Below are 115343 nucleotides of genomic sequence, written 5' to 3' on the forward strand. Positions count from 1 at the left end.
GTTATCGATCCGTCAGGAGCTCCGGGAACTGAAAAGATTTTCTGCCAGATTCCCGAGTACTGTTTCTCAGATGCACCAACATCGAATTTCTCATCGTACTCTTGCGAACCTTCCGAGAAACCGTACGCGGGAGCGAATGAAGCAAAATCGGACAGTGTTATGTAGCCGTCTCCGTTATAATCGCCGATCAGTTCTGGATCCACGCTGTTCTGCTTCCAGTAAGAGTTGGAGATACGATTCAAAACGATTGTGTCACACTTCGAGATAGCCATGCCGGCCGCGTGTTCCGAAGAGATCAGAAGTACTGGCCTGGAGAAATCAACATTCCTGAAGCCGGAAATGGCTACGGTCAGATCCGAATGGTTGCTGCGTGTTATTATCAAGACTCCCTGAAGAGGAGATAGATCTTCAATTTTGAGACCTTCCCCAACCAGAGTTATCTCTATTGCATCTATTCCTTCTCTTACATAAAGCTCGGCTCCGTCTGGAAGTCTCTGGAGTATATACCGGCCGCTTTGATCGAACCTCGGAAAGTGTCCGACACATGAAGCCATAAGCATTGTGACAACAATAGATATAAACACGATGTATGTCATTCTTTTCATCTCAGACCCCCCTACTGGATTGTGATTATCCCGGTATCAGACAGATCGAGTCCACTGATCTCGGGAATCACACCGGTACTGAATTTAACATTTCCTTCGCTAACATATTCCGAGAAGAGTATCTCCGTATTGCCGGCTTTGTCGAGTACATTGACAAATACTCTCAGCAGCTCCGTATTCTGAACATCGAGATCTTTCAGTCCGGCCACGGCCACGTGAATAACACTTTCGGAAGGCTGCTTGATTATCATAAGTCCACCGACAAGGGACTGGACTATACCGGGACATGTAAGATACTCCGTATCGAACTCCAGTACAACTTCAAAGGCATTTATCTCACCGAGGTTATTGGCTTTCACAACAAAGCTTCCAAGACTGTTCCTGTTCAGAGTGGTATCGATTATTTCGAAGGAGGGCCCTGCAACAACTATGGTGGAAGCCGCGCTCTTCACAGGGTCGCCGGCCTTTCCCTTTATATCTACCGGTATAACTTCGAAATACATGAATTTACCGACATCTTGCGAAGTGAGCAAATACTCGTGTTTAGTGGCTGAGGGAATCGACTCAAGACCAGTGCCGTCGGCTTTGTCTGAACGATACCATTTGTACTCGGATGCTCCTTCAGGCTCCTGCTCGGGATCCAGAAAAGTGTATTCTCCCTTTACTTTCTGCCCTGTAACTGTATCTCCCGTGATCCTTACATCTGAAGCACTGGGCTTTTTGTTTATCGGTGGACAGGCCGTAAGTGCAATCAGCAAGATCAACATAACGGTGATATAGGCTAATTTTCTCAATCAGATCACCCCATTCAGTTTATGGTTATCGTGCCTGGAATCAGCGTAATATTCGGACTCCTTATTTCCTGAGGCGGCTGGCTGTCATCGGCTACCGCAGTTTCTACTGGAGAATCATTATATACATAGCTAGTAAAACCGATGGTTGTACTTCCAGATGAGATCTCGGATACTACAATCGTTGCTATCTTGGTTCTTCCCGCGAGGTTCACGGGTTGACCTCCTGCAATGAAATGGATTATTCCGTCGGTGTTTCTTATCATGTTCGCAAGCGGCCATCCAAGGCCGGCATCGTTAGACATGGCTAACACAGACAGCTTTGTTGTATCAAAGCTCAAAACGTATTCAATCGCTGTGACACCAAATTCGAAGTCTTCGGCGTATATGTCTATCTGCCCAAAACCATCCATCGTGGTGTTGTTTATCTGGATCGTTCCTTTACTTATAGTAGTGAAGTTCGCAACTAGCGTTCTGTTCTTTGTAGCCGTAAATGAATAACTGGCGTTAGTACTTACCTGTGCTCCATTCTCTGTCCAGTTGACGAACCTGTATCCCTCTTTGGGGGTGGCTGAAAGATTGACAGTATCTCCATGGGTGTAGACCCCTCCACCGGCAGCAGTTCCTCCGGCTGCAGGATTGGCCGAAACGGCTATTGTATAGGTCTTCTTTGTCAGGATAATATCTACCGTCTTGTCTCCATCGACATTGACGTTATCAGTCACGTTGTTGTATCCCGTCTTGCTTATCGTGTATGATCTTGTTCCTGACTGAACGTTTGTGAAGACGGCCTTTCCCTGCGCGTCGGTGCTCTTGTTCTCACCGTTGAAGGCGACGTTAGCGCCCTGAACTTTTCCCTGGTTATCGCTTACATTGAAAGTTACCGTATATACTCTGACGAAATCGGCAGTCACCGTTTTGTTTCCGTTCATAGTCAGATTGGCCGGGTTTGCAGAGCCGCTCAAATCTCCGCTCCAGGTGTCGAAAGCCCAGCCGGCAGAAGGATTGGCTGTGAGCTGAACGACTTCACCATGAGTATATGTTGCTTTGTCTGGATTCTTCGTGACAGTCCCCTGACCAATTACGTTTGTCGTTAGGCTATAGGTCTTGAGTTTGAATGTGACGGAGATAGTATGACTGGCAGTCACGTTGTTGAATGTGTAGCTGGATACGGCTCCAATGGAAACTCCGTCTACCTTCACATCTTCTATGTCATATCCGGTGTCCGGAGTTATCGTGAATGACTGATTAGAGCCGTGGGTAACGTTCACACTCCCCGCGGGATTTATGCTTCCTCCCGTGCCCGCCGTTGCGGTGATCGTGTAGGTCTTAAGTCTGAAGTTGGCCACGAGTGTCCTGTTCGCGGTCGCCGTGAACGAGTAAGCGGCGTTCGTGCTCACCTGCACCCCATTCTCTGTCCAGTTGACAAATTCATAGCCTTCGTTTGCAGCGGCCACAAGGTTTACAGTATCTCCGTGAGTGTAGTTTCCTCCGCCGCTTACACTTCCTCCGGCAGGAGGATTTGCCGAAACGACTATTGTATAACTCTTAAGTTGGAATGTAGCGTGAATGGTGTGGTTAGTCGTGACGTTTGTGAAGTTGTATGTGGAAACGGCCCCAATAGAGACTCCATCTACCTTTACGTCTTCTATCTCGTATCCGGTATTCGGGGTTATGTTGAACAATCTGTTCGATCCATGTTCTACCTGCACACTCCCCGCGGGATTTATATTGCCTCCCGCGCCCGCCGTCGCGGTGATCGTGTAGGTCTTCTTTGTGAGTATCACGTTTACTGTCTCATCGCCGTCGACATTGACGTTGCCAGTCGCGTTGTTGTATCCTGTCTTGCTCACTGTATATGCTCTGTTACCAGCCAGAACTCCTGTAAACACTGCCTTCCCCTGCACGTCTGTGGCCTTTGTCTCTCCGTAGAATGTAACACTCGCGCCCTGAACTGCTCCCTGATTATCGCTCACGTTGAAGGTCACTGTATATGTTGGAGGGGGCAGAAGTGAGAAGCTGGCGTGGATCGTGTGATCAGCAGCGACTCCGGTGAAAGTATACGATGTTCTCGGTCCAACAGACTCCCCATCGACCAGTACGTCTTCAACGTTGTAGCCCTCACCGGGAGTTATGGCAAACTCCTGATCATCTCCATGATTTACGGAGACATCGCCCGAAGGATTTATACTACCTCCAGCTCCCGCCGTCGCGGTAATTGTGTAGGTCTTAAGTCTGAAGTTGGCCACGAGCGTTCTGTTCGCAGTCGCCATGAACGAGTAAGCGGCGTTCGTGCTCACCTGCACCCCATTCTCTGTCCAGTTGACAAATTCATAGCCTTCGTTTGCAGCGGCCACAAGGTCCACAGTGTCTCCGTGGTCGTAGCTCCCGGCTCCAGTTATTGTTCCACCGGCCGGAGGATTAGCCGATGCGGCTATCGTGTACTTCTTTATTGTGAAGGTCGCTGTTACTGTCTTATTTGAATCCATTGCTATGTTTGCCGGATTTGCAGTACCACTAAGGTCTCCGCTCCAGCCAACGAAGCTCCAGCCCTCATCAGGGGTAGCGGTAAGCTCTACTTCCTCTCCATGATCATACGTAGGTTTGCTCGGGTTCTTCGTTACAGTTCCCTGGCCTACAGTGTTTGTCGTAAGTGTATAGGTCTTGAGCCTGAAAGCCGCGTGAATTGTATGATCCGATGTGACTTTGGTGTAAGTGTAATTGTCAACCGGTCCAATTGTGACTCCGTCAGAAATTACATCTTCTATAGTGTAACTATCGTCTGGAAGTATGCTGAAAGTGATACTGTCTCCATAACTGACTTCCACTTCTCCGGAAGGGCCTATGCTCCCACCCGCTCCGGCGGTAGCGGCGATGGTGTATGTCTTCTTCGTGAGGGTGATATCGACGTTCTCGTCACCATCGACGTTGATGTTTCCGCTGGCGTTGTTGTAACCCTCTTTGCTCACAGTATATGCTTTACTGCCCGCGAGAACCTCGGTGAAGACGGCCTTCCCCTGGGCGTCGGTGCTCTTGTTCTCTCCGTTGAAGGCGACGTTGGCTCCCTGTACGGCTCCCTGGTTATCGCTCACGCTGAAAGTTACCGTGTATGTCGATGGTGCGAGCACTGTGACGCTAACGGTTTTGGTGACAGTCTTGTATTTGTCTTTGGAAGCTTCTATCTCGATCTCCGTCTCACCGGCGGAGATTCCTGTAACCGTTCCGGAATCGGAGACGGTGGCAATCGATGTATTTTTCGACGTGAATTTCAACGTTGTATCGATGGGCTTCACGGTTAACTGGATCGTCTTGGACTCACCTATGGATAGGGAGATATTTTTCGTTACGATATCCAGCTTGATCACCCTAAAAAGGAAACAACCTTGCGTCGTTATGATGGCGAGAAAAACCAGGCTCAGTAGCAAAACAAATAAGATCTTCTTCACAGTAATCTACTCCTTGAAGAAAGAGATTGAGATTCGGATTATCTATTGTTCGTAATTTTACCATAAAGTAATCTTATACTATCCTACTACCCTACAAATTTACAATTGGCTACTGTCAGAAAGCAGTCGATTTTGTGATTTCAGCCGTGCTTATTGCGTCCTTAATCATTTCAACGTGAACTCCCCAACCAGCGTTCAGAAACTGGTTTTCCTCTACTTCTCTACCCTCTTTTCTTGCCTTCGGACTGAATCCTAGTGGCAGATGAACGGTACGACTCTGAACGGCCCAGACCCGACCTGTTACATCCAGTATAGGACCGCCACTTTGTCCAAGGAGTCCGGGAGATGAAGTCTCTATGAACTTGGCAATTTTATTTGCTCCTTTAAAGGCCAGCGCGGATACTGACCTCGTATATATACCCTCAATTGGATAGAGAGATGGAAGGCTCTTCGAGTCCATAAGAAAACGTGACTGCTTGTCGTCGAAAGTCGCTTTGATTCTGGAGAATGGATAGCCAACACGACAGAGACTGGTACCTACTCTCATATCTTCGACCTTGACGAATTCCGGATACTCCTTTACCTCTGAGGCTTCGAATGGCTCAAGTCTTCCGACAACAAGATCGTATTCCGGGAACGGTCTTATATCCTTGAGAGTTATCCCATCTTTCCCCCACCAGAATGAGTGGTTAGTTATTCTTTTAGCTTCGGGAGTTTCGTTTGGATTTGCCTGCTGTTTTTTGAAGAGAAAGTAGGACTGCCACAGATGGGCAACTGTAATCATCCAGCCTCTACTGTTCAAAATAACGAACGTTCCACAGGTTGCGCTGACTTTTCCATCGCCTCTTCGGTTCAGTACTACTACTGGACGTGTGAAGAAACTGGCTGTTTCGTATGCTCTTGCAAACATGTTTCACCTCCGGGTTTTATAGTAATCGGCAGTTATTAGACTACTCGCTGTTGAAGATACTCTGGAACTCCACAGTTGAATGGTAACATAATGCAGTTTCCTGAACTCGGTCAATGATGTAGAATTTACCTGAGTATGAATATCGGTTTAGAGGTGGTTTTTTGAAAGTAGCGTTCAGAACCTTCGGGTGTCAGATGAACATAAGCGATACGGAAGCGATGATGGGAATTCTCCGTCGTGCAGGACACGAGATTATCGAAAGTGAAGAAGTCGCCGATGCGGTGATAGTCAACACATGTGCGGTGCGGGAGAAATCGGAAGACAAATTGTACGGAAAACTCGGTCAGCTCAAAGCTCTCAAGAAGAGAAACGATAGACTCATTGTGGGTGTTTGTGGCTGTGTCGCCGAAAAGAATTCGACCGAGCTTCTGACGCACAGGGAGGTCGACTTCGTTTTCGGGACAAGGGCGATTTCGCGAATAGACAAGTTGCTGTCCAGGGCCGCCGGTGGAGAACGTCTCATAGAGATGGGCGATTATATTGACGAGCTAGATGCGAATTGCCCAAGAGTACGTACCAGCAAACACCACGCGTGGGTCACAATCATATATGGTTGCGACAAATTTTGCTCCTATTGTATAGTCCCTTATACCAGGGGGAGAGAAAAGAGCCGGAAGATGGCTGACATCCTGAACGAGGTCAAACAGCTGGCCGATAGTGGCTACAGGGAGATAACCTTCCTCGGTCAGAACGTTGACTCCTACGGGAAGGATCTCATGGATGGGTCTTCGCTCGCGGCTCTGTTGAGAGAGACTTTGAAGGTAGAAGTAATAGAGAGAATCTGGTTTCTCACATCTTATCCTAGAGATTTCAGCGACGAGTTGATAGATGTGATAGCCTCTTGTGAGAGAATTTCTCGCTCGATTCATCTGCCGGTTCAATCGGGGAGCAATAGGATACTGAAGGCGATGAACAGGGGCTATACAAGGGAGTATTTTCTGGATCTTATCAGACGCGTCAGGGATAGGGTTCCCGATTCATCTCTGAGCACGGATGTTATAGTTGGTTTCCCGGGCGAAACTGAGGCCGATTACGAGGATACGGTCTCGTTGATAAACGAGGTCAGGTTCGAGAGGGTAAACCTGGCCATGTACTCTCCAAGAGAGGGGACACTTTCAGCCAGAAAACTTCCTGACGATATTCCCCAGGAGGTAAAAATCAGAAGGCTTAACGATCTATTGGCGCTGCAGAAACGTATAAACAGGCAGGAAAATGAGAAGTACCTCAATATGGTGATAGATGTCATAGGTGAGGGAAAGATAAAGGGGAACGGGAAGATCTACGGCCGGACGATGAACAATAAGATAGTGATATACCATGCCGATGTTAGCATGATAGGAACTCCCGTGAAAATAAAGGTTGATAGCGTATCCGCCGGACCGTTGTACGGAGAGATAGTTGGAGTTTTATAAGAGGTATGAGAGAAGGGGTAAGAGGTAAGAAAAGCAAGACCTTTCTGCTCTTCCAACCTCTCACCTCTCACCTCTAGCCTCAGGTTCCCCAAGGACGGATTCACGCTCCCCAGGGACGTCTCTTAATGATCTTTCAACTGGAGGAAAATGAATGAAGGTTCTCGGTCTCGTGGTTGAGTACAATCCATTTCATAATGGCCATCTCTTTCACCTCCGGCAATCGAAGGAGCTGGTGAAACCGGATTATACCGTTGCGATCATGAGCGGTAACTTCGTTCAGCGCGGCGAACCGGCGGTTATCGAGAAGTTTTCCCGTGCAAGGGTGGCGTTAAAACTGGGAGTGGATCTAGTTCTGGAATTGCCAGTGGTTTACGCGCTTCAAGATGCCGGCGGTTTTGCGACCGGTTCGATTCGCTCTCTTGACCACGCCGGCGTGACCGATGTGGTATTTGGTAGCGAGACCGGAGATCTCTCTCTCATGAGCGAAGTCTCGAAAATCCTGATAGAAGAACCCGACGAGTACCGCAGAAGTTTGCGCTTTCATCTGAAGGAAGGCCACTCTTTTCCGAATGCCCGTAAATACGCAATCAGGGATTTTATTGGCAGAAGAGACAGCGACCTGTCTTTCAGGATAGAGGAGATAGGCTCTTCAAATAATATTCTTGGAGTCGAGTACATAAGAGCGATGAAGGAGATAGGGAGTAAGATAAGACCCCACGCGATAAAAAGGACGGGCGCCGCCTATACTGACGAGAACCACAAAGGCGAATTCTCTTCGGCGACGGCAATTAGAAGGCTTCTTTCAAAAGGCGACCTAGAATCGGTGAAGGAGGCAGTTCCACAGGAGTCGTTTGACGCGATACTTGGCGAGATAAGGACCGGTAAGGGTCCCGTCTTTCGTGAGGATACGGAGAGCTTCTTCATACCATACCTGCGGCTTTTATCGCGAAGCGATTATGGGCGATACTACGGTTTCGTGGAAGGTCTTGATGCCAGATTCAGAGAGTGTTCTATGAGTTCCGACATGACGGCCTTCACCAACTGTGTCAAGACTAAAAGGTTCACGCTTTCAAGGATCAGGAGGTTGATGTATTATCCGGCCTTCGGATTCACCGGAGATTTGATCGAAAAGAGCAACGATCTTGGACCGCAGTACCTACGTGTTCTTGCTTTCAACGAAAAGGGAAGAGAGTACCTGTCAAGCGTAAAAAAGATGGTGAGCATTCCCATTATCACGACGGCATCGCTGTGGAGAAAAGTGGTGGATCAGGCGCTCAAGAGGAAAATGGAAATAGATGTGAAGCTACTAGAAGAACAGCTGGAGAGAGATTTTAAGGCCAGTGATTTTTACTCCTCTCTGTACAGGTCTCCGGAATGGCGCTCGAGAGGTTCCGAGATGCTTTCGCAGGTTATATACGAGAAGGGTCACTTCTGATGTTAGTTCAAGTTGCGATATCCAATTCTCCCCTCTTCGAGACCTATACATACAACAGCGATTTACCCCTCTCGCCTGGGGAAAGGGTGGAGGTCAACTTCGCCGGCAGGAACACTATAGGTTACGTCGTTTCTCTTGAAGAGAAGAAAGGGCCTTATAAAATAAAGAACATCACGAAGAAGATAGATCTCGAACCATTTCTGGGTGTATCCGATCTGGAGCTTGCCATGTACACCTCGAAAGAGTTCGTTGCGCCACCGGGAAAGGTCTTCGACCTCTTCTTCCCGCCGGGAAAACTGCTTCAGGTAAGTGATTACGTGGTGGCCATATCCGGTGATGTCGGTCTCGAATTGCCGATGAGCAAAGACAGCTTCCTGAAAAAGTTTGGAAGCGAAAAACTCCGGGAGCTTCTGGGGTCAAGAGACGTGAAGATAATGCACAGTTTCGATCGAAAGGTCTCGGGCAAGCGGAGGATCAAAAAAGTCTCTTTGAACAGAAGGTTGATAGATCTGCGCGAAGAGCTCAATCCAGTCTGGCAGTCGATAGTCGATTATCTTCTTTCCGTCAGTTCTGAAGAGATCTCCGTTCTCGAGAAAAAACTCGGACTGAACAGTCGCAGCCCGATCGAGACGCTCGTCAGAAAGGGAGTTCTCTCGGTGGAGGAGGTAGAGGAAGACGACTCTCAATGGGTTATCCCATCGGTAATCGATCTCACTCAAGATCAGAAAAAGGTCTCCAGAGCACTGCTCAATAAGAAAAACGGGGTATCGCTTCTTTACGGCCTTACCGGTACGGGAAAGACCGAGGTGTACTTCAATATCATGGAATACTGGCTGAACAGGGGAAAGCAGGTTCTCTTAATGGTTCCGGAAGTCTCGCTGACCCCTCAGCTTCTGGCGCGTGTCAGGGGCGCTTTCCCAGGCAGAGTCATCAGGCAGTACCACAGTTACATGACTGCCGGACAGAGGCAGAGGATTTGGCTCGACGCCACCGAAGGAAATGTGGACATACTGGTCGGGACAAGGAGTTCGCTGTGGGTTCCCATGAAAAAAACCGGCCTGATAATAATCGACGAAGAACACGACGCCAGTTTTTATCAGCAGAGCGTGCCTTTTTACGATGGTGTAGAAGTGGCGATGAAGAAAGGGAAGTTACTCGATATCCCGGTTATTCTAGGTTCGGCGACGCCCAGAGTTACACACTTCTACGCTGCGAGCACTGGCAGAATGGATCTTTTGGAGCTCCGCAACAGACCGGTTGGAAGCTTCCCTGCGATCGAGATCATCGATATGAAAGAAGAGAAAAATCCTATCATAAGCGCAAGGGCGCTCAAAGAGATAGAATATACCCTTTCGCAGGGCAAACAGGTCTTCGTTTTCGTTCACAGAAAAGGATTCTCCAATTACGTGGTCTGCCATGCATGCGGTCAAACCGTCACCTGTCCTCATTGTTCCGTCTCTCTGACTTATCACAAGATAGACAATGCCCTGAAGTGTCACTACTGCGGATACAGACAACACGTGCCGAGATCCTGTCCGTCCTGTGGATCAATGACGCTTTCGGCGCGGGGGTTCGGCACGGAGAGGGTAGAAAACGATCTTCAAAAGTTCTTTCCGTCAGCCAGCATAATGCGCATGGATCGCGAAACCATCGATAATCCATTCGCCTACGAAAAGGCGCTGCAGGAGATCTCTAAAAAAAAGAGCCAGATAATAGTGGGAACTAAAATGATCACGAAAGGGCTCGATTTTCCCGACGTAGAGATGGTTCTGGTGATCGATGCCGACCGCCTTATGAGCTTTCCCAGCTACGACAGTCCTGAAACCGCCTTTCAGTACATAGCACAGGTCAGCGGTCGCTCCGGTAGGGCCGGTAAGGGAAGGGCCTTCATTCAGAGTTTCAATCCCGGCAACAGGGTTATAAGCAAAGCCTTCGAGAGGGATTACGACAGTTTCTTCCAACAGGAGCTGGATCTCAGGAAAGAACTTCGCTATCCGCCTTTCGTAAAGATCGTGGAGATCGTATGCATCGGAGATTCCGAAGAAGAAAGCCTTGATCTTGGTAAAAAAGTAGTGGCCGAGCTGGAAAAATCGAAAGACGCCTATCTTGAACTCTTCGGCCCCATAGTCCCGCTTCTCTCGAAGATCAAGAGTTCTTATAGGACGAAGATCGTCCTGAAACTGGAAAACGATAGTCCGCTAGATTTCCTTCAACCCGTGATAAAAAAGCATTCCACCGGACTCCAGACAATAGTGAATGGAATCGGCGGAATGCTTTGAAAGATCTATTCTATCGTACCGGTTTACTACCTTTTCAGCTGTCCAGGGAAGAAGCAAGAGACGAAATGCCCACCTCCAACATCCTGCAACTGGGGTTCCTCTCTGGAACAGACTTCTTTGGCTATTGGACAGCGTGGATGGAACCTGCAACCGGAAGGCGGATTGATCGGACTGGGAACGTCGCCCTGGAGTATGATCCTTTGCTTTTTCTTCTCCGGATTGGCCTCTGGAATGGCCGACATCAGCGAGACGGTATAAGGATGGAGAGGATCGTCAAAGAGTTTTTTCTTGTCGGAAAGTTCGGCGACCTTTCCCAGGTACATTACGGCCACCCTCTTGCTGATATGTTTCACAACGCCCAGATCGTGAGCGATGAAGAGATAGGTCAGGCCGAATTCTTTCTGAAGATCGTTCAGCAAATTGAGAATCTGGGCCTGAATAGAGACGTCAAGGGCCGAGACGGCCTCGTCGCAGACTATGAGTTTTGGATTGAGAATCAAAGCCCTGGCGACTCCTATACGCTGTCTCTGCCCTCCGCTGAATTCGTGTGGGAATCTGGACATATGATCCTTTGATAGACCGACTTTTGTCATAATATCGGCAACTTTATCTAGAACGTCGCTCCCGGTGGCCAACCCGTGGATCCTGGCTCCCTCTCCGATGATGTTCTTGATCCGCATTCTGGGATTAAGGGAAGAAAAAGGGTCCTGGAAGATGATCTGGGCGTTTCTTCTGAAAGCCTTTCTCTTCTCTTCACGGTTCGAAAGCATGCTTCTCATGAAGGCGTTCCGGTCTTCGTTGAACTCCTTGAAGTATCTTTCGGCTATCTTTCTATCGAAATCGTTTTGAAACGACTGAATTGCGGCTTCGGACGATCCGCCCTTGCCTTTCAACTCGACGAATCGGTCGATGTATGTGTCTCTTATATATTTTTTGGCCTTCAGCGTGGGCATGAAATAGTAGGTAGTGTCTTCCCCTTCCATGATTATTCTGCCTGAAGTCGGCTCATAAAGCCTCAAAACCGACATACCGGCCGTAGTCTTGCCGCAACCGGATTCTCCAACGAGTCCTAGAGTCTCTTTCTCGTACACGTCGAAACTGATATTGTCAACGGCTTTGACTTGGGCAACTACCCTTCTGAAAACGCCGGCCCTTACCGGGAAGTGTTTCACCAGCCGATCGGCCCTTAAAAGTAGTTTGCTATCGGGTATTTTGCTCATGCCCCCTCACCTGCCCTCGATACTTTGATCATTTCGACGAGTTTATCCACGTACCAGCAGGCCGATGTGTGATTCTCATCTACCTCTACCAGGGGTGGCTCTTCTTTTCTGCATTTGTCGGTCGCCAGTGGACATCTGGTGTTGAACCTGCATCCATCCGGGAAATCCAGAGGATCGGGGACGACACCGGGTATGTTGTAGAGAACCTCTCTATCCTCGTCGAGTTTGGGAATCGCGTTCATTAAACCCCAGGTGTAGGGATGCCTTGGTTTCTTGAAGAGCGTGTGGACTTCGGCGTATTCCACCACTTTTCCGGCGTACATCACTACAACTCTCTGGGCCATCTCCGCTATCACTCCAAGATCATGCGTGATCATCACCAAAGCCATGCCATACTGTTCTTGAAGCGACTTCATTAGTTCGAGGATCTGTGCCTGAATGGTCACATCCAGAGCTGTGGTGGGCTCATCCGCGAACAGGAGTTTCGGATTACAGGAAAGCGCCATGGCTATCATGGCTCTCTGTCTCATTCCTCCGGAAAGTTCGTGAGGGTATTCGTCAACCCTTTTCTCCGGTTCGGGAATACCGACTTTGCGTAGCATATCTATCGCCATTTTTCTGGCCTGTTCCTTGTTGACATCCTGGTGAAGGAGAATAGCCTCCATTATCTGAAAGCCAATCGTGAAGACCGGGTTGAGAGCAGTCATGGGTTCTTGGAAGATCATGGCCATGTCGTTCCCCCTTATCTTCATCATCTGCGACTCTGGAATGGCCATTACGTTTTTGCCTTCGAAAATGATCTCCCCACCGGCGATTTCGCCCTTTTCGTCAAGAAGCCTCATTACCGAAAGGGAAGTCACACTCTTTCCGCAACCGGATTCACCGACTATCCCGAGCGTCTCGCCTGCGTAAACATCGAAAGTCACACCGTCCACCGCTTTTACTATCCCGTCTTCTGTATGAAAATAGGTTCTTAGATCTTTCACCTGTAAAAGTGCGTTTTTGCTATCCACGTCAAAATCCTCCTCAGCTTCTCATTCTCGGGTCGAAGATGTCTCTGAGGGCATCACCCACGAGGTTCCAGGCGAGAACGAAAAGGACCATTGCTGTACCCGGGAAAACTATTGCGAACCAGGACTCGTTGAGCATGGTCATCCAGTTACGCGAGTAAGAGAGTATAGTTCCCCAATCGGCGTATCCCGGTTCGGCGCCAACTCCGAGGAAGCTCAATCCCGCCGCGGTTATTACATATGATCCTATTCTCATTGACATCTGTACTACAACCGGGAAGATAGTGTTCGGAAGAATATGCTTCATGATAATCTTCCAGTCCTTCTGTCCCAGTGCTTTTGCGGCCAGGACGTACTGCTCTTCCCTTGCCTGGAGTATGTTTCCTCTAATCAGCCTGGCGGTGCTCATCCAGCCGAATATGATTAGGGCTATTATCACTTTGTCCAGCCCTTTTCCGAGAATGGTGGTCATCACCATCGCCGCGACAAGGAAGGGGATCGAAAGGAAGATATCAACTATTCTCATCAGTATTTCATCGACCCACCCTCCGAAATACGCGGAGATAGATCCGATCGCAACACCGATCAATGCAGAGAAACCGGTTATGATTAAACCCAGCCTGAAGGCCGTTCTGGTTCCCCAGACCACGCCATAGAAGATGTCCCTTCCACCAATCACGCCGAACGGATGTTCAGAAGTTGGCGCTATGGGTTTTGAAGACCACGAAACTCTCGGGATCTGATAATTGTTTCCCATCTCGTTGACGCCGGCTATCTGAGGAGCAAAGACCGCGACGATTATGAAGAAGATCAAGAGACAGGTACCCAGGACTGCGGTACCGTTTTTCCAGTACTTCTTCATTATCTTCCGAAATTCGCTTTTTCTTTTGACTGCCATCTACTTTGCCTCCTCACTCAAGCCTTATTCGCGGGTCAACGAGAGCGTATGACACATCAACTACCAGATTGCCTACCACCATAATGAAGGAGAAGAAAAGCGCTCCGCCGATTATCGACCAGTAGTCCAGAAGGGTCGCTGCGTCGGCCAGAAACCTTCCCATGCCGACCCTGCTGAAGATAGTTTCAACAAAGACGGTTCCACCAAGCAATCCGATGACTGAGCCACCTGCAACGGTGAGAACGGGAATCATCGCGTTCTTTTTGGCATGTTTCTGGATTACAATATTCTCCGGCACACCCTTTGCCCTAGCGGTTCTTATGTAATCTTTCCTGAGAACTTCGAGCATGCTTGAACGCGTTATTCTGAGGAGGTAAGCCCACCAGAGGTAAGCCAGGGTCATAACCGGTAGAATCAGATGTCTCAGTGCATCCACAAAGATATCCAACCTTCCATTCAGCAAGGCATCTATCGTTGGCATGGAAGTTATTTTATTCCACTCAGCACTGCGCATTATAAGGTCGAACTGTGTATTGACCATTCCGGGTGGGAACCAGCCCAGCAACGAATAGAATACCAGGAGCAACAAAAGACCGAAGACGAAGTCTGGCAGCGACCACCCTACTAGAGCGAACACTCTTATAAATTGGTCTATGAATTTATTCTGATGAACCGCCGAAACAACCCCAAGCCATATCGCCACCAGAATAACTGGAATTATCGCGTATATGGTTAGTTCTAGAGTATAAGGAAAACGTTCTAGCATGGCCGGTAGTACCCCCTTCTTTCCCACCATCGAGTACCCGAAATCACCCTGGAGAATGTTTCCCAGCCATTTTAGGTACTGTACCGGCATAGGTTCATCCAATCCGTATTTTTTGATCAATCTTTCCGCTGCATCTGGGGTTTTGAGAGCTTCGGGGCTTTTTATATATGAAGCCAGAAGTCTGTCCGGTCCGAGGGCCCAGATCATCGAAAAAATAATTAAAGTAACGCCGATCAGTATGAGCGGCATCAAAAGAAGCCTTCTGATTATGTAAGCTGTCACCTGAGTATCACCCCTTTACACAAAATAAACAGATAATAAGACTATTATAGTGCATTTTTTTGATCAAAAAAAGAGCCGGGTTAGAAGAACACCCGGCTCTAGCTTATCAAGCCTTTCTATTCGCTCTTGGAAAGGTGGTAGTAGTAGTAACCGGATCTTGCGGTTTGCGGATACCAGCCATCTACCTTAGGAGATTCAACATGGAGTCCCACAGGCATGTATAGAGGAACACCGAGAGCATATTCTATGGCCTTCTCCTGAACGGATCTGTAAAGCTTCACTCTTTCTGCAGGATCGGTCGCCTTTATAGCGGCAATGATTTCATCGTCAACGTTCTCTTTTGCCCAATCTCTGAACAGCTTTCCCTGTCTTCCTGCATAGGTTCCAAAGCTAGCGTAGTAAGTGGATATGAAGTTGTGTGGGTCCGGATAGTCGGCTACCCAGCCTATTATGAACATCGGAAGGAATCCGTTGTTCTGTGCCGAGAGGTACGTCGGCCACTGAACACCGAGCGGCTCAACCTTGAATTTCGGGTTGATAGAACTCACGAAGTAGGAGAGCATTTCGGCGATAGTCTGTCTTGAATTGTTACCGGTGTTGTAAAGTATCTGGAGTTTGAAACCCTTGTTCCAGACTTCTCCACCCCAGGCCTGCTTGAATTCGGCAGCCGCCTTGGCCAGGTTGAATTCGGGCAGCGGCAGGGTTTCGTCGAAGCCGAGGTAACCTTCTGGAAGATCTGTCGGGACGAGCTTACCGAGACCATTTATAACTTCATCGATGAATGTGATGCCATCGTAGCAGTAAGCGAAAGCCTTTCTAACATGGATATCGGAGAAGAATTCTCTGGGGATGCCATTTCCATCGAGCTTTCCACTTCCAAGATATTCACTACCTTCTGCGATGAGCCAGTTGAAGTGGAGAGAGGTTATAGAGGAAACTGGATAACCGGTCGTAACTTCTGCCTTACCCTGTGCCTGCAGCGCAAGAGCCTGATCGAGATAGACCGGATCAAAGTAAGCGATATCGGCATCGCCTGCTTCGAATATGGACTTTCTAGTCGAAAATTCATCAACACCCCAAATTACGATGTTCTTTATGGCCGCTGGACCTGCCCAGTAATCGTCGAATCTCTCGAGAACGACCTTCTGCTGTGCCCTGTCCCACTCTACCAGCTTATATGGTCCGGAACCGCCATCGAAGTCGTGGAACGCGTATTCATCAGCTTCCAGGTCGTGCCACTTCCACCAACCGTCTGCCTTTCCATCCCAGTCACCGCGTTCCATGGCAAGCTTGGAATCGACTATCGCTCCCCAGGAACCGAAATGACACACTATGTTCAGGAAGGCACCGAAAGGCCCGTCGAGAGTGAAGACGACAGTGTTGTCAACCACTTCGATTCTCGGATCAATGACCTCTTCGTAGAAGGAGATAAGCTTGGCTTTAGCTTCCTCGGAGGTTGGGTTTCTGTCTGCGTTCACCGCATCGGAATATGCCATTCCCGCATAATCGGCAAACCAGTCTTCGACAGTGTAGAAGGCCGAGCTTGTCAGAGCTTCGATTATCCATCCCCAGTGTGCCTTGCCGGCGGGATCGCCAAGTATGTACCTCTCGAAGGAGTACTCTACATCTGCCGGGGTAAGTATGTTCCCACTGTGGAACTTGACGCCCTCTCTTATGGGGAATATGTACTTCAGAGCGCCATCTTCTTCAACCACAAGACCGTTATCGAAGCTCGGAACTTCCGTGGAAATCATGGGCAGGAATTCCGAAACTGACTGCCCTTTGTACTGAATCAGATTATCGTAGAGGTTTCTATGACCTCTCCACTGGCAGTATCGTAGGAGTGCATTCCATCGAGTGTCTCCGGCTCACCGATGGTCAAATTCACAAGCGTGTTTGGGTCACTTGCAAACGCAAAGAGCGATACTAACAGAGCAAGTGTTACCAGTAGAATTTTCTTCACTAGTGTTGCCCCCTTTCAAATAGAGATGAGTGTGTGCAGAACAATTATAATCTATCGAGCTTCGAAATTCAAAACTGCGTTAACCATTGTGTTGTATTTGGGGTTTTCAAGCCTCATATACGTATTGACAATTGTATGGTTACAATGGTAGAATCTCTCCTGTCCGGGTGCGTAGCTCAGTGGAAGAGCGCTTCCTTGACGAGGAAGAGGCCGTAGGTTCAATCCCTACCGCACCCACCAGCGGGGAGAGTTTTCTCCCCTATATTTTTTCCAGAGTCTTCAATATCAATTTACTCATGTCTCTTCCGGCCTTTTTTGCCATTTCAAGAACCTCTTCGGCCGTTATTGGCTTCAGATCGTCGGGTACGGCGCGATCGGATATTGCCGCAAAACCTATAACTTTTATACCGGCGTGGCGGGCCACGATGACCTCGGGAACCGTCGACATTCCGACGGAATCGGCGCCGAACCTCCTCATCATTCTCAGCTCGGCTGGAGTTTCGAAATTCGGTCCGGCTACACCGATATAAACTCCTTCGTAAACACCGATACCGAGCTCTTTAGAAGCGACTTTCGCCTTTTCGAGGAGTTCCAGATCGAAAGGTTCGCTCATATCAGGAAACCTCGGTCCCCATTCATCTACGTTTGGTCCTATGAGCGGATTGTCGCCCATGAAATTGATTATGTCGCGGACAAGCATCACCCTTCCCACTTCGAAGTCGGGATTTAATCCTCCTGAAGCGTTGGTGATAATGAGAACCTCCACACCGAGTTCCTGCATTACGCGGATGGGGAAAGTTATGGTTCTCATGGAGTATCCTTCATAGTAATGAAAACGCCCGTTCATAAGCATCACTTCGTGGTGAAGTACTCTTCCAAAGGTCAGTTCACCTTTATGACCGGGAGCCGTAGAAACCGGAAAACCCGGCAAATCCTCGTAGGGTATGGAGATGGAGTTTTCGAGACTTCTGGAGATGTCTCCAAGTCCGCTCCCCAGTATTATGGCGACCTTCGGCTTAGCGGGTACCTCTTTCTGAATGAAATGGGCAGCTTTTTTGACGTTTTCCACGTAAGTTTTAAGTTCTTCTTGGAGATCAGAAATACTCATGCCGGCCCTCCCTCTAAAATCGATATTCTATTATAGCAAAACGACGGACAGCGTGCTGGAACTGTGCTATAATCACACCGAATTAGTCCCATTTAGTTTTTCATTGAGAGGAGAGTTACGATGAGGTTCTCACAGCTTTACGCTCCGACCCTTAAGGAAGCTCCATCCGATGCAGATCTTGTTAGTATCAAATTATTGATAAGAGGCGGGTTCGTAAGAAAGGTTGCAGCGGGAGTCTATACATATCTACCGCTTGGCTTTAGGGTCTTGAAAAAGATTGAAGAGATTGTTCGCCAGGAAATGAACGCTATCGGTTCGCAGGAGATATTGATGCCCATCATACAGCCAGCGGAGCTCTGGCACGAGACGGGACGCTGGGACGACTACGGTCCGGAGATGATGAAGTTGCAGGACCGACACGAGAGGTTCTTCACGCTCGGTCCGACTCATGAAGAGATAATCACTCACATTCTCCGCAATGAGCTCAAATCATACAAGCAATTACCGGTTTCTCTCTACCAAATTGCCATGAAATACCGGGACGAGATAAGACCCAGATTCGGCCTAATGAGGTCGCGCGAGTTTCTCATGAAGGACGCCTACAGCTTTCACGACAGTTGGGAATCTCTCGATGAGGCCTACAAAAAATTCTACTCTGCATACAGCAAGATCCTCGAAAGGCTCGGACTGGACTATTTAGTGGTGGAAGCCGATTCTGGAGCTATCGGCGGCAACGAATCCCATGAATTCAACGTTCTGGCCAAGTACGGTGAATCCACGCTTCTGTACTGCGATTGCGGTTACGCCGCTTCGGACGAAAAGGCCGAATATCTTTTCAAACCGATCGTGCAGAATCGTTTGCCTGCGGAGCTGGAGCTGGTTTCTACGCCTCAATCTCGAACTGTTGAAGAAGTGACTGCCTTTCTCGGTGTAAGTTCCAGGGAAATTATAAAGTCTCTTATATACAGCGGAAGAAACGGGTACGTGATGGTTTTAATCAGAGGAGACGAAGAACTCAACGAATCGAAGTTGAAAGCATCGATGAACGACCAGACTCTCACGATGGCGACTCCCCAACAGGTTTTCGAGCTTCTTAAAGTTCCTGTCGGCTTTGTAGGACCGGTCGGTCTGCCCAACGGTATAGAAATCGTGGCCGATCTGTCGATAAAGGGTTTGAAAAACGCAGTGGGTGGAGCTTTGAAAGAAGGATTCCATTATCGTGGTATTTTGCCGGAACGCGATTTCAAGATCGGGAAATGGCTGGACCTCAAGATGGTGAAGACCGGCGATGCCTGCCCTAAATGCGGAAAATCTCTGAAATCGGCCAAGGGTATCGAAGTCGGTCACATATTCAAGCTGGGAACTAAGTATTCGGACAAGATGGAGGGATCGGTCACCGATGCTCAAGGGAATGCAATTTCATATGTGATGGGTTGTTACGGCTGGGGCGTGTCGAGAACCATAGGGGCGATCGTGGAGCAGTTGCACGATAAAGACGGGATGATCTGGCCTCTGGAGGCCGCGCCTTTCGATATCATCGTTACGGCGGTAAACACCAAAGACGAGGAGATAATGAAAAGATCGGTCGAAATATATGAGTTGCTTAAGAAATGGGGTTACGATGTGCTTCTCGACGATCGAGAAACCTCACCGGGAATGAAATTCAAAGATGCGGACCTCATAGGAATACCGGTACGTGTAACCCTGGGCAAAAAACTCGCCGAAGGTATAGTAGAAATCAAGTCCAGGACTGAAGAAAAACCGGTCATGGTGAGCGTTAATGATGGTTACGGTCCGATCGTTGAAGAGGTGGAAAGGCTTTTCGCGAGATACAACCCGAAGAGCGTATTGAAACCGGAGGATGAATGATGGGAATCTTTTCCAGAATAAAGGAAGGGCTGAAAAAGACCCGAGACGGTTTCTTCAAAAACGTCAAAAAACTTCTTTCCTTCGACAGGCTAGACGAGAATACGCTCGAAGAGATCGAGGAGTTGCTGATACTCTCCGATATGGGCTCTGAGACTTCTCAAGAGGTAATATCGGCCCTGAGAGAGAGAACGCATAAAGGCAGAAATCCGACGGAAGTCCTAAAAGACGTGCTTACGGAGATTCTCGATATCCCTTACGAGCAGAAAACCGGGAAGCCTTATGTCATATCGGTTGTGGGCGTGAACGGAACGGGAAAGACCACCACGATTGGAAAACTGTCGGGACTCTATTCTCAACAGGGAAAGAGAGTTGTGCTAGCGGCCTGCGATACTTTCAGAGCCGCGGCGGTTGAGCAACTTCGAGTATGGAGCGACAGATCGGGAGTAGATTTCATAAGCCAGGGTCAGGGCGCTGACTCCGCGGCAGTCGCTTTCGACGCTATAAACCACGCAGTAAGCAAAGGGAAAGACGTTGTTATAATTGATACGGCCGGGAGACTTCATACCAAAAGCAACCTGATGGAAGAGTTGAAGAAGGTCCACAGGGTTATCGGGAAAGCGGTTCAGGGAGCTCCACACGAAGTTCTACTTGTAATAGACGCTACGACGGGTCAAAACGGTCTTATTCAAGCAGCTAAGTTCAAGGAAGCGGTGAATGTCACGGGTATAGTACTCACGAAACTGGACGGAACGGCAAAGGGTGGCATAATATTTGCCATCGTGAAGGAACTGGGAATACCGGTTAAATATATAGGTGTTGGCGAGAAGATAGACGATCTCAAGCCCTTCAAGCCGTCAGAGTTCGTGGAAGCTCTCCTTTCAAACGATGAGGAGAGTTCTGAGGAGGTATAGAGTATGGGTTTCACTCTCAAAAGTAGTTATGCACTGAGAGCTCTTTACAAGATGGCCAGATCGGCACGTAACGGAAAAGATAAAATGTCTCTGGTTGAGATTGTGAGCGACAACGAGATTCCGAGAGACTTTCTCGAAAAGATTTTTGGAGAACTCAGGCAAGCGGAGATAATTAAAGCTGTCAGGGGCAGGTACGGTGGTTATTCCCTTGCGAAACCGGCGGACAAGATATTGATCAGGGATATAATCTTGAAACTAGATAGGCCCATGAACTCCTACGTATGCCTTCAGAAGGATGGAAAATGTGTCGAGGATCCGGACTGTACGGTTAAATACGTCTGGTTCAGGTTATATAACGCCATGATGCGTGAGATCGGTTCAATGACGCTTGAAGATCTCCTTAAATACGGAGACAGGATACTGAACAACCCGCCGGACAAGCTCGAGATCGAGGAACATATCTAGTGATTTTTTAAAAGGAGGATGACGCTTTGCCCTTGAAGAGAAGTGGGCGAAGCGCTGATTTTCATGAAGGCTGTATATCCTGGTTCTTTTGATCCAATAACTTATGGACACATCGATCTGATCGAGAGGTCGAGCAAGATCTTTGATGAAGTGATTGTGTTGGTGATGGAAAACTTCAACAAGAAACATTTTTTTGCACACGAGGAAAGAATGCGGATGGTCAGACTCGCGGTTTCTCACATACATAACGTGACCATTACCACTCACAGCGGTCTTCTAGTAGACTTTGCCAGAGATAACGATGTAAATGTTGTGATTCGAGGACTCAGAGCGGTCTCGGACTTCGAGATGGAACTTCAAATGGCCCATGCAAACAAGTCAATGTTGTCTGATCTCGAGACGTTGTTTCTGATGACGGAGACCTCAAACTCTTTCATCTCTTCGTCGATGGTCAGGGAGATCGCATCTTTCGGCGGTGACATCTCGAAATGGGTCCCACCTTGCGTAAAAGATGAGTTCAAAAGAAAACTGGGTAAATGACTTTACATCTTAGAAAATAAACCGCGTTCAACTGAGTTATAATCTTCGATGGAATTTTAATTAAGGAGGACACACAATAATGGCTGAAATTACCAGTGATATGGTAAAGCAACTCCGCGACGCGACCCAGGCCGGCATGATGGATTGTAAGAAGGCTCTTGTAGAAACCAATGGCGATTTCGAGCTCGCAAAGGATTACCTTCGTAAGAAGGGGATTCTGAAGGCCGACAAGGTCTCAGGCAGAGAAACCGGAGAGGGAATAATATACTCTTACATTCATCACAACAACAAGCTCGGCGTGCTTCTAGAACTGGACTGCGTCACAGATTTCGTCGCGAGAACCGACGAATTCAAAGAACTCGCTCACAAAATCTCGCTGCAGCTGGCAGCAATGGGAGCACGGTTTGTCTCCAGAGATCTAGTTCCTCAGGAAAAGATAGAGAAGGAAAAGGAGATCTACGCCGCACAGGCAAAAGAGAGTGGTAAACCGGCCCACATAATTGAGAAGATAGTAGAAAGCAAGCTCGAAAGCTTCTACAAGGAGAACTGCCTGCTAGAGCAGGAATACGTTTTCGAGAGCGGCAAAACTATAAATGATCTTATCGTCGAACTGATCTCTAAAACGGGCGAGAACATCAAAGTGAAGAAATTCGTTCGCTGGCAGGTAGGCGAATCCGAAAGTTGAGTTTTAAAGGTGAGCGGTGCTCACCTTTTTTATATCTCTGGAGGTGGATATGTATAAAAGAGTTCTTCTAAAACTCAGCGGGGAAGTTTTGAGTGGCGAAGGCGGAAGGGGATTCGATGAAGCGTCCGTAGATTATCTACTCGAAGAGATTCTTCCGGTAATTCGTACTGGTACACAGCTGGCGATAGTTATAGGTGCCGGAAACATTGTGAGAGGCAGGGAGCTGAGAAATTTGAGAAATTCGAGGGCCGACGAGCTCGGAATGCTCGGAACCGTTATGAACGCGGTTTACCTAAAAGAAGTTCTCAGCGGTGCAGGGGTAAAGGCCGTCGCCGTTTCATCGATCGTCAAGTTGCCTTCTTTAGACGATCACAAGTACGATCGCATCGAGAAATCGCTGGAAAGCGGAGAGGTCGTTGTATTCGGCGGAGGTACTTATCTCCCTTTTTTCACGACTGACACAGCGGCCGCCGTCAGAGCGATCGAAATAGGTTCGGACGTTATCATAAAAGGTACTAAAGTCGATGGCGTTTACGATAAAGATCCGAAGAAAAACGACGATGCTGCAAAGATAGACAGGATAACCTTCGCCAGCGCCATCGAGAATAATATCGAAGTTATGGACCGTGAAGCCTTTTCTATCTGTCAGAGATACGCTGTACCGGTAATAGTTATAGATTTCTTCAAGAAGGGAAATCTTTTGAATGCTATAATGGGCGAGAAGATAGGCACACTTGTAATTCCCGATTGATGGAGGTGATGAAATGTACGCACAGATAGTTGACTTGGTTGCTCGTGAGGTTCTTGATTCGAGGGGAACACCTACGGTTGAGGCCGAAGTCTGGCTGGACGATGGCGGTCATGGAAGGGCCATAGTACCTTCTGGGGCTTCTACGGGAAAGTTTGAAGCACTGGAACTTCGTGATGGAGATAAGAAGAGATTTCTTGGAAAAGGTACTCTAAAGGCTGTGGAGAATATAAATGAAGTGATCGCTCCCGAAATTGTCGGTCTGAACGCTTTCGATCAGACCGCGATCGACGATGCCCTGTTGAAGCTTGATGGTACCAAAAACAAAGACAAGCTCGGTGCGAACGCGATACTGGCAGTATCGATGGCGGTTGCAAGAGCCGCAGCCGACAGCATAGACACCCCACTCTACAAGTATCTTGGAGGAACCAACGCAAAGGTCCTCCCGGTTCCCTTCATGAACATAGTGAACGGCGGAAAACACGCTGACAACAACCTGGATATCCAGGAGTTCATGATAGTTCCGGCCGGATTCAAGCATTTCAGAGATGCTTTGAGGGCTGGAGTCGAAGTCTTCCATCACCTTAAAAAACTCCTGAAAGAAGGCGGACACGTTACCGCGGTCGGCGACGAGGGCGGTTTCGCTCCCAGTTTCGAGAGCAGCGAAGAAGCAATCAAGTATATAATCAACGCCATAGAGTCGGCCGGCTACAAGCCCGGTGAAGAGATCTTTATAGCCCTGGACTGTGCGGCCAATGAATTCCTCAACGAAGAGAAGGGTCTGTACACTATAGATGGCAAGGATCTCACTCCCGACCAGCTTATAGATTACTACATTGATCTGACCGAGAGATACCCGATAATCTCCATAGAGGATCCCTTCAACGAAGAGGATTGGGAAGCTTTCTCTAGGCTTTCGGAAAGGGTTGGAGGCAAAGTCCAGATCGTCGGCGACGACCTTTACGTGACTAACATCGAGAGGCTGAGAAAGGGAGTTGAAGAGAGGGCTTCTAACTCTATTCTAATAAAGCTGAACCAGATCGGTTCGGTCACTGAGACTCTCGATACCATAGAGTACGCCCAGAAGCGCGGTATGACCTGCGTGATCTCCCACAGATCCGGCGAAACCGAAGACACATTCATAGCCCATCTCGCCGTGGCTACTAACTCAGGGATGATCAAGACCGGTTCGGCATCAAGAACCGATAGGATCGCCAAGTACAACGAACTTCTGAGAATAGAAGAAGAACTTGGCGAACAGGCCGAGTTCAGAGGACTTGCTTCTTTCTACAATCTATGAGTTTTTTAGGATGCGGGAATCCTCCGATTCCCGCGCCTTTTGTACGGAGGCAAAAAAGAGATGTTGCTGGATATAATAGGACCGGTTATAGTAGGACCTTCAAGTTCCCATACGGCCGGCATGGCAAGGCTGGGAAGAGCCTTCAGGTCGCTTTTTAACGGAAAGCCCGATGAAGTAAAATTTCTTCTCAACTCCCCACTTTTTGCAACCCACAGGGGCCACGGAACGGACAGGGCACTGGTTGGAGGAGTGCTAGGCATGAAAGAATCCGATCCCTCTCTCAAACAGGCTCTGGAGATGGCCGTGCAGAGCGGGATGTCTTTCTGTTTCGAGGAGAGCGATATGCCTGAAGCTCACCCGAACACGGTCAAAATAACCGGACAGGACTCCGATAGATTTCTCAGTATCACGGGAGCTTCCGTTGGCGGTGGAGAAATAAGGATAACCTCGATAGACGATTTCGAAACCAGCGTGAGCGGCAAATATCCCTCGCTTATACTGTTGAATGCCGATGTTCCCGGTGCTCTAGCTCAGATAGTGCGACTGGTGTCGGCGAGCGACATCAATATAAGCAATCTGTTGCTGTCCAGAGTGGATCCATACAGACGCGAGGCGCTATGTGTAATTGAGCTAGACGACGAACCTGATCAAGATCTGATTGTGGAGATAAAAAAACTGAAGGTAGTGAGAAGAGTCTCTTACCTTGAGAAGCTGGATGTAGTATGATGACTTTCGAAGAGCTTGTAAATACATCCAAAGCCTCTAAAACCCCACTCCATGAAGTGATTTCCGAGTGGTACATGATGAACACCGGAGACGATCCAAAAAACGCTTTGAAGACATCGCTGAGACTGGTAGAGGAGATGTTCAACTCCTTCGAAACGAGAAAATCCAACCCTTCGAAATCTCTAACCGGGTGGGTCGGAGAGAACGACCAAAAGGTCAGGAACTCCAGACCTTTTTTACTGAGCCAGATCGTTCATTCGGGTATAGAAGTAGCCTTATCTATGGCCGAGCACAATGCGAGCATGGGAAAAATCGTGGCCTGCCCGACGGCCGGCGCATGTGGAGTCGTTCCGGGAGCGTTGATCTCCATGCACAAGAACCTCGGAAAGAGCATGGAAGAGCTATCTCATTCTTTGCTGGTGGCCGGTGCGGTTGGGGAAAGAATAAGGAGAAAAGCCTCGATTTCCGGCGCGGTGTCGGGTTGTCAGGCCGAAATTGGAACGGCGACCGCCATGGCTTCGGCCGCAATAGTGTACGCGGTGAACCCGGAAAATTACGACGCCCTGGTTTCGGCACCGGCTCTGGCATTGAAATCGTTGCTCGGACTGGTGTGTGATCCGGTTGGCGGCTTTGTCGAAATCCCCTGCGTCAAGAGAAACGCTTTCGGAGTATCTACGGCCTTCACGGCGGCCGAACTCGCTTTGGCCGGCGTAGAATCGGTCATACCGTTTGAAGAAGTGGCCGAATCTCTAGGCAGGGTGGGAAGGAGACTTCCCGAGGAGCTCAAAGAGACGGGCAAAGGCGGTATAGCGGTCACTAAAACGGCACGGGATATGCTTACAAAGTTCCTGGGTGTTGACAGAAGAAGATAATCGTTTTAGAATTGCCTTGCCCTATTCCCGGTTCGAGGCATAGCCCTTTCCTGGATAGAGGACTCATTAAGGAGGAGAGATATGGAAATCAACAAGCAGGAACTTGTCAAGGAGTTTCAAATCCACGACAAAGACTCCGGTTCCACAGAAGTTCAGATAGCTATTTTGACTGCCAGGATAAGACATCTCACCGAGCATCTCAGGAAACATCCCAAGGACTTCCATACTAGAAGAGGATTACTCAAACTCGTCGGAAGAAGAAGAAAGATGCTCAGATATATAAAGGCCAAGAAACCCGAAGTCTATCTAGAGCTGATAAATAAGCTTGGATTGAGGGGTTGATAACACAACTAACTCGACAGGGAGCGGGTGACCGCTCCTTTTTTGCGTGGATTTTATGCAACTGTTATAATTGAGTATTTGAGAATAGAAAAAGAGGTGTTGTTAGTGAGCTACAAACAATGGGAGAGAGAGTTTTTTGGTCAGAAGCTGGTAATCGAAAACGGCAAGATGGCTAAACAGGCCCACGGGGCCATTTTGCTCAGATACGCCGATTCGGTGCTGCTAACCACCGTTGACGGTAACGAAGAAACCATGCCCGGAACGGATTTTCTACCCCTTACTGTTGAGTATCAGGAGAAGTTTTACGCGGCTGGAAAGATTCCGGGAGGGTTTCTGAAAAGAGAGAACAGACCCAGCGACAACGCAGTTCTATCTGCGAGAATAATAGATAGACCTATCAGACCGCTGTTTCCAGAAGGTATGAGAAACGAGGTTCAGGTTATAGTCACAGTTCTTTCGGCAGACCCCGACAATCCACCTGACATCTGGGGAATAATGGGAGCATCCCTTGCGCTTAACCTTTCGGAGATACCATTTGAAGGAGTCGTGGCCGGAGTTCAGGTTGGGTATGTCGACGGGAGGTATGTAATATTCCCATCGGCCGAAGAATTGAAGCGATCGGAACTGGACATAGTTGTCGCAGGCACCAAACATGCCGTTACGATGGTCGAAGGTGAGGCGAAAGAAGTATCGGAAAAGACAATGATCGGCGCTCTGGAAGCCGCTCATGAGGCGATAAAATCTCTGGTAGCCTTCCAGGAGGAGATACTGGCTGAATTTGAAATCAAAAAATGGGAACTTGAAATCCCGACGGCTCCGGAAGGTTTCCTCGAAGCCTTCGGAGAATTAGTAGATAGAGATAAACTGGCCGGCCTGATGCTCACTCCCGGGAAACACGCCAAAGATGAAGCGTTGAAAGAATACAGGGACCAACTCATCGAGGACTTCATCCAAAAGGTCAACGATCGCTGGTCGGAAGAAGAGATAATGGAAAACGTCGGTTACCTGAAGGATTTCTATCACGACGTGGAGAAAGAAGTGATGAGAAGAAGGATCGTTCAGGACGATGTAAGAATGGACGGTAGAAAGCACGACGAGATCAGACCTATCACGATAGAGCTGGATCTCCTCCCCAGAGCCCACGGTTCGGCCCTTTTTACCAGAGGCGAGACACAGAGCCTCGGCATAGTAACCCTTGGGGCAACAATGGACGAGCAAATAGTGGATACAATGTTCGAAGAGGGCTCGAAATCCTTCATGTTGCACTACAACTTTCCTCCATTCAGCACCGGAGAAGTGAAAAAGTTGAGAGGTCCTGGGAGGAGAGAGATAGGTCACGGCCATCTTGCCGAAAGATCTCTGAAAAATATAGTTCCCAAGGACGAAGATTTTCCTTACACTATCAGAGTCGTTTCGGAAATCCTCGAATCCAACGGATCATCTTCGATGGCAACAGTCTGTTCGGGATCTCTGGCGCTCATGGCTGCAGGAGTGCCGATGAAGAAACACGTTGCAGGCGTCGCCATGGGCATGATTCAGGAACCAGATAAAACGGTGGTTTTGACCGACATACTTGGAAACGAAGATCATATGGGTGACATGGATTTCAAAGTCACAGGTACCCGGGACGGTATTACGGCCTTTCAAATGGATGTAAAAGTATCGGGTGTTTCCGGAGAAATAATGATGCGGGCCCTTGAACAGGCGAAAGTTGCAAGACTGAAAATCCTCGACCTGATGTACCAGGCGATAGATACCCCGAGAACAACGGTGTCCGATTATGCACCGATCATCAAAACGATTGCACTTCCTTATGAAAAAATAGGCGAGATAATCGGCCCCGGTGGAAAGGTTATCAAGAAGCTCTCGAGCGATTACGACTCGACGATTTTCATAGACGACGAGAAGTCGCTCGCGAAGATCGTGGGAAACGACCACGCTAAACTCGAGAGGCTTGAAAAAGTCATCGAGGCCATAATTTCCGAGGCGAAGCCCGGTCAGATCTTCGAAGGAAAAATCACGCGAGAAGAGGCTTACGGATTCTTTGTGGAACTTGCGCCGGGTAAGACGGGACTCCTGCACGTATCGAAGATGGGTGAAAATTCGAAAGAATTCCTTAAATCGCACAAATTAGGAGACATAATAAAGGTAGAAGTCTCGGGCATCGATCAAATGGGTAAGATAAGCCTTAAACTCGAGGGCGTCGAGGTAACTGAGGAACAGAGAAGAGAGAGAAAACCCTATCCAAGAAACGAAAGTAGAAACAGAAACGAGCGAAATAGAAAGTAGGTAAGCGACGTTGAGCATTCTTTATAATGAACTTTCAAATAATGCTACTCTTGTCGGCGAAAGAAAAGAGGAAACTAGGACGGTTTCTATGGCTTTCGCGGTAAAAGTAGGGTCCGCTGATGAGGATGATCCCATCAGCGGAGTTTCTCATTTCATAGAACACACTCTATTCAAGGGAACCAAAGACAGAAACGCGTTCGAGATAAAAGAACCGATCGAGAGAATAGGCGGAAGTCTCAACGCATATACCGGCAGGATATCCACGGTTTACTACGCGAAAGTTCCGGACACCTATTCGCACGAAGCGCTGGATATTCTTTTCGATCTGATATCTTCTCCACGTTTCGAAGAAAGTGCGATAGAGCTGGAACGCGGAGTCATACTCGAAGAGATAGCTTCGGCCGAAGACGATCCTTACGACAGAATTTACGACATGACAATCCAGAAAGTCTGGGACAGAGATTTCGGACGACCAATACTCGGATACGACAGTACCGTCAAGGTTCTCACCAGGGAGGATATTTCGAATTTCTACGAGAACAAATACATCGCCGACAGGGCGATCTTCGCAGTCACTGGCAATTACCGCGATTCTTTGATCGACAGCGCCCGGGAGAAGCTTCTTTCTTTGCAGAGAAAAAACAGTGAGACCCCTGCAACCAAGTCTCCGGTGATTTCGAAGGAACCTCTTTGGATAGTGGAGAAAAGAAAGGATCTGCAGCAGGTCCACCTTCTTTTAACCAAAGAGGCGCCAGGAAGAAGGAACAGGGATGATTTCGAGGCTTTCAAGGTGTTCAACATACTTTTCGGAAGCGGCATGAGCTCGATTTTGTTCCACAATATACGTGAGGAGCTGGGAATGGTTTACAACATTAATTCAGAGTTCGTCTCTTACACCGAATCCGGGGCCTTCATGATAAATGCCTCCACCAATCCCAAAAACCTCGATGATCTGATTGGATCGCTCGAAAACGAACTCCACAGGATAGTGGAGAAGGGGGTCAGTCGAGCTCAATTCAATTACGGAGCCGAGAGGCTCAGAGGAAAACTCCTGATGTCCACCGAAGGAACCCTCTCGACGCTGAGCCGTTTCCTTGACGACGTGGTTATATGCGGCCAGCCCGATTCGCTCGAAACTCTCATTGAAAAGATAGATAAACTTACAATCGAAGAGCTGAACGATGTCGCCAAAAAATACCTGAGCGGTAGCTGGAACGTCTCTCTTCTTTTGCCGAAAAACATGCCGGACTCCTCTTTTGTAGCCAGACACGGCTTCTCAATCTGAGAATGAATTCACTGACAGGGGTGCAATCAGGAAACCAATCTGTAACTTGACAGTGAAGGGAGGTACTGGTAGTATAGGAATTGCTGACGCGGAAAGGGAGCGAAGGCGAAGGTGGAAGGAAAGGGTCATTGAAAAATGGATAGCAATCCAGCGAGTTTCAAAGAATGAGTCATGGATGGAGGGTTTGATCCTGGCTCAGGGTGAACGCTGGCGGCGTGCTTGACACATGCAAGTCGAACGGTATGTGGCAACACATAGAGTGGCGAACGGGTGAGTAACACGTGGGAACGTATCTTTTGCAGGGGGATAACTGACCGAAAGGACAGCTAATACCGCATAAGTCCGGGAGGAGAAAGGTGCAACAGCATCGGCAGAAGAGCGGCCCGCGGTCCATCAGCTAGTTGGTGAGGTAAGGGCTTACCAAGGCGACGACGGATAGCCGGCGTGAGAGCGTGGCCGGCCACAAGGACACTGAGATACGGGTCCTACTCCTACGGGAGGCAGCAGTGCGGAATTTTAGATAATGGAGGGAACTCTGATCTAGCGACGCCGCGTGCAGGAAGAAGGTCTTCGGATTGTAAACTGCTGTGGTAAGGGAAAAATGCTATGTAGAGTGGAAAGCTACATAGAGGGATGGTACCTTACTAGAAAGCCCCGGCTAACTACGTGCCAGCAGCCGCGGTAATACGTAGGGGGCGAGCGTTACCCGGAATCACTGGGCGTAAAGGGAGCGTAGGTGGCCTAACATGTCAACTGTGAAAACCCGGAGCTCAACTCCGGACTTGCAGTTGAAACTGGTAGGCTTGAGGACGGTAGAGGAAGACGGAACTGCCAGTGTAGGGGTAAAATCCTTAGATATTGGCAGGAACGCCGGTGACGAAGGTGGTTTTCTGGGCCGGTTCTGACACTGATGCTCGAAAGCCAGGGGAGCGAACGGGATTAGATACCCCGGTAGTCCTGGCCCTAAACGATGTTCACTAGGTGTGGGGAGCGGAAAGCTCTCCGTGCTAAAGCTAACGCGATAAGTGAACCGCCTGGGGAGTACGCCCGCAAGGGTGAAACTCAAAGGAATTGACGGGGACCCGCACAAGCGGTGGAGCGTGTGGTTTAATTCGATGCTAAGCGAAGGACCTTACCAAGGTTTGACATGCTAATGGTAGTGAATTGAAAGAGGAACGACCACACTATGTGTGGAGTTAGCACAGGTGGTGCACGGCCGTCGTCAGCTCGTGTCGTGAGGTGTTGGGTTAAGTCCCGCAACGAGCGCAACCCCTGCTCTTAGTTACCAGCGGTAAGGCCGGGTACTCTAAGAGGACCGCCGCCGACGAGGCGGAGGAAGGGGGGGATGAAGTCAGGTATCGTGCCCCTTATATCTTGGGCGACACACGCGCTACAATGGGTTGGACAGAAGGGACCAAGACAGCGATGTGGAGGAAATCCTCAAACCAACCCCCAGTTCAGATTGCAGGCTGAAACCCGCCTGCATGAAGCCGGAATCGCTAGTAATCGCAGATCAGCCAAGCTGCGGTGAATACGTTCCCGGGTCTTGTACACACCGCCCGTCAAGCCACCCGAGTTGGTAACACCTGAAGATGAGTATCCTAACCGAAAGGAGGGAGCTTGTTTAGGGTGGGATTGGCAAGGGGGGCTAAGTCGTAACAAGGTAGCCCTACCGGAAGGTGGGGCTGGATCACCTCCTTTCTAAGGAGTTTATGGATTGCTATCCATCTTTGAGTGAGTCCTCAACTGGGCTCGTAGCTCAGTAGGTGAGAGCGCGCGCCTGATAAGCGCGAGGTCAGTGGTTCGACTCCACTCGAGCCCACCAGAACGGGGACATAGCTCAGCTGGGAGAGCGTCTGCTTTGCAAGCAGAAGGCCAGGGGTTCGAATCCCCTTGTCTCCACCAGTGGGTGAAGAGTTATCTGGTCATTGAAAAGTGCATAGGGAAGAAAGATAGGAGCGAGTTAAAGAAAGGTAAAGGTAGAAAGGGCTCACGGAGGATGCCTAGGTAGCGGGAGGCGAAGAAGGGCGTGGCCAGCTGCGAAAAGCCGCGTGTAGGTGCAAGCGACCGTAGAAGCGCGGATGCCCGAATGGGGAAACCCACCAGGTAGAGACACCTGGTATCCCGAAAGGGAAGCGAACCTTGCGAACTGAAACATCTTAGTAGCAAGAGGAAGAGAAATCGAAGAGATTCCCTGAGTAGCGGCGAGCGAAAGGGGAAGAGCCTAAACCGATGCAGTGTAAGCGTACGGGCGTTGCTGGATCGGGGTAGAGGGATATTGGCGGGCCTGACCGTACAGGGCCGGATGAAGCGAAGGGCTAGTCGAATTACCTTGGAAGGTAAACCGGAGAAGGTGAAAGTCCTGTAGGCGAAAGCTTGGAGCTAGTCTTGCTAATATCCCGAGTAACGCGGGGCACGAGGAATCCCGCGTGAATCTGGGGAGACCACTCTCTAAGGCTAAATACTACCTGCTGACCGATAGAGGAAAAGTACCGTGAGGGAAAGGTGAAAAGCACCCCGGGAGGGGAGTGAAAGAGTACCTGAAACCGTGAGTCTACAATAAGTGGGAGCACGAGAGTGCGACCGCGTGCCTTTTGATTAATGAGCCTGCGAGTTACCGTAACTGGCGAGGTTAATCCGAGAGAGGAGGAGCCGAAGGGAAACCGAGTCTTAACAGGGCGGGAGTCAGTTGCGATAGACCCGAAACCGGGTGAGCTATCCATGGGCAGGTTGAAGGTGGGGTAACACCCACTGGAGGACCGAACCAGTTAGCAGTAAAAAGCTATTGGATGACCTGTGGATAGGAGTGAAAAGCTAACCGAACTCGGTGATATCTGGTACTCCTCGAAACGTGTCTAAGCACGGCCTTGCATGGTTAGTGGAGGGGGTAGAGCACTGATTGGGCTAGGGGGGCGACCTCCGACCTCAGTCAAACTTCGAATACCTCTACTCAAAGTGCAGGAGACAGACTGCGAGCGATAAGGTCCGTAGTCGAGAGGGAAACAGCCCAGACCACCAGCTAAGGGCCCAGAGAGATAGCTAAGTGTTAAAGGAAGTGGAGAGTCAAAGACAGCTAGGATGTTGGCTTAGAAGCAGCCATCATTAAAAGAGTGCGTAACAGCTCACTAGTCGAGACTCACCGCGCCGAAGATGTAAGGGGGCTGAAGCTATCCTCCGAAGCTGTGGAACAGGAAACTGTTGGTAGAGGAGCATTGTGTAGTAGGGAGAAGGTAGACCCGTGAGGGCTGCTGGACGAGACACAAGAGAGAATGCAGGCATGAGTATACGAAAGGAGAGTGAGAATCTCTCCCCCCGAAAGCCTAAGGGTACCTGGGGAAGGTTCGTCCGCCCAGGGTTAGTCGATACCCTAAGGGGAACCCGAAAGGGGTAACCGATGGGAAACCGGTTAATATTCCGGTACTGGCGTAGCACGAGTTATGGGGTGTGACACAGGAGGATAGGCGTTGCGTACTAGTTGCATAGTGCGTCTAAGTTTCGAGTCCGATGATCGCGGCAGGGAAATCCACCGCGGGAGGGTGAGGGACGAATGGGAGTTTCTTCGGGAGCAACAACGTTGAGTTCATACTGTCGAGAAAAGCATCGCATAGCGTTGAGTGTTGAGCCAATCGTTCTGAAAACCGACACAGGTAGGCAAGCTGAGAAGGCTAAGGGGAGCGGGATAACTCCTGTTAAGGAACTAGGCAAATTAGCCCCGTAACTTAGGGAGAAGGGGTACTCTGGTTGGTTAATAGCTGACTGGAGTCGCAGTGACAAGGCAGCGGCGACTGTTTACCAAAAACACAGGGCTCTGCGAATTCGATAAGAAGACGTATAGGGTCTGACGCCTGCCCAGTGCTGGAAGGTTAAGGGGAAAGGTTAGCGCGAGCGAAGCTTTGAACCGAAGCCCCAGTAAACGGCGGCCGTAACTATAACGGTCCTAAGGTAGCGAAATTCCTTGTCGGGTAAGTTCCGACCTGCACGAATGGCGTAACGATCGCTGCACTGTCTCAACAGGAGACCCGGTGAAATTTCAGTCTGGGTGAAGATGCCCAGGACTCGCAACTAGACGGAAAGACCCCATGGAGCTTTACTGTAGCTTGGTATTGTGCTTTGTTGTATGGTGTACAGGATAGGTAGGAGGCGGAGAACCCGGTTCGCCAGGATCGGGGGAGCCAACGGTGGGATACTACCCTCTATACAACGGAGTACTAACTTGTGGATGTGGAAAGCATCGCAAGGACAGTGCTAAGTGGGCAGTTTGACTGGGGCGGTCGCCTCCCAAAGAGTAACGGAGGCGCGCTAAGGTTGGCTCAGGTTGGTTGGAAATCAACCATAGAGTGTAAGGGCAAAAGCCAGCTTGACTGTGAGACTGACAGGTCGAACAGGAGGGAAACCTGGCCCTAGTGACCCTGCGGCCCTGAGTGGAAAGGCCGTTGATCAGCGGATAAAAGCTACCCTGGGGATAACAGGCTTATACTGCCCGAGAGTTCACATCGACGGCAGTGTTTGGCACCTCGATGTCGGCTCATCGCATCCTGGGGCTGGAGCAGGTCCCAAGGGTTAGGCTGTTCGCCTATTAAAGCGGTACGTGAGCTGGGTTCAGAACGTCGTGAGACAGTTCGGTCCCTATCTGTTGCGAGCGTAGGAGACTTGAGAAGGGTAGCCCCTAGTACGAGAGGACCGGGGTTAGTGGACCTCTGGTGAATCAGTTGTCGTGCAAGCGGCAGTAGCTGAGTAGCTAAGTTCATGAGTGATAACCGCTGACAGCATCTAAGCGGGAAGCACGCTTCAAGACTAGGTCTCTCAGGATCGTTCGAGAAGAGGACGTAGATAGGCTGGAGATGTAAGCATCGTGAGGTGTTGAGTCGACCAGTACTAATCATCCGATTCCTTTACCTTTATTCCCTGTGCACTCTTGAGTGACTAGATATTCTGGGTGAAGATACCGGGGCGGGAAACACCCGGCTCCATACCGAACCCGGCAGTTAAGCCGCCTCGGGCCGATGGTAGTATGTGGGCAACTGCATGCGAGAGTAGGTATCGCCCAGATGTTTTCAAAAAGGAGAGTCTTTTGACTCTCCTTTTATTTTTGCTTTGCCTTTAGTAGCAGTTCTGCGATCTCTAGATCCTGAGGGCCGGTGATTTTTATATTTCTGGTGATGGAGTCCAGAGTGATGATTTTGCCTGCGTAGTTCAACAGCAGACTTGCATCGTCGGTGAAAGAGGTCAGGTTTTCACCTATTGCCTTACGGTGAGCTGCAAAGATATCTTGGTATCTGAAGACCTGCGGCGTTTCTGCAGCCCTGAGTTTTGTACGATCGGGGATCTCCACCACCGAGCCACTGTCGGTGATGTATACCGTATCGCTCAACGGCTCTACCACTACCACGCCAAGTCTATTTTCGACCATTTTGAGCAGATCCGGGATCTGGAAGGCCGAGAAAAGCGGCCTTGCTGCATCGTGAATCAAAACGGTTTCGAACCCCTCGTTTTCGATTGAACAAAGACCCCTGTAAACGGATTCCTGCCTTGTCTCTCCCCCCGGGATAATGTTCACCGAATCTATACCGTATTTGTTCAGAATTCTCCCGGCAACCTCCATCCAGTCTGGATGCATGACGAGAACGACTTTATCAATTAAATCGGATCCGTGAAATATCTCCACGGATCTGACGAATATCTCTCTTTGTTGAAGCAACATGAACTGCTTGGGGATGGATGCCTTCATCCTGTCTCCCCGGCCACCTGCAACGACAATCGCCGCGGTTTTCATTTTAAAAGATGCACAACCAGTCCGCTTCGCAGTTTCGGTTCGAACCAGGTGGATTTCGGAGGCATTATCTTTCCGCTGTCGGCGACAGCCAGCAACTCCTCCATAGAAGTCGGGAACATCGAAAAGGCGACGGCCCAGCCGTTGGTTATTCTGTTTTCCAGGGCCTTCAAACCTCTTATACCGCCTACGAAATCTATTCTTGGATCCTTTCTGGGATTGTCGATCCCCAGTACAGGTCCCAGGAGGTTTCTCTGAAGGATATCTACGTCCAGACTTCCAACCGGGTCATTCTCATCAAAAGTCCCGCTTCTGGCGGTCAGAAGATACCACTTTCCAAACAGACACATACCGAATTCATGTCTCTTTACAGGTTTGTACGGACTTTCTGGAGCATGGGATATGTCGAAAACTGCTCCCACCCTATCAATGAACTCATCCTGGGTGATTCCACCAAGGTCTTTTACTACCCTGTTATAGTCCATTATCCTGAGGTGAGAGTGCGGAAAGGCAACGGCCATGAAATAATTGTATTCCTCCTCGCCAGTATGGTCTGGATTTTTAGCTTTCATCAGTTCCCTGACCCTCGAAGAGGAAGCCGCTCTGTGGTGACCATCGGCGATGTACATGTTTTTTATTTCCCCGAGCGATTGCCTCAACTCTTCGACTCTCTTATCGTCTTTGACCGCGTAGAGCCTGTGTTCCACATCATTTTCGTCGACAACCCTCATAGAGAGTTCCAGCTCTTTCACATATCTAGAAAGAATTTCTTCGAGTTTTTCGGTGGACCTGAAGGTTAAGAATACAAGCCCGGTGTTGGCTCCAACAGTGTAGATATGTTTTATCCTGTCATCTTCTTTGTCCTGCCTAGTTAGCTCGTGCTTTTTTATTCTCTCCTGTTGATACTCATCGACACTGGCGCAGCCCACGATTCCCACCTGGACATGATCTTTCATCTTCTGCCAGTATATATAGTAGACGGGTTTCTCTTCCTGTACCAGAACAGACTCGGAAAGAAGTTTTTCAAAATTTTCCTTCGCTTTCAGATAGACGCTCTCGTCGTAATGGTCGGTCTCTTCGGGAAGATCGATCTCCGATCTAATGACGTGTATGAAACTTTCCGGGTTTCTGCCCATCTCTCTAGCCTCTTCAAACGAAATGACATCGTACGGCGGGCAGTTTACCTTTTGCTCCAATCCAGCAACCGGTCTTACAGCCCTGAAAGGTCTGAAATCAGACAAAGCCAATCACCCCTTTACCAGTTCTCGAAAGTATTTTTTCTGAAGAAGAAAGATCTCTTCGTCTTCAGTGTCATCCCCCTCATGGTTGTAACCAAGGACATGAAGGACTCCGTGGATCGTGATGTATAGGAGTTCCTCTTCGAAGGAGTTCCCGAATTCTTGAGATTGTTCGGCTATTCTCTCCAACGAAATGACTATATCACCGATCGGTTCTTCTTCCAAACCGTATCCAAAGGAAAGAATGTCCGTTGATTCTTCTTTGTTTCTGAATTGCTTGTTTATGCTCGTTATTTCTGCATCGTCTGTAAGAAGGATATTCAAGCTTCCAATTTCGGTATCGGCGAGTTCTTTCTCAATTACTTTTTTGGCTATGTTACTCACTTTTTTCGAGTCTATTGTCCTTTCCGTCTTGTTTTGGACTATTATCTCCATTTGCCATCACCACTTTTTCTACCGTCTCTTTCGGATATTCTATTCTTGGCTGATTCATGCTCATTAAGACTCTTGTGAAGGCTTCGACTATCTTCTCAAGATCTTCGAGATCCAGCCCGGTTTGATCGAGCTGCCTTTCGTTATAAATTCCATTTACCACTTCCTCAACCAGTTCCTGGGTCTTTGCGGGAGTTGGTTTCTTAAGGCTCTTGTAAGCTGCTTCAACCGAGTCTGCAAGCATAATAATACCAGATTCTTTGAATCGAGGTTTCGGTCCGGGATACTGGAAGTCTTCCTGGTGTTCTTCCTGACCACCGGTTTTGGCCTTGTGGAAAAAGAACTTCTTTATTCTGGTTCCGTGGTGTTCTTTCACTATGTCTTCTATCAACAGGGGGAGGCGGTATTTACGCGCCAGTTCGACTCCCTGTTTCACATGTTCGTTGATGACCAGGTTAGACATCGAAGGTGTGATACTGTCGTGCGGGTTGATTCCATCCTGCTGGTTCTCTATGAAGTACTGGGGTCTCCTTGATTTTCCAATATCGTGGAAGTACGCGGCAACTCTGGCAAGTATCGGGTTAGCTCCGATCTTTTCAGCGGCCGCTTCGGATAGATTCGCCAGAGATATACTATGATAGTACGTTCCCGGTGCGTATATCGACAGATTCTTCAACAATGGATGAGACAAATTTCCAAGTTCCAGCATTCCTGTGTCCGAATAGATTCTACTCACGTATTCTATATACGGCACTATGCCTATAACTATCACCGATGAAAGAATCGGGTTCGCGAAGGCTACCGCAAGGTCCAGAGCGTTGATCGGCTCTCCCTGGAGAATCATTCTTACCAGGTTAACGGCCGTGAAGATTAAACTGACTTCGAACCCAGCCCTGGCAATCTCTATTCTTCTTTCGATATGCCTTGTCGTAAGTGTCGTTGAGAGAACGACGACCGACAGGAGTATGAAAGTCTCGAACGAGTTGTCTATATTGGCTGAAGCCAGAAACGACATGAAAAGACCGCTACCTATTCCTTCCTGATAGCCTATCAGCACGGTTACCATTGATACACTCAAGAAGATGGGCGTCATCTCTGGCATGAGCTTCGCATTGGCCAACGAAGGGAGGAAAGAGTTGATGAACACTCCGAAAGCGACCACGGAGAAGAATGTCAATCTGTACGCCATATGTAGATGGAAGTATCTGTTATTTTTAATTGTTCTTTCGGCAAATATATACCAAAGAATCGTAGAACCGACGAAATAGAGAAAGGGTTTCGACGGTAAGGAAAGAAAGGGAGCTCTATTTAAAAGAGCAAGAAAAATCGGATATATTATAAAATTGGTGAGATCCTTTATGTTGAAGAGTCTCTCAAAGGGAAATTGGATTTTCTTTTTCTCTTTATTCTTTTGCCTGTTTTTCACTTTCATATGTGTCGTAGGCTTTTATTATCTCCTTTACCAGTGGGTTCCTCACCACGTCCTGATCGGTGAGATAGGAAAAACCTATCGATTCTATACCTCCAAGAACTTTTTGTATCACCACTAAACCCGATTTGGTGTCTCGCGGAAGGTCTATCTGTGTTATATCTCCTGTAACAACTACCCTTGAGTTGAACCCGATCCTGGTCAAGAACATCTTCATTTGCTGGTAAGTTGTGTTCTGCGCTTCATCGAGGATAATGAAGGAGTTGTTCAGCGTTCTTCCTCTCATATAAGCGAGCGGAACGACTTCAACTATCGAATTTTCCCTGTAGTAACTGAGTTTCTCGGTGGGAATCATCTCCATGAGCGCATCATAAAGAGGCCTCAGGTAAGGATCCACTTTATCCAGCAGTGTTCCCGGAAGGTACCCCAGTTTTTCTCCGGCCTCCACCGCCGGCCTTGTGAGAATAATTCTCTGAACCTTTCCGGACTTCAAGAAGTCTACCGCCATCGCAACGGCCAGGTAGGTCTTTCCCGTGCCGGCCGGACCGATCGAGAAGACCATTTCCTTTTCTTTCATGGTTTCCAGGTATTCTTTTTGACCGAGAGTCTTAGGCCTTATTCGATTTGAAAGCAGGGATGTCTCTCTTACCTCGCTATATACACCCTTGAATTCCTCGTCTTTCTCATCGTGTTGCAGGTGCTGATCGACTATGTATTCAAACTCGCGCCATTCCACGAAATGTCCGTCTTTGGTCATCTGGAGCAGTTCATCAACTATGTTTTTCGCAACTTCTATACCGTTGCCGTCTTCGCCCTTTATCCAGATTTCGTTTCCGATGATCGATATCTTCACGTTCAGTTTTTTCTGAATGAGCTTCGCCTTCCGGTCGTACTCTCCGAACAGCTCTGCTACTTCTATCTCTTGTGGAAGATTGAGTTTTCTTACAGCCAAAAAAACACCTCCTACTCCTGAGATTATACATTAATTATCTCCGGCCGGGGATTTTTACATCAATTACGCAACCATACGCCCAATGAATGAGGCTTCAGGTTTATTGAACTTCAAGCTCCGACAGAAGGTCTCTTATTCTTCTCGGTGTGAGTCCAAATTCACCGGCCAGTGCATTAATATCGTTATCGAGAATACTGGCCCTCTGGATGAGTATCTCTCTTGATACACCCTTGTAAATTTCCTGAAGAAAGTCTTTGTAAGTGGTCCCCTTTACGATTCTGGCAACGAGGGCATCTTCGGCGAGCGTTTTTATGTTCTTTGAAATCGACGAATCAACCGTAGCCTGTACAACCTCATTCAGAGCAAGATACTCCTCAATCATGTTCAACAATTCGCGGATGTTGCCCGGGTAGTTGTAAGAGAGAAACCTTTCTTTCAATTCTCTAGGGATATTTTCAAATCTTACAAGGTATCCCTTTCTCTCAAGTACACTGTCGAAAATCAACGGTATATCCGTCTTTCTCTCTCTGAGTGGGGGAAGATCTATCTTAACAGCTGAAAGCCTGTACCTCAGATCGTTTCTCATCGCCGAGTCTTCGGTTCTGTTTGTGGCTGTAATGAATCTCACGTCGACCTTCGTCGGTTTTGTGGCTCCGATTTTGAAAAACTCCCTGTTTTCGGTGATTGCTAGAATCTTTGCCTGAAGGTTCAGGGGCATGTCTCCGATTTCATCGAGAAAGAGGGTTCCGTTGTCGGCCTGCTCTATGAGACCTGTCTTTTCGCCGGTAGCACCCGTGAAGGACCCTTTCTTGTAACCAAATAGCTCGCTCTCCAGGAGTGTTTCGGGAATTGCGGCACAATTTATCGAATAGAAGGGTTTGTTGCCGCGTGGAGATAGTTTGGCAATAGTTTCGGCAAGAAGATTCTTTCCCGACCCTGTTTCTCCGAGTATCATGATAGAACCGTCATAAAACATGGAAAGCACGATCATACGCTTCATCTGAATTACCCTGTCGCTGTTTCCGATTATCTTTTCGAGGCTTCTGTCTATGCTGTCTATTATATCTTGAACTATCTGTCTGGAACTTTTGTAGCTTCCCACAATTCGATAGTACCCTTTGAATTCCTGCGTCTCTTCGGAGTAACCTCTGATTATGAACGCCCTTATGGGGTTGTTGTTTATCAGTATTATATTGGTGAATGCAAAGACCCAGTCACTGAGGATATCTTTGCTGTAGTTTCCACCATCTATGAAAAGAATCGTAGGAGTCTCCTTTCCCAGGTTCACCAGGAAATCGAAGTCCACATCGAAAAGACTTTGGAAATGTTCTTCACAGTGTAAAGACTCGAGATTCTCTCCAACGGTTATCTTTCTGTACAGCAAAATACCACCTCCAGCGTTTTCAAAACCGTTCTTAGCGATTATACAACTACGCTGTCAATTCCGAAAGCAATTTTGCACACTGCTTCTGAGTTAATCAAAATGCTGGCACGAGTTTGCATAAAAAACATTGTGGAGAATTCCACCCCTTATCTCTCAAACATGGCGGTTGTCTAAATGACAGCCGCACTTTTCTTATAATTCAGCTTTCTATGTTTTGGGTTTACAATAGTTATCGAAAGGGGATTAGATGGACTCGATGAATGAACTCGACACTGAGAAACTTCACAAGAAGACCAGAAGACTATCTTTCATGGATACGTTTTTCTACAACGGTTTTTTCATAATCACTCAGGGTTTCATTCTGACGGGTCTTGCCCTCGAATACAGAGCAGAAGAACTCGTCATATCTGTTATCGGGGTTTTACCGGTTCTTTCTCAGCTCGTTCAGCTGCTGGTACCTTTCATCATGAACAGAACCGGCACAAGAAAGAGAGCATTGCTCAGCACTGCTCTGATATCGAGAATTACGGTGGCTTTCATATCCATCACACTCGCAACGGGCATGGTGCACCAGTCTATATTGTTGATTCTCCTCTCGGTTATTGCCATCTGTAACAGCTTTGCTTCGAATTTTTGGGTATCGATAATGAAGGACATAGTGCCGGCGAATATCAGTGGGAGGTTTTACAGCCGCAGAAATCTCTTGAGCTCTTTCACGGCCATGTCGATGACTTTCATCTACTCTTCTATTCTGGACAATGTTCCTGGACGTAAAGGATTCATCATCGTATCGATCATAGCGACAGGATTTGCGATTGCCGATTTTCTGGTGCTGGCTCTCCATTATGTACCACCGCGGCAGGAACCTTCCTACAGCGTTGGTGTATTCATCAGACCGTTGAAGGATCTTCAGTTCAAGAAATTCATTTCATTTTCTTTCGTGTGGAACTTCGCCCTGGCCATATCCAGCCCCTTCTTTTCCTATCACCAGATCATAAACCTCAAACTGGACTACTCTTTCATGAGTATAATGACCATCGTGAATAGCCTTTCGCTCATGGTATTCTACCTGTTATGGGGTAAAATAACCGACGAGATAGGTGGTTTCGATGTTGCACACTTCACTCTGGGAATAACGATCTTTTTGCCTATTACATGGGTTTTTACCAATCTTGGAACGATTTTTTTGATTCCCGTCAACCAGGTAGTGAGTGGTTTTGCCTGGAGCGGTGTGAATCTCACCCTCTTCACGACTATGATGACTCTTTTTCCAGGCGAGCGTGCAGAGGCGTACTTTGCGGTTCTCTCTTTCGCCAACGGTCTGGGTGCTCTGTCGGGATCGCTTCTAGGCGGGGTTCTCGCAACTTTAATGAAGAGCATAAAATTCGATATTTTCGGGTTCCCTTTCTACGGGATTCAGCTGCTGTTCGTCTTTTCTTCACTCTTCCGTTTTTTGGCATGGACTTTTCTGAAAAGAATCAGAGTTGGCAAAAAGAGTTCAATACCGAGGATAATCTACAATATCACCGCGGCCAGCGCCAACAGGTCTGTGGCCAGAATATTCGAATTCCCCTCGATTTATGCGGCGATAAAGGGCAGAGTTGCAAAGAAGATAGTCAGAGACGACTAAAACCATACAGTATTTTTCAAGTGGCATCATAAGATATAATCATTATCGAGAGGGGGAAAAGAATGGACTACTATCAGAGATTTCGGAAATGGCTAGAAAGCGAGTATATAGATGATGAGACGAGAAACGAACTCCTGTCGATAAAGGATTCTCCCGAAGAAATCAAAGACAGATTCTATACTCAATTGCGATTCGGTACAGCCGGTCTGAGAGGCAAGATCGGTGCGGGAGACAACCGGATGAACAGATACAACGTCGCCCGCGTTACACACGGACTGGCCAATTACATAGCCTCTCGCGGTGAATCGGCAAAAAAGAGAGGTGTTGTAATAGCCTACGATGTCAGACACCACTCGCGAGAATTCGCTGAAACGGCCGCCTCTGTGCTCTGCGCTAACGGTATAAAGGTCTTTCTCTTCGATGACATAAGACCCACTCCGGAACTATCTTTCTCTGTAATTCATCTTTCGACGATATCTGGAATAATGATAACGGCCAGCCACAATCCCAAAGAGTACAACGGATACAAGCTCTACTGGGAAGACGGAGCCCAAGTACTACCGGAGATAGCCGATGAGGTTTACAGAGAGATCGAAAAGGTAGATCTCTTTTCGGACGTTCATTATGTCTCCCTCAAAAAGGCAGAGTTGGAGGGATTTCTTGTATATACCGGAAAAGAGATTGACGATCTTTACATAAGCAGAGTAAAATCGCTCTCCTTGAGAGATTCACACGAAGAACTAGATAAAGATATAAGGATAGTCTTCACCCCGCTTAATGGAACGGGAAATGGACCGATACGAAGAGTACTCGAAGAGAGGGGTTTCAAAAAGGTTTTCGTGGTTCCCGAGCAAGAAAAACCCGATCCCGACTTCACTACAGTCGGTTATCCGAATCCCGAAGACATCAAGGCCTTCAAACTAGCCGAAGAGATGGGGAAGAAGGTGGGAGCCGATGTTTTGCTCGCTGCCGATCCCGATGCCGATCGAATGGCTGTTATGGTTAGGCATGCGAACGGGTACGTTTCCTTTAACGGAAACCAGACGGGCGCTTTGCTGGTAAACTATATTCTTCTATCTATGAGAGAGAAAGGGATCTTACCGGAAAACGGTTTCATCGTAAAATCTATAGTAACCGGAGATCTAGCGAAAACCATCGCAGAAAATTATGGGGTAAGGACCTATGAAACGCTTACTGGCTTCAAAAACATCTGCGGAAAGGCGCTGGAGATAGAAGAAAGCCGGAAAGGGAGTTTCATTTTCGGTTACGAGGAGAGCATAGGTTACGTGACCGGAACTTTTGTAAGGGACAAGGACGCCATTTCCTCTTCGATGTTGTTCTGCGAAATGGCGGCTTATTTCTTGAAACGCGGACTTTCGCTTTACGAAGTTCTCGAGGGACTGTTTGAAAGATACGGATTTTTCGCGGAAAAGCAGATCTCGTTGGTTCTTGAAGGTGTACATGGCCAGGAGAGGATAGCAAGAATGATGAAAGAATACAGGAAGGATTATCCAGTAAGTATTGACGGAGTTGACCTGGTTTCATATATCGATTATCTCGAAGGGATAGAAACGTTTTTAAGAGGCAAAGAGAAAAGATCTATAGATGTCCCATGCTCGGATGTGGTGAAATATCTCTTCGACGACGGTTCGTGGTACGCCGTAAGACCATCGGGCACCGAACCGAAGCTGAAGTTGTACATATACTCGAGAGGAAAGACCAGAGAGGCGACGGAAAGAAGAATCGAAGTATTCGAACGTGAGATAATGGGCAGACTCAACGGGATAAAGTGACTCTCTCGTTGTCAGGTCTGTTTCTATAAATCAAATGAAGAAACGGAGGGTGCCCTTTGAAGAGTATATCCAAGAACGTACTGTTTTACTTCATCGCGCTCTGGATATTTATCTACATAATCAGCACCACGATCGCGGGAATCTTTCCTCATGAAGTTCCCAGCTATTTCCGGATAGGTCCATGGATCAATCCCGCCTGGATTCTCGTTATTCTTACCCAGTTCATCTTTGCAAGAACACTCGATAAAAGAGAGTTCGACAGATTCTATCTACTCTCTCTGTACTTGAGTGGTGCGTTGTGGATACTTTTTTCGACCTTTGGAGTAGAGTCGTTATCTCTGGTGCTATCCATGGCGTTTCTCTTTCTCTCGTGGCAGGTCTATAGAGTTTTCCGGCCGGTCTATGGAAAACTCCGTAAACATTTCAGAGACATGTCGATCGGAAGTTTGCTTTTCTCTTGGAGCATTATCGTCCTTCTTTCCAGTCTGGCGATGTTCTGGAGATCAGAGCTTACAGCTATATTCTTTCTTTTCTTGATGGTTCTTATCTCTTCGATCCTGGCGCACACCAAAATTGATCCGATAAACGGTCTGGTGTTTTCCTATTTTGCATTCTCCACGGGAATAGAGAATCTTTCGCAATCCTACTATGTTGCAGTAGCCGGTATCTCATCTGGTATTATTTTCCTACTGATCTTCCTGTTTGCCATTATGATAGCCAGGGAAGATCCGTCCAAGAAAATTTTCGCGGCCGTAAACCCTCCGAGAGAGGAAGAGATCAAGCTAAAGATAAATCGCTGAGCCAATTAGACAAGCATCTGCCCCCTGATAACGGTTACGGCATTTCCGATTATGGATATCCTGTTGCCGTCAAGAATCTCAAGCCTTATTTCGCCGCCCCTTTGCGAAGCCTGGTAAGCCCGGAGTTTGTCTTTGCCGAGTCTCTCCGACCAGAAAGGCCCCAAAACTGTGTGAGCCGAGCCAGTCACGGGATCTTCGTTTATTCCTACCCAGGGAGCGAAGTATCTGGAGAAGAAGTCGAACTCCCCGTCGCCTTTACAGGTGACGATCAAACCCCTCAGAGGAACACCGACTGACAGTTTCTCCATCTTTGAGAAATCCGGGTGCAGTCCTTCAAGTTTTTTGCGGTCGGATATTTCGAAAAGAAGTTTCCGGGTGCCGGTTGAGTAATATGCCATTCCGTTACAATCGAGAGCCTCTCCTATCGATTGGTCTAAGTCGATTCTGAACGGAAGCTCTGACGGAAAGTCCATCTTCAGGTCGTCTCCAATTCGAGATACTTTCAGCTGCCCGCTCAGAGTTTCGTAATATATATCTCCGTCGATACCGAGCTCGGTGAAATGTACCCATGACGTTGCCAGAGTTGCGTGTCCGCACATCGGGACTTCGGTTGTCGGGGTGAACCATCTTAACCTGTAGTGATTATCATCGGTTGTTCTCACGGGGAAGGCTGTCTCGGAGAGGTTCATCTCTCTGGCGATTTTGATGCAGGTTTCGTAATCTTGTTCCACGTCGCTAATGTAAACTCCCGCGGGATTGCCACTGAAAGGGAGTTTTGTGAAGGAATCCACCTGGTATATTGCGGCCATAACCACACCTCCGTCGCTTGGATATTGATATGTTACTACTTTCCCGGTTATTAAGAGAAAAACCGGTCCTTTTTCTGCCAAATCTGTGTCTTTCGAATTCTTTTGGATACCTGCTGAAAAGCTACGATATAGATGGTACAATCTTATTGAGACATATTCTCAATAAGGATGATGCCGATGGTAGTCCCGCTGTCAAGGATGTGTGAAGGAGAAAAGGGAAAGATAAGCAGGCTGGAGCTTCCGGTAGAAGTGAGGGAGAGGCTCTGTGGTCTGGGTTTTGTGAGTGGAGAGGAAGTAGAACTGGTGAAGATAGCTCCTTTTGGCGATCCCAAAGTTTTCAGAATAAAGGGGACCAACGTGACGCTGAGGAACGATATAGCCATGTGGATCCTGGTGGAAACATCGTCCATACCTCTGTCAAGCGCGCGGCCGGGGGAGTACGTAGTGAGTCTCATCAACGGTGGCTGGGGATTGAGAGAGAGGATGAGACAGTGTTCGATCCAGGAAGGAACGACTATCAGGGTTTTGGAAAACTCTACCAGAAAGATAGAAGTCGAGGTTCATGGAAAGATCCTGTCCCTCTCGAGAGGACAGGCCTTCAGAGTGATAATCAGGGAGAGATAAAAATCTAAATCATGCAGCCAAAAAGCTCAGCAGATCTCAAAAAAACGACTGTAGCATTACTGGGAAATCCAAACGTAGGCAAAACGAGTATATTCAATTGTCTTACCGGTTCAAAACAGATTGTTGCCAACTGGCCGGGCGTAACTGTGGAAAAACGTGTCGGTTCTCTCAAACACGGCGATATAGCACTCGATATAGTCGATCTACCGGGTACATATACGCTGGGGTCCAGGAGTATCGACGAAAAGATTGCGAGAGATTTTCTGATCGATGAACGTCCGAACGTTGTTGTTGTGATAGGTGATGCGATCAATCTTGAAAGGAGCCTTTATCTCCTTCTGCAGGTTCTTGAACTCAGGGGAGACGTGGTGCTTGTTGTTAACGCCGTTGACGAAGCCAGAAAGGCCGGTCTGGAGATAGACAAAAACGAACTCGGCAAACAGCTGGGAATACCTGTGGTAATGACTTCGGCAGCTACCGGTGAAGGTATAGAAGAATTGAAAGAAACTCTGGTCAAAAGTGTACGTTCTTCTAGCCACATCCATTACCTATTCTCAGAAGAGATAGAGCAAAGGATCGAAGCCCTTGCCGGCAGATTCAGACTAGTACCAGCCCTTTCGGAATTCGATAGCAGATGGCTGGCTATAAAGTCTCTTGAACACGATAGTGAAGTAGAGAAGCTCACGGGTTTCAAAGTCGAAAAGGATTTTTCGAGCGAACTCGCCGAAACAAGATACCGGTATATAAAAAGAGTTCTCTCAACATCCGTAAAGGGAAAAGAAAAACACGGATGGGATCTTTCCGAGGCCATCGATCACGTCATTACCCACAGGGTTCTGGGCATTTTCGTGTTTTTGTCCGTTATTTATATCGTCTTTCAATTGACCTTTACGGTCTCGGGCCCCTTATCACTCCTCATAGAAAGCGGTCTTGAAACTCTTGGAAGCTCTCTGGGAAATTTGATAGGTCCCGCATGGTTGCGTTCTCTGGTTGTGGATGGAATCATAGGCGGTATAGGTGCCATACTCGTCTTCGTCCCAAATATTTTCATACTCTTCATGGCTTTGGGGGTTCTAGAAGAGTCGGGTTATCTTCCAAGGGCCGCATTTGTCATAGACAGGCTTATGTACTCAATGAAACTCAGCGGTAGATCCTTCATATCCATGCTTCTCGGTTTTGGATGTAACGTATCTTCTATAATGTCAACCAGGTCTATCTCCGAGCCTAAGGAAAGAATAGTAACGATACTTGTCTCACCGTTCATCTCCTGCAGTGCCCGGTTGCCTGTTTTCCTACTCATAGCCGGAACCTTCTTTGGCGCCAAGGGCGGCGTAGTTGTATTTTTCCTGTACCTTTTAAGCATCATCGTTACTGTTATCTCGGCTCTCATAATCAATCGACTCCTCTTTAAAGGAGAACCCTCTACGATGATCATGGAACTGCCCAGGTACAGAAAACCCAGGGTTAGTTCCATAATTCTCTATACATGGAACAAGGGGAGACACTTCCTTGAAAAGGCCGGTACGATCATATTGGGAGCCTCTATCGTGATCTGGATACTGAGTTTCTTCCCTTCCGAAGGTTCTCAGAGTTACGCCGCGATGATCGGTCGAACTCTGGAGCCGTTGTTTGTCCCTCTGGGCTTTTCCTGGGAGATGATTTCTAGTCTCGTCTTCGGAGTGGCGGCGAAAGAAGTAATAGTCTCTTCTTTGACAACGTTCTATGGCAACTATGCGTTGATGGGTTCCGCGATGGAAGTGATGAGAGCGGCGATCTCACCAGTGACGGCTTTCTCATTTCTTGTCTTCGTTCTTTTGTATGTACCCTGTCTGCCGACTCTGGCGGTAACAAAGAACGAGACGGGAAGCTACAGGTACGTCTTCTTCTCCGTAATTTACAGTCTCGCCGTAGCTTATTCGCTTGCACTGGTGGTCAGAATGATCGGGGGACTTTTATGAGCATAAGAAACATCTCTACCTGGTTGTTTCTTTTGGGAGTGCTTTACCTGATCTTGGCAATAAATACGCTCTTGGGTATTCTCTTCAGCGTAAAGGATTTGATGATGGGAATAGTGATCCTTGTGAATGGTTCTATCTATCTTTTCGGACTCCTAGAAAGAAGGGAGGATGCAAAGAAGAGGGCTTCCCATCTTTTAGTAGGCAGTTTCTTCTCTTACACCCTCTCGATTTACCAGATCGTTGTTGTCTTCAGTTTATGGCTTGAGGGATTTATTGGCGGTGTATGCCTTCTTTCGGTAGATGTAATTAACTTTCCTCTGCTCTTTTCCGGTTTGCTGATCTCCTTCGTTTCCGACTATGTCAAGAAAAGTTTCACCACTACTTAATGATCAAAGAACCATTGGGAAGTGCAATCGAACTCTGTAATGGCTATAATTAAGGCCAGAGTGAATCACTAGACATTATTGCTCGCCGATGTGGTAATATGATTTGTGTTTGGGGGTGATTGCATGGCGCTCGTTTACGTGGTCGACGACGAGCTGAATGTGAGACGTATCATCAAGCAGACCATGGAGAACGAAGGCAACGAAGTCAGTGGGTTTGTCACAGCCGAAGAAGCGCTAGAGGCCATTGAAAAGAGACAACCGGATTTGATTTTCATGGACCTAACACTACCTTCGATGGATGGGGTACAGTTCCTTAAAGAATTGGAAGATAGAGCTTATTCAATTCCAGTAGTAGTTGTTTCAGCAATCACTTCTCCCGAATCTATCAGGGCCGTCTTCAAGCTGGGCATAGTGGACTTTCTGACCAAACCCTTCACTCCTCAAGAGCTGAGACAGGCCGCCGAACTATCGTTAAAAAACGAAGAAAGTCTTCAAAAAAGGGCAAGAGATATTAGAAGACTGATAGAGGAAAAAGAGTTCAGGAAGGCCAATTCTCTGCTGCGTGAGCTTTTCGCCGATTTTCCAAGTTCGCCCTATCCACACTTCCTTTATGCTCTCCTGATAAAGAGCTCTAACCCGAGAGTGGCCGCAAAACATTTGCGGGCCGCACTTTCTCTTGACGAGGAGTTCAAAGAGGCATCGTCAGAGTTGAGAAAACTGGAGGAATAATCCGATGCCGTTCATGAAAGGCGCAATCAGGAAAGACGAGTATTATGTCGTCATATTTGGTTGTGGTAGGCTCGGTTCAAGAATGGCCAACTGGCTTTCAACCATGGGATGCAGTGTCGTGGTTGTTGACAGAAGCGAGGAGTCTTTTCAGGCATTATCCTTTGAATTCACCGGGTTCACCGTTCTCGGAGATGCTACCGAACTCGACACTTTGAAGGAAGCTAAAGTAGATAAGGCAGATGTCGTACTGGTTTTGACACCCGACGACAACACGAATCTTATGGTAGCGATGTCGGCGAAAGAGTATTTCAAAGTTGCACGCGTTGTTGCCAGAGTCTACGATCCGAACAACATAGAGATGTTTTCTGATTTCGGAATAGAGGTCATCTGTCCCACTCTGCTCGCGGTGGAAAACATAAAAAACGTTCTCTACTTCATCGGTGGTGACGAGAGGTGAAGATAGTTCTAATAGGTGGCGAAAAGATAGCCTATCACCTCGCTAGAAGGTTTCTGAGCAAGGGTTACCAGGTTATGGTCGTAAATAAAAACGAAAAGTTCTGCGAAGAAATAGCCAAAAAACTCCGTGCGCTGGTTATAAGAGGCGATGGAAGCCGTAGATACGTTCTTGAACAGCTGGAGCTCGATAGAACAGATCTCTTCGTTGCGTTGACTCCCAACGATCAGGACAACCTAGTAGCTTGCTTGACGGCGGCGAGGGTATACGGTATAGAGAGACCTGTAGCACTTGTGAACGATCCCGACAATAAAGCGACTTTTCAGATGATGGGAATCAAGAACGTTGTGAGTCCCACGGAGATACTGGGATCGGCGCTCGAAGACAGTCTTTTCAGGGAGCAAATCACCAATCTTCTGCCGTCGTCGGAAAAAATTTCCATCTTGAGGATTGAAATGACCGATAAGTCTCCGGCAACAGGTCAGGCCGTTAAAAATCTCCCTCTTCCGAAAGAGAGCGTGATCGGTGCGATTATAAGAGAGAACGAAGTTATAATTCCTAGGGGGGACAACGTCATAAAAGGAGGCGACATCCTCCTGGTTCTCAGTAATCCAAAGGTTCAGTCATCGGTTTTCGAAGTGCTTCTAGGAGAAGTATAAATGTACCGCAATCTTTTGAAGCAGCGCTACAGACTGGTTTTTGGCTACATAGGGAATCTCTTCGTCTTCTTCCCTCTGGTAATGATGCTTCCTGTGCTTTACTGTATCTGGTATCCTTCGGTATTTGTGGATAGTCTGCCATTTCTCGAAGCGGCGGTGATCTGCTTCGCTTTTGGCATACTGTTCAAGCTCATCATGAAGGTCAAGCCTGGAGCACCTATCACGGTTCAGGAAGGTGCCATCATAGTGTTTTTTGCGTGGGTATTTGGAATAATCTTTTCAGCTCTTCCCTTCATCTTTGGCGGTTATCTTAACTTCACACAGGCGATTTTCGAGTCCACAAGCGGATTGACAACTACCGGACTTACCATGGTAAACGTGCTCGCGATACCCGACACTTACCTTTTGTGGCGAAGCATATTGCAGTTCCTCGGAGGAGCAGGGTTTGCGATAATAATGATGTCCGCGATACTAGGACCGGGAGGGCTCGGCCTTTACAAGGCCGAAGGACGCATGGATAATCTGGTGCCCAACATAAAAAGTTCAACAAGAACGATTGCGGTTATCTACACTTCATACGCGGTGGCCGGTATTTTAATGTACAGAATAGCCGGTATGAACTGGTTCGATGCTATAAACCACTCTTTGACAGCCCTGGCCACAGGTGGTTTTTCGACCAGACTGGGCTCTATCGGCGAGTTCAACAGTCTGCCCGTAGAGATCGTGACCATTGTTCTTATGCTGCTTGGCGCTACCGGTTTCGGTATTCACTATACGCTCTGGAGAAGAAACTTCAGAGCCTTCTGGAAAAATGGAGAGCCAAAACTGATGTTTCTGATAATAGCTTTTTTCACTCCATTGATAATGGCCGGAACGATGAAATACTTCTATGAGTCGATAGGAACTCAGTTCAGGCACGCTCTTTTCCAGTCAGTCTCGGCGTTAACAGGTACGGGCTTCTCCACCGTTGACTTCATACCATGGAATCAAATGGGGCTCTACCTATTAACAATTCTAATGATATTCGGCGGTAATCTCGATTCCACGTCAGGAGGACTGAAACAGTACAGGCTCTTCGCTCTTTGGAAACTTCTCTGGATGGAGATAAAGATGTATTTTCTGCCGAAGAACGCTTTGCTTAAAGAAGAGATCTGGAAGGGCGAGACCAAAAGATATTTGAATCATTCACTGGTGAAAGAGATTCTGTTGGTTTTCTCGCTTTACTTTATAACGTACGCCGTTGGAGTTGGTATCACGGCTTCTTACGGTCATTCGCTGGCATTCTCCGCCTTTGAGTTCGCCTCCGCACTCAGCACGGTCGGACTTTCGGTGGGAATTACCCTTCCCTCTTCACCCGTAGGTTTGATCTGGACGGAGACAATCGGTATGTTTCTAGGAAGACTTGAGTTTCTTGTCGTGATATATGCTATAACTAAATTACTGAGAGACGGAAAAGTAATGCTGGCTAAACGGAGGAATGATTGAGGAATGATTAACAGAATCAAGGGAACCCAGGACATTGCTTTCGAAGATATCGAATACTGGCAGTACATAGAGCAGGCTGTCCGAAACATAACCTTCAGGTACGCCTACAACGAGATACGCACGCCGATATTCGAAGCAACCGAGCTGTTCAAAAGAAGCGTTGGAGAATCGACCGATGTCGTTCAGAAGGAGATGTACACTTTCGATGATAAAGGCGGAAGGTCGATCACACTAAGACCGGAGGGCACAGCCAGCGTTGCGAGAGCCTTTATCGAGAATTCTTTCATAAATCTGGGTTCTCCAGTGAAGCTCTTCTACATGGGACCAATGTTCCGTTACGAAAAACCCCAGGCAGGCAGGCTCAGGCAATTTCACCAGTTCGGAGCGGAGATACTTGGATCGGCCAGTGCCATGGCGGATTTTGAGATAATCGAACTGGCTTGCGAGTTTTTAAAAGAAGTGAAGATAAACAAGACCAAGCTTTTCATAAACTCCATAGGCTGTCCTTCCTGCAGAGCCAGGTACAAAGAAGCCCTGAGGGAGTATTTCCGCGATAAAGTCGATGGAATGTGTGAAGACTGCAGGCGGAGGTTCGACAGCAACGTGTTGAGGTTGCTCGACTGCAAAATCGACAGGGAGCAATCCGAGAACGCTCCGAACATACTTGAGTATCTAGACGAGGAGTGCAGGAAACACTTCGAAGATTTGAAGTGGTATCTTGAAAAGTCCGGAATCGATTACGAGATCGATCCCCATCTGGTGAGAGGACTCGATTACTACAGCCGTACGGCCTTCGAAATAAGGTCTCCCTCACTTGGCAGTCAGGATCAGATAGTAGGTGGTGGAAGGTACGACGGGCTCGTCGAAGTGATTGGAGGCAAGAGCTGTCCCGCAGTGGGCTTTGCAACAGGTATTGAAAGGATAGTCATGCTCCTCAAAGCCGAAAAGGTTAACATCCAGACCGATAGAAATTCAGAAGTCGCCATTCTTGCCGTCGGCAGAGAGGGATCTTTGAGAGGATTCGAGTACGCGAGAAGACTCAGAAAAGCCGGTATCTCCACTTATGTTGATGTAATGGAGAGAAATATGAGAAATCAGATGAAACACGCCGCCAGGATAGGGGCCAAAATTTCGGTTATCATAGGCGATGAGGAACTCGAAAAGGATCTCGTGACGGTGAAGATAATGCTGGATGGTTCTCAGTATCAGGTTGACGGAGATTACATGGTCGACTATATTATCGATAAACTGAGAGATATATAGATAACACCGCGATTTATGTTATCCAGGAAAGAAAAAACTAGATAATCGCCAATAGTTGTTCTTATTGTCTTGATATTTCCTCCCAAGGTGTGTTATATTATATGCAGTGACAATAACGCCCGGGAGGATTTGTGCTATGAAAAAAGAAGAAATCGGTTCTTTTTTAAAGACCGATCCGTCGATTCAGGAAATGCGAAGATACGCGAAGATGCTCGGTGTTCATCTTAAGAGAACCATGGGCAAAAAGGATATCGCAAGAGCGCTGTCGAAAATCTCGGATAAAGATGTGCCGGTGAGCAGTCAGACAGTTGTAACGGTTCCTTCGGAAAGCAAAAGACCTTCCAAGCCTGTAAACGTTGATCTTCCCAGGACTTATTTCGCCGATTCGATTACTCTACATCCGGTAAATCCTTACTGGGTATATATAAAATGGGATTTTTCTAAAGAGACCAGAGAACGTCTAAATGAACTCGGAAACAATCTCTTTGTAAGAGTTAGCGACATCACCAACATAATCTACGATGGAAAGAACGCAAACAGGTATAAAGAGGCGAAGATCCTGTCTGAGGAAGGTAACTGGTACTTTCAAGTGGATTTTCCCGATGCCGACTACATAGCGGAGATAGGGTATTATACCGGAGGGCTTTTTGTGGGTGTCATGAAATCAAAAATCGTCCGGACCCCAAGGAACACTCCGCGATTTGTCGATCAAGAGACCTGGGTGGATCTATCTAAAGGTTCTAAAAAGGAAGTAAAAGTTTCGACCGAAGCGACAGGGGTTTCTCCATCGATCAGATCGTCTGGTCCATTGGACAATCCCTCTTCCGAAGAATTCATCAAGAGCATATCCAAGTCTCGAAGTGGGAGATGAGAAGATGAGAAAAGGTAAATTCATATTGATGCTTCATGCCCATCTTCCCTTCATAAATCATCCGGACTTTCCGAGCTTCATGGAAGAACGCTGGCTTTTCGAGGCGATAACGGAGACTTATATCCCGCTAATTCGGGCTTTCAATCGCTTGAAGAACGACGGTATCAACTTCAGGGTGAGCATGAGTATAACTCCTCCACTGATGGAAATGTTCGCCAACGCGGATTTGCAAAAGAAGTACCTCAAGTATCTCGATTTATCAATAGAACTTGCCGAGAAGGAGATCGAGCGAACAATCTCAGAAAACCCCGCCAGCCACAGGCTGGCGAAACATTATCTCAAAGAACTCGAAGAAACCAAGTCGGTATATCTACGCTGCAACGGCGACCTTTCGGGGGAGTTTGCTCAACTTCAGGAGACGGGCAACCTTGAAATCGTTACCTGCAACGCCACACATGGTTTTCTTCCCCTAATGACACAGTACCCGGAAGCCGTGAACGCTCAGATCGGAGTGGGAGTGGATACCTACAAAAGGCACATGGGTAAGCCTCCAAAAGGAATCTGGCTGGCAGAGTGCGGTTACGTTCCAGGAATAGATTCTTACTTGAGAGAGTGGGGCCTCTCATTCTTCTTCGTGGATTCACACGGGCTGTGGTATGGAGATCCCGCTCCAAGATACGGTGTGTATAGACCTGTCATGACTCCAGAGGGCGTGTTTGTCTTTGCAAGAGATCCGGAGTCAAGCCAACAGGTGTGGAGCGCAGAAGTCGGGTACCCCGGAGATTCCAGATACAGAGAGTTCTATAGAGATGTTGGGTTCGATAGAGAAGAGGATTACATAAGACCCTACATAGACCCCAGCGGTGAGCGATGCAACACAGGTATCAAGTACTACAGAATAACGGGCAAGGATGTTTCTTTGAATGAAAAGAGCTATTACGATTTCGAAGAAGCTAAGAAGGCCACCAGGGAACACGCTAAAGACTTCGCAAGCAGAAAGCGTGAGCAGATCAAGAGACTTTCCGAGCAGTTCGATGGTGTGAGCCCCGTAATTGTCGCTCCTTTTGACGCTGAGCTTTTCGGTCACTGGTGGTACGAAGGACCGATCTTCATAGAGGAGCTTTTCAGAGAATTGAACGGAGACGATACCGTGATCTGCGCGACACCGCCGGAGGTAATCGATTCGATGGGCGAAGTCCAGTGCGTCACACCAAACATCTCCACGTGGGGCGCAAACGGTTATAACGAAGTGTGGCTGAACGGAAGAAACGACTGGATTTACAGGCATCTCGATGAAGGTATCAGAAGAATGATCGAACTCGCAAGGAAATACAAAAAAACGGAAGACAAACTCAAAATAAGGGCTTTGAATCAGATGGCCAGAGAATTGCTCCTGGCGCAATCGAGCGATTGGGCTTTCATAATAACAACCAATACAACTGTTGAGTATGCCGTTAACCGTACTAAGACGCATATAAATAGACTTCTCACTCTTTATGGAGAAATAGAGTCGAATACCATAGATGAAGAGAGACTCAAAACACTGGAATGGATAGACGGTATCTTCTCTTCGATCGACTTCAGAGTCTACTCCAGGCAGGTTGGTTAGTCTTCGATACACAATAATCGTTTTCTTCAAATGTGCGTTAACAAGTAAATTGTGGCTGTGGTATAATTCCTGAAGGCGGGGGAGGCTTATTACCTCCCCTTGTTGGTTGTAGAGTATCGGTATGTGGAGGGAGTTGAAAATTAGATGCCGGCAAAGAAACCAAGTAGAAACGCCAATTTCATGAAATCAATTCAACGCCCGATAGTATGGGCAATAGTCATACTATTCGGGATCGGGATCATCTGGTGGACGGTTGCCCAGTACCTCGGAAGCGGTTTTAGGAATAACACGCAGGATGTTGATCAGACAGTCAAGTTCGAAGAAACAGTCGGCGGACTCACCAGAGATGGAACCCCGGTGACCGATTCAAGGTACTGGATCACTTATTCGGAATACGAGATCTCAGCTAGAGACACTCTGAGCAACATAAGGAGTCAGGGTTACAACCTGGATCCATACTTTGAAGTTGAAAACAATCCCAGCGAGATGGGAATAAGATATGAGCTTTTCAGATCTCTCATCGATCAGAAAACGCTTCTACTGTACGCCGTTGAGAATGATGTGGTTCCGACTGCCCAACAGATAAAATCCGAAAGCGACCGCATAGTCAATCAGTACGTGGCCGATGAAAACACCAAGGCCGCAATAATATATCAATACGGATCGGTAGAGGCTTTCGCGGAATTAGTTCAGGAGTATGTATCGACACAGCTCCTCTCGATGAATGTCCAAGCAAAGGCGCTCCCGAACATCGAAGAGGATTTCAAACAGTACGTGGCCGATAACATGACCGATCTAAAGTACGAGTACGAGAAAGTAACTGCCAGCCATATTCTGGTAACCGATGAGGCCAGTGCTCTCGAGCTTAAAGCTAAGATCGAAGAGGGTGTTTTGTCCTTCTCTCAGGCTGCCAGCGAATTTTCAATTGATACAGGTTCTGCGATTGACGGCGGTGATCTGGGCGAATTCGGACACGGGCAGATGGTAAAGGAATTCGAAGATGCCGCTTTTGCAGCAACTCCCGGAGTCATAACCGGCCCAGTTCTGTCGCAGTTCGGTTATCACCTGATAGACGTGGCCACCAAGACGACCTTCGATACGTACGAAGAGTTCGTGAAAGTTGCAGGATACGACACCGAGTACTCCCAGTACAGCAACGACCGTTTCAATTCGTGGCTTTCCAGCTATAAGGAGGAGAACAAGCTCTCCTATGCCATCAACGATCCGGATCTGGTAATGTACGAGAAATACGCCAACAGCAGAAACGATGCCGAGAGCTCGCAAAAACTAATGGCTGAGCTTCAGAACGAGTATTTCGACGGTGAAGGCAATGTTTTGATAGGTGATTCTTACTTGCCGTTGGTTATCTACACAGAACTCGCAGATAGCAGGGTTTCTGAACTCAGGAACGAAATCCTAGATCTTGAGGATCTTAAAAGTATATTGACCACAGTTCCCGCGAGCATAACATCCCTATCGAAAGAAGAGATAGCGGCTCAGCTTGAAACCACTCCGTCAACCGATTCGATAACAAGAGTATATCTTTCCAATTCGCAGAGAGCGCACGATTACTTTGACAAATACGGCATTTCGGAATTGGTGGATGTGGAGAAACTGCTCTCGGAAAAGAACGAAGCATATGACAAAACCAACACTTATTTCGAAAGCAGTGTAAAGTTCCTGTACTCGGCGATGCCCAATTCCTCGCAGGTGATAAACTACATGTACAGGATAGATGGAAATGATCCGAAGATCGTATATCTCTATAACGAGAGTATCTACAACAGAAATATCAGGCCGCTCTTGGAGAATCCTACGCTTCTGGATAGCTATCTCCAGTACTACGGTCAGTACTTTGGAGCCCAGACCGTTTCTTTTTTGATCGATTCTCCCGTTCAAAGCGTCGAAAGCGACCTGAACATGAAAATACTCAACATTACGGACGTTGCAACGGATCTTAAAGTCAGCACACTCTATCTGCTGGTGGATATGTACGAGAAACTCGCGAATATACAGAAAAACGAACAGATGATGCGGATGTACCTCATAGGTGAGATGAGTTACCTGGAGATGCTTCTGGAACTGTATCCCGATGATGCGGCGTTAAAATCGACGATAGAGACCGTTCAGTTCCAGATATCAGAGCTGGCAACGGGCACCGGCACTACTACGGAAGCTACCGGAACGGAAAACTGATACATACCAAAAAGGGTGGCCGAAGCCACCCTTTTTCTGGCTGGGGCGGCAGGATTCGAACCTACGGATGTCAGAGCCAAAATCTGATGCCTTACCAGCTTGGCGACGCCCCATCGCTAGTAGATTTTAGCATTGGCTCTCGATGCTGTCAACGATTCAGAAGTGGTGATATAAGTATGACGAAGAAAACTTTAAGAATCAAAGGAATCGAGGAATCGATTTCGGTCTCCGAAGGAATGACCTTTCAGGATCTGGCTTGCAGGTTTCAAGAAAGGTACGGGTCCCCAATAATGGCCGCAAAATCCGGGAACTCTCTTCTTGAACTCTGTAGACCTATCGCTGACGAGAAGGAGATCGAATTGGTCGATCTCAGTTCACTAGATGGGATAAGAATCTATACCAGAGGAGCCATTTTTATACTCTTCATGGCCGTCAGAGAGCTGCTTGGAAAGGTCTCGCTTGACGTCCATCATTCGAGGGGTTCCGGTCTGATCTGTGAAATAGAGGGTTTCGCGACGGATCATGAACTTCTCGGCAGAATTCAGAAAAAGATGAGGGAGATAGTTGAGGAGAACGTCCCATTCATAAAGGACACCATAGGAAAGTTCGAGGCGATAAGACTTTTCATGGAAGACGGTCAGATCGATAAAGCTCTACTCTTCAAGTATCGAAAAAAATCCACAGTCAATATATACCGGTGCAAAGGTTATCTGAATTATTTTTACGGTTACATGCCTTTCTCCACAGGTTCTGTGAACAATTTCTCACTCATACCCTACGGCAGTTATTTCGTGCTGAACCTGCCTTCACCAAGCGAACCTAACACTCTGCCGGATTTCGTGGATCAACCGAAAATTTCCAGCATCTTTCTCGAACACGAACGCTGGGGAGGCATACTCGGTGTCAAGACGATAGGCGAGTTGAACGGAATAATAAGTAAAGGATACAAGGAAACCAGAGAGATGATAAACATCGCCGAAGCTCTCCATGAAAAGAAGATAGCAGGAATAGCCGATCAGATAGCGAGTCGAGAGAGTGCGAGGGTTATCCTGGTTGCCGGACCGTCGAGCTCGGGGAAAACCACCTTTTCAAAACGGCTCATGTTGCAGTTGAAAGTACTGGGAATGAATCCGATCCAGATTTCGCTGGATGATTACTTCTTCGATAGAAAGGATACCCCACGGGACGAAAACGGAAACTACGATTTCGAGTCGATATACGCACTAAATATTGACCTCTTCAACAGACAGATGGGTGAGTTGCTCGAGGGTAAAGAGGTGTTGCTTCCAAAATTCGATTTTCTTCTCGGAAAGAGCGGTTTTCAAGAAAAGGCCGTTTCAATAGGTCACGATCAGCCAATAATCGTGGAAGGTATTCACGGTCTAAATGAGCTGCTGACGGCTTCGATACCTAAAGAAAGAAAATTCAAGATATATGTGAGCGCGCTAACCCAGTTGAATATAGATAATATGAACAGAATTCCAACCACCGATGTCAGATTGTTGCGCAGAATAGTGAGGGACAACAGGTTCAGGGGGCACTCGGCTCTGGACACGATTAGAATGTGGTCGAGTGTCAGAAGGGGAGAGGACAGGTACATTTTCCCCTTCCAGGAAGAGGCCGATGCTATGTTCAACTCCGCGCTGGCTTACGAGCTGGCTATACTAAAGAGTTTCGCAGAACCCCTCCTTGTCCAGATAGATGATTCGGTACCTGAGTTCTTAGAAGCGAAAAGGCTTTTGAGGTTTATAGATTACTTTTTGCCAATAACCAATCTGGAAGATGTGCCAAGAACTTCCATAATAAAGGAATTTATCGGCGGTAGTGTGTTCAGTTACTGAAAAAACCGACGAAACAAAGGAGAGAGGAAATGCAGGTTATGGATGATAGTACCAGAAAAGCAGTCCTTAATAGGTTGAAGAGGATCGAAGGACAGATAAGAGGACTGCAAAAGATGGTAGAGAATGATAGAGTATGCGGCGACATTCTCACACAGGTTTCTGCAGTCAACTCGGCTCTCTCGAGGGTTTCGGAGATGATAATCAAGGGTTATGCCAGAAAATGCGTTGTTGAGGCCAACGAAGCAGGGAAAATCGAGGAGCTGGATAATCTGATCGAAAACATCATCAAACTTAGAGGAATATGAATGATAAGACCAGGTGATCGTGTTGTAATACTACTCGAAGATGAAGAGACGAGGTTTTTCGCAGAAGTGAGCGAAGGAAAAGTTCTGGCGACCCATTATGGGAATCTGATCATGTCCTCCCTAGTAGGTATGGAGTACGGCTCTTTCGTTTCACTGGGATTCAAGGGAGCTTATGTGTTAAAGCCATCTTTATTGGATGGAGTCCTCTCGCTTAAACGTTCTACACAGATAGTCTATCCGAAAGATATCGCGTTCATAACGCTCAACCTAGACATCAAAGATGGGGATATCGTTTATGAGGCGGGAACGGGAACCGGTGTCATGACTTCTGTCTTGTCCAGGATGGTGGGGAGTTCTGGGCGTGTGGTAACCTACGAAAAAAGAAGTGATTTCGTCAGGAGAGCCCGGGAAAATGTGGCCGCTCTCGGGAAAATAGACAGGGTGACTTTTTTTCCGGAAGATATAGAGAATTGCAACGAAGAGAACGTGGCCGATTCTTTCTTTCTGGATGTACCCGACCCTCTTGCAGTAATGGGCAGAGCAGTTTCGACATTGAAAGGCAGCGGTAGAATCTGCGTTCTTTGTCCGACGACCAATCAAGTTCAAGAATCCATAAGACGTCTTGGAGAGCTGGGTGTTGTCGATATTCAGATGTGGGAGATAATGGCAAGAAACTACAAAACCAATCCCGATAGATTGCGACCCGAGGACCGTATGGTGGGACATACGGCATACCTTGTTTTTGGTGTGAAGATCAAGAGGAGGAGTAGATCATGAAAAAGAATAAACTTTTTAAGACCGTTGGAGTTATCTCTGCGCTTGTCGGTGTCTTCTTTTTGGGAGCTTTCACCTCTTTATCGTACGAAAACATGCTCGATAAGTTCAGCCCAATGTTCGAAATACTGACCTATATAGACAGAAATTACTACGATATCGAAAAGGTTGACTACGACAATATTCTGGATGAAGTTCTTAAAGGTACTATGAGGGGACTGGAAGATCCCTTCGCCTGGTATTTCGATCCGGTTGAGACTAAGGAAAACGAAATCGATACCAGTTCCAAGTACGGAGGTATTGGATCGGTCGTGCAGTACAACATCGAGTTCGAATGTCTCCAGGTCGTGTCGCCTATGGCCGGAAGTCCCTCCGAAAGGATCGGCCTTAGATCAGGAGACTTGATTATTACGATAGACGGTACACCTGTCTCACAGACCGGCTATTACGAGTCGGTGAACATGCTTAGAGGAGAGCCCGGCACAAAAGTCATCCTCGAGGTTTACAGACAAGGATCTACCGAAACGATCTTCTTCGAAATCACAAGGGAGATAATCGAAATCAAGAGCGTTAAAAGCGAGATCATTGATTACGAGGGCTCTAGCATTTCCTACATACAGATAACGGGGTTCAACGCGCCCACGTACGAAGAGTTCCAGAACGCCCTCGATCTCACCAGAGATAGTCAGGCTTACATAATCGATCTGAGGAACAATCCCGGAGGTCTACTCCAGAGCGTTTTGAACATTTCCTCCCTTATACTTCCCAAAGGACAGCGGGTGATAACTATAAGATACAGGGATGGACAGGAAGAAATCTACAATTCCTGGGGTTCACGCTATAACAGCTATTTTACGAACAAGCCTATCGTAGTGCTCGTTAACGAAGGAAGCGCCTCGGCCTCCGAAATATTGACAGGTGCCTTGAAGGACCACAATATAGCGACGGTAATAGGTACGAGGACTTTTGGCAAAGCCGCCGTTCAGACAGTGTACAATCTCTCCAACGGTGGCGAGATATGGTTGCCGACGGCCCATTACTTCACTCCTAACGGAGACGACATACATCTTGTAGGCATAGAACCGAACATCACCGTTGAAGCGACGGCAGTCTCTCTAGAAGACGAAAACAGGGCTCTAACCCTGTCAACTGCAGCGGTAGATATTGAAAACGATGCACAATTATTCGCGGCCCTCGAGGCGATAGCTCAAATGCTGGGAGTCGGTGTGGCCAATTGAAATTGAGAAAGTTCACAATATTCATTTCACTGGTTGCTCTGGTTTTTGGCCTTGTGGGCATGATTTTCGCGTTTTATCCAGCAGTTAAGGAAGTCGGGAGCAGAAAGTCCTCTCCCGACTTTTCAATCAGAAACAGTATCTTTCCTTACTTACAGGACTTCAAAGAGCATCTGGAAAGTTTGCAGAAGTTCAGCTCGATATTGAAAGAACTGGAAAAGGAAAAAGCCGGAGCCTGGTTGATGTCACTGGAAAACGGTGAAAAGAGATTCATTTGTCCATATACCGATACCTACAACAAACTACGCGCGATCTTACTGATCGAAACAGGAAGCAGTGGATCCAGAGCTGTGACTACCACGAAGTACTTCGGCAACGATGTCACCAGAAGTGAAGTTGTAGAATACGGCGGCTTTTATCTGGATTATATTCCATCGTATTCGCTGATAATGGAAAGCGATTACCAGAAATATCTTCAAGAAGGTTACACATTCAACAAGGTTTATAATGCCAACGCCTTCAGTCTGGGTCGGTTCGTTTCAGACGTTTTCCAGGGTATGGGGCCGGTAATAATTCTGAAGGAAGGCGCGAGCCTTTCGGAGCAATTCTTCGAGATAGTGGAGCGTTATTCTATACCTTTCATGCCGGTGAGATACTTTTTGAGAAAGGCATGAAATGGCGTATAGATAAAGCCACTATACTCCGAAGCGTATTTACGATAGTATATAAGAGAATTCGGCCATAACGATTATGAGTGGTGATAAAGTGGACAGACTCAGTGAGTTCATAATTCGACATCGGGCGGCTGTGATAGTCTTTTTCGGAATTCTGGGAATTTTTGGAGCTTTTCTCTCTTCCAAGCTCAGTATCGATTCCGATCTGATGAAAATACTTCCCGAAAACGATCCAGTCATAAGGCAATATGAGAGTTTCATAGAGGGAAACTCTTCGAGAGATGTGACTTATATCGTTATCAAAAGTGACGACAAGTCTCCCCGGGGTATCGACAACCTGGTAGCCGCCGCACGAGAAATTTTTGACAGTGCCGATCAATTCACCAGTATAGAAGCTTTCGTAAGGTTTGACGTAATCTCGGATCTCGGACCGCTCGGCTTTGTACTCGTGGACTCCTCCGAACTTGAATCTCTGAGCAGTTCTAATCAAGATATGGTCAGAAACGTGCAGAGACTCGTTAATTATGACTTTTCGGCCATACACAACATCGGTGAAATGCTGGCGGGATTCGATGATTTCAAAGAAATAATGAAAGGAGATGAAAGCGCGGAGCGCTTTGAAAATTTCATCAGGCTCCCGGACAGTATCCCTCAGAAAGACCCGATGGTCCTGGTCATGGGTTTCAAACTCGACGGCCCCTCGTCAGATGTGGCATATGTGGCCCGTGTAATCCCGTCCCTCCGGAAATGGATAAGCGAGAAGCTCGAGCCGTACGGTCTTACCTATGGTATGGCCGGCGATCATTTCGGCACTTACGATTCTCACAGGCAGGCAACTGACGATTTCATGCTAACAACCGTGATCTCTTTGACTGGAATATCTTTGCTCTTTCTGCTCGCCTACTCTAGCCTTAAGATCACTTTATTCGTATTCTTGTCGTTGGCGGTTTCGATGTTCATAACCCTAGGAGCGGCTCATTTGATTTTTGGGTCGCTCAATATAATTACCTCATTTGTAACCTCCATAACTCTTGGTCTCGGTATCGATTACGGAATTCATATGGTAACAAGACTTTCCGACGGCGCAAAGAAGGAGAGAAATGCGCAGAGGCTCTTAAGGGAGACTTACGGGTCTCTTTTGAAGCCTTTGATGGCGAGTATGCTAACAACGGCAGCCGTTTTCGTGATTCTTGCTTTAATCGATTCCCCGGCAGTAAGGGAACTCGGAATACTTACTTCCTTCGGAATAGTCATATTTTTTATCGTCATGATAACGTTTTTACCTGCACTGAGTATAAAGACCGTCATGAATCTTGGCAGATCGGCGAACATCCATCTTCTTGATCGATTTTTTTCATGGCTGGCAAGGTTGATAAGAAAATTCGGTGTAGTTTCAGGCGGTATTGTCTTCGTACTTATACTTTCTCTAAGTTATCTCGGTTATATAAGCATAACCAATTTTTCTTATACTCCACCGGGACTGATGGCCACCGATTCCGAACAAATAGCCGTTCCGGCGCTGATAGAAAGAACTTTCGGAGGAAGTATCCTGAACTCGGTTCCATTCATGGTCGGCGACGTTGAATCGTTAAGGCGTGCTCATGAAAGCCTCAATAACAATCCGAATATAAGGAGCGTCTTCTCCATACTCTCGATTCTGGAAGATGGAAGTCAGAATCAGGTGAACAGGATACAATCGATCACGAGACAGATAAATTCGATGCGTAACTCGCCACTTGTGGAGGCCCTGCTCAAAAAAGCTCAGTACTACGATTTCATGATTGAACTTCTCGACAGGGCCGAAAGCGTGAAAAGCTCCGACGAACTCATCGATTTAATATCGGAGGTCATACCCGATAGTCTCAAGGAAAGGGTCCTGTACGAAGATGGGCAAGGACGGAGATATTTCGTTATCAACGCTGAGCCTACATCCATAATCTACAGAAACAACGTGATAAAAATCCTTTTCGACAGTGTTGGCGAAGAGCTCAGAGAAGCCGCCGGTGGTTACCCGAAAGTATTCTATTACCTGATGGATGTCGTACGAAAGATATCGATCCCGGTCTCACTCTTTGCTTTTGTAGTCGTTTTTATAATAGTGACCATCGAAAGGAAGAACCTGTTCGATGGATTGAAACTCTTTGCCTTGATGATAGGCATCCTTATGACGATGTTCGGGCTGATGGAGATTTCAGGTATCGAGACGACTTTCATAACGGTAATCTCGGCACCGCTCATAATAGGTATAGGGGTCGATGCGCTGGTATATGTGGTCCACAGTTCGGGAAAGAGAAACGAAAACGAGCTAGCCAGAACGCTGAAATCCATAACTATGTCATCCGTAACAACGATGTTTGCCTTTTTTTCCTTTGCCTTCGCGGAGGGTAAACTGCTGAGAAATTTCGGACTCAGCCTGGCTTCGGGTGTTCTTATGTCACTTGTTGTTGCAACTTTTCTAGTTCCCGTGCTACCATGGAACAGCAAAGAACGAAATGGAGGTTAAGATATGCCTTTGCATCTTTTGGTCGCGTATTACGTTGTTGATCATGCTTTTGTGAACAACACCAAACTTTCGAAAATGGACGACAAGAAGCTTTGGACACATTTCATCTGGGTGATTCTGGTCTTTCTAGCCTTCACTTTCGATGTATTCCTTTCCAATCCCCTTGGCATTCTGTTGCTCATACTCTCTATCGGCGTTACGGTAACTCTGGACATGGGAAGGAAGAAGCTCTCCAACCATTTGATAGAGATAATTGCCTTCTTCATCTTTCTTTTTTTTACGCTTCTCGGCAAGAGTTATCTGAGCAAGTCCTTTGTAACCATTGAGTTTTCTTGGTATCTTTTGGGAATGCTTGCCACTACTGTTGGGGTCACGTATTTTCTGAGAGGGAGGATTTTGGCGGAAAATGCGACCGATTCCATAGGGATAGCCGAACGTATGTCCATATTCATATTCGTTCTCGCAGGACACTGGGAGTGGACTCTGATAGCTATCGGTGCTGCGTTAGCCTTCAGAGTGGTTTTCTCGAAAGATAGAAAAATCGAATGGTTGATAAGTCCCGTAGCCGGTATCGGACTTTCATTCCTCTGGCAACTGCTGATGAGGAGCATGCTGGGTTGACCTATGCTGTAGGAGACATACATGGTTGTCTCGATGTTTTGAGAAGACTTGTACGGTCTCTGGAGGCAAAGAGTTCCGATGTTTTCGTTTTTATCGGTGACTACGTTGACAGAGGGCCCGATTCAAAAGGTGTTATCGATTATCTGATAGCTCTTTCGGAAAGATACGAATGTCACTTCTTAAGAGGTAATCATGAACAGATGTTTCTTGATTATCTGAACCGCGAGCCAGGTGCAATGATCTGGGCATACAACGGTATGGAGAGAACCGTTATGAGTTACGGGAGTTTGGGGGCCGTTCCCGACAATCACATCGATTTTCTCAATAGAACTGTTTACGGCCACACGATAAAAAGGTTCGTTTTTGTCCATGCCGGTGTCAGGCCGGGGATACCACTCGAAGAGCAAGAAGAACGAGACTTGTTATGGATTAGAGAACCTTTTCTAAGCAGTCACAACCCGATCAAGGGTAAGACGGTAATCTTCGGACATACACCACAATTTGGCGGGCCGTTGATCGAAAAAAGCAAAATAGGCATAGACACCGGCTGTGTCTATGGAGGTTACCTTACGGCGTACAGGATCGAAGACAGACACTGGGTGTGTGAGAAATGAAAAACGGGCGGAAGATCTTCCGCCCGTTTCAAGATGATCGGTATATCAGGGATAGATGCCTCTCAATTTGGTCGCGAGTGCAACCTTCTCTATAGCATCTACATAGGCTGCCGATCTCATATCGATGTTGTACTTGTTCGCCGTCGAGGCTACGGAGTTGAAGGCTTCTTTCATGATCTTGTGGAGAGCCCTTCTCACGTCTTCGATATCCCAGAAATAATGCTGCAGACCCTGGACCCATTCGAAGTAGGAGACAGTGACTCCACCGGCGTTTGCAAGGAAGTCCGGAACGATAAAGATGTTCTTGGAGAGTATTATTTCGTCCGCTTCTGGCGTTATCGGTCCGTTGGCTCCCTCGACTATTATTTTGGCCTTGATGTCGCCTGCATTATTCGCCGTTATGGCGTTTTCGAGCGCCGCGGGAACTAGAATATCGACATCTAGAGCCAACAGATCGTTGTTGCTGATTTTCTGGCCCTTTGGATAACCCTCGATTACACCCTTGTTCTGGTCTCTGTAGGCAATTACTTCGTCGATATCGAAACCAGCCGGATTGTACAGACCACCGGAAACGTCGCTAAGGGCAACCACTTTTGAGCCTATCTCTTCGCTTATCAATTTCGCCGCAAAAGAACCGACGTTTCCGAAGCCCTGAACCGCTACTGTGGCGCTTTTTGGATCCATACCCTTGTACTTGGCTGCCTCTTCGGCGATGACTCTGACTCCTCTTCCTGTGGCTTCAGATCTTCCCTTCGAACCGCCAATTTCCAGTGGCTTACCGGTGACTATACCGAGAACGGAGTGGCCAACGTTCATCGAATAAGTATCCATGTACCAGGACATTATCTGCGCGTTTGTGTTGACGTCCGGTGCGGGAATATCCTCGTTCTCTCCTATGATTATCTGTATTTCTGAGAAGAAGCGTCTAGAAAGTCTTTCCAGTTCGCCCATAGAGAGTTCTTGAGGATTTACACAGACTCCACCTTTACCTCCGCCGTAAGGGATACCAACTACGGCACATTTCCAGGTCATCCAGAAAGCCAGCGCTTTTACTTCATCCAGGGTAACGTTTTGATGGTACCTAATTCCGCCCTTCGCCGGGCCTCTGGCAACGTTGTGTTGAACTCTATGACCGGTGAACACTTTTATTTCGCCGTCATCCATTCTCACCGGGAAATTCACCGTGAGTTCTCTCTTCGTTGAAGTGAGAACCTGCCTCATGCTGTTGCTCAGATTCATTACATCCGCAGCTTTGTTAAACTGCTTCAATGCATTTTCAAACAAACTTATCTCGGCCACGAAAATACCTCCTACTCCTTGTTTTTGGTGTCATACCATTTGAATTTTATGATTATATTCAGAGCTTCACAAATCCACGTACGGTCAAAAGGAGACGCTTAAAGTCAATTAAAGACTCCTATGTGTTCTTTTCAAGGCGAGTTTTCTCTATGCTAGCAACTATCAAAAAAAAGCGAGGAGAAAACCTCGCTCTGGTACCCCCAGAAGGAATCGAACCTTCATTTGCGGATTAGGAATCCGCCGTTCTATCCGTTGAACTATAGGGGCGTAACGTGCAGATTATAGCATCACGTTCAAGCCTTTTCAACAGCTTCTCTGCTACAATTGAAAAGTGTCGGTCTAGCTTGATCGAATGTATTCGATTGATCCGGAGAGAGGTGGATATAATTGGAAAGAATTGTGGCTCTTGAATCTACGGTTATCGCTCACGGGCTTCCCTTTCCCGAGAATGTTGACACCGCATTCGAAATGGAAAGAGTAGTGATAGAGAATGGAGGTTTACCAAAAACTATAGGTATCATCGATGGAGAGGTCAGGATCGGTCTTCAAAAAGAAGAGATCCTTTCGTTCGCGAAGGCGAGCGACGTGATGAAGGTCGGAACGGCCGAGATTGCTTACGCTACGGCACTCAAGAGAAATGCCGCAACGACAGTCAGCGCGACGATGTTTCTGGCAAGACTTCATGGTATTTCCGTCTTCTCCACTGGAGGAATAGGTGGTGTGCATAGAGATATCGACTGGGATGTTTCGCAGGATATCATCGAACTCTCCAGAAACGACATCATAGTTGTATCGGCCGGCGTCAAGAATATTCTAGATGTTCAAAAGACCTTGGAGTTTCTCGAGACGTTTCAGGTGACGGTACTGGGATACAGGACCGATTACTTTCCGCTTTTCCATTGTAGAGATAGCCAGTACAGGCTCAATCTACGGGTAGATTCACCCGAAGAAGTGGTAGAAGTTTTGAAGGATAAGAGGCGGCTGGGAATAAAGGGTGGAATTCTGGTTGCCAATCCGATACCGGAAGAGTCGGCAATAGACTTTGATGAAATAAACCTTCTTGTCGAGCAAGCCGTACTCTCTGCAAGAGAAGATGGTATAGGCGGCAAGGCTTTGACCCCATATCTTTTGAGCAAAATCAGCTCTCTTTCTGATGGAAAAACTCTCCGGGCAAATATATCCCTTCTGATAAACAACGCCGCTCTCGGCGGAAAGATAGCGGCCTCTCCAGTGTGGACCGTATGAATTATGTACTGAAGAATTCAAGGGTCTTTTCTGTCGATCTAGGTGAGTTTAGCCATAGGGATCTGTACATAACCGACGGTAGAATCTCAGATAGAGTCGGTCCGGAAGCCCTGACTATGGATCTTTCCGGCAAGTTCATATATCCGGGATTCGTTGACTCTCATGCTCACCTTATCGGGACAGGACTGGAGAAGATGGTAGTAGATCTGCGAAATTGCAGATCGATGGAGGAGCTCCGCTCATGGCTGAAGGAAGAAGGTCCGTTAATCAGAGGCAGAGGCTGGGATCAGGAGACTTTGGGCTTTTTACCGGAGCGCAGGATTCTCGACAGGATCACATCGCAGCCAGCCATTCTCATAAGGAGGTGCGGTCATGTGGCCACTGTAAATTCGGCAGCCATAGATCGTTTCTCTCTCGAAACGCTGGATGGTCTTGATGAAACCGATATAGAGAATGGTGTGATCAAAGAAAGGGCGCTCGAAAGGTTGAACTCGATCGTGAAGTTAACTCCAGAAGAGGTCGAGGAAGCCATACGCATAGGAAGTACTGAATTCCTGAAGTATGGAGTTACCTGTGTTCACAGCGACGATTTTCATGGTTTGAAACTCGAGACGCTGGTCGAGAGTTTAAGTAGAATAAGCAACATCAGGGTATTCGAAAAGATCGCAGTGGAGAACTCCGACCAGCTTTCAATGTTAGATATAGCCAAAGATGGAGAAACGAGTTTTTTCAAAGTGATCGCCGCAAAGATATATATGGACGGATCTCTCGGAGCAAGGACAGCTGCCATGAAAGAGCCTTATTCCGATTCGCCACGAGAAACGGGTGTCCTATACATGGATTGCGAAACTCTGAAAAGAATAGTCGAAAGGGCCGACCGCAAAGCGTTTCAACTATGTGTTCATGTTATCGGCGATAAGTCGCTGGAAGAAGCTTTAAAGGCATTTCACGGTTCGAGAGCCCATGAATTGAAGCACAGGCTGATTCATGTACAGATCGCATCCCCCGAACAGATCCGCAGAATCGCCGACCTGGGACTAACGGCATCGATTCAGCCGGTTTTCTTCGATTCAGATGCCCATATCGCTCCCGATCGTTTCGGAGAGGAACGCATGAGAGATGCCTACCCTTTCAAACAAATGAGGGACGTGGGAATCCGGATGGCCCTTTCCACCGATTCACCCGTCGAAAGTCCCTCAATACTGCCGAACCTGGTATCGGCCGACAGGTTCTTTCAAAGAAGAGATGCGCTGAAAATGTACACAAAGGCCGGTTACTGCCTTGCGAACATGGAGGAAAGGGGCTCTCTTCTCCCCGGCGAAGAGGCCGATCTCTTTGTTTCTTCAGTGAATCTTCTTGATGGCGTGGGAGAGGCGGAATCGGAAATAACTTTCGTGGATGGAAAAATAGTTTACCGAACCGAAAGCCGGTAATTTTACACAAAATTGGATCCGAGGTGGTCTCTTCAGAGTTGCGTTAAAGTTAAATTAAAGAAAACTATCTTGAATAATCCCGATGAAACTGCTAGAATTATAATGAAAAAAGGCGGCTTAATGCCGCCCTCTGGTGGGCTCGGGTGGAGTCGAACCACCGACCGCCCGGTTATGAGCCGGAAGCTCTAACCAAACTGAGCTACGAGCCCGAACACAGAATTGATTATAATATCCCTCTTGGCTTATGTCAAGGGGTTCAGGAGATGATCATATGCTTGATAGCAGTCTTGCAGGACTTCAGACATCTATTGATCCCGTTCAAGAAATGACAATCAGGTATCCCAGAATCCTTGTCATAAAGGCAGCATTCGCTCTTCTCAAAGATGGAAAGTCTATTGAACATAGAGATCTTGAGAAAACCCTGCAATTGTTTCTTTCAAAATGATCAAAAATAGATCTTTTTTCATTTCTTCATCTTCAGATGAAACGAGAGGTTCATTATATCTGAAGGAGTGATACCGGGTATTCTCATAGCCTGTGCTAGAGATTCCGGAGTAGTTTTTTTGAGCTTTTCCCTTCCTTCGGTCGAGAGATTGGCCACCTCATCGTAGTTCAGAGTTCTCGGAATGTATTCGTTTTCCAGCTCATCCAGCCTGTTGATCTCTTCTTTCAACCTTTCAATGTACCCACCGTAACTGGTTTCTATATTTACTTGTTCGATCAGATCTTGATTTTTAAGCGGTTGGGGGTCGAATTCCACGAGATCGCCGTATCCGATACCGGATCTCCTCAGAAGTGAAATGAACTTTACGGTTGTTTCAATCGCAGTACTCCCTGCTTTGACAAGAAGATCGTTTAGCTTTCCGGAAGGCTTTAGAGATATTCTCGATAATCTGTCGATCTGATTGGCGACTTCCTCCTTCAATTTACGGACTTTTTCGAAGAACCATTTCGGTATCAGACCGTATCTATATCCGTACTCGACCAATCTGAAACTGGCGTTGTCGTGTCTCAGCAAGAGTCTGTACTCGGCTCTGGAGGTGAGCAGCCTGTAAGGTTCATCCACTCCCCTTGTGACGAGGTCGTCTATCATGACGCCGATGTAAGCCTCTGACCGCCCCAGGACAAGTTGTTGGAGACCTAGGAGCTTTGCAGAGGCGTTTATCCCTGCCAGAAGTCCCTGACCTGCCGCCTCTTCGTAGCCGCTCGTTCCGTTAACCTGACCGGCGAAGTAGAGGTTCTCGACATTTTTGCTTTCAAGTGTAGGATACAGTTGCATCGGATCAATGTAATCGTATTCTACGGCATAGGCCGGTCTGACAATCTCGGCCCTTTCAAGACCGGAAATGGTTCTGATCATCTCCAGTTGTGTTTCATAAGGCAAACTCGTAGACAGACCGTTCAGATAAAACTCGTTGCTTGAGGCGCTCTCGGGTTCGATAAAGAGTTGATGGCTGTCTTTTGAGGAGAATTTTATGACTTTGTCCTCTATCGATGGACAATAACGCGGTCCACGCGAGTTTATGAGCTTCACATCTCCATAAAGTGGAGAGAAGTGGAGGTCTCTTTTGATTATTTCATGTGTCCTGGTGTTGGTTCTAGTTAGCCAGCAAGGGTGATTGCTTTCGAGAACGAATGGTTCGCTGAAATGTGAAAAGGCTAGTGGAGAGTTTGACGTGTCCTGACGTTCCATCTTTTCGAAGTCTATGGATCTACCAGCGATCCGCGCAGGAGTACCGGTTTTGAAACGTCTTACATCGAATCCCAGCCTTATAAGCGAACGTGATAATTCTGTCGCGGGGAACTCCCCGAGTCTTCCAGCTGGAAACTCCCTGGGGCCTATGAAAATCTTCCCCCCTAAAAAGGTTCCGGTGGTGATAATCACGGCTTTGGCTGAATATCTAAGACCAAAGTGCGTCGATACTGCGACAGTCCGGCCGTTCTCAACTTCAATGTCCGTTACTATACCGCTTTGGAGCGATAAATTCTTCTGTTCTTCCAGTTTTCTCTTCATGATTTTACTGTATTCGTACTTATCTATTTGCGCCCTCAAGGCTCTCACGGCTGCGCCCTTACTTGTATTAAGCACTCTTATATTCAAAGATGTTTCGTCGGTTGTTTTGGCCATCTCTCCACCTAGGGCGTCTATTTCTCTAACGACTATACCCTTTGCGGGACCACCTATTGCAGGATTGCAGGGAGCCCACCCGACCGTGTCGAGATTGATGTTCAGAACCAGTGTTCTCAGACCCATACGGGAGCTGGAAAGTGCCGCCTCAATACCTGCGTGGCCGGCTCCGATGACAACTATGTCAAATTCGTAATCTCTTTTATTTGAACACATAACATCACTCCTCTATCATAGTATTGTACACAGAGAGGGGGCATCGATTTGAGAAAAGTCTGTTTCGTTGATACTACGATGCGAGATGCGCATCAATCGTTACTGGCTACAAGGGTTACGACGAGGGAGCTCAGAGATGTGGCTGCCCTGGTCGATAAAGTGGGTTACCACGCCGTCGAAGTTTGGGGGGGTGCGACCTTCGATTCCTGCGTGAGATATTTGAACGAGAATCCCTGGGAGAGACTTGACGCATTGAAGGGCGAGTTCAAGAACACACAACTCCAGATGCTTCTCAGGGGACAAAACCTTCTCGGATACAGGAACTACGCGGACGATGTAGTCGATTTATTCGTCGAAACGATGTCCAGGCATGGCATAAATATAGTCAGAGTCTTCGATGCACTGAATGACTTTAGAAACCTAGAAAAGTCGGTTCAGGCCATCAAAAAATACGGTATGCATCTCCAGATAGCCATGTCCTATACCACGAGCCCGGTACATAGCATCGAATATTTCGTCGAGCTCTCCGACAGAGCTATCGAGTTCGGTGCCGATTCACTGTGTATAAAGGATATGGCGGGCCTTCTAAAACCCGGTACGGCATACGAACTCGTGTCTGTGATAAAGAAGAGACATACCATCCCCCTCGAAGTGCATTCCCATTTCACTACCGGGCTAGCCGATATGACCTACCTGAAGAGTGCTGAGGCCGGAGCAGACTATCTCGACACGGCAACTTCCTCTATGGCCTTCGGCACCTCGCAACCCGGTGTTGAGAGTCTCTGGACGGCTCTTGCAGATATCGGTTTGGCAGACAAGCCCGATTACAGATTACTGGAAGAGATAAACGATTACTTCGAAAAAGTGAGGAGGAACCATAAAGGTACCGACACCGGATTCACCATCAACACTTCCGTTCTTGAAAACCAGATCCCTGGAGGGATGTATTCGAACCTGATTAATCAGCTGAAAGCTCAAAACATGCAGGAAAGACTTCCCGAAGTTCTTGAGGAGGTTCCGCGAGTCAGGGAAGAACTCGGCTATCCACCACTGGTTACCCCAACCTCGCAAATCGTTGGAGTTCAGGCCGTTCTCAACGTTATCACAGGCGAGAGGTACAAGATGATAACCAAAGAGGTCGAGAAATATATCAAGGGATTTTATGGCAAGCCACCCGCAGATATCTCCGACCATTTGAAGAAAAGAGTTCTCGGAGATGGCGAGCCCATCTCTTTCAGACCGGGCGACGCGATAGAACCGGAAGTGGAGAAGGGCAGGAAAGAACTGGGTTTACTCGCCAGGAACGACGAGGATCTATTGATATATCTCCTTCTTGGCGAGGTAGGAAAGAAGTATCTTTACGAGAAGTACAGGGAAAACCTGAGAATAGACTTCGATATTGCCAGAGACTTTCAGGACGGTATGACGGTCTATCCAGTTTAAAGTACGGTTTTGAAGGCAAATCACGATGAACCATACCCGATTTTCCACTGAAGAGAAAACATAGAGAGTTTTTTACTTATACGCCTTTAATTGTCCATGGGTAAGTTTTTTTCTCACTGCCACAGTGTGAACATTAATAATTAGAAGACTGGATTTCTGGTAGAATTTTTGTAAGGCGATACGCCAATAACAACAAAGGAGGTTATAAAGAATGAGAAAACTCACGGCAATTTTTATCATTATGCTGGTAGTTTTGTCCTTTGTCAGTGCAAAACTAGTCATTTGGTCTTCGGAAAATCAGATACCTGCGCTTCAAAAGCTTGCTGCAGATTTTGAAAGCGACTACGGTATTCAAGTCGAGATACAGCAGGTGAATTTTGGTGACATCAAGTCGAAGTTTCTGACGGCCGCTCCAGCCGGAGAGGGGCCGGACATAATCGTCGGTGCCCACGACTGGGTGGGAGAACTGGCCATCAACGGTCTTATCGAACCGATTCCCTTCCTTCCAGACAAAGAACAGTATTATGAGGTGGCTCTTGAGGCTTTCAATTATGGCGGGAAGCTTTACGGAGTACCATATACCATCGAAGCTATAGGGATTATTTACAACAAAGACCTGGTTTTCGACGTACCCAAAACACTGACAGAACTAGAACAGCTCGCCCTTGAAGCCAGCGATGACGAAGTGGTCGGCTTTATCTACACTGCAGGAGACTTCTACTTCTCTGCCCCATTCATACTGGGAAGGGGCGGATATATATTCAAGGAAACTTCTGCCGGGCTGGATGTCAAAGATATCGGCCTTAGCAACCAGGGTGCGATCGCCGGCGGTAATCTGATTAAGTCCTGGTTCGACAAGGGACTCATCCCCGGAGGACCGAACTATAATCTCATGGATTCTCTGTTCAAGGATGGACTAGCGGCCTTTATTATCAACGGTATTTGGGCTACACCGAGCTACAGAGACGCCGGGATCGACTATGCGATAATTCCCTTCAGCGAAATCACTTTCAACGATGGCACCACGCCGAGACCGTTCGTCGGGGTTCAAGGGTTCATGATAAACGCCAAATCTTCGAACAAACTCGAAGCGACAGAATTCGTGGTCAATTACATCGGTAGCTACGAAGGGCAATACGGTATGTTCCTTGGAGAGAGAAGGGGAACGGCCAGAGCAGACGTATTTGCATTCATTGAAGCTGGCGCCGGTCCGGAACTTTACGATGTTCTTCAGTTCTCCAAGAGTGCTTCTGTCGGTACTCCAATGCCGAACGTTCCGGAAATGGCAAGTGTCTGGGGAGCCATGGGTGATGCGCTTGGCCTTATAATCAATGGCCAGGACACAGTTGAAAACGCATTGAGTGCAGCGGTTCAAAAGATAAAGACTACTATAGGCAATTGATTCCGTTTTTTATCACATCTCTAAACACGGTTAGGCTGAGCGCGGGGCTATTCCCCGCGCTCTGATTCTAATTGCCTGGAGGGATTACCTTGAGTGGAAGACGTTTTGCCGCATTTCTCTTGCTTCTGGCTATTTTGGCCATTTTCAACGGGTTTGCTTTGTGGAGTATCTATCTACTCTATGCAGACGGTAATTTTGGTCTGATGGTTACCATGGTGATTCTTACGCTTCTCATAGATTTGATCGCCCTGAATCCGAAAGGATATCCGTACAGGTACATGATCCCCGCCATGGTACTCCTTTTCATTCTCACTCTATACCCTATGTATTACACGTTCAGAACCGCTTTCACCAATTACGGGACCGGACATCTCTTTACCAGGCAACAGGCCATTCAGAAATTGTTGAGCGACTATTTCTACATCCCCGAAAAGCCTCAAGAGTACGAGTTTTCCATATATATACAACTCAAAGACTACAATCCGACAGATAACTTCATAACTGTACTCCAGTCGAAAGAAAGCGGAGAGGTTTTTGCTGTCCCGAGACCGCAGGCGATAAACAGGGATGCAACAGGAAATATAACTCTTGCCACTGCCAAAATGATTGAAATCAAGGGCGATACATTTTCGATCGGCGGTGTTAATTATTCAATATCTCGCTCACCGACGGGGAGTATTCTGGCTATAAGATCGGATACCGGAGAACGTTACGTTTATTTCTATTCTCCACAGGACCAATCGACAAGGCCAAACGCATCCTTCTATTTCAGCGAAATAAGGGGTGTCTGGCTACGCAACGCCGAGTTCACCGATAGCGAAGGTAACCAGGTGAGACTCTTTCCCAATTCCCTTTACACAACTTTTGCGACTACGGAAAGAAAATACGCTTTGAGGGCTGAAACGGTTTTCTCTGCAGGAAGGGCTGTTCAAGAGACGGTTGTTTACAACAGACAGACGGGAAGAAAGCTCGTTGAAGAGGGCGGCTTCTTTTACGATGTCGATGAAAATGGAAACGATATAACCGTAGAAGGCTATATATCGGATGTCGGTTTCTGGAACTTCGTCAGGATGTTCCGTGACCCGAAGATCAGCAAGCCCTTCTTTCAGGTGTTCGGCTGGACCTTCACCTGGGCCGGGCTCAGCGTTTTCTTCTCTTTCACCATCGGTCTGGCTCTTGCAATGACGCTAAACGACCGCAGGTTGAAAGGGAAGAAGATCTATCGAACCCTAATGATCATACCGTGGGCGGTTCCGGCATTCATATCGGCTCTCGTATGGAGAAACGGTTTCTTCAACGAGACTTATGGTGTTCTCAACAGATTCATAGTACAGGGACTCTTCGGTCTGGAACCGATCAAGTGGTTAAACGACGCTTTCTGGGCAAAAGTATCCGTTCTCATCGTAAACACCTGGCTGGGTTTCCCGTATATGATGACTGTAAGTCTGGGAGCACTTCAAAGTATTCCTGAGGAGTTTTACGAAGCATCTTCGATCGACGGCGCAACCCGGTTGCAAAGATTTAAAAAGATCACCTTTCCTCTGTTGATGGTAACGGTAGCCCCTCTGTTGGTCGGGAGTTTCGCCTTCAACTTCAACAACTTCACGGGAATATATCTGGTGACCCAGGGAGGTCCGGCAATCGTGGGCGCATCTACACCGGCTGGAGCGACGGACATACTGATCTCTTACACTTTCAAACTGGCCTTCGAGGGGAGAGGTCAGGACTTTGGTTTTGCAAGTGCCATTTCGATCATCATTTTCATAATCGTTGCCGGATTCAGTTGGATCAACTTCAAGCTTTCCGGTTCTTTTGAAGAGGTGAGCAGATAATGGCTGTCGAGAGAAGAATTTACTGGTTGAGACATCTAGTACTTATAGCCGTTGTTATAATAGTTCTTTTCCCGATGGTATGGCTGGTGAGCACATCCATAAGGCGCGATCAGGCGGCCTTTTCCTCGAACCTCTTTTCCAGTAGAGTGACTCTCCAACACTACAGGAACCTGTTATTACCCGAGAGAAGTGTCGGAAGGTTGATTCTGGATTTACAGAGTGCCACCTACGCCACAGGGGATTACCGTGGAAAGAGTCAGGAAGAGCTCAAAAAAAACGTTGAGAGTTATCTGGTCAAATTCGATTCTCTCATGGAAGAAAGTCAGAGAATGGTGTCGAATATCGAGTCGGGTATGGCCTCGATAGAGAAAGATGTAGTAAGTAAAGAGAAGAAGATCCTTCTTGAGATTAACGAGATAAGGATCAATGACAAAGAGCTTTTCGAAAACCGTTTAAAACAGATCGGTACTTTTGAAGAGCCCCAGATGGCCTATGCTGTCGGCAGAATTCTCGAGACCACAGTTCCCTCTCTGGAAGGAGTTTATCCCTTCTACGTTGATCTTCTCGGAGAACGGGCAGCTCCGATAACTGAAGCTATGGAAGACTACAGACAGAAGTACGAGAGTACATTGAAATATCGCGACGAGACTCTGAAAGCACTCGTTGGACTGGAGTTTGAAAACCGAGAAGAGGTTATAAAATCATTGAACTCGATAGATAAATATATATCCCTTTCTTCCGTGGATTACTCGGAGTGGAGGAGGGTGGAATGGTTAAGAGTAATCAACAGGTATTTACGTGAAGTAGAGAGTTCTCTGTCGGAGACTGAAGCCTCTGTTCTCAATCAGGCAAGAACAAATCTTTACGACTCTTTCAAGGCGGCAGGAGATGCCTGGGAGGTGATTCTGTCATCTAACGAGAAAGTTTCGCAGGAACTCTCATCCCTTGCCGGTGAAGCTTTCGGTTCAGATTATTACGAATACATCGAAGTAAGGGAGACTCTTTCGGGAATTGAAAATTCGATAGCGGAACTCAAAAAATCTCTTGCCGTTTCCGAATCGGCCGTTCTGGAACTCGAAGACTCGTTCGAGATAGCTATCCCGACAGTTATATCCGAAACCAGGAAACTGTCAGCCCTTATCCCCCCATTTGAACTGGTGGTTTCAAAGGGCATAGAAAGTAGTAATTCCATCTCCAACGCCAAATTGGCAGGATCGCTCGATGGGGTTTTGTCGGCCATGGAAACTATAGATCTCGTGAACGGTCAGTTGGCAGATATTAAGAACGTTGAAGAACTCTCTTCGGAACTCTCAGAGCTTTCATCGAAACTCTCCTGGTTCGTCGATAACAGAGAGGTTCTCATGAAGGTCTCGGGCAACTCTGAGATATCCAAGGGAGCCGATGTAATCAATATAGCCCTGTCAAATCTTTCGAGAGTCTTACCGGTTCTCCAAACCAGTGTTTCCGATTATATTGAAGTTTCAAAGAGTGCCAAAGAGGCTAAATCAAGATTGCAGAATCTGGAAATTGAAAAGGAAAAACTGCTCGATACTATTTCCAGTCACGAAAAAGAAGCGAAAAAGGCTGAAGAGACTTACGCGCATGCCCTGGAGGCTATAAACATAAGGTCGGCGATGCTGCACATCGATCGGGAGATCCTCTCGATGGAAGAGGCCAGGAACTACGTTTCGAGCCTGACTAACCTTTTGAACAGCTACTTCAAAATCAAAGCCTCCGTCCGTTACCGGACACTTTTCTGGTACGACGATTTCGTCAAGGCTAGCACGGAAGCCAGGGATGGTACTGTACTGTTGAAAGAATTGATATCTTCGATGAAAGTGATGAAGGACGACCTGGCTTCGAAGATCTATAACTATATAGAACTCAGGTTTTTAGGAACATCGATAACGCTCGATGACTTTGGAAAGATGCAGGAGACGTACAACACCCTCTTCCAGCAGGTGAATGCCAAGTATCAAAGGGCATCCAGATTAATTTCCGATCTGATAGAAAAACCCACTTCTTATTCCGAATCGTACGCTGCCGAACTCAGAGAAGTGGACAAATCTCTTTTCAGGGCGAACCAGATCTGGGTTCAAAAAGAGAGTACGTATTTCTACTTTGTCAGGTGGCTTCTGAACTCCGTAATAGTGGCTCTGGCCGTTGCCCTCATTAGTGTTACCGTCGCCGCACTGGCAGCGTATCCCTTCAGCAGAATGAGATTCCGTGGAAGGAAACAGGGACTTCTGGCACTGTTGCTGGTCCAGATGTTCCCGTCTATCATGTTCATGGTTGCGTTGTACGCGTTGCTTCAATTCTTGGGAAGTGTCATTCCCTTCCTGGGATTAAACACTCTCGGAGGTTTGATATTCTTGTACTCCGGAGGGATTGCATTCAACATCTGGCTCATAAAGGGTTATTACGACACGATATCCAATTCGCTGGAAGAGGCAGCCATGATCGATGGTGCAACGAAATTCCAGGCCTTCACCAGGGTCATTCTGCCCCTTGCCAGACCCATTCTGGCGGTGGTTGCGATACTGACCTTCATGAACATATTCAACGAATACCTCATCGCAAGGATAATCCTTCAGGATATGAACAAATGGACGTATGCCGTTGGTCTCTGGCAGTTTTCCGGTAGGTTTGAAACCAGCTGGGGACCCTTCACGGCGGCAGCTTTGATAGGTGCGGTCCCGATGGTCATTTTCTTCCTGGTTTTACAGGAGTACATTGTAGGTGGCCTAACGCAGGGCGGTGTTAAAGAGTAATTCAAATGAAGGGGCGGAGAGATCCGCCCCGCTTTTATGGAGGTTTTATGGAATTCGTCTTTCCCGATTATGAAGGAAGTTCGATAGTGAATTTCTCCGCCGGTCTTCTGGAGCACTTCATGGTCCGGCTTCCCGAAGATAGCATTCCTTATTCCTTTGAATCAAACGGAATAGACCTTACAGGATCGGAAAAAGTAGTGGTCTTTGTTATCGATGCACTGGGATACTTCAATCTCCTTAGAGTAATGGAGGAAAAGTCTTTCAGGCTTTTCTCCAGAGAGGATATTAAAATACTCACATCGGTCTTTCCCTCAACCACCACGGCTGCATTGACATCGATATTCACGGCAACTCCCCCCTCAGAGCACGGTTTTCTGGGGTATCTGTTGAACATACCCGAGTATGGCGGTCTGGTAAATATGATAGAACTCACTCCCTATACCCAGGACAGAGACAACCTGACCAGACTGGGGTTCGATCCTTTGAAATATATAGAGCGACAAACCATCTTCGAATTGTTGAAAGAGGCCGGCGTCAGAGGATACCACCTCACATCGAAGAGTTTTGTTAACACAGGATTGACCAGAATGCATACCCGTGGTGGGATCGCTCGGGGTGCGCATGGGATTGGAGATATACTCGAGGAACTTAAGATAGTCCTGGATTCGGAGGAAGCCAACAGTCTCACAATAGTTTACTGGGGCTTGATAGACACCTACGGTCACAAATACGGCCCCGAATCGCTTGCTTATTCGGTCGAAACGACGGCCTTGATCCGTTCCATAGAAGATTTTTTCGATAGATACGTAATGCCGGGAACTAGCTTTTTCATCACAGCCGATCACGGGCAGATTCAAACGCCATGGGACAGGGAAATCTGGTGGTCTAAGTTCGATAGACCCTTCGAAGATATGTACTCTATGCCCGGTGGTGAACAGAGAATGGCCTATATATACACCAGCGATCGAGAGAAGACCCGTGAGGTTCTTGAGGAGCTTTATGGCGACTCTCTCCTTATAATTTCCACAGAAAGCCTCGACTGGAAAAGATATTTCGGTGGCGAGATGCCGAATAATCTAAAAAAGAGGGTCGGAGAGCTGATCACCATATCGAAGGAAGATTACTCTTTCTGTTTCAAATACACCGGTCAGGAACACTCACTCAAGGGTCGTCACGGAGGAATGTCGCCCGAAGAGATGTATGTTCCCCTGATTTTTCTCAGAAAAGGCTAAGTCTTACGGGAGTTTCTACCGTCCCAGTTGATTTCGGCGACGGACTTTTGAAGATAAACGGGTTCAAGGTCGAGGCCGGAAAGTATCTTACCGCTTCTGAAAGCCTCCAGTACGATCTTACGCATTAAAACGGGTGACGGTTCCAAGAGAAAGGTTCTATAATCTTGAAAATCCACTAGCTCCTCGTTTCTTTCCGAGCATACTACGATCGATTTGTCGAGTTTTTCTTTTATCTCTACGATAGAACTGAAAAGAGTTTCACCCGGTCTCTTCTTGAGATACGTCCTCCAATAAAAGTGACCCTCTCTGCCCTTTCTACAGATCACGAAGTCATCGAAACATATCCCTTCAGCCAGCGGATCGAACGAATTGAAAGGAACGACAGGGATGTTATATGGCAGCGAGATCCCTTTTATGGTAGACAACCCCACTCTCAAGCCGGTAAGAGATCCGGGACCAACGCCTGCCCCGAGAAAATCCAGATCGGCAGGAGAGATCTCCAGAAGATCCAGAAACTGCTTGATGACAACAGCTAGTATGGCTCCGTGACGGTCCAGATCTTTCAAAGAGAGACTTACATCGCCTTTACCGTTGCTGGCGGAAAGCAGCAGGGTTCTAGATGAAGTATCGACAATCAAATACTTCATACACACCTCAATTGATGTTCTTGAAGCCTTCCCCAAAGACTTCGGAGTTGTTTACCAGAATTACGAAGGCCTTTTTGTCAATGGCTTTGACGATTTGTCTCAATTGGCCGATTTCGCGGCGCCGTAGTGAAACCATCAATACCGGCCGCTCTTCGCCAGTGAATCCACCAGTGGCCTTGATCATCGTAGTTCCCCTTTCCATCTCCTTTATTATCCTGTCCTTTATCTCCGTGCTGTGTACGCTCACTACGAAGGCCGTTCTCGTGTTCCCTATGCCTTCGATAATCGCGTCGATAGTTTTTCCGGTTGTAAATATGGTTATTATTCCGTACATGGCTGCTATAGGACCGAAAACAACGATCGCGAAAATTGTGATCAACGAGTCGCTTATGAAGAGTCCCGATCCAGTGCTGAAACTGAAGTACTTTGCCAGTATCATGGCAACGATGTCCGTCCCGCCAGTGGAGGCTCCCCTCCAAAGAACCAGTCCCATTCCAACTCCCGCTACTACTCCTCCGTAGATCGCCGCTAGAAGATAACCATCTTGTGTGGAGGCGGCATCCAGGTATGGAAAATGCAGTTTCTGCAAGATATCGACGGTTAGCGACATAAGGATTGCCGAGTATATGGATTTTATTCCAAAGCCGATTCCTAGAATCACGAAGGCCATCGAAAACAGAAAAATATTGTAAACAAGCATCTGAGCACCTACCCAGAAGCCGAAAACTCTGTAGAGTATTATTGCCAAACCGCTAACACCACCGGCGATTATATTGTTTGGAATCATGAATGAGACTATCGCCACGGATGTCAGAATCGAGCCTATCGTTATTAGAGAGTAATCAAGAAAGACCTTTCTCAAAGCCTTCATTCGACCACCTTGGAGTTTTTCAACTTGGCGATCTGTTGCAGCAGTTTCTTTTCGCGGCTTGAAGGTCTGCCTATATTGACCCTTACCGTGACCAGCAGGTCGCCACGTTTACTGCCCGATATGTTGGGGACTCCCAGGTTCTTCATTCTAAAGACGGTGTTCGGACTGGTACCGGCCGGTATCTTTAGAGTCTCGCTACCGCCCTCGGGGAGTCCGACGTCAATAGAAGTTCCCAGAGCGGCCTCCACATAATCAATTTCCTTGCTCACGTAGAGATCGTTACCGTTTCTGCGATATTCGGAAGGCATTTCAACCCTTACGCTCACATACAGATCGCCCGATGGACCACCATTTTGACCGGCGTTTCCATGCCCCCCGATTCTCAAAGTAGAGCCGTTCTCAACGCCGGCAGGGATGTTGACACTCACCTGGTGTCTCTCCTTCTGTGTTCCTCTTCCTCCACAATCAGGGCAACGCTTGTCGATTATTCTCCCACTGCCGCCGCAAGTATTGCAGGCATGTGTGTTGCTGAAGATTCCAAAGAAAGATCGGTGTTCTTCCTTTATATAGCCAGTTCCGTTACAATTGGGGCAGGTTTTATAACTGGTGCCGCCCTCCGATCCATTGCCATTACAGCTCTTACAGGTGGTACTCCTGTCGTACTCGAGGATCACTTTCTTCCCAAGAATGACATCCTTTAGATCCACAACGACCGAAGCGTGTATATCCTCACCCCTGATGGCGCGTGGTCCCTGAGTCCTCGCAGTTCCGCCAGCTCTGTTACTTCCGAAAAAGACATCGAAGACGTCCTGAAAGTCTCCGAAGATATCGTCGAAGTGACCGCCCTCGGCACCCGGGGTCCGGCCGGAGCCACGGCTATAGGCCGAGGGATCTCCGACGTAGCCAAAACGATCGAACGTAGCTCGTTTCTCCTGATCGGAAAGAACTTCATAGGCCTCCTGTATCTCCTTGAATTTCGCCTCGGCCGATTTTTTATCCTCGCCCTTGTAAGCGTCGGGATGCCATTCCTTCACCAGTTTTCTGTAAGCCTTTCTTATATCCTCCGGTGTTGCCGTTTTGGGAACTCCGAGGATCTCATAATAGTCCTTTCTCGATGGAGCCATGAAAATCACCTGCCACAGGTTCTCATTCGCCCGCCGAAGAGTTGTTTAGAGCTACCACTACCCTTGCTGGTTTGAGAACCTTACCATTGAAATTGTAACCGATCGCATTCACCTTATAAACTGCCATATCCGGCATTTCGTTCGTCGATACGGTCTCGTCCACTTCGTTGGAGAAAGGATCGAACGGCATTCCGATCTCAGGCTCAATAAAGGAGACTCCCTCGTCCGACATCAGTTTTTCCATCGACTTCGATATTAATTCTATACCCAGAAAAAGACCATCGTCTCGATTCTGGTTGTTGGCCAACGCCCTCTTCAGATCCATGTAGATATCTATTATTCTAAGGATCGTTCTCTCTTTGCTTCTTCTGACCTGTTCTTCCGCTTCCCTTTGTATCGCCGTCTTGAAGTTCTGAAACTCAGCCCTCAACCTAGCGTTTTCTTCCATCAGGTTCTTAACCGATGTCTTTAATTCATCTATCTCAATTTTTGATGCGTCTCCCATTTCAATTAAATTTTCCTGTACTCCAGAAGGAGTATCGTTTCGATCCATATCGTTGATGGTTTCTTCATGCTTCCCGTCCATAATGTTTCCTCCTGTATGCTATCTGTTCGAAAAAACTTCCGAAAGCCTGTTTATAGAAAATTCGAGATAGCCAGTTATCTTCTCGTAATATGACAGCTTCGGAGCCACTATGTAGACCGTACCTATCTTCTCGTCGTTTCTGGTGTAAGGGGAGGCGAAAATAGAATAGTTCTTCATATCATCTCTGCCTATCTCCTGACCTATGAAGGCCTTCGGAGAATCGACTTCTCCCAGTTCTTTAAGTAACCCGTCGAGACTTTTCGGATTCTCTACCGCCTTTACAAGATCAATAACGTCTTGAGAGTCAAGAAACTCACTGGCTATTACGAACTCGAGTCCATACCTGAAATACTTCTCTTCGTTCTCCTTATCGAATATACTTTGCAGAAAGTGAAGGATCTCCTGCACTCTTCTGTCGTACCATTGATCTTCTTTTATCTCGACGTTCCTGATGCCCTTTCGTATCTCCCCAACGGTTTTTCCGACAACAGCCATGTTGATTTGTTTTTGAAAAGCATCGACATCAAATTCATTAAGTCCCGTAAAAACAGTGGTATTCAAACTCACGCCCAGATCGGTGATCACCGAAACGTTCAGATAACCTTCGGCTATTCTGGATATTGAGACAGATCTTACGACTAGCCTGTCGAGTTTCGGTTTTTCAATTATCACGAAGGCCGAGGCGGCGCGAGCGAGAATTCTGGTCATACCCTGAAGGAGCCGTTCAATATCACCCATGAAGCTGGCCTGGCGGATAGCTATGGCTACGTTGCTCTCCTGCAAATCTCTTGAGATGCTCTTTATTGAATCGAAATAAAACCTCAATCCCTTATCCGTCAGTACCCTACCGGCAGATGTATGTGGCTGGTTGATGTACCCCAGAAACTCGAGCTTTCTCATATCGTTTCTGACAGTCGCAGAGCTGAAATTAAGGTTGGAATGCTCGAGAACCTGTTTAGAACTCACAGGTTTGCCGGTGGATATGTACTCTCTAGATATGCAGTAAAGGACTCTAATCTGCCTGGAATTAAGATCCGGACCAATCATTCGCTTTCTGGACATTTAGCACTCCTTCCTAAAGACTGCTAATTAATGTTAGCATACGCCGCCTCAGTTGTCAAGTTCAGGGAGCGATGATACAATCTTCTAGAGCGAAAGGGGTGTGATTCATGAGATTGTCTCAGATCATAGAACTCCTCGGCAACAACGTCCTTCAGGTAGTGAACCCCGGAAATATAGACCCCGAATTTGAGCATGTGGAGAGCGATTCAAGAATTCTCAAAGAGAACGATCTCTTCATATGTATAAAGGGGCAGGCTTTCGACTCGCACCTGATTGCCAGAGAGCTTCAAAAGAAGGGTGCGGCTGCTCTGATAGCCGAAACTGCCATAGAGGATGAAGAGATTTTGATTCCCATAGTTTACGTGAAAAGTTCCCGGCTTGCAGAAGCTTTGTTGACCATGGAAGAGTGCAACCACCCTTATCGCAAACTCACAACCATAGGCGTCACAGGTACCAATGGTAAAACGACGATCACCACTCTCATTTATCATGTGCTCTCAATTTTCGAAAGGAAGGCATCTCTCATAGGAACTGTGAGAAATGTAGTCGGTGAAAACGTATATACAAATCCCAAGAACACCACGCCAGGTCCTTTCGAGCTGGCCAGACTCCTCCAGCTTTCGACCAAACTCAAATCCGAATATTTCGTCATGGAAGTCTCTTCACATTCACTCTCCATGAACAGAGTCGAGGGCATGAGGTTCGACGTCGGTATAATAACCAACGTTACGCGGGATCATCTGGATTTTCACTCCTCATTTGAAGATTACTACAGGGCGAAGATGCATCTGTTTTCGCTTTTAAAATCCAACGGTATAGCCGTCGTGAATGGAGACAAAATAAACATCGCTGATATTCACATATCCAGGAACCGAATCATAACTTACGGTTTCGGAGACGAATCTGATTACAGAATCGAAGATCTCGATATTTCCCGCACCGGAATGGATTTCACTATACATACCCCGTTCGGTTCCTCCCAGAGAGTTTACACCCGACTGATAGGAGAACACAACGCATACAACGTGGCAGCCGCAATAGCAGTGCTAAATTCGTTGAATTACGATATGGATCACATACTGAAGGCTATTTCATCTTTCGGTGGAGTGCCCGGAAGGTTCGAATTCGTCGAAGAGGCCACCAAGTACGGTTTCGATGTCGTGATAGATTTCGCCCACACGCCAGATGCACTGGAAAAACTGCTGCGTACTGCCAGGAGACTCAGCCCGGGTAGGTTGATACTTGTCTTTGGAGCGGGAGGGTCGGCCGACAAAGGGAAGAGACCGTTGATGTCGGAAGTTTCCTCCCGGTTCAGTGATGTGGTGATACTTACCTCCGACGATCCGAAAAACGACGATCCTCTGGAGATACTTCAGGATCTGGAAAGTGGAATCGACAAATTCAAGCCATATCTAGTGATCCCGGATAGAAAAGAAGCCATTTCCGTTGCCCTAACACTTGCCAACAGACAGGATATGGTTTTGATAGCGGGCAGGGGGCACGAAGATTTCCAGATTCTCAAGGACAGGAAGGTTCCTTTCAACGATAAGCAAGTCGTTAAAGATATTTTAGAAACTAAATTCCGGAGGCACATCAAGAAGTGAATTCTAATGAAGCGGTCGAAGAGTTTCTGAGGCTCACCGAAAATCGTAAAATATCCGTCGATTCCAGAGAGATAAATGAAGGCGATGTCTTTCTGGCTCTTAGGGGAGAGAGGATCGATGGGAACGATTTCGTACTTGATGCCCTCAACAGGGGTGCGGCTTTTGTTTTTACTTCACGAAAATTCAACGATAGGCGTGCCATATACTGTCAAGATATAAAGGAGCTACTGATTAAGGCCAGTAGAAGTTTGCTGGCCAGAGCGAATTTCGATAAACTTGTCACGATAACAGGTTCAAACGGCAAAACAACTACCAAAGAGATAGCGGCCTTTCTTCTTTCGAAGATCGGTAGGACTTTTAAAACCGAGGGGAATCTGAACACTGAAATTGGACTGCCGTTATCTCTTTTGAACGGAAGGAGAGAGTTTCTTTTTGCCAGATTCGGTGTCTTTGAGCTTGGCACAAACAACAAAGGCGATCTGGAAAAGCTGGTATCGCTTCTGGAACCTCAGATCTGCGTTCTCCTCAACGTTGGCAGTGCACATCTGGGCAATTTTGGAAATCCGGAAGACCTTCTCAAAGAAAAGCTGTCCATTTTCAATTCAAGACGTATAACAACCGCGATAACGAACGGCGACGATACAAGAATCAGGGAGTTCGTTCGAAATCTCGAATGTGAGAAGTACTTTTTTGGAACGGGCAGGTGCGATTTTACTCTCGTTGATTTTTCATACGACGACCGGAACACTAAGGTACATTTCGTGAGTGGCGGAGACAAGTTTGTAAGGTTGAACGGTTTGTGGAGTGCCGGACAGATAATGGATTTCGGTGCGGCGTATCTTGTCGCGAAAAACTGTGGGCTTGATGAACCGGCTTTAGACATCTCCGGTTTAAGTCTCTCTTTCAACGACCGTTTCAAAGTAGAAAAACTGCACGGAATGACTCTGATAAGTGATTTCTACAACAGTAGCCTTGAATCGTGGAGGTCGGCCGTAGATTCTATAAAGAAGATCGAGTCGAAAAGGAAGATAGCCGTTGTGGGTTCTATACTTGAACAGGGGATTCACAGCGGCAGTACACATATGGAACTTGGGAAGATCCTCGGTGCATTCGATGAAGTCCTCTTTTTCAACGTAGATCGTGATATCGAGATGGCTTGTGGAACGGTGAAACCGGTTCTCATCAGTGAAGATGAGGGAGTGCTGGCTTCATGGTTGAAGGAGAACACAAAGAAGGGTGACCTGATTTTCTTCAAAGCCTCCCGCGGTGTCTTTCTAGAGAGGGTCTTCGGAAAGTTCATGGAGTTGATTAAAGATGGTTGATCAAGTCCTCTCGTTTTTAATTTCACTGGTTGCGACGGCAATTCTTCTCGAACCCTTCAAGCGATTCCAGAGGAAACACAAGATAGGCCAGTACATACGACAGGAAGGACCGGATCTCCACAATTACAAAACCGGTACTCCCACGGCCTCAGGCGTTATCTTCATACCCGTCTCCCTGATCGTCATGATCCTTTTTTTCCGGAAGCCGGAAACACTCATCGTGGTGATGGCCGGTATTCTTTTCGGCGCCGTCGGTTTGATCGACGATATTTCGAAGATAGCTAAGAAGAACGCAGCCGGTTTAAGTGGCAAGAGGAAGTTGCTATTGCAGTTCGTGTTCGCCTCTATCGTAGTGCTCATGATTCAGTTCTACAATCCCCATACATCTATGAAGATCCCATTCGGTGGCGAGATCGAATTTGGCTTTATGTATTACATAATCTCCGCAACAGTTCTGGCTGGTATGAGTAACGCAGTCAATCTTTCCGATGGGTTAGATGGGTTAGCGGGTTCTATGTTCATCTTTTCGCTGTTACCTCTCTTCGCCCTTCCGTTGTGGCAAAATGGAATCATCGCCCCGATCTTCGGCGCTCTGGCCGGTTTCTTGTGGCACAATTGGTTTCCAGCATCCGTTTTCATGGGAGATACGGGCGCGCTCGGCCTGGGTGGTATGTTGGCCACGATTTTCGCTATTGATGGCAGAGAGCTCTTCTTGATCTTTTTCGGCGTCATGTTCGTAATTGAAATGTTCAGTGTGATACTTCAGGTGGGGTCCTTCAAACTCTTTGGGAGAAGAGTCTTCAGGATGTCACCCATCCATCACCACTTCGAACTCAAAGGCTGGAAGGAAACAAAGATCACTTTCAGATTTTCGTTGCTTGCATTGACCGCGGCCGTCATTGGCCTGCTGGCCTGGTAGGTGGAGGACGTGTTGAAAAGCAAAATAGGTTTCGTGGGACTGGGAATATCCAATTATAGATTGCTCAGAGTACTCCGCAAGGAGTGTCCATCATCGTCTTTCTTCGTTTCTGATATGGGATCGATCGAGGGAGAAGCCCTTGAATTTCTGAGAGACAGCGGTATAGAGTATGAAGATAACGGTCATACTGAAAGGCTTATGGAGTGCGGCAGCTTCATAGTATCACCTGGCGTTTCGCCTTTCTCGAAAGTCGGGAGAGCCATTCTCGAGAGCGGAAAGCCATTCACTACCGAACTGGAAGTGTCCTTGGATATCCTAAAATCTAAGCCTCACGGAGTGATAATAGGTATCACAGGGACTAATGGAAAATCGACCACTGTCACCATGCTCGGGCATGTGCTCGCAGCCAGGGGAAAGAGTATCTTTCAGGGTGGAAATCTAGGCGACCCGCTGGCTGGGATACTTGGAGAAAGTCTTGAGTACTACGTTCTCGAAGTTAGTTCGTTTCAGCTTAAATGGTTCAGCAGAAGCGATATTCGCTTCCATTTATCGGCTGTTATCAATATAGGCGAAGATCATATAGACTACCACAAAACGTACGAAGACTACCGACAGTCAAAACTTCGACTGGTCGATATGACGGAAGGTTTTTCTTTGCTTCCTTCGTGTGAGAAGGAGTTTTTCGAAGGTAAACCTCAACAAGGGAAGATACTTCCATTTTCAATGCACGGAGAGACCGATTGCTGTTACGATCTGGGCAAGTTTAAAATAGGAGGAGAGTCCTTCGATAGCGGGGACCTGCCTTATGAGGGAATTCACAATTTTGAAGACACCCTGGTAGTTATGACCCTGGCAAACCTTCTTGGTATGCCTCTGAGAAGAGTCTTCGAAGATCTAAAGAAGTACGAGTTCCTCTCTCACAGGCTTCAATTTGTCGGAGAGATAGATGGTGTAAAATATTACGACGATTCCAAGGCAACCAACGCGCACGCCGTTGTGGCGGCTTTGAAAAACTTCAACCCCGAGAAAACCGTTCTTGTACTTGGTGGAAAAGCAAAGGATGAGACCTACGGCGAGCTGCTCCAACTCTTGAAAGGCTTGAAAAGCATTATCGTACTTGGCAGCTCTATGAAATCTTTGATCGAGAAGATGAGAATGTCGGGAATAAACTTCGAATTGGTTGGCTCAATGGAAGAAGCCGTGGAGGCGGGTAGACGGAATTCGTGCAGCGGTGATAGTGTCGTTCTAAGTCCGGCCGGTTCCAGCTATGATCTTTACAGGAATTATAAGGAGAGGGGAGACCATTTCAAGAGCATAGTAAAGTCGCTTGCAATGGGAAATTAATGAAGAAAACTTATTTGATACTCGCTCTTTTTACAAGTATCTTCCTGATTTTTGGATTCGTTTTTATCTACAGCGCCGGAATCAGCATGGAGGCAAGGCATCCCGATGTCAGCGCTTCGGAATTCCTTGAGAAGCAGCTGATAGCCTTTGCGATAGGTCTGGCCGGTGCGCTAGTTATGATCTACCTGAAGGGTTCCTGGCATTTCAAAAGGGCTTTTACAATTTACTACCCCTTAACGCTTATTCTTCTAGTGGCAGTACTCTTTTTCCCCGACAGGGGCGGATCTCACAGATGGCTGGATATCGGCAGCCTTTCCCTCCAGATCTCCGAGTTCGCCAAAATATCTCTGCTTGTGGTTCTGGCAAGTTATCTGGGCAATATAAAGAAGAGGTCATTCCTCAACACCTTTCTGATTCCTATCGGACTTGTCTTGCCGTTAGCCTTTCTTGTTTTCATAGAGCCAGATCTATCGACGACCGGCATTCTAGTCGCTATAACCTTTGTGATGATGATAATCGGAGGTATAAAGCTGCGTTATATACTGCTCGCCGTAACACTGGGCGTACTGATCGTTCTAATACTGTACAGCGGAGGATTCATAAAGCCCTACCAATTGGAGCGGATAACTTCGTTCCTAACATCTATAACCGGAGAGGAACACGAACAGGTTTCCTACTCGATCATGGCTATATCTTCGGGTGGGCTGATGGGTAAAGGCCTTGGAATGGGGCTTGTAAAGTACTACCTCCCGGTGAGCTACTCGGATTTCATCTTTGCGGTGATCGGTGAAGAATTGGGTCTAATAGGGATCGTGGTACTCATGCTGGCTTACGTTGGCTTCATCAGGGAGTTAATACTTGCGGGACTCAAAGGACCGTCGAAACTTGAAGGCAAGTTGTACATCATAGGTTTTGCGCTGTATATAATGATTCAGGCAACGATAAATATCGCGGTCAATCTAGGCCTCTTTCCTCCAACGGGTGTCACCCTTCCCTTCGTCAGCTCGGGTGGCTCTTCGATAATGTCGTTGATGATCGGCTACGGTCTGGTCTTTGCGATTCTTATAGAGAAAGAAGAAGAGAATAAGGCGAGCGAACCCCATGAGAAAACTTAAGATAGCCTTTTGTGGTGGGGGCACAGGCGGGCATTATTATCCGGCCGTAGCCCTTCTTCAGGAGATAGGCAAACGCACCGACTTCGATTTGCTGTACTTCACGGTAAAGGGTAAGATAGACGACAGAAGTGTGGAAAGAGATTTCCCGGGGGTTTCGAAAGTGCCGCTGGAACTCAGGGGGCTTCTGAGGCCGCTTTACAGTCCGGGAAACATACCGATACTCTTCTCTCATATGATGGCCAAAAAACAGGTTCTGAGAAGCCTGACGGATTTTAGACCCGATTTCCTCTTTTCGACGGGTGGTTATATTTCCTTTCCGGTAATAAAAGCGGCGCACGAGCTGAAAATACCGATATTCATACATGAACAGAATTCAATAGCCGGCATAACCAATAAAAGGATGGCCAAATACGCCGAATACTTTTTTATCTCTTTTGAAGAGACTGCCGGAGAAGTGAAGCTACCGGCAGAACGCATTGTACTTTCGGGAAATCCGGTCAGAGAGAGCACCAAATCCAGAGAGGAGTTGCTTAAGGGATTCGGTCTTTCCAGCGAATTACCATTTGTCGTCGTTTTGGGTGGCAGTCTCGGATCTTCAGTAATCAACGACGCCTGTGAAAAGCTGTATGACCTGCTCGAAGAGTCAAATGTGTTTATGAACTTTCTGCATTCGACAGGAGATGAAGAAAAAGCGAAGGATTTACTGCGTTTTCCTTTCGTGAGGTCTTTCGCTTATATAGAGAATCTTTCCGATGCGATAGCAGTTTCGGATCTCGTGATTTCCAGAGCCGGGGCGACCACTATCGCCGAGCTACAGTATCACGGTAGAAAGGGTATAATAATACCGTGGCCTGGAGCAGCGGAAAATCATCAATTGCACAATGCGATTTCACTGGAGAGACTTGGTCTTGGTTATGTTATACTGGAAAGTGATCTAACCCCAGAAAAGCTGTTCGTTGCAATGCAAGAGATGTTGGTTAAAGATATCGGTTACATGCCTCCAAGAAGACCTGTTGATATTATTTTGGATTATATACTCCGGGAGGAATCGATTTGAAATACCATTTCATTGGCATTGGCGGAATAGGAATGAGCGGTCTGGCAATGCATTTAGCATCTGAGGGATATCAGGTATACGGTTCGAACTACGAAGAGAACGAGAGAGTGGAATATCTTAGAGCCCGGGGGATAAGTGTTTTCATAGGACACTCTCCCCAAAATTTCGATAAACCCGATCTAGTGATAAGAACTACTGCGATAAAGCAGGGAAATCCCGAACTCGTAAGGGCCATCTTTGAAGATGTTCCTACTATCTACAGAATGGAATTATTACGAAAGATCCTCGCCGACAATATATCTACTTGTGTCACCGGTACCGATGGTAAAACTACTACCACCGCCATGGTTGCCAAAATACTCTTCGATGACGGGAGAGACCCGACGGTCTTTCTGGGAGGGTTGAACGCCTTCCTTGCAGATGGCAATTACAGGAGGGGCGGTAAAGTTATAGTCAGCGAACTGGATGAAAGCGACGGTTTTTTCGCCTCTTTTAAGCCGGAAAATGCTATCATCACCAACATCAGGGGCGATCATCTAGAGCATTACGATAATTCCTTCGAAAACCTGAAAAATCATTTCAAGTATTTCTCCAAAGGTGTCAAGAACCTTCTCGTATTCAACGCCGATGATCCTGTCTCTGAAAGGCTGTTCAAAGATGGAATCACCTTTGGCAAAGAAAAAGGCTTGTATCGGTTTTCCGATAGAAAGACTTGTCTGATGAGTCAAACCTTCAGCTGCTGGCGCGGTGATAGCCATATGGGACAGATCAAGCTGATGATACCGGGTGAATACAACGCCTACAACGCAATGGCAGCGGTGGCGTTGACTCACGAACTCGGGGTGTCGATAGATACGATCAAAGCTTCCCTGGAGTCTTTCAGGTCCGTTGATAGAAGATTTACGTTCAGAGGCATGGACAACAGCAGGAATCTCTTCTTCTTCGACGATTACGCACATACTCCTGACGAGATAAGCAGCACCATAAGGGGTGCCCGGGAGTTCTTTCCAGATAAAAATATAATCGTGGTCTTCCAGCCGCACAGGTACTCCCGCCTTGTGAGGGAGAATGGTCGATTCGCACTCTCTTTGAGAGATGCCAGCGAAGTCTGTGTTTACAAGCTCTACGAGGCTTACGAGAAGGGTCAGTATGCGATCGACGAAACCGAAGTCCTGAAGGGGCTAAGTAGTTACGGAGTCCCAGCGGTTCACGCGGTTAACTACGCCGAGATACTGGACTGGCTAGAAAGAAAAAGGGATGCCGTCGTCCTCTTTCTGGGTGCTGGGGACATTACAGAAGCGTCAAAAATGAGTGCTCTCAAACTTTGCGCAACACATTAGTGATTCCGAGTCTTCCACATACCGAACAACCTGCGCATCCAGTCCACCTGCAATCGGGTGTTGTATGGCCTTTAAGTGATCTGAAGTATTCGCTCACCAGAAATTCCTTAGAGACACCGAGCGAGACGTGTTCCCATGGCAGCGTCTCGTCGGTAGAATAACCCTTGAAGTAGTATTCCGTATCGATCGAGGCGATTTTGAAGGCTTCATCCCAGATCCTCCGGTCGAACTGGTCGTCCCATTCATCGAACATCGCTCCAAGCCTGTAGGCCTCGTAAACGGCTCTACCTACTTTTCTGTCGCCACGGCTCAAAATCCCCTCCACCGGCCCGCTGGAGGGATTGTGAATTTTGATATCTATGCCCCTTCCGGAAAAACCCTTCAAGAACTCGGCCTTCTGGCTGGCCTCGTTCTCGTCTATCTGCCTGGAAAACTGAAAAGGGGTGTGCGGTTTAGGTATGAAAACGGCAACAGATATGGTCAGTTCTTTGAAACCGATAGCCTTGACTCTTCGGCTTAGCTTCACTATACCTTCGATATCTTCCGAAGTCTCGGTGGGAAGACCGATCATGAAGTACAGCTTCAACCTCTGCCAGCCTTTTTTTCTGGCTATCATCGCGCAGCTTAAAAGATCTTCCTCGGTCACGTTCTTGTTTATAACATTTCTCAATCTCTGCGTTCCAGCCTCAGGTGCGAAAGTCAGTCCGGTCTTCCTTATAGAAGCTATTCTGGAAGCGATCTCAACATCGAAAGCATCTACTCTGGAGCTAGGGAGAGAGAGGGCAATCCTGCGGGGTTCCATTAGAGGCAAAAGTGAGTCTGTCAGTTCACCTATCTGTGAATGATCCATCGTTGAGAGCGAGAGCAAGGAAACCTCGTCGTACCCTGTACCTTTCAAAATTTCTCTCACTCCTTCGACGATCTCTTCTTTTCCCCTCTCTCGAACGGGCCGGTAAAAAATCCCGGCCTGGCAGAACCTGCAACCTCTGTTGCAACCTCTCATGACTTCGACGATCGCTCTGTCGTGTATTACTTTCATGAAGGGCACTACCGGTTTTCCATCAATTTCGTAATCAGAGATGTCCGCAACGGCAGCCTTTACTATGTTTTTTCTTTCAATCGAGGGAACATAAACGCCGCGAACTTCAGAGATGGTCTCCAGAAGCTCTCTCCTTTTCCCTGATTTTAGAAGATCGATGTTCTTCTCTATAAGTCCACACACTTCTATAATAGCCTCTTCACCGTCTCCGATAACGAAAGCATCGAAGAAGTCAGACATCGGTTCTGGATTGGAGGCGCATGGTCCGCCGCCGAGGACGATGGGCTCGTACGTTCTATCCCTCTGAAACAGGGGTATTCCAGCCAGTTCGAGAAGCGCAAGAACATTTGTATACCCGAGCTCGTATTGGAGCGTGATACCAACTATGTCAAACTCCAGGGCCGGGGAGTAAGTCTCCAGAGAGAAAAGCGGCACAGAACTTTTCCGCATTTCTTCGATCATGTCCTTCCAAGGAAGATAGGTTCTCTCGGCGAAGATAGAATCTCTGGAGTTCAACTCTCTGTAAAGGATTTTGAAACCCAGATGCGACATACCAACCTCGTAGGCGTCCGGAAAGGCCAGTAGGACTCTGAGCTTTCCCGCCGGATCTTTGAGGACCGCGTTTAACTCCTTCCCGATATACCGACTGGGTTTTCCTACACGTGTCAGAACGCCTGAGGAGACTAGCCACTTTCTTATTTCTTCGGAAACGGTCATGGAATTAGAAACTCTGTTGCGAGAGAGAACATGAGCCTGACGAGGTTGTCATAATCATCCATAGATATATATTCGGTCTCCGAGTGAAGGTTTTTAACGGCCAGAGAAAGAGGTACCATCTTCACACCATGCTGCTGAAAAGGTATTCCGTCGGTTCCGCCGCCGGTGACTCCTATTTGAAGAGGAAAACCTTTATCTCTTGCGTGTTCCACTATTTTCCTGCCAGTCTGATAATCGCCCAGAGAAGACGTGTCCGACATCCGAAGCACCGGCCCGTTACCCGGCCTGACATCTCCGGTGAGTCTTGAACAGCAGGCGAAAGAGTCGACGGGAAAGAAAAGTGAAGGCTTGATTCTCTCGGAAAGAGCCCGTGCACCGATCAATCCTATCTCTTCCTGCACCGTCCAGGAAAACAACACCCTTCTGGGAAGATCGAATTTCACGAGAAGATCGAGAAGATCGAGAAGCGCGAGACAGCCGAACCTGTCATCGAGAGATCTCACCGCCACGAACTTTTCGTTCAGAATCGATATCTGCTTTCTAAAGACGGCATAATCGAGAGCTTCTATACCCATAGATTCGGTCTCTTCCTTCGAAGTAGATCCCACGTCTATCGACAGACTCCGGCATGATTGATCCGTCTTCTCCCTAAGATGGGGAGGAGTGATACCTATAACACCGTCTATGGACTCTCCGGAAGAGGTTATCACATCCATGTGTCGTCCCACGAGCAGCTCTTCGGGGACACCGCCAATCTTCTTGAAATTAAGAGTCCCGTCGCCATTAACACCCGTTATCAGAAGACCAATCTCATCCATGTGCGCGGCGAAGGCGATGCTGGGCTCGCCCTTACCTATTTCGATTGTGACGTTTCCCAGATCATCTATTTGCGGTTCTATCTCTTGGGGTATCATTTCGAGAATTTTGGATCTTATCATCTCTTCGCGTCCGGTGATTCCTGGAACGAAAACCACTTCCGTCAATCTGTCGAGATCCATGAGATTACCTCCTTGTGGTAGTAAATAATCATATCTTATTTAGATCGTCCTAAAATAGAACTATCGTAGGATCGTTGGCGTTCTTTTGCGGTGATGGTCCGAGATTTTTTGCCTTGCAAAATATCGTTTCTCCCGCTTGTTCGATTTCCTACCTATTATAGCTTACGAAAAAGAAGATATGAACTTGAGTCCACAAAGGAGGTCTGGCCGGTTATAATCGGTATTGATCACAATTGACACGCGGCTATATTTGATTTATCTTGAATATGAAAGATCTATAAAGACTTCGAAATGGAGGATGAGAAATGAACAATCCAGAAAGCCTTAGAAAGGTCAAGGAAGAATGGAAGGAAAAGAAGGTCTTACCACTGCTGAGAAAATTTCCCGAAAGAAAGAATCAATTCAAAACATCGTTCGATAGCGATATCGATATCCTCTACACCCCCGAAGATCTTCCACCCGATGGTTACGATAAGGCCCTGGGCTTCCCGGGACAGTATCCGTTCACGCGAGGTGTACAGCCGACAATGTATAGGGGAAGGCTCTGGACAATGAGACAATACGCCGGTTTCGGAACGGCGGAAGAGTCTAACGAAAGGTACAGATATCTCCTCTCTCAAGGTCAGACCGGTCTTTCGGTGGCCTTCGATCTCCCCACACAGATCGGTTACGATTCAGACGATCCGATGGCCGAAGGGGAGGTAGGTAAGGTGGGAGTCGCCATCGATTCGTTGGAAGATATGGAGATTCTTTTCGAGGGAATACCGCTCGACAAGGTAAGTACATCTATGACGATAAACTCTACGGCGGCCATACTTTTAGCCATGTACATAGCCGTTGGAGAAAAGCAGGGCGTAGATCCCTCGAAATTAACTGGAACGATTCAAAACGATATATTGAAGGAATACATCGCCAGAGGAACCTACATTTTTCCGCCAGACGCTTCTATGAGACTGATTACCGATATATTCGAATACTGTTCGAAGAAACTTCCGGAATTCAACACCATAAGCATTAGCGGGTACCACATAAGAGAGGCTGGGGCCGATGCCGTTCAAGAAGTGGCCTTTACGCTTGCGGATGGTATAGCCTACGTCGAATCTGCCATAAAGGCCGGCCTGGATCCAAACATTTTCGGAAAGAGGCTCTCTTTCTTCTTCAACTCTCACAACAACTTCCTCGAAGAGATCGCCAAATTCCGCGCTGCAAGAAGACTCTGGGCGAAGATAATGAAAGACAGGTTCGGTGTTACTGACGAAAAAGCCATGATGCTCAGATTCCACACTCAAACCGGTGGTTCTACACTAACCGCACAGCAACCGATGAACAACATAATCAGAGTGGCATTCCAGGCTATGGCTGCTGTTCTGGGCGGTACACAATCTCTTCATACCAACTCTTTCGACGAGGCTCTAGGTCTGCCGACACAGGATTCGGTTACAATAGCCCTCAGAACACAGCAGATAATCGCCTGTGAAACCGGGGTGACGGACACGGTAGATCCGGTAGGAGGATCTTACTACGTTGAAAACCTGACAGACAGGATTGAGAAGCTCGCATCGGATTATCTCCAGAAAATCGACGATCTCGGGGGAATGGTCAAGGCCGTTCAGGAAGGTTACATACAGAAGGAGATTCTGAAGACCGCCTACAACTACCAGCTCAAAATTGAAAGAGAAGAGCAGGTAATCGTGGGTGTAAATCAGTACCTCTCCGATGAAAATCCGAAAAAGGATATTCTCAAAATCGATCCGATCATCGAAGAGAAGCAGATAAACAAACTAGGCACACTAAAAAGAAGGCGAAACTCGCAAGCGGTCGAGGAGGCTTTGAAGGAACTCAAGAAAGCTGCGCTGGGCTCTGAAAACCTCTTCCCCTTCATACTGAACGCAGTTAAATGCTATGCGACGCTGGGAGAGATTTCGAATACCCTCAGGGATGTCTTCGGAGAATACACCGAAGCCGTCATTCTTTGAGATAAAGAGGTGAAATGATGAGAAGATTAAAGGTGCTCGTTGCAAAGCCGGGACTCGACGGACACGACAGGGGTGCAAAAGTGGTGGCGATGGCACTCAGGGATGCTGGCATGGAAGTGATATACACCGGCCTCAGGCAATCGGCAGACGAAGTTGTGAAGGCCGCCCTCCAGGAAGACGTAGATGTCATTGGTCTCTCAATCCTTTCAGGTGCACACATGAGAATCTGCGAGAAGGTTCTAAATCTTATGAAAGAAAAGGGGATAGACGAAAAACCCGTCTTTGTAGGAGGCATAATACCGGCTGAAGACGCTCTAGAACTCAAGAAGATGGGAATTTTCGAAGTCTTCGGTCCAGGAACGCCTTTGAAGGCGATAGTCGATTCGATAAAAGGTGCCATAGATAAATGAGCGAAGGGCTTTCTTATGCAAATCAGCTCGCCATTTCCAGAACTTTGACCAGAATAGAAAACGACAGATCGGTAGCCAGAGAGATCATCGGTTCGCTGGAAGAGAGAGATTATCACGTTGTGGGTATCACAGGCAGCCCCGGTGCCGGGAAATCTACCCTTACCGATCGACTTGCCCTCTTGAGTTCTAAAGAAAAAAGAACGGCGATAATTGCCATCGATCCTTCCAGTCCCTTCACGGGCGGAGCCTTCCTGGGAGACAGGATAAGGATGAAGCGCTCCACCAAGAGCGAAGAGATATTCGTGAGATCTATGGCCAGCCGTGGTAAGGTTGGAGGCCTAAGCCCTTCGATCTACGATGCCGTCGAGTTCCTCGGCCGGAGCGGGTTCGACAGAATTTTCGTTGAAACGGTCGGAGCCGGTCAGTCCGAGACGGATATTGAGAATCTGGCCGATGTAGTTCTGCTGGTTTTGGCTCCAGGTATGGGAGACGATGTTCAAACTATGAAGGCGGGAATAATGGAGATCGGAGATATCTTCGCCGTGAACAAAATGGACCTGCCCGGAGCGTCACAGCTGGCAGCTAAGACAGAAGCCATTCTTGAAATGAGCGGCAGAAAGCTTCCAATAGTTCTTACAAATTCAATCAACGGTCAGGGAGTGGAAGAGCTTCACAGCCTTATCGAAAAAGCTCTTGAAGAACTAGATAGCAGCGGAGCGATCGAAGAGAAAAGGCGCCGGCGTACACTTTACAATAATTTGAACAGCGTGTACCAGATCATAATGGAAGACTTCTCGGAAAATGCTAAACTCGAAGAGTTAATGAATTATCTTCTAGAAAACAGGAGGTTATCTGATGAGAGCTGACAGGATAGATCATATCGGGGTCGCCGTTAGATCCATCGAAGAGAGACTGAAGGTTTACAGAGATCTTCTAAAACTCGACCCGGTGAAGATCGAAGAACTCCCGGAAAGGGGTCTAAGAGTGGCATTTGTGAGTGTTGGCGACACACGAATCGAACTGCTCGAACCGATCGCGGAGAACAGTCAGGTATCGAAATTCCTGGAGACGAGGGGTGAGGGGATACATCATATGGCCTTTCACGTCGATGATATTGAAGCCGCCATTAAAGAGGCCGTTGAGTTGGAGATAGTCCCGCTCACGAAGGAGGCTCAGCCCGGGGCTTCGGGTACGAGGGTGGTATTTTTACACCCTAAAAGTGCCGGTGGTGTTTTAATAGAGCTCGTTGAAGGATTCCACTGAGGGGGTGTTGAAATGGATGACAAATTGAAGAATTTCTTTGAAATTGACAGGAAGGTATCTCTCGGTGGCGGGGAAGACAGGATAGAAAAACAGCACAAAGCCGGTAAATTGACGGCCCGCGAACGCATTGAAGCTCTTTGTGACGAGGGTAGTTTCGAAGAGACCGATAAATTCGTCAAGCACAGAGCGACCACCTTCGGTCTTGAGGGGAAGGACTTTCCCACCGATGGAGTCGTAACAGGCATCTGCTCGGTCAACGGCAAAAAAGTTGCGGTCTTCTCTCAAGATTTTACCGTGCAGGGTGGCTCTCTCGGTGAGATGCATGCCAAAAAAATCATGAAGGTTCAGGATATGGCCTTGAAGCTTGGAATTCCGATAGTCGGGATAAACGATTCCGGTGGCGCGAGAATACAGGAGGGTGTTGATTCGCTCTTTGGCTACGGGGGAATATTTCACAGGAATACACTTTCTTCAGGAGTCGTACCTCAGATAACCGTTATCTGTGGACCGTGCGCGGGTGGGGCCGTTTACTCGCCAGCCATAACTGATTTCATAATCATGGTTCGCGACAACTCGCAGATGTTCATAACCGGTCCCCAGGTAATCAAAGCCGTAACAGGCGAGGAAACCTCGATGGAGGAACTCGGTGGTGCACTTGTCCACAACAGCAAAAGCGGGAACGCACATTTCATAGCCGATAACGATAAAGAAGCCATGTCTCTGGTCAGAAAGCTACTCGACTTCCTTCCCCAGAACAACGCCGAAGAACCCTATAGACTGCCCTCGCCCGGAGTGGTTGACGAAGAGAAACTGAGAGCTATAATACCCGACAACCCGAAGCAATCGTACGATGTGAAGGATATAATATCGCTCCTGGTTGACGGTGGGGAGTTCATCGAAGTACACAAGCATTATGCGAAAAACATGGTGGTTGGCTTTGCGAGAATCGGTGGGAGGGCCCTGGGAATAGTCGCCAACCAGCCGGCCGTCTTCGCCGGTTCGCTCGATATAAACGCCTCCGATAAGGCGGCGAGGTTCATAAGGTTTCTGGATGCCTTCAATCTTCCTATAATCACCCTTGTCGATACGCCGGGCTTCCTCCCGGGCGTTTCTCAGGAGCATGGAGGAATAATAAGGCACGGTGCCAAGCTGCTTTACTCCTACAGCGAGGCCTCCGTACCCAAAGTGACACTCATCCTTAGAAAGGCTTACGGCGGTGCCTACATTGCCATGGGTAGTCAGCACCTGGGAGCAGACATGGTTTTCGCCTGGCCAGGCGCCGAGATAGCCGTCATGGGGCCCGAAGGGGCGGCGAACATCATATTCAGAAAGGAAATCGAAAGTTCTTCTGAGCCCGAGAAGACCCGGGAAGAGAAGATAAACGAGTACAAAGAACTCTTCGCCAATCCCTATGTTGCTGCTTCCAGAGGATACATAGAGTCCATCATAGACCCGGCGAGAAGCAGGGCAGAGATATGCAGGGCTCTAGATATACTAGAAACCAAGACCGAGGGGAGACCGGCTAAAAAACACGGAAATATACCCCTTTAAGAGGTGAGCGATGGATCAGTATCTTCAGATAACAATCATAGGTATCGCGGTTGTCTTCTTTACACTTGCGATTCTCTATTTCATATTCAACATATTGGGTAAACTTTTATCCAGGGACGATAAAAAGAAGATCATGCCCAGAGTCGTTTCACCTTCTCCAGCGGCAGATTATGGAAGAATAGAAGAGAGGTCTTCGCAGGATGCCGAAGCCGTTGCCGCTATAAGTGCGGCTATACTGGAAATCATCGGACATGAAAACTTTCAGATAAAATCATTGAAACCGGTCCCGATAGCTCTGCCATCGGCCTGGAAAAGACGGGACCCTGTGGTTTACTGGAGACTAAGGAGGAGCAAGAATTGAGAAGGTTCAGGGTTAGGGTTAATGGAAAAGAATACGACGTAGAAGTCGAAGAGTTGTCTTCGCAAACACAGGTCCAGCAGACGGTGAGTGAAACTCCGGAGGTGCCTGTAGCTGCCGGGAAAACGGAACCTGTGAAAAAGGTCGAAGAAGTTAAAAGGTCCGAACCGCAGGCCGGAGAGAGGTCTTCCCAATCGGGTGGTACCGGAGGAATTAATGTTGTCTCTCCGATGTCTGGAACGATCCTCGAGGTTTTCGTCTCCGTTGGCGATAGCGTTAGCATCGGTCAGAAACTGGTGATACTGGAAGCCATGAAGATGGAAAACAGCATTCTGGCGGAGAGTTCGGGAACGGTCCGACAGGTTAAGATCCGTAAGGGCGACAATATAGATGCCGGAGAGACTATGATAGTTCTCGGATCATAAAGGCGGATTCTTCCGCCTTTATGATCCGAAAAGTCTTTCCGTTATGATCGATATGAAGTTTCCAGATGACAGGGAACTGGTAACTCTGTCAAGAATTCTTTCATTAAAGGTTTTCGGGGTCTTTCCCGATATACCTTTTTCGTTCAATTCGAGACTAAAAAGAGTTCTCGGCAGGCTTGTTTATCTGAAGGCTGCCGGTCGTTACAAGCCGTTGAGAATAGAAATAGCCTCCTCGATTTACGCGAACGAAGAGCTTCTCAAAGGCACAATACTTCACGAGCTCTCGCATTATTATCTCATGATAAATGGAAGAGACTTCTCGCATTCTTCGCAAGACTTCAAAAAACTCTCCAGTGAACTGGGCTTCGATATAAGAGTACCCGCAAAAGTCGAATCTTCCAGAGGATCGGAAAATAGTTGATTTTTCCGGAAATCATCTGCTATAATTATTTATACCATTTGGTATAAATAATTATAACGGTGATAGGAATATGACTCAAAAGAGGCTATCCAAAGCACTTGTATATTACAATGAAGAATATTTCATACCTATAAGGTTCAGTTATGATGGTATAAAAATTTTTATAAAGACCATTACTTCGAACTGGATAGAATCTGCGGGCAGAGAGAGAATACACCACTTCTCGGTCCTCACCAACCTGGGAGCCTACAGTCTGGAGTTCCACGAAACACTGAAAAAATGGTACTGTCGTCCATTGGAGAACTGTTAAAATGACGGGCATAGAATACATTGCTCACATAGATATGGACGCTTTCTTCGCGAGTGTAGAGCAAGCGGCCAACCCCTGCTTGAAAGGACGCCCTATCGCCGTCACCGGAATCGGTAAACGCCATTCGGTAGTTACTTCGGCCAGTTACGAAGCTAAAAGATTCGGTGTGAGATCAGGAATGCCCTTCTTTCAGGCCGTTAAGCTCTGTCCCGATTTGATGGCAGTCAAGGTGCAATCAAGGAAGTACGAATATGTTTCCAGAGAAATCATGAAAATGCTCACCAGCGTTTCCCCGAGAATAATGGTGACAAGTATAGATGAGGCTTACGTCGACCTAGGTTTCTACACAAGGCTCGAGGAGGCTCTGGAGAGTTTCATAAAGTTCAAACACGATTTGAAAGAGAGTTTCGGGATAACGGCCTCTGTGGGGGTTACTGTCAATCCAGTGCTTTCCAAAATCGCGAGCGATTATTTGAAGCCGAACGGTTTTGTAGTCGTGAAGAAAGGTCTAGAAAGGACTTTTCTGAAGCAGATACCTCTTGGCGACGTCCCGGGCATCGGGAAGCATACACTGATCAAACTGGAATCGATGGGTTACAAAACGGTCGGAGAAGTTCTCGAGGAGTTCGAAAGAAATCCCATAAAACTCTACACCGCTTTCGGGAACAGCTTCTTGGGACTAATTCAGAGTCTCTCAAAAAATAGTTTTTCTCGGGAGATTTTTTTCAGAGAGGAACCACCCAAATCCATAAGCCATTCCATGACTCTTTCTGTGGATATCACCGATCGGGAACTGGTGATGAGGGTAGCCAACTTCCTGGCCGCCAGAGTTGTTTACAGACTTGGGAGATGTTCTATGGAAAGTGCGGGACTCACTGTTCATCTGAAGTACTCCGACGGAAAGTTGCGCAGACTTTCGAAAAGACTCGGTTCCACGATCTCCTCCATAAAGGATATGACCGAAATCCTGCCGTGGATGATCGAATCCATCTGGAAGGGTGAGGCCATCAGGGCCGTCGGCATTACCTGCTGGAACCTCACCGAAAAGAAGAACGGAGAGCAACTCTCACTCTTCGAAGCGAAGAGAAACCCGCTGGAAACGGCGCTGGAGATCGAAAAAAAGTTTGGAGAGTATTCGATCTTTCCCGGCAATATACTATTCCTTCCCGGAATCAGAAGAGTCGAGAAACCTTCCGATCTCCATTACCAGGGCTTCTGCCGTCGCCAGGTTAGTTGCTAAGGGTTTGTTGTGAACATCGCAGACTCTGAGCAGGGCGGTAACATCCGGTTCGTGGGGCTGTGCCGTGAGAGGGTCTCTGAGAAAGATTACGAAGTCTACCTCGTCGTTGGCAATCAAAGAACCGATCTGAAGGTCTCCACCGAGTGGACCGGATTTGAAGGAAGTCAACTCTAGTTTGACTTTCTCTTTCAGAAGGTTTCCGGTTGTACTGGTAGCGTAGAGCCGGCAGTTTTTGAAAACGTCCAGATGTTCTCTGACGAACATTATGAGATCGATTTTCTTTTTATCGTGTGCTATGAGGGCAACTCTTGGAATCTTGCTCATATTTACCTCCTTTGATTTCCTGAAAAGATGATACCACAATGCGATCTTTAGCGACCGGGAGGCAGATCGAGTTATCGAATTGTTGAATTGAGGTGACCTTTGTCTTTATCATTTAACGAAGTCATCCTTTACGGCATAGCCACGTCCGATCCTGTCTCTACAGAGTACGGCGGTTTTTTCAATCTAGGGGTAAAGAGATTCTCAAAAGCCGGGGAGATTCTGGATACATTCGAGGTTCGTTTCTCGAAGAAGAGCACCGGAAGGGTGGTCACGGAAATATACGCCGGAAGTGCCCTCCTCATGAAAGGCGCACTGAGAATTTCTAAAAGGGGCCACCACATAGACCTTGAAGATTTCGTCGTTACTACCGGCTTTTTCGACAGAGATCTGGGTATAGAGATACCCAGAGTGGTCAACAAACTCGGAAGAGACTACTTCTGAAAAGTTTCGTAGAAGCTCTTTCTAAGATCGGAAAACAACTGCTTGTCGACCTTCATCTGCAGGTCTAAAAATTCGATATACAGGTACTCCTTCTCCAGTCTGTCGGTTATTTTCAAGAACTCGAGGTTCGGAAAATAACCCTCCCTTCTTTTCAGTGAAAGATATATGTGCATGAGGTTGGGGAGATACCCGCCACCGCCGAGGAGGCCGAGCATCCTCATTCTTGATTCCGAGGGGAGTATTTTATAAACGCTTCTATCAGAATGGGTTTCGACTTCCCAGCTGAAATTTGATTGTTCCATGAGACCTCTGAAAAACTGTCCCAGCAGGTTTTCTATCAATCCCGTTTCATAACTCCAGCGGTACTGCTTCCATGGAACCCCATCGACGATACTGAAGATCACTTCTTCTCTCATAAGATATACGAAAGCTATTTCGCTCAGTTCTTCGGGCTCGAGAAACTCAATGTACAGATCTTCGCCTCCACTGAGCATGAAGCGGGCACCGACGAGAATGTCGCGATAACTCGAGCCGTCGCCGTCGGAATCGATGATGTGAAACTCCATCTTAACGCGTGCGTCTATGTCACCGCTTTCAACTATCTCTCTTATGAAAAGTGTCAGATCGTTGTATTCTTCAGTCGAAAAAGCGTACAGAGAAATTATTACAAAGAGAAAAACCAGAATTCGCTTCAATCGCTTTCACCTCGGCACATTATAACATGCCAATCGAGAGTAAAAATGATAAGATCATAATGAGGTGATACTTTGAAAGTTGCCTTTCCGGTGCAGATGAGAAGAATAGACGAACTGATCATCGAAAGAGGGATCCCCTCTGTACTTCTAATGGAAAATGCTTCGAGGAGCGTACTTGAGGAAGTTCTGAAATACCCCACGGTCAAAGAGATTGCGATACTTTGCGGTGGAGGTAACAACGGTGGGGACGGTTACGCGATAGGGAGGTTGCTGTTGAACGCCGGAAAGACTGTATCTGTAATCGAGTGCTATCACCCTTCCACGCCGGACGCGATCTTCAACGCTTCACTCTTTGTCTCTTTTGGAGGAGGGATACATGCTTGCGAAGAGAGTACGGTCGAAAGCCTCCTTTCACGCGCCGATATGGTAATAGACTCCATATTCGGTACGGGTTTTCATGGAGAGTTGCAGGGTAGAGTCGCCGAGCTTGTAGAGTACATAAACGGACTGAAATCCGTGAAATTGGCAGTTGACATCCCCTCTGGAGTTTCCGGTTTCGATGGAAGCGTTAGAGGAATTGCTTTCAGGGCCGATAAAACTGTGACTTTCGGGGCCGGGAAGGTAGGTCATTACCTCTACCCCGGGCGTGATTACTGCGGCGAGGTGGTTGTGAGAAGCGAGGGTTTCTCCAGAGAGATTCTGGATAGACAACTCGATTCGTCGGTCATAGATGAGGAACTGGTTCTGGAACTCCTCCCGGAACGTCACGCCGACAGCCATAAGGGTACATATGGAGCGGTGTTGATCGTTGGCGGAAGCGAAATCTACACTGGAGCACCCTTTCTGAGCGCGCTCGGTGCACTGAGGTCCGGCTGCGGCCTGACCTACACCTACACTCCCCCAGAAGCGGCTGCTGTGATACGGAGCAACCTTCCCGAGGTAATTGCAATCGTTGGCAAGGGGCCGCACATATTCCGCGACGATCTGGACACGATAGTCGAAATCGCGAAGAAGGCAGATTCTATCGTTATAGGTCCGGGAATAGGAAGAAATGAAGAAACGGCGGAAACCGTTCTGGAGTTGCTGAAGGTCTTCTCGAAAAGCAGCATGGTTCTGGATGCCGATGGCCTGTACGCTCTCTCTAAAGATTTGACCGTACTGTCGCGCACGGAGGATATCCTCCTGACCCCACACCCCGGCGAGTTCAGACGCCTGTGCGGTGAGACCGATCTAAAATCTCTGATGGATTTCTGCGAGAACTTCCATTGTAGAGTTATCTTGAAGGGTTCGAGTTCCGTTTTATGCAACCCTTATGGAAAGTTGAGCATAAACATCACCGGTACGACAGGCCTCGCGAAAGGCGGCAGCGGCGATCTTTTGAGCGGTACGATCGGAAGTTTTGCGGCTCAGACCGGAGATCTCGAAAGAGCCGGAATTCTTGGAATGTATTTCATGGGGAAAGCGGCGGAATTGAGCGATGAATCTGACGCGTCGAATACCGCTTCCAGTATCGGGAAAGAATACTCCCGGGTATTTTCCTGTCTGGTTGAAGGAGCAAGGGGAGAGAAACATGGAATTGGGACATGAAGTATCTCAGAAGCTCGAACAGAGACAAGGCTTATCCTTAAGATCTCAGCAGGCTCTGAGGTTATTGCAGCTGAACTCTCAAGAAATAAACGCGGAGCTAGAGGAGATAGTGCAGGCCAATCCTCTACTCGAGATCAAGAGAGACGATTACGACCTCATCGAAGACGGTGAGGATAAAGAAAAAAGAAACGAAGATGAAGAGAACGCCGAAGATGGAGATCTCTACTCTCAGCCGATACAGTACTCGGTTTACATGAGAGAAGAGAGTTCGGATAGGGAAGGCTGGGACTTCGACAGGTTAGAGCCACAACAACCTACTTTCAGAGAGATACTCAAGGATTTCGCTTACTACATTCTCGATGATAGACAGTACAGTCTTTTCGAAACGCTTCTGGATAACATGGACGACCACGGTCTACTCAGCAGGGATCTCGAAGCGATAGCGAAGGAGGTTGCATGTAGTCTGGAGGAACTCGACTCGATTATAGAGGCGCTCAGGGAGAGCGGCTTCGATGGTGTCTTTGCCAGGAACAGGGAAGAACTTGACGACCTTATGGACAGTGGTTTTTTCCCTTCCTCGGGCTACAGCGATGGAGCTTTTGTTCGTTACGTCGAACCAGATCTTTACATCGAATTCTTCGACGAGAAATTCATGGTAACCGTCAGAGACTGTTCGTTGATTCTCAATATCGAGGACTCTTACAGAGAGATCCTTGAAAACGGCCAGAAGGACGCCAGAGATTATCTGGAAAACAAACTAGAAGAGGCCCAGTTCTTTATCAGCGCTCTAGAGAGGAGAAAGACGACGCTTCTGGCCATAGGAAACGAAATAGTCATGAGAAATGCTGTCTTTCTCCTCAACCGGGGAGATAAGATAAGACCTCTAAAGATGAACGAAATTGCTGATAAACTCGGCGTTGTGGTGTCAACCGTAAGCCGAGCCGTGAAGGGTAAATTCATTCAGACTCCCGTAGGCACTTTTCCTTTGAGGTATTTCTTTGGAAACCTCCAGGAAAAGGAACAAGCTCTGGAGATCATAGCGGAGATCGTAAAAAATAACGAAGAGATATCAGATTCACGGCTGGTGAGTGAGTTAAACAACAGGGGAATATCGATCGCCAGGCGCACTGTCAACAAGTACCGTAACCTTTTAGGTCTCGGAAAGGATAGCCAGTCTTGAAGGCCGGGCTCTTTTTGGGCGGTCAGTACCCTTCCTCGAATGACTATTACTCGAGGAGGATTTCGAAGATGGATGTGATAGTTGCCGCCGATTCTGGCGCCGAAAAACTCCGCGAACTCGAAAGACCGCCGGAGATACTGGTGGGAGATATGGATTCGATATCTCCCGCAACTCTCGAATGGTGCAGGAAAAGTGGTACCCAGATTCTGATCTTTCCGCCGGAGAAGGATGATACTGACACGACGCTGGCCATAAAGATCCTTTACGAAAGGGGCGCGCTCGAAGTTGATATCTTCGGCGCATCGGGAAGGCGCGAGGACCACTTCCTGGCGACGCTCTTCTCTATCTACGGCGCCGATGCTAACATGAAACTCCTCATAACCGAGGAGAACTTCCAGGCCGGTCTCATAAGGAGTGATTCCCGCACTATCATGGAAGCTATCGAGGGCGAAACCTGGTCTTTTTTACCTTTTGGCAGTGGCCTTCCGGTTGTGACTCTGGAAGGGTTCAAGTATCCTCTGGAGGGGCAAACTCTTGATTACACCAGACCTCTCGGGGTTTCAAATGTGGCCACGGGATCTCTGGTGAAAGTAATGTGCAGAGGAGGTGCACTTCTTTATTTCAGATGGTTGAAAGAGTTCTGATACTATCCGATACACACGGGGCTTTTGAAAGAACAAAAACGCTCATAGATTGCTTCGGTCCTTTCGAAATGATCCTCCACTGCGGAGATTATCTCTACCACGGTCCACGCAACTCCATTCCCGCCGATTACGACCCCATTTCTCTTTCAACGCTCTTCAAAGATATGGGGTATAGACTCGTGGGAGTCAAAGGGAATTGTGATAGTGAAATAGATCTGACCTTGATCGGCAAAGACAGACTGCCGGACTCGAGAGTTGTGCACATAAACGGGCTCGAGATTTACCTATTCCATGGGCACAGAAATGAGAATCCTCCCTTCGAAAGGGGACTGGTGATCAGCGGCCACACGCATTTGCGTGGACTGATGAGGAAAGGCTTCTTGTTTTTGCTAAATCCGGGAAGTCCTTCACTTCCAAAGGACGAATCTACTGGTTCTTTCGGTACAATCGACTTCAAAAAAAGAGAGATCTCAATTTTCAACCTTACCGGTGTCAAATCGGCAGGCGAAACTTTCTGACTCACCCATACAGCTTTGGAAAAACATGTTACAGAAGCCATGATATAATAAGTATCTGGGTGAGGTATTATGTTGTTGAAATGGCATGGACATTCATGTTTTTCTGTGGTTTCCAGAGAGAGGACTCTACTGATAGATCCCTTCGATGAGGGGGTCGGTTATCCGCTGCCGGCGGTAAAGCCGTCCATAATAGTTGAATCCCATCAGCACCACGATCACAATTCTCACGACAGATATGCAGGCGAGTACGTTCTGATTAACAGAACCGGTAAAACACAGGCCCATGGATTCTCTATCGAGGGTTATCCCACCTTTCACGATGAATTCGGCGGGAAAAAGCGTGGGCCTAACATCGTATTTGAGATAATCACTCCCGACGGCTTCAGGATAGTTCACTGTGGTGATCTCGGTCACAGACTCACCGAGGAGCTTTCGAGCAGGCTCGAGGGGCCGGATGTTTTACTGATTCCGGTTGGTGGTGTCTATACGATCGATGCGGCCGTCGCAAGAGAGATAACAAGGAGGATCGGGCCCTCGTTCGTGGTTCCCATGCATTACAAAACGAAAGCCCTGAGGTTCGAACTGGGTTCTGTGGATCCATTCATCGCCGGTGAACCTTTCGAAAGCTTGAAGGAACTCAGGCTGGAAACCAAGAGTTCCGTTGGTACAAAGATCGTTGTTCTAAGTTACAGCTGATCGAAGGTGAAGCATGGACGAAAAGAAGTTGATGTCTCTCCTGGGAATCGGTAGAAAGGCAAACAAGGTTGTGTTTGGCAAGGATCAATTGAGAAGTTACTTGAGGCAGCCGGTTAAAAACAAAATACTTTTTCTGGCGAGCGACACCAGCGCTTCTATAAAAGAAGGCTGGATTTCAAGATGCAAAAGCCACGGTGCCAGGTGCGTCCTCCTCAAAGAACACGACCGTATCGCTCTGGGAAAAGCCATCGGAAAGAACAACATATCGGCGGTAGCGATATCCGACGGTGGCTTAGCAGAGGAGATTTCAAAGATGATGACGCAGGCGGGAGGTGACTGAGCTTATGCCAAAGGCCAGAGTGTATGAGCTTGCTAAAAGATTAAATATATCGGCAAGAGAACTGCTGGATGAGCTGGAAGAGCTCGGTGTTACTGTTAAGAACCATATGTCGGTTCTCGACGATGAAACTGTGAATATCATAGTGGGCCTCTATGAAGAAGAGAAAAAAGAAACGGTGAGAAAGAACGAAAAGGCCAAGAGTAAGGTTCAGGAAAAGGAAGTTAAAAAACTTGAGAAGAAGCTCGTTTCCAAGGAGGAGACGCCCCAGGAAAAAAAGGCTCCTATCCAGCAGGAGGCCAGAACGATAAAACTAAAAAGCAATGAATTCAAACTCGACATACTGGCCAAGAAAATGAATATCCCGATTTCGAAGATAATCAAAGACCAATTCATGAAAGGGATAATCCTGAGACCGGGGCAGATACTTTCCATGGAAGACACGAGAAACATTGCATCTCAGTACGGATGGGAAATAGAGCTCATTCAGGAAGATGAAATTAATCCCTTTGAGAGGCTAGTAGAATCTTACCAGAACGCCTACAGGGAAGGAACAAGGCTTGTTCAGAGACCTCCTGTGGTAACTGTTATGGGTCATGTTGACCATGGAAAGACAACATTGCTCGACAGGATAAGGAAGGCAAAGGTCGCAGAAGGCGAGATCGGGGGTATAACACAGTCTATAGGTGCGTACCAGGTAGAAATCAGGGGAAAGAAGATAACCTTCATCGATACACCCGGTCACGAGGCCTTTACTGAGATGAGGGCGCGAGGCGCCCAGGCCACGGACATAGTGGTACTGGTAGTGGCAGCGGACGATGGCGTCATGCCTCAGACTATCGAAGCCTACAATCACGCGAAGACCGCCAACGTTCCAATAATCGTCGCCATTAATAAAATAGACAAGCCCAACGCAAACATAGATCTCACGAAGCAACAACTGGCTTCGAAACTTGGCCTAGTTCCGGAAGACTGGGGCGGTGACACCGTCACTGTTCCCGTATCTGCCAAAACCGGAAAAGGTGTCGAAGACGTTCTCGAGATGATTCTGCTGGTCTCCGAGGTGGCCGATATAAAGTGCATACCTCAGGGTCACGCGCGTGGAATAATCATCGACTCAAAACTTGACAAAGCCATGGGTCCTCTGGCTACGCTGGTCGTCAAAGATGGAGTTCTAAAGGTAGGAGACTACGTAGTCGCCGGTAGTTCGGCCGGAAGGGTGAAGGCGCTGATAAACGAAAACGGCAAGCGGATTAAAGAGGCACATCCTTCCGATCCCGTACAGATCATCGGTTTCGATGAAGTACCGGATGTTCACAGTATCGTCTATGTTGTGGACGATCTCGATACATCCAGGGCTCTTTCTCAGTACAGCAAGGGACAACTGCAGAAGGAGAAGTCGGTAACTAACAGACGCCACGTTCGACTGGAGGAGTTCCTTTCTATGACCGGCGAGTCGAATGAGAAGAAGGATCTAAAACTCATACTCAAGGCCGATTCTTTTGGCGCCGTTGAGGCTTTAAAACAGGCCATGTCGAAATTGGAAAACACCGATGTGCGGATAGAAGTGGTGCATTCGGGAATAGGTTCGATTAATTCTAGCGATGTTATGCTTGCGTCGGCTTCCGATGCTGTAATAATGGGGTTCAAGGTCAAACCCGACGCTCAAGCCCGTCATCAGGCCGATGTGGAAGGCGTTCAAATAAAGGTTTACGATATCATATTCAACCTTATCGATGATCTGAAGAAAGCGCTAGAAGGTTTGCTGGAACCTGAAGAGGTTGAAGAAGTGACCGGTCGGGGACATGTGAAAAAGATCTTTAAAATAAGCAAGGTCGGTACGATCGCCGGTGTTCAATTGATCGAGGGACACGTCCTTAAAAAGGGGAAGATGCGCGTTTATAGAAACAACGAAGAAATTGCCGATGTAGATATAGAGTTTCTAAAACATTACAAAGACGATGCTAGCAGGGTGGATGCTCCCAAAGAGTGTGGAATAAAAGCCGTCGGGTTCGACGAATTCGAAGAAGGAGATCAGCTGGAGTTCCACACCAAAAAGAGCGTTAGGAGAACCATTGATTTCAACGAATAGTGTGTCTTGAATTTTGAACTTAATGAGGGCCCTTTTCCTGTACGGAGAGGGCTCTTTTCCTTTTCTTCTTTGAAGTCTCGATCCTGTCCAGCAGAAGGTGCAGATAGTATCCGGTAGTCCCTGCCAACGAGAGGAAACCTATCTCCGTATAAGAAAAGTTGCCGGTAGAAACTCCCGACCTGGGGAGCAGAAGAGCCAGAACAACAGCGCCGTAGAGAAGTCCGGCCCAGAAGGTGTGAAAGAAGCCCCTGTGGCTCAGTAAATCAAGTATCTTCGAAGTCACGATTCCGCAAATTATCGCCATAGAAAAAGAAATAGTCACTGCGACAGGAAGAGAGTAGATCCATGAAAGAAGAACGGGTTGAAGCTTAGGCGATATAAGCGAAGAATATATAATCGATGAAACTACTCCGGCTATCATGACCTCCAGAGTACGTTTAATAAGTGCCTGTTTCGAATCGATATCCGGCAGATCGCTCCCCAGAATGTAGAGAAGATAACCTGTCCCGATTATTCGGCTATCGACGATCATTGGAAGTTTGGAAATCTCTATGATCAACATTGCAGCGAGCATATATATAGGATAGGAAAAGAGTCCCCACGTAATATGTGTTTTGAAATCGGGCATCTCAGACCTCCCCGAACTTCTCACCGCTGCTGGAGACATCGACGAAAAAGAGAACATCCTTGAGGGATACGCTGAGACCACATTCGATTTCTTCTGGAATCTCTCGATTGGTATCGACTGGCAAGAGAAACTTTCTGTTACACAACGAAAAGTTTACCCTTGAAAAACGCCTGTAGATTTCGCACATCTCTTTATCGCTTATATCCAGACCAGCCGTCGCCGTAACGCCGGACATAAAAAGGTATT

Annotated in this window: 99 protein-coding genes, 6 tRNA genes, 3 rRNA genes and 1 pseudogene (2 of these 109 only partly in view); 76 read left to right on the plus strand and 33 right to left on the minus strand. The window is 47.5% G+C overall.

Translation table 11 applies throughout. The features are described 5' to 3' along the window. From MESINF_RS08865 to MESINF_RS08880, 4 genes are all read right to left on the minus strand, one after another. Positions 1–605 carry the 5' portion of a hypothetical protein gene (locus tag MESINF_RS08865; protein ID WP_169699485.1) on the minus strand. Its footprint begins 463 nt before the window's first position, so only the first 605 of its 1068 coding nucleotides appear in the window; the start codon lies at positions 603–605; its stop codon lies off the left edge, out of view. An 11-nt stretch (positions 606–616) separates the two neighbouring features. Then, entirely contained in the window at positions 617–1399 is a 783-nt protein-coding gene (locus MESINF_RS08870) for a hypothetical protein (protein WP_169699486.1), read from the minus strand. A 14-nt stretch (positions 1400–1413) separates the two neighbouring features. Next, the gene (locus tag MESINF_RS08875) at positions 1414–4842 is read right to left on the minus strand and encodes an InlB B-repeat-containing protein (RefSeq protein ID WP_169699487.1); all 3429 of its coding nucleotides are present in this window, start codon (positions 4840–4842) and stop codon (positions 1414–1416) included. A 115-nt stretch (positions 4843–4957) separates the two neighbouring features. Beyond that, on the minus strand, positions 4958–5752 hold the full coding sequence (locus MESINF_RS08880; RefSeq protein WP_169699488.1) for a serine protease family protein: 795 nt from the start codon (positions 5750–5752) through the stop codon (positions 4958–4960). A 161-nt stretch (positions 5753–5913) separates the two neighbouring features. Here MESINF_RS08880 and miaB point away from each other — a divergent pair, with 161 nt between their 5' ends. The 3 genes from miaB to priA all read left to right on the plus strand — a co-directional run bounded on the left by miaB (position 5914) and on the right by priA (position 10938). Further along, entirely contained in the window at positions 5914–7224 is a 1311-nt protein-coding gene (gene miaB, locus MESINF_RS08885) for a tRNA (N6-isopentenyl adenosine(37)-C2)-methylthiotransferase MiaB (protein ID WP_169699489.1), read from the plus strand. A gap of 151 nt (positions 7225–7375) precedes the next feature. Then, a complete protein-coding gene (locus MESINF_RS08890) occupies positions 7376–8659 on the plus strand; it encodes a nucleotidyltransferase (protein WP_169699490.1) in 1284 nt (427 codons plus the stop codon). Then, the gene (gene priA, locus MESINF_RS08895) at positions 8659–10938 is read left to right on the plus strand and encodes a replication restart helicase PriA (RefSeq protein ID WP_169699491.1); all 2280 of its coding nucleotides are present in this window, start codon (positions 8659–8661) and stop codon (positions 10936–10938) included. The genes MESINF_RS08890 and priA overlap by 1 nt, the downstream gene beginning before the upstream one ends. Before the next feature lie 26 nt (positions 10939–10964). Here priA and MESINF_RS08900 read toward each other — a convergent pair whose 3' ends face one another. The 5 genes and pseudogenes from MESINF_RS08900 to MESINF_RS08920 form a co-directional block, all read right to left on the minus strand. Continuing rightward, positions 10965–12158: an ABC transporter ATP-binding protein gene (locus MESINF_RS08900; RefSeq protein ID WP_169699492.1), complete on the minus strand. Its 1194-nt coding sequence runs from the start codon at positions 12156–12158 to the stop codon at positions 10965–10967. Further along, a complete protein-coding gene (locus MESINF_RS08905) occupies positions 12155–13171 on the minus strand; it encodes an ABC transporter ATP-binding protein (protein WP_169699493.1) in 1017 nt (338 codons plus the stop codon). Before MESINF_RS08905 ends, MESINF_RS08900 begins: the two co-directional genes overlap by 4 nt. A gap of 13 nt (positions 13172–13184) precedes the next feature. After that, a complete protein-coding gene (locus MESINF_RS08910) occupies positions 13185–14066 on the minus strand; it encodes an ABC transporter permease (protein ID WP_169699494.1) in 882 nt (293 codons plus the stop codon). Between the two features lie 13 nt (positions 14067–14079). Continuing rightward, complete coding sequence (locus MESINF_RS08915) at positions 14080–15114, minus strand: ABC transporter permease (RefSeq protein WP_169699495.1); 1035 nt, start codon at positions 15112–15114, stop codon at positions 14080–14082. Between the two features lie 116 nt (positions 15115–15230). Then, positions 15231–17077, minus strand: a pseudogene (locus MESINF_RS08920) (ABC transporter substrate-binding protein). Between the two features lie 165 nt (positions 17078–17242). On the opposite strand from MESINF_RS08920, the gene MESINF_RS08925 reads away from it, so the two are divergent. Then, positions 17243–17317: transfer RNA gene (locus tag MESINF_RS08925), tRNA-Val, on the plus strand. 19 nt (positions 17318–17336) lie between these two features. Here the strand turns inward: MESINF_RS08925 and MESINF_RS08930 are convergent. Further along, positions 17337–18185 carry a purine-nucleoside phosphorylase gene (locus MESINF_RS08930; protein WP_169699496.1) on the minus strand — a complete coding sequence of 283 codons (849 nt, stop codon included), beginning with the start codon at positions 18183–18185 and terminating at the stop codon, positions 17337–17339. Positions 18186–18305: 120 nt separating this feature from the next. Between MESINF_RS08930 and MESINF_RS08935 the strand changes: the two genes are divergently transcribed. The 17 genes from MESINF_RS08935 to rrf all read left to right on the plus strand — a co-directional run bounded on the left by MESINF_RS08935 (position 18306) and on the right by rrf (position 35266). After that, on the plus strand, positions 18306–20054 hold the full coding sequence (locus MESINF_RS08935; protein ID WP_169699497.1) for a proline--tRNA ligase: 1749 nt from the start codon (positions 18306–18308) through the stop codon (positions 20052–20054). Continuing rightward, on the plus strand, positions 20054–20965 hold the full coding sequence (gene ftsY / locus MESINF_RS08940; protein ID WP_169700983.1) for a signal recognition particle-docking protein FtsY: 912 nt from the start codon (positions 20054–20056) through the stop codon (positions 20963–20965). The genes MESINF_RS08935 and ftsY overlap by 1 nt, the downstream gene beginning before the upstream one ends. Positions 20966–20968: 3 nt before the next feature. Continuing rightward, positions 20969–21430 carry an RrF2 family transcriptional regulator gene (locus tag MESINF_RS08945; RefSeq protein WP_169699498.1) on the plus strand — a complete coding sequence of 154 codons (462 nt, stop codon included), beginning with the start codon at positions 20969–20971 and terminating at the stop codon, positions 21428–21430. Between the two features lie 63 nt (positions 21431–21493). Then, entirely contained in the window at positions 21494–21970 is a 477-nt protein-coding gene (coaD, locus tag MESINF_RS08950) for a pantetheine-phosphate adenylyltransferase (RefSeq protein WP_169700985.1), read from the plus strand. 79 nt (positions 21971–22049) lie between these two features. Then, positions 22050–22655, plus strand: a complete 606-nt coding sequence (gene tsf / locus MESINF_RS08955; RefSeq protein WP_169699499.1) for a translation elongation factor Ts — start codon at positions 22050–22052, stop codon at positions 22653–22655. A 49-nt stretch (positions 22656–22704) separates the two neighbouring features. Further along, on the plus strand, positions 22705–23406 hold the full coding sequence (gene pyrH, locus MESINF_RS08960; RefSeq protein WP_169699500.1) for a UMP kinase: 702 nt from the start codon (positions 22705–22707) through the stop codon (positions 23404–23406). 13 nt (positions 23407–23419) lie between these two features. Further along, positions 23420–24703, plus strand: a complete 1284-nt coding sequence (eno, locus tag MESINF_RS08965; RefSeq protein WP_169699501.1) for a phosphopyruvate hydratase — start codon at positions 23420–23422, stop codon at positions 24701–24703. A gap of 60 nt (positions 24704–24763) precedes the next feature. Then, positions 24764–25429, plus strand: a complete 666-nt coding sequence (gene sdaAB / locus MESINF_RS08970) for an L-serine ammonia-lyase, iron-sulfur-dependent subunit beta (protein ID WP_169699502.1) — start codon at positions 24764–24766, stop codon at positions 25427–25429. After that, the gene (locus MESINF_RS08975) at positions 25429–26301 is read left to right on the plus strand and encodes an L-serine ammonia-lyase, iron-sulfur-dependent, subunit beta (protein WP_169699503.1); all 873 of its coding nucleotides are present in this window, start codon (positions 25429–25431) and stop codon (positions 26299–26301) included. The genes sdaAB and MESINF_RS08975 overlap by 1 nt, the downstream gene beginning before the upstream one ends. Before the next feature lie 87 nt (positions 26302–26388). Beyond that, positions 26389–26643: a 30S ribosomal protein S15 gene (rpsO, locus tag MESINF_RS08980; RefSeq protein WP_408631274.1), complete on the plus strand. Its 255-nt coding sequence runs from the start codon at positions 26389–26391 to the stop codon at positions 26641–26643. A 105-nt stretch (positions 26644–26748) separates the two neighbouring features. Continuing rightward, a complete protein-coding gene (locus MESINF_RS08985; protein ID WP_169699505.1) occupies positions 26749–28932 on the plus strand; it encodes a polyribonucleotide nucleotidyltransferase in 2184 nt (727 codons plus the stop codon). 88 nt (positions 28933–29020) lie between these two features. After that, positions 29021–30217, plus strand: coding sequence for a M16 family metallopeptidase (locus MESINF_RS08990; protein WP_231936699.1), 1197 nt, complete (start codon positions 29021–29023; stop codon positions 30215–30217). Between the two features lie 172 nt (positions 30218–30389). After that, positions 30390–31918: ribosomal RNA gene (locus MESINF_RS08995) — 16S ribosomal RNA — on the plus strand. 47 nt (positions 31919–31965) lie between these two features. Continuing rightward, positions 31966–32042, plus strand: a tRNA-Ile gene (locus MESINF_RS09000). A gap of 4 nt (positions 32043–32046) precedes the next feature. After that, a tRNA-Ala gene (locus MESINF_RS09005) sits at positions 32047–32122 on the plus strand. Between the two features lie 67 nt (positions 32123–32189). Next, positions 32190–35116 (plus strand): 23S ribosomal RNA (locus MESINF_RS09010). 33 nt (positions 35117–35149) lie between these two features. Then, positions 35150–35266: ribosomal RNA gene (gene rrf / locus MESINF_RS09015) — 5S ribosomal RNA — on the plus strand. Together the 16S, 23S and 5S rRNA genes with 2 tRNA genes alongside form the textbook arrangement of a ribosomal RNA operon. A gap of 34 nt (positions 35267–35300) precedes the next feature. Here the strand turns inward: rrf and MESINF_RS09020 are convergent. From MESINF_RS09020 to MESINF_RS09045, 6 genes are all read right to left on the minus strand, one after another. Then, complete coding sequence (locus MESINF_RS09020) at positions 35301–35945, minus strand: IspD/TarI family cytidylyltransferase (protein WP_231936700.1); 645 nt, start codon at positions 35943–35945, stop codon at positions 35301–35303. 41 nt (positions 35946–35986) lie between these two features. Next, a complete protein-coding gene (locus tag MESINF_RS09025) occupies positions 35987–37228 on the minus strand; it encodes a DUF1015 domain-containing protein (RefSeq protein ID WP_169699508.1) in 1242 nt (413 codons plus the stop codon). Positions 37229–37234: 6 nt separating this feature from the next. Next, positions 37235–37660, minus strand: a complete 426-nt coding sequence (gene ybeY, locus MESINF_RS09030; protein ID WP_169699509.1) for an rRNA maturation RNase YbeY — start codon at positions 37658–37660, stop codon at positions 37235–37237. Then, positions 37602–39089, minus strand: coding sequence for an HDIG domain-containing metalloprotein (locus MESINF_RS09035; protein ID WP_169699510.1), 1488 nt, complete (start codon positions 39087–39089; stop codon positions 37602–37604). The genes ybeY and MESINF_RS09035 overlap by 59 nt, the downstream gene beginning before the upstream one ends. Beyond that, positions 39061–40038: a PhoH family protein gene (locus MESINF_RS09040; RefSeq protein ID WP_169699511.1), complete on the minus strand. Its 978-nt coding sequence runs from the start codon at positions 40036–40038 to the stop codon at positions 39061–39063. Before MESINF_RS09040 ends, MESINF_RS09035 begins: the two co-directional genes overlap by 29 nt. A gap of 100 nt (positions 40039–40138) precedes the next feature. Further along, positions 40139–41422 (minus strand): sigma 54-interacting transcriptional regulator, encoded by a 1284-nt coding sequence (locus tag MESINF_RS09045; RefSeq protein ID WP_169699512.1) that lies wholly within the window; start codon positions 41420–41422, stop codon positions 40139–40141. 247 nt (positions 41423–41669) lie between these two features. On the opposite strand from MESINF_RS09045, the gene MESINF_RS09050 reads away from it, so the two are divergent. The 3 genes from MESINF_RS09050 (at position 41670) to MESINF_RS09060 (ending at position 45645) form a co-directional block, all read left to right on the plus strand. Further along, positions 41670–43052, plus strand: coding sequence for an MFS transporter (locus tag MESINF_RS09050; protein ID WP_169699513.1), 1383 nt, complete (start codon positions 41670–41672; stop codon positions 43050–43052). A gap of 62 nt (positions 43053–43114) precedes the next feature. After that, a complete protein-coding gene (locus tag MESINF_RS09055) occupies positions 43115–44845 on the plus strand; it encodes a phospho-sugar mutase (RefSeq protein ID WP_169699514.1) in 1731 nt (576 codons plus the stop codon). 56 nt (positions 44846–44901) lie between these two features. Next, on the plus strand, positions 44902–45645 hold the full coding sequence (locus MESINF_RS09060) for a hypothetical protein (RefSeq protein ID WP_169699515.1): 744 nt from the start codon (positions 44902–44904) through the stop codon (positions 45643–45645). 5 nt (positions 45646–45650) lie between these two features. On the opposite strand, the gene MESINF_RS09065 is transcribed toward MESINF_RS09060, so the two are convergent. Then, positions 45651–46454 (minus strand): PhzF family phenazine biosynthesis protein, encoded by an 804-nt coding sequence (locus MESINF_RS09065; protein WP_169699516.1) that lies wholly within the window; start codon positions 46452–46454, stop codon positions 45651–45653. A gap of 177 nt (positions 46455–46631) precedes the next feature. Here MESINF_RS09065 and MESINF_RS09070 point away from each other — a divergent pair, with 177 nt between their 5' ends. The 11 genes from MESINF_RS09070 (at position 46632) to MESINF_RS09120 (ending at position 58688) form a co-directional block, all read left to right on the plus strand. Beyond that, on the plus strand, positions 46632–47078 hold the full coding sequence (locus tag MESINF_RS09070) for a FeoA family protein (protein WP_169699517.1): 447 nt from the start codon (positions 46632–46634) through the stop codon (positions 47076–47078). Between the two features lie 11 nt (positions 47079–47089). Next, complete coding sequence (gene feoB / locus MESINF_RS09075) at positions 47090–49036, plus strand: ferrous iron transport protein B (protein WP_169699518.1); 1947 nt, start codon at positions 47090–47092, stop codon at positions 49034–49036. After that, on the plus strand, positions 49033–49422 hold the full coding sequence (locus MESINF_RS09080; protein ID WP_169699519.1) for a hypothetical protein: 390 nt from the start codon (positions 49033–49035) through the stop codon (positions 49420–49422). Before feoB ends, MESINF_RS09080 begins: the two co-directional genes overlap by 4 nt. A gap of 123 nt (positions 49423–49545) precedes the next feature. After that, a complete protein-coding gene (locus tag MESINF_RS09085; RefSeq protein WP_169699520.1) occupies positions 49546–50151 on the plus strand; it encodes a response regulator in 606 nt (201 codons plus the stop codon). A 4-nt stretch (positions 50152–50155) separates the two neighbouring features. Continuing rightward, positions 50156–50608, plus strand: coding sequence for a potassium channel family protein (locus MESINF_RS09090; protein WP_169699521.1), 453 nt, complete (start codon positions 50156–50158; stop codon positions 50606–50608). Continuing rightward, positions 50605–51264: a potassium channel family protein gene (locus MESINF_RS09095; RefSeq protein ID WP_169699522.1), complete on the plus strand. Its 660-nt coding sequence runs from the start codon at positions 50605–50607 to the stop codon at positions 51262–51264. Before MESINF_RS09090 ends, MESINF_RS09095 begins: the two co-directional genes overlap by 4 nt. Then, complete coding sequence (locus tag MESINF_RS09100) at positions 51265–52749, plus strand: TrkH family potassium uptake protein (RefSeq protein ID WP_169699523.1); 1485 nt, start codon at positions 51265–51267, stop codon at positions 52747–52749. Positions 52750–52752: 3 nt separating this feature from the next. Continuing rightward, on the plus strand, positions 52753–54012 hold the full coding sequence (gene hisS / locus MESINF_RS09105; protein ID WP_169699524.1) for a histidine--tRNA ligase: 1260 nt from the start codon (positions 52753–52755) through the stop codon (positions 54010–54012). Positions 54013–54148: 136 nt separating this feature from the next. Further along, entirely contained in the window at positions 54149–54883 is a 735-nt protein-coding gene (locus MESINF_RS09110) for a DUF4912 domain-containing protein (protein WP_169699525.1), read from the plus strand. Positions 54884–54887: 4 nt separating this feature from the next. Next, positions 54888–56492: a glycoside hydrolase family 57 protein gene (locus MESINF_RS09115; protein ID WP_169699526.1), complete on the plus strand. Its 1605-nt coding sequence runs from the start codon at positions 54888–54890 to the stop codon at positions 56490–56492. Between the two features lie 144 nt (positions 56493–56636). Beyond that, complete coding sequence (locus MESINF_RS09120) at positions 56637–58688, plus strand: peptidylprolyl isomerase (protein WP_169699527.1); 2052 nt, start codon at positions 56637–56639, stop codon at positions 58686–58688. Between the two features lie 37 nt (positions 58689–58725). On the opposite strand, the gene MESINF_RS09125 is transcribed toward MESINF_RS09120, so the two are convergent. Next, positions 58726–58801: transfer RNA gene (locus tag MESINF_RS09125), tRNA-Gln, on the minus strand. A 63-nt stretch (positions 58802–58864) separates the two neighbouring features. Here MESINF_RS09125 and MESINF_RS09130 point away from each other — a divergent pair. The 8 genes from MESINF_RS09130 (at position 58865) to MESINF_RS09165 (ending at position 67255) form a co-directional block, all read left to right on the plus strand. Next, a complete protein-coding gene (locus tag MESINF_RS09130) occupies positions 58865–60529 on the plus strand; it encodes a nucleoside kinase (RefSeq protein WP_169699528.1) in 1665 nt (554 codons plus the stop codon). Between the two features lie 29 nt (positions 60530–60558). After that, on the plus strand, positions 60559–60834 hold the full coding sequence (locus MESINF_RS09135) for a metal-sensitive transcriptional regulator (protein WP_169699529.1): 276 nt from the start codon (positions 60559–60561) through the stop codon (positions 60832–60834). Beyond that, a complete protein-coding gene (locus MESINF_RS09140; protein WP_169699530.1) occupies positions 60835–61611 on the plus strand; it encodes a tRNA (adenine-N1)-methyltransferase in 777 nt (258 codons plus the stop codon). Further along, entirely contained in the window at positions 61608–62846 is a 1239-nt protein-coding gene (locus MESINF_RS09145; protein WP_169699531.1) for a S41 family peptidase, read from the plus strand. Before MESINF_RS09140 ends, MESINF_RS09145 begins: the two co-directional genes overlap by 4 nt. Continuing rightward, entirely contained in the window at positions 62843–63517 is a 675-nt protein-coding gene (locus MESINF_RS09150) for a hypothetical protein (RefSeq protein ID WP_169699532.1), read from the plus strand. The genes MESINF_RS09145 and MESINF_RS09150 overlap by 4 nt, the downstream gene beginning before the upstream one ends. Before the next feature lie 91 nt (positions 63518–63608). Next, a complete protein-coding gene (locus tag MESINF_RS09155) occupies positions 63609–66020 on the plus strand; it encodes an efflux RND transporter permease subunit (protein WP_169699533.1) in 2412 nt (803 codons plus the stop codon). A 3-nt stretch (positions 66021–66023) separates the two neighbouring features. Further along, on the plus strand, positions 66024–66641 hold the full coding sequence (locus tag MESINF_RS09160; RefSeq protein WP_169699534.1) for a hypothetical protein: 618 nt from the start codon (positions 66024–66026) through the stop codon (positions 66639–66641). 38 nt (positions 66642–66679) lie between these two features. Continuing rightward, a complete protein-coding gene (locus tag MESINF_RS09165) occupies positions 66680–67255 on the plus strand; it encodes a metallophosphoesterase family protein (protein ID WP_231936701.1) in 576 nt (191 codons plus the stop codon). A gap of 45 nt (positions 67256–67300) precedes the next feature. Here the strand turns inward: MESINF_RS09165 and MESINF_RS09170 are convergent, their stop codons facing one another. Continuing rightward, entirely contained in the window at positions 67301–68554 is a 1254-nt protein-coding gene (locus MESINF_RS09170) for a Glu/Leu/Phe/Val family dehydrogenase (RefSeq protein WP_169699536.1), read from the minus strand. A gap of 192 nt (positions 68555–68746) precedes the next feature. Continuing rightward, positions 68747–68821 (minus strand) — tRNA-Arg (locus tag MESINF_RS09175). A gap of 120 nt (positions 68822–68941) precedes the next feature. Here MESINF_RS09175 and MESINF_RS09180 point away from each other — a divergent pair. Together MESINF_RS09180 and MESINF_RS09185 are read left to right on the plus strand one after the other, a co-directional pair. Then, entirely contained in the window at positions 68942–69799 is an 858-nt protein-coding gene (locus tag MESINF_RS09180) for a pseudouridine-5'-phosphate glycosidase (RefSeq protein ID WP_169699537.1), read from the plus strand. Beyond that, positions 69796–71232, plus strand: a complete 1437-nt coding sequence (locus tag MESINF_RS09185; RefSeq protein ID WP_169699538.1) for an amidohydrolase — start codon at positions 69796–69798, stop codon at positions 71230–71232. Before MESINF_RS09180 ends, MESINF_RS09185 begins: the two co-directional genes overlap by 4 nt. A gap of 131 nt (positions 71233–71363) precedes the next feature. On the opposite strand, the gene MESINF_RS09190 is transcribed toward MESINF_RS09185, so the two are convergent. Beyond that, positions 71364–71441, minus strand: a tRNA-Ile gene (locus MESINF_RS09190). A 62-nt stretch (positions 71442–71503) separates the two neighbouring features. Here MESINF_RS09190 and MESINF_RS09195 point away from each other — a divergent pair. Beyond that, the gene (locus MESINF_RS09195) at positions 71504–71677 is read left to right on the plus strand and encodes a hypothetical protein (protein WP_169699539.1); all 174 of its coding nucleotides are present in this window, start codon (positions 71504–71506) and stop codon (positions 71675–71677) included. A gap of 18 nt (positions 71678–71695) precedes the next feature. Here the strand turns inward: MESINF_RS09195 and mnmG are convergent, their stop codons facing one another. Next, the gene (gene mnmG / locus MESINF_RS09200) at positions 71696–73576 is read right to left on the minus strand and encodes a tRNA uridine-5-carboxymethylaminomethyl(34) synthesis enzyme MnmG (RefSeq protein WP_169699540.1); all 1881 of its coding nucleotides are present in this window, start codon (positions 73574–73576) and stop codon (positions 71696–71698) included. A gap of 48 nt (positions 73577–73624) precedes the next feature. On the opposite strand from mnmG, the gene MESINF_RS09205 reads away from it, so the two are divergent. From MESINF_RS09205 to MESINF_RS09225, 5 genes are all read left to right on the plus strand, one after another. After that, positions 73625–75019 (plus strand): pyruvate carboxylase subunit B, encoded by a 1395-nt coding sequence (locus MESINF_RS09205; protein WP_169699541.1) that lies wholly within the window; start codon positions 73625–73627, stop codon positions 75017–75019. A 211-nt stretch (positions 75020–75230) separates the two neighbouring features. Beyond that, the gene (locus tag MESINF_RS09210; protein WP_169699542.1) at positions 75231–76421 is read left to right on the plus strand and encodes a sugar ABC transporter substrate-binding protein; all 1191 of its coding nucleotides are present in this window, start codon (positions 75231–75233) and stop codon (positions 76419–76421) included. Between the two features lie 89 nt (positions 76422–76510). After that, the gene (locus MESINF_RS09215; RefSeq protein ID WP_169699543.1) at positions 76511–78253 is read left to right on the plus strand and encodes an ABC transporter permease subunit; all 1743 of its coding nucleotides are present in this window, start codon (positions 76511–76513) and stop codon (positions 78251–78253) included. Next, the gene (locus MESINF_RS09220; RefSeq protein ID WP_169699544.1) at positions 78253–81024 is read left to right on the plus strand and encodes a sugar ABC transporter permease; all 2772 of its coding nucleotides are present in this window, start codon (positions 78253–78255) and stop codon (positions 81022–81024) included. The genes MESINF_RS09215 and MESINF_RS09220 overlap by 1 nt, the downstream gene beginning before the upstream one ends. Before the next feature lie 47 nt (positions 81025–81071). Then, a complete protein-coding gene (locus MESINF_RS09225) occupies positions 81072–82256 on the plus strand; it encodes an alkaline phosphatase family protein (RefSeq protein ID WP_169699545.1) in 1185 nt (394 codons plus the stop codon). Here MESINF_RS09225 and tsaB read toward each other — a convergent pair. From tsaB to hrcA, 5 genes are read right to left on the minus strand one after another with little or no spacing between them, the layout of a single operon-like run. Next, positions 82253–82903 carry a tRNA (adenosine(37)-N6)-threonylcarbamoyltransferase complex dimerization subunit type 1 TsaB gene (tsaB, locus tag MESINF_RS09230; RefSeq protein WP_169699546.1) on the minus strand — a complete coding sequence of 217 codons (651 nt, stop codon included), beginning with the start codon at positions 82901–82903 and terminating at the stop codon, positions 82253–82255. The two genes, MESINF_RS09225 and tsaB, sit on opposite strands and share 4 nt — an antisense overlap. A 7-nt stretch (positions 82904–82910) precedes the next feature. After that, positions 82911–83774: a YitT family protein gene (locus MESINF_RS09235; protein WP_169699547.1), complete on the minus strand. Its 864-nt coding sequence runs from the start codon at positions 83772–83774 to the stop codon at positions 82911–82913. Further along, complete coding sequence (gene dnaJ / locus MESINF_RS09240) at positions 83771–84898, minus strand: molecular chaperone DnaJ (protein WP_169699548.1); 1128 nt, start codon at positions 84896–84898, stop codon at positions 83771–83773. The genes MESINF_RS09235 and dnaJ overlap by 4 nt, the downstream gene beginning before the upstream one ends. 22 nt (positions 84899–84920) lie before the next feature. Continuing rightward, the gene (locus MESINF_RS09245; RefSeq protein WP_169699549.1) at positions 84921–85484 is read right to left on the minus strand and encodes a nucleotide exchange factor GrpE; all 564 of its coding nucleotides are present in this window, start codon (positions 85482–85484) and stop codon (positions 84921–84923) included. A gap of 18 nt (positions 85485–85502) precedes the next feature. Continuing rightward, entirely contained in the window at positions 85503–86546 is a 1044-nt protein-coding gene (gene hrcA / locus MESINF_RS09250; protein ID WP_169699550.1) for a heat-inducible transcriptional repressor HrcA, read from the minus strand. Positions 86547–86653: 107 nt separating this feature from the next. Here hrcA and MESINF_RS09255 point away from each other — a divergent pair, with 107 nt between their 5' ends. The 7 genes from MESINF_RS09255 to murC are packed head-to-tail and all read left to right on the plus strand — an operon-like array spanning position 86654 to position 95247. Next, entirely contained in the window at positions 86654–88150 is a 1497-nt protein-coding gene (locus tag MESINF_RS09255; RefSeq protein ID WP_169699551.1) for a UDP-N-acetylmuramoyl-L-alanyl-D-glutamate--2,6-diaminopimelate ligase, read from the plus strand. Beyond that, positions 88147–89472 (plus strand): UDP-N-acetylmuramoyl-tripeptide--D-alanyl-D-alanine ligase, encoded by a 1326-nt coding sequence (locus MESINF_RS09260; protein WP_169699552.1) that lies wholly within the window; start codon positions 88147–88149, stop codon positions 89470–89472. Before MESINF_RS09255 ends, MESINF_RS09260 begins: the two co-directional genes overlap by 4 nt. Beyond that, positions 89465–90391 (plus strand): phospho-N-acetylmuramoyl-pentapeptide-transferase, encoded by a 927-nt coding sequence (locus MESINF_RS09265; protein ID WP_169699553.1) that lies wholly within the window; start codon positions 89465–89467, stop codon positions 90389–90391. The genes MESINF_RS09260 and MESINF_RS09265 overlap by 8 nt, the downstream gene beginning before the upstream one ends. 9 nt (positions 90392–90400) lie before the next feature. Continuing rightward, complete coding sequence (gene murD, locus MESINF_RS09270) at positions 90401–91735, plus strand: UDP-N-acetylmuramoyl-L-alanine--D-glutamate ligase (protein ID WP_169699554.1); 1335 nt, start codon at positions 90401–90403, stop codon at positions 91733–91735. Beyond that, on the plus strand, positions 91735–92850 hold the full coding sequence (locus MESINF_RS09275; protein WP_169699555.1) for an FtsW/RodA/SpoVE family cell cycle protein: 1116 nt from the start codon (positions 91735–91737) through the stop codon (positions 92848–92850). Before murD ends, MESINF_RS09275 begins: the two co-directional genes overlap by 1 nt. Beyond that, a complete protein-coding gene (locus MESINF_RS09280) occupies positions 92837–93907 on the plus strand; it encodes a UDP-N-acetylglucosamine--N-acetylmuramyl-(pentapeptide) pyrophosphoryl-undecaprenol N-acetylglucosamine transferase (RefSeq protein WP_169699556.1) in 1071 nt (356 codons plus the stop codon). Before MESINF_RS09275 ends, MESINF_RS09280 begins: the two co-directional genes overlap by 14 nt. After that, on the plus strand, positions 93904–95247 hold the full coding sequence (murC, locus tag MESINF_RS09285; RefSeq protein WP_169699557.1) for a UDP-N-acetylmuramate--L-alanine ligase: 1344 nt from the start codon (positions 93904–93906) through the stop codon (positions 95245–95247). The genes MESINF_RS09280 and murC overlap by 4 nt, the downstream gene beginning before the upstream one ends. Here murC and MESINF_RS09290 read toward each other — a convergent pair. After that, positions 95225–97003 carry a TIGR03960 family B12-binding radical SAM protein gene (locus tag MESINF_RS09290; protein ID WP_169699558.1) on the minus strand — a complete coding sequence of 593 codons (1779 nt, stop codon included), beginning with the start codon at positions 97001–97003 and terminating at the stop codon, positions 95225–95227. The genes murC and MESINF_RS09290 overlap by 23 nt on opposite strands. Then, on the minus strand, positions 97000–98001 hold the full coding sequence (locus tag MESINF_RS09295) for a M42 family metallopeptidase (protein WP_169699559.1): 1002 nt from the start codon (positions 97999–98001) through the stop codon (positions 97000–97002). Before MESINF_RS09295 ends, MESINF_RS09290 begins: the two co-directional genes overlap by 4 nt. A 305-nt stretch (positions 98002–98306) precedes the next feature. On the opposite strand from MESINF_RS09295, the gene MESINF_RS09300 reads away from it, so the two are divergent. The 10 genes from MESINF_RS09300 (at position 98307) to MESINF_RS09345 (ending at position 105955) form a co-directional block, all read left to right on the plus strand. Continuing rightward, on the plus strand, positions 98307–99977 hold the full coding sequence (locus tag MESINF_RS09300; protein WP_169699560.1) for an acyl-CoA mutase large subunit family protein: 1671 nt from the start codon (positions 98307–98309) through the stop codon (positions 99975–99977). 14 nt (positions 99978–99991) lie between these two features. Beyond that, positions 99992–100387, plus strand: a complete 396-nt coding sequence (locus tag MESINF_RS09305) for a cobalamin B12-binding domain-containing protein (protein ID WP_169699561.1) — start codon at positions 99992–99994, stop codon at positions 100385–100387. Further along, positions 100384–101253, plus strand: a complete 870-nt coding sequence (meaB, locus tag MESINF_RS09310; RefSeq protein ID WP_169699562.1) for a methylmalonyl Co-A mutase-associated GTPase MeaB — start codon at positions 100384–100386, stop codon at positions 101251–101253. Before MESINF_RS09305 ends, meaB begins: the two co-directional genes overlap by 4 nt. Continuing rightward, positions 101243–101650: a methylmalonyl-CoA epimerase gene (gene mce, locus MESINF_RS09315; RefSeq protein ID WP_169699563.1), complete on the plus strand. Its 408-nt coding sequence runs from the start codon at positions 101243–101245 to the stop codon at positions 101648–101650. Before meaB ends, mce begins: the two co-directional genes overlap by 11 nt. Positions 101651–101662: 12 nt before the next feature. Further along, positions 101663–103201 carry an acyl-CoA carboxylase subunit beta gene (locus tag MESINF_RS09320; RefSeq protein WP_169699564.1) on the plus strand — a complete coding sequence of 513 codons (1539 nt, stop codon included), beginning with the start codon at positions 101663–101665 and terminating at the stop codon, positions 103199–103201. Between the two features lie 10 nt (positions 103202–103211). Then, the gene (locus MESINF_RS09325) at positions 103212–103562 is read left to right on the plus strand and encodes an OadG family protein (protein WP_169699565.1); all 351 of its coding nucleotides are present in this window, start codon (positions 103212–103214) and stop codon (positions 103560–103562) included. Beyond that, positions 103559–103984 (plus strand): biotin/lipoyl-containing protein, encoded by a 426-nt coding sequence (locus MESINF_RS09330; protein ID WP_169699566.1) that lies wholly within the window; start codon positions 103559–103561, stop codon positions 103982–103984. The genes MESINF_RS09325 and MESINF_RS09330 overlap by 4 nt, the downstream gene beginning before the upstream one ends. Before the next feature lie 52 nt (positions 103985–104036). Further along, on the plus strand, positions 104037–104405 hold the full coding sequence (locus MESINF_RS09335; RefSeq protein ID WP_231936703.1) for a SprT-like domain-containing protein: 369 nt from the start codon (positions 104037–104039) through the stop codon (positions 104403–104405). A 70-nt stretch (positions 104406–104475) separates the two neighbouring features. Further along, on the plus strand, positions 104476–104715 hold the full coding sequence (locus MESINF_RS09340) for a hypothetical protein (RefSeq protein WP_169699568.1): 240 nt from the start codon (positions 104476–104478) through the stop codon (positions 104713–104715). A 1-nt stretch (position 104716) separates the two neighbouring features. Then, positions 104717–105955, plus strand: coding sequence for a DNA polymerase Y family protein (locus MESINF_RS09345; protein WP_169699569.1), 1239 nt, complete (start codon positions 104717–104719; stop codon positions 105953–105955). Here the strand turns inward: MESINF_RS09345 and MESINF_RS09350 are convergent. Then, a complete protein-coding gene (locus tag MESINF_RS09350; RefSeq protein ID WP_169699570.1) occupies positions 105872–106279 on the minus strand; it encodes a methylglyoxal synthase in 408 nt (135 codons plus the stop codon). The genes MESINF_RS09345 and MESINF_RS09350 overlap by 84 nt on opposite strands. Positions 106280–106378: 99 nt before the next feature. On the opposite strand from MESINF_RS09350, the gene MESINF_RS09355 reads away from it, so the two are divergent. Beyond that, positions 106379–106720 (plus strand): hypothetical protein, encoded by a 342-nt coding sequence (locus tag MESINF_RS09355; RefSeq protein ID WP_169699571.1) that lies wholly within the window; start codon positions 106379–106381, stop codon positions 106718–106720. Here MESINF_RS09355 and MESINF_RS09360 read toward each other — a convergent pair. After that, positions 106711–107415, minus strand: a complete 705-nt coding sequence (locus MESINF_RS09360) for a hypothetical protein (protein ID WP_169699572.1) — start codon at positions 107413–107415, stop codon at positions 106711–106713. The genes MESINF_RS09355 and MESINF_RS09360 overlap by 10 nt on opposite strands. Before the next feature lie 72 nt (positions 107416–107487). Here MESINF_RS09360 and MESINF_RS09365 point away from each other — a divergent pair, with 72 nt between their 5' ends. The 7 genes from MESINF_RS09365 (at position 107488) to infB (ending at position 114469) form a co-directional block, all read left to right on the plus strand. After that, positions 107488–109002, plus strand: coding sequence for an NAD(P)H-hydrate dehydratase (locus MESINF_RS09365; protein WP_169699573.1), 1515 nt, complete (start codon positions 107488–107490; stop codon positions 109000–109002). A 64-nt stretch (positions 109003–109066) separates the two neighbouring features. Continuing rightward, positions 109067–110182 (plus strand): RNA polymerase factor sigma-54, encoded by a 1116-nt coding sequence (locus MESINF_RS09370; RefSeq protein ID WP_231936704.1) that lies wholly within the window; start codon positions 109067–109069, stop codon positions 110180–110182. 68 nt (positions 110183–110250) lie between these two features. Further along, the gene (locus tag MESINF_RS09375; RefSeq protein ID WP_231936705.1) at positions 110251–110826 is read left to right on the plus strand and encodes a thiamine diphosphokinase; all 576 of its coding nucleotides are present in this window, start codon (positions 110251–110253) and stop codon (positions 110824–110826) included. Beyond that, positions 110808–111344 (plus strand): phosphodiesterase, encoded by a 537-nt coding sequence (gene yfcE, locus MESINF_RS09380; protein ID WP_169699577.1) that lies wholly within the window; start codon positions 110808–110810, stop codon positions 111342–111344. Before MESINF_RS09375 ends, yfcE begins: the two co-directional genes overlap by 19 nt. Before the next feature lie 69 nt (positions 111345–111413). Then, complete coding sequence (locus MESINF_RS09385; protein ID WP_169699578.1) at positions 111414–112040, plus strand: MBL fold metallo-hydrolase; 627 nt, start codon at positions 111414–111416, stop codon at positions 112038–112040. Between the two features lie 13 nt (positions 112041–112053). Further along, positions 112054–112380 (plus strand): L7Ae/L30e/S12e/Gadd45 family ribosomal protein, encoded by a 327-nt coding sequence (locus MESINF_RS09390; protein ID WP_169699580.1) that lies wholly within the window; start codon positions 112054–112056, stop codon positions 112378–112380. A 4-nt stretch (positions 112381–112384) separates the two neighbouring features. Then, positions 112385–114469, plus strand: coding sequence for a translation initiation factor IF-2 (gene infB, locus MESINF_RS09395; protein ID WP_169699581.1), 2085 nt, complete (start codon positions 112385–112387; stop codon positions 114467–114469). Between the two features lie 19 nt (positions 114470–114488). On the opposite strand, the gene MESINF_RS09400 is transcribed toward infB, so the two are convergent. Then, entirely contained in the window at positions 114489–115097 is a 609-nt protein-coding gene (locus tag MESINF_RS09400) for a metal-dependent hydrolase (protein WP_231936706.1), read from the minus strand. Position 115098: 1 nt separating this feature from the next. Further along, positions 115099–115343 carry the end of a hypothetical protein gene (locus MESINF_RS09405; RefSeq protein ID WP_169699583.1) on the minus strand. 253 nt of this gene lie beyond the right edge of the window, so only the last 245 of its 498 coding nucleotides appear in the window; its start codon lies beyond the right edge, outside the window; the stop codon is at positions 115099–115101.

This window comes from Mesotoga infera, assembly GCF_900157305.1.
GTDB lineage: Bacteria > Thermotogota > Thermotogae > Petrotogales > Kosmotogaceae > Mesotoga > Mesotoga infera.

Bases quoted from the DNA above. Each gene is read 5' to 3' on its own strand.
- MESINF_RS09085 (WP_169699520.1), top strand. From the start codon at position 49,546: ATGGCGCTCGTTTACGTGGTCGACGACGAGCTGAATGTGAGACGTATC.
- MESINF_RS09080 (WP_169699519.1), top strand. From the start codon at position 49,033: ATGAGCATAAGAAACATCTCTACCTGGTTGTTTCTTTTGGGAGTGCTT.
- mnmG (WP_169699540.1), bottom strand. From the start codon at position 73,576: ATGTGTTCAAATAAAAGAGATTACGAATTTGACATAGTTGTCATCGGA.
- MESINF_RS09390 (WP_169699580.1), top strand. From the start codon at position 112,054: ATGGACGAAAAGAAGTTGATGTCTCTCCTGGGAATCGGTAGAAAGGCA.
- MESINF_RS09375 (WP_231936705.1), top strand. From the start codon at position 110,251: ATGGATGTGATAGTTGCCGCCGATTCTGGCGCCGAAAAACTCCGCGAA.
- MESINF_RS09275 (WP_169699555.1), top strand. From the start codon at position 91,735: ATGAAGAAAACTTATTTGATACTCGCTCTTTTTACAAGTATCTTCCTG.
- MESINF_RS09350 (WP_169699570.1), bottom strand. From the start codon at position 106,279: ATGAGCAAGATTCCAAGAGTTGCCCTCATAGCACACGATAAAAAGAAA.
- mce (WP_169699563.1), top strand. From the start codon at position 101,243: ATGAGAGCTGACAGGATAGATCATATCGGGGTCGCCGTTAGATCCATC.
- MESINF_RS08935 (WP_169699497.1), top strand. From the start codon at position 18,306: ATGAGGTTCTCACAGCTTTACGCTCCGACCCTTAAGGAAGCTCCATCC.
- MESINF_RS09110 (WP_169699525.1), top strand. From the start codon at position 54,149: ATGAAAAAAGAAGAAATCGGTTCTTTTTTAAAGACCGATCCGTCGATT.
- MESINF_RS09100 (WP_169699523.1), top strand. From the start codon at position 51,265: ATGTACCGCAATCTTTTGAAGCAGCGCTACAGACTGGTTTTTGGCTAC.
- MESINF_RS09255 (WP_169699551.1), top strand. From the start codon at position 86,654: ATGAGATTGTCTCAGATCATAGAACTCCTCGGCAACAACGTCCTTCAG.
- ybeY (WP_169699509.1), bottom strand. From the start codon at position 37,660: ATGGAGATAATAGTCCAAAACAAGACGGAAAGGACAATAGACTCGAAA.
- MESINF_RS09335 (WP_231936703.1), top strand. From the start codon at position 104,037: ATGAAGTTTCCAGATGACAGGGAACTGGTAACTCTGTCAAGAATTCTT.
- coaD (WP_169700985.1), top strand. From the start codon at position 21,494: ATGAAGGCTGTATATCCTGGTTCTTTTGATCCAATAACTTATGGACAC.
- hrcA (WP_169699550.1), bottom strand. From the start codon at position 86,546: ATGTCCAGAAAGCGAATGATTGGTCCGGATCTTAATTCCAGGCAGATT.
- MESINF_RS09065 (WP_169699516.1), bottom strand. From the start codon at position 46,454: ATGGCCGCAATATACCAGGTGGATTCCTTCACAAAACTCCCTTTCAGT.
- MESINF_RS09120 (WP_169699527.1), top strand. From the start codon at position 56,637: ATGCCGGCAAAGAAACCAAGTAGAAACGCCAATTTCATGAAATCAATT.
- MESINF_RS09140 (WP_169699530.1), top strand. From the start codon at position 60,835: ATGATAAGACCAGGTGATCGTGTTGTAATACTACTCGAAGATGAAGAG.
- MESINF_RS09385 (WP_169699578.1), top strand. From the start codon at position 111,414: ATGTTGTTGAAATGGCATGGACATTCATGTTTTTCTGTGGTTTCCAGA.
- pyrH (WP_169699500.1), top strand. From the start codon at position 22,705: ATGTATAAAAGAGTTCTTCTAAAACTCAGCGGGGAAGTTTTGAGTGGC.
- MESINF_RS09210 (WP_169699542.1), top strand. From the start codon at position 75,231: ATGAGAAAACTCACGGCAATTTTTATCATTATGCTGGTAGTTTTGTCC.
- MESINF_RS09400 (WP_231936706.1), bottom strand. From the start codon at position 115,097: ATGCCCGATTTCAAAACACATATTACGTGGGGACTCTTTTCCTATCCT.
- MESINF_RS09290 (WP_169699558.1), bottom strand. From the start codon at position 97,003: ATGACCGTTTCCGAAGAAATAAGAAAGTGGCTAGTCTCCTCAGGCGTT.
- MESINF_RS09020 (WP_231936700.1), bottom strand. From the start codon at position 35,945: ATGAAGGCATCCATCCCCAAGCAGTTCATGTTGCTTCAACAAAGAGAG.
- MESINF_RS09195 (WP_169699539.1), top strand. From the start codon at position 71,504: ATGCTTGATAGCAGTCTTGCAGGACTTCAGACATCTATTGATCCCGTT.
- MESINF_RS09295 (WP_169699559.1), bottom strand. From the start codon at position 98,001: ATGGATCTCGACAGATTGACGGAAGTGGTTTTCGTTCCAGGAATCACC.
- feoB (WP_169699518.1), top strand. From the start codon at position 47,090: ATGCAGCCAAAAAGCTCAGCAGATCTCAAAAAAACGACTGTAGCATTA.
- MESINF_RS09035 (WP_169699510.1), bottom strand. From the start codon at position 39,089: ATGAAAGTGAAAAACAGGCAAAAGAATAAAGAGAAAAAGAAAATCCAA.
- MESINF_RS09090 (WP_169699521.1), top strand. From the start codon at position 50,156: ATGCCGTTCATGAAAGGCGCAATCAGGAAAGACGAGTATTATGTCGTC.
- tsaB (WP_169699546.1), bottom strand. From the start codon at position 82,903: ATGAAGTATTTGATTGTCGATACTTCATCTAGAACCCTGCTGCTTTCC.
- MESINF_RS09050 (WP_169699513.1), top strand. From the start codon at position 41,670: ATGGACTCGATGAATGAACTCGACACTGAGAAACTTCACAAGAAGACC.
- tsf (WP_169699499.1), top strand. From the start codon at position 22,050: ATGGCTGAAATTACCAGTGATATGGTAAAGCAACTCCGCGACGCGACC.
- sdaAB (WP_169699502.1), top strand. From the start codon at position 24,764: ATGTTGCTGGATATAATAGGACCGGTTATAGTAGGACCTTCAAGTTCC.
- MESINF_RS09055 (WP_169699514.1), top strand. From the start codon at position 43,115: ATGGACTACTATCAGAGATTTCGGAAATGGCTAGAAAGCGAGTATATA.
- hisS (WP_169699524.1), top strand. From the start codon at position 52,753: ATGATTAACAGAATCAAGGGAACCCAGGACATTGCTTTCGAAGATATC.
- MESINF_RS08890 (WP_169699490.1), top strand. From the start codon at position 7,376: ATGAAGGTTCTCGGTCTCGTGGTTGAGTACAATCCATTTCATAATGGC.
- MESINF_RS08880 (WP_169699488.1), bottom strand. From the start codon at position 5,752: ATGTTTGCAAGAGCATACGAAACAGCCAGTTTCTTCACACGTCCAGTA.
- MESINF_RS09220 (WP_169699544.1), top strand. From the start codon at position 78,253: ATGGCTGTCGAGAGAAGAATTTACTGGTTGAGACATCTAGTACTTATA.
- MESINF_RS09320 (WP_169699564.1), top strand. From the start codon at position 101,663: ATGGATGACAAATTGAAGAATTTCTTTGAAATTGACAGGAAGGTATCT.
- MESINF_RS09070 (WP_169699517.1), top strand. From the start codon at position 46,632: ATGGTAGTCCCGCTGTCAAGGATGTGTGAAGGAGAAAAGGGAAAGATA.
- MESINF_RS09280 (WP_169699556.1), top strand. From the start codon at position 92,837: ATGAGAAAACTTAAGATAGCCTTTTGTGGTGGGGGCACAGGCGGGCAT.
- yfcE (WP_169699577.1), top strand. From the start codon at position 110,808: ATGGTTGAAAGAGTTCTGATACTATCCGATACACACGGGGCTTTTGAA.
- priA (WP_169699491.1), top strand. From the start codon at position 8,659: ATGTTAGTTCAAGTTGCGATATCCAATTCTCCCCTCTTCGAGACCTAT.
- MESINF_RS09145 (WP_169699531.1), top strand. From the start codon at position 61,608: ATGAAAAAGAATAAACTTTTTAAGACCGTTGGAGTTATCTCTGCGCTT.
- ftsY (WP_169700983.1), top strand. From the start codon at position 20,054: ATGGGAATCTTTTCCAGAATAAAGGAAGGGCTGAAAAAGACCCGAGAC.
- MESINF_RS08990 (WP_231936699.1), top strand. From the start codon at position 29,021: ATGGCTTTCGCGGTAAAAGTAGGGTCCGCTGATGAGGATGATCCCATC.
- MESINF_RS09225 (WP_169699545.1), top strand. From the start codon at position 81,072: ATGGAATTCGTCTTTCCCGATTATGAAGGAAGTTCGATAGTGAATTTC.
- MESINF_RS09325 (WP_169699565.1), top strand. From the start codon at position 103,212: ATGGATCAGTATCTTCAGATAACAATCATAGGTATCGCGGTTGTCTTC.
- dnaJ (WP_169699548.1), bottom strand. From the start codon at position 84,898: ATGGCTCCATCGAGAAAGGACTATTATGAGATCCTCGGAGTTCCCAAA.
- MESINF_RS09130 (WP_169699528.1), top strand. From the start codon at position 58,865: ATGACGAAGAAAACTTTAAGAATCAAAGGAATCGAGGAATCGATTTCG.
- MESINF_RS09135 (WP_169699529.1), top strand. From the start codon at position 60,559: ATGCAGGTTATGGATGATAGTACCAGAAAAGCAGTCCTTAATAGGTTG.
- MESINF_RS09245 (WP_169699549.1), bottom strand. From the start codon at position 85,484: ATGGACGGGAAGCATGAAGAAACCATCAACGATATGGATCGAAACGAT.
- MESINF_RS09265 (WP_169699553.1), top strand. From the start codon at position 89,465: ATGGTTGATCAAGTCCTCTCGTTTTTAATTTCACTGGTTGCGACGGCA.
- MESINF_RS09340 (WP_169699568.1), top strand. From the start codon at position 104,476: ATGACTCAAAAGAGGCTATCCAAAGCACTTGTATATTACAATGAAGAA.
- MESINF_RS09305 (WP_169699561.1), top strand. From the start codon at position 99,992: ATGATGAGAAGATTAAAGGTGCTCGTTGCAAAGCCGGGACTCGACGGA.
- MESINF_RS08910 (WP_169699494.1), bottom strand. From the start codon at position 14,066: ATGGCAGTCAAAAGAAAAAGCGAATTTCGGAAGATAATGAAGAAGTAC.
- MESINF_RS08975 (WP_169699503.1), top strand. From the start codon at position 25,429: ATGACTTTCGAAGAGCTTGTAAATACATCCAAAGCCTCTAAAACCCCA.
- meaB (WP_169699562.1), top strand. From the start codon at position 100,384: ATGAGCGAAGGGCTTTCTTATGCAAATCAGCTCGCCATTTCCAGAACT.
- MESINF_RS09115 (WP_169699526.1), top strand. From the start codon at position 54,888: ATGAGAAAAGGTAAATTCATATTGATGCTTCATGCCCATCTTCCCTTC.
- MESINF_RS08900 (WP_169699492.1), bottom strand. From the start codon at position 12,158: ATGAGCAAAATACCCGATAGCAAACTACTTTTAAGGGCCGATCGGCTG.
- MESINF_RS09160 (WP_169699534.1), top strand. From the start codon at position 66,024: ATGCCTTTGCATCTTTTGGTCGCGTATTACGTTGTTGATCATGCTTTT.
- MESINF_RS09345 (WP_169699569.1), top strand. From the start codon at position 104,717: ATGACGGGCATAGAATACATTGCTCACATAGATATGGACGCTTTCTTC.
- MESINF_RS09185 (WP_169699538.1), top strand. From the start codon at position 69,796: ATGAATTATGTACTGAAGAATTCAAGGGTCTTTTCTGTCGATCTAGGT.
- eno (WP_169699501.1), top strand. From the start codon at position 23,420: ATGTACGCACAGATAGTTGACTTGGTTGCTCGTGAGGTTCTTGATTCG.
- MESINF_RS09235 (WP_169699547.1), bottom strand. From the start codon at position 83,774: ATGAAGGCTTTGAGAAAGGTCTTTCTTGATTACTCTCTAATAACGATA.
- MESINF_RS09300 (WP_169699560.1), top strand. From the start codon at position 98,307: ATGAACAATCCAGAAAGCCTTAGAAAGGTCAAGGAAGAATGGAAGGAA.
- infB (WP_169699581.1), top strand. From the start codon at position 112,385: ATGCCAAAGGCCAGAGTGTATGAGCTTGCTAAAAGATTAAATATATCG.
- MESINF_RS08945 (WP_169699498.1), top strand. From the start codon at position 20,969: ATGGGTTTCACTCTCAAAAGTAGTTATGCACTGAGAGCTCTTTACAAG.
- MESINF_RS08930 (WP_169699496.1), bottom strand. From the start codon at position 18,185: ATGAGTATTTCTGATCTCCAAGAAGAACTTAAAACTTACGTGGAAAAC.